Source organism: Legionella birminghamensis (assembly GCF_900452515.1).
GTDB lineage: Bacteria > Pseudomonadota > Gammaproteobacteria > Legionellales > Legionellaceae > Legionella_C > Legionella_C birminghamensis.
The window spans coordinates 3,082,501-3,197,843 of record NZ_UGNW01000001.1 but is presented as its reverse complement, the minus strand read 5'-3'; the positions used below and the strand labels follow the sequence as shown (position 1 = coordinate 3,197,843).

Here is a 115,343-nt window from a genome sequence, read left to right as displayed (position 1 = left end):
TCGATGTCGGCTCATCACATCCTGGGGCTGAAGCAGGTCCCAAGGGTATGGCTGTTCGCCATTTAAAGTGGTACGCGAGCTGGGTTTAGAACGTCGTGAGACAGTTCGGTCCCTATCTGCCGTGGGCGTAGGAAAATTGAGAGGAGCTGCTCCTAGTACGAGAGGACCGGAGTGGACGAACCTCTGGTGTACCGGTTGTGACGCCAGTCGCATTGCCGGGTAGCTAAGTTCGGACGGGATAACCGCTGAAAGCATCTAAGCGGGAAGCCTCCCTCGAGATGAGTTTTCCCATGAAGCCCGTTGAAGACTACGACGTTGATAGGCGAGGTGTGGAAGCGCAGTAATGCGTGAAGCTAACTCGTACTAATTGGCTGATTGTCTTGACCATATAACCTGAGTTGTCTTGGGTTATATGGACAACAAAAGCATGTAGTGTGTAGAGATTGAATTCTCGATTGTATTTCGACTCTTTACCGGCCGAAGCCGGCTTCAATGAAACGAAGCTGTGCCCAACGGTCAACCCGTTTTCCTGGCGACCATAGCGGTCTGGAACCACCTGACTCCATCTCGAACTCAGAAGTGAAACAGACCTGCGCCGATGATAGTGTGGAGTTTCTCCATGTGAAAGTAGGTCATCGCCAGGGTTTTATTGCAAAGCGGCCTTCGGGTCGCTTTTTTTTTGCCTGAAATAAAGCATATCCCACCGGATTAAGCCATTATTGAAGGTTGGCCAAGTTCCCGCAAATGTCTTGAGCCACACCAGTGCTTAATGTTGGGCCTTGGCCCAACCTACACAGCAGTGAGCTCTGCACACACACCTACCTACTGCGGTTCATCCCACGCACCTAAGTACTGCGGCTTGTCCGCAGTATCCACAGATCCTCCGACTATCCGCCTAAATATTTATCTTTAAGCCGCACATAGTGCCCAGCCGAATATTCAAGCTGCTCTATTTCTTGTTGGCTCAGTGGTCTTAGCTGGCGTGCGGGATTTCCAAGATATAAATGCCCTGATAACAAACGTTTTCCAGGGCTGACAACGCTGCCGGCAGCAATCATTACATGGTGTTCCACATGAACTGCATCCAATAATAAAGCGCCCATACCAATTAAACAGTAATCCTCGATCTGGCAAGCGTGTAAAACGGCTTGGTGGCCTACAGTGATTCCATTCCCCAGGATTAATTTTCTGCCCCCGGGAGAGTAGGGTCCATCATGGGTGACATGAAGTACTGCACCATCCTGAATGCTGCAGGAATGTCCTATTTCAATAGCATTTACATCGCCACGAATGACTGCCATGGGCCAGACAGAACTATCCTTGCCAATGCACACATTACCAATCACTGCCGCCTGGGGATCAACATAGACTTTCTCACCCAGGGAGGGATACACATTATTAAATGGTCTCAGATTCATCAGCTTCCCCTTAAACCATGGTGACCAGTTCTTCTGCACTGGTAGGATGAATCGCAACAGTATTATCAAAATCCTTTTTACAGGCACCCATTTTTATGGCAACACCAAAACCCTGCAATATTTCATCTGCATAATAACCAATCAGGTGCAGTCCAATGATCTTTTCCTCTTTACCCAAAGTGACCAATTTCATTACCGTAGGTTTTTTCTTTTCACTGAATGCATCAAACATTGGATTAAAGCGTGTCTGATAAATCCTGATTTGATCTTTTCCATAGGTTGCTACCGCCTCTTCTTCGCTCATTCCAACGCTGCCAATCGGTGGGTGGCTAAAAACGACAGAACAAATATTGCTATAATCAAGAAAAGCTTCGGCTTGTCCTCCAAATAGACGATCGCTTAATCGTCTGCCCGCGGCAATTGCAACTGGTGTCAAAGCGGGAGCGTCAATTACATCGCCGATCGCATAAATACCCCTCACAGTGGTTTGCTGATATTTATCGACTTTAATTAGTCCTCGGTGATCCATTTTGACGCCAATTTGCTCTAAATTCAGTTGCTGAGTTCGTGGTGAGCGGCCGACCGCTGCAATGACTACATCAAAATCGCCGATGATTGAACCGCTTTGGCAGTGGATACTTCGCCTTCCATCTGCCTGCTGTGTTATTTTCTGTGCGCGATGATTGCTGTGAACCTGCAAGCCATCTTCAAGCATAATATCCAATAGGGTATGCCCAAGCATGGAATCAAATCGGCTAAGCGGTGTTTGGCCGCGCAGAAAGAGATGCGTTTCTGTTCCCAATGCATTAAATACCCCTGCAAGCTCCACACCAATATAACCACTGCCTATAACCGCTGCTTTTCTGGGTTGGGATTCCAAGGCAAAAAAACCATCGGAGCTTACAGCGAGCTCAATTCCCTCAAGCTCTGTTGGCATAGCAGGCTGGCCGCCGGTGGCGATAATAATATGGGGTGCCTGATAAGTCTGGCCATCGACCTCCACCCGGTCTGCGGCGATAAATCGTCCATGTCCTTTAAGCTGAGTGATATTGAATTGCTTAAAACGAGCGGCATAATTTTCGCGCAGCCGTGAAATATAGGCATTTCGCCTTTCAACCAGAGCTGACCAATTTAGCTGAGGTGTACAAGCTGCAAAACCATAGTCGGTTGCTTTATGCATCATTTCCGCTACGGTAGAGGCATTGAACATAACCTTCTTGGGGACGCAACCCAGATTGACGCAGGTGCCGCCCAGATGTTCCTGTTCGATGACCGCAACCCTCGCTCCATATTTTGCAGCTCTTACTGCACTGGCTATCCCCCCGCTGCCGCCACCGATAACGATTAAATCGAAGTTCATAAATGTGTCTTCTTACAAAAAGTTAAATTAGTATTTAGTATAAATAGAATTGCCCAAATAACAAATTCGCGTCACTATAAGGCTACCATTTTCTGATTGAACCATTATGCGAAATCTTTTCTCAATAATTCTGATTGCGGGCAGCTTTTTAGCGGGCTGTAATCATTCGCATGAGCGTCAGATACAAGGTTACGTCGAAGGCGAGAATATCTATCTGGCCTCTCCTTATTCCGGAATATTGGAGAATCTGGCGGTAGCCCGCGGCCAGTTAGTCAAAAAAGGGCAATTACTTTTCCAGCTGGATAAAAATCCGGAGTCTCTGCAGATTAAACAATTTGAAGCGGATCTGCTGCAAGCCAAAAATGTATTAAAAGATTTGGAAAATCCACGCAGAAAGCCTGAAATTGCAGCCATCCAGGCACAAATTGACCAGACAGAAGCGCAAATTAAACTCGCCCAAGTGCGCGTGAGACGGTATGAGGAATTATACCGTCGTAACGCTGCCTCAAAAGATACCCTGGATGAAGCTGTCGCTGTCTATCAGGAACAGGTAAAACTTAAAGAACAATATGAATCAAATCTGCGCCTGGCGAGGTTAGGAAGCCGGGAAGAGCAGATCAATGCGCAAAAAGCCCAGATTGCTTCATTCACTGAACGTTTAGCCGTGGCGCAATGGCAATTGGAGCAAAAACGCCTGTACGCTCCGGCAGATGGCTTGATATTTGATACTTATTATCGAAAGGGTGAGTTCGTTGGAACCCAGAAAGCGGTACTATCGCTGTTAACGCCCGCCAATGTACGCATTGAATTCTTTGTTCCAGTCGAAGTGCTGTCCAATCTGAAAATTGGACAGAAAATAGAGTTTCTCTGTCAAGGCTGTACTACCCGGTCTCAGGCATTGATCAGCTATATATCGCCGGAGGCACAGTATGTACCGCCCTTAGTTTATAGTCGTGAAAATACCGATAAACTTGTTTTTCGGATCAAGGCCGATTTAAGTCAATTTAATGAGTATAAACTTGGCCAACCTGTTACAGTATTTATACCATGACGCTTGAAGCAATTATTGATGTGCATGACTTACGTAAAAGCTTTGATGGCAAGCTGGTCGTCAAAGGGGTTGACATGTATGTTAGAAAAGGAGAGGTATTCGGTTTTCTTGGCCCCAATGGAAGCGGTAAGACTACGACAATTCGGATGCTTTGCGGTTTATTAACCCCTGACTCAGGCAGCGGCACTTGCCTGGGTTATGATATCCTTCGAGAGTCCTCCAAAATTAAAGAGCATGTGGGATATATGACTCAAAAATTCAGCTTTTATACGGATCTCAGTGTTGAAGAAAATTTAAATTTCGTTGCCCGCGTTTACAGTATGGATAACCGGAAAGAGCGGGTTGAAAAAGCACTGGAGGATTTGGGCCTGGCCGATCGTCGAAAGCAATTAACCGGTGAACTGTCAGGCGGCTGGAAGCAGCGTGTGGCCTTAGCGGCCTGTTTATTACATGAACCTGAACTGCTGCTCCTCGATGAGCCCACTGCAGGTGTTGATCCATTAGCCCGCCGCGAATTCTGGGATAAAATTCATTCCCTTAGCCAGCAAGGTATCACTACCTTGGTCTCCACTCATTATATGGACGAAGCAGAACGTTGCACCCGGCTGGCTTATCTGGCATATGGCGATCTGCTTATCACCGGTACCGTCAGAGAAGTTATTGCATCCACCCAATTGCTGACCTGGAAAATCACTGGTGAGGTAACCACCAGCCTGCTGCAGGAGGCAAAGAAAATGAAGGGCGTTATGCAGGCCGCTTTGTTTGGTAATCAAATTCATGTCAGCGGTTATGATGCTTCGCAGATCGAAGCCGAATTGCAACGACTGGCAGAAACCCATGCTGTGAAGTGGCAAGGTATTGAGTCAACGCTTGAAGATGCATTTATAAGTCTGGTAAAAAAATCTCAAGGAGGCTCGAATTGAATTACAAAGGGTTCTCGCGTTTGCTGGGCATTATGGTGAAAGAGTTTATTGAAATGAGGAGGGATAAAGCGACGTTTGGAATGATATTGGCCATTCCGCTCATGCAATTAATCCTGTTTGGTTATGCCATTAACACCAATCCACGTCATTTGCCTACCGCTATAGTTAACCCGCAACCATCCGAATTTACCCGAAGAATTTTGGTGGGTATGGAAAACTCGACTTATTTTCAGTTCATCAGTCCCTCCAGTTCCGAAGAAGAGGCAAAACGATTAATAAAACGGGGTGAAGTACAGTTTGTGGTCAATTTCCCCACGGATTTTTCCGAGCAACTGGTCAAAGGATTAAAGCCAGGGGTTCTTCTCGAGGCCGATGCTACGGATCCTGCAGCAACAAGCCGGGCGGTAGACGTATTTACGCAGATGGCTTCCTTGGTGTTAACAGAAGAACTGAAAGGACCGCTAGAGTCATTGGCCGATCAAGGGCCTCCCTATGAACCAATTGTTCATGCGATCTACAATCCTTTAGCCATTACTGCTTATAATATTGTACCTGGGCTTTTAGGCGTGGTTCTAACCATGACTATGGTCATTGTTACCGCCTTAGTGATTACCCGTGAGTATGAACGGGGTACGATGGAGAATCTGCTTGCCACTCCTTTGAAGCCTTTAGAAGTTATGGTGGGCAAGTTACTGCCTTACATTATAGTGGGCTATATTCAGGCCTTGCTGATTTTAATTATGGCGCGCTTCATGTTTCATGTGCCGATGGAGGGAAGCATCTTGCTGCTCTTATTCCTAAGCCTCCCGTTTATTGCTGCTAACCTGGCGATGGGATTGACGTTTTCCACAGTAGCGACGAACCAGTTACAGGCAGTACAAAGTGCCATGTTCTTCTTTTTACCTTCAATCCTGTTATCAGGATTCATGTTTCCCTTTCGCGGTATGCCGATTTGGGCACAATGGATAGGCAGCGCACTGCCATTGACACATTATCTGATTATTGTGCGAGGCATATTATTGAAAGGCAATGGTTTCCTGGATGTGTGGCGGGAAACAATCCCCATCATTATTTTTACCCTGATTGTTCTGCTCATTGGATTTAAACGCTATCGGCAGACGCTTGATTAACCAATATCCAGATATTGAATGATGCGGGTTTCTACACGCGAATCAATGAGAACACCAACATGGTCTACACCCGGCAGCAAGCTAAGGCTTGCATGGGGGTAGCGGCGGCAAAAGACAATGGATTCATTAGGGCTCACTGAATCATCCTCATTGCCATGGATGCATAAAATAGGAATTTCACAGGTGTTAATCATCTTGCGAAAATTCAAATGGGCGATATTGGTTTTCGAGTTTTGCCGAATCACATTTCTTAATTGCAAAAATGCCGAGCCATTTAACCCCATTCGCCGCGCCAGCTTACTCACTGGCGTTCTCATCTGGGTTGGTGAGGCGATCATAACTGCTTTATCAGGCATATGCTGAAGTTCCCATTCAGGCAATTGATGAGCCAGATTCAGGGTGTTTAATAACATGGATCCGCCAAAAGAATGCCCCAATACGGCATAGAAAGGACCCAGTTCATTAAGAGTCGAATTAATGATAGTCACCGCATCCAGCCAGGTTAACTGCCATCCGCGAGCCTCCCCGTGTGCCGGGAAGTCTAGTGCGTAAACGTCATAACCCTCCTGATGCAGTGCGCGAATCAATTTGACCATATAAGCTGCCCTGGACATCCAGCCATGGGTAATCAGGACTTTTTTCGCCTGTGGGTTGCCGGGTTGCTCAAAGCGATGGATCACATGATGTCTCGGCTTATTGCGCTGGATTAATTCAGTGCGTCTGGATGCAACAAATTCACAGGCTCGTTCAGCAAAATCCCGATATTCTTTCTCAAGCGGAAAGGGTAAAGGGGTAATAAAAAAATGATAGCAGAACTGTGCCTGTAAGAAATCTTTCACTTCTGTCAATGTATTCACTATCATGATGGCTTTCCTGTAATTAACATTTCCCAGCGACGCTGATTAGTTCGCCAGGGTTAATTCATTCAGATAAAGAGGTTTAAGTTAAAATTATTATCGAATCATATTAATAGTTTAGCATCTAGTCCAACTGGTAGCCAAATTGATGGGGAGTGAGCCGTTAATCAATAAACATGTGGACTGGCAAAGAAGTTGCTCTGGTAATTAAAAAAACTGCCCGCTTTTTTTTCTTTCAAATTCATGGGATTATCTGTGATCTTATTGGACTTTTGGGCAGTCTCAATTTAGACTTTAGCAATACCTAATGCGTCAAAAAGGAAAATTTCATGCACACTTCAAATTATCTTTATCATCATGGTGAACAGGAGTTACATGGTTTTCTTGCTTATGATGATTCAAGCGATCAGCCGAGGCCCGCAGTGATTGTCGTCCATGACTGGAGCGGGAGGAATGAGTTCGCTTGCAATAAGGCGGAACTCCTTGCTAAAGAAATGGGCTATGTGGGATTTGCTCTGGATATGTATGGGCATGGACGCATCGGCTATACCACCGATGAAAAAATGGCGTTAATGCAGCCTTTAGCTGGCGATCGCCGTTTGCTGCGTGATCGTATTCGCGCCGGTTTTGATGCGGTGATTGGAATGTCAGAGGTTGACAGCACAAGGGTTGCAGCGATTGGTTTTTGTTTCGGCGGTTTATGCGTGCTGGATTTGGCGCGCAGCGGTGCTGAGCTAGCTGGCGTGGTCAGCTTTCATGGCTTGCTGGACAAGCCCAGGCATATCCCTAACCAGCCCATCCAGGCGAAAGTTCTGGCTTTGCATGGCTATGATGATCCCATGGTGCCGCCTCAGCAGCTCAATGAATTCTGCGAGGAAATGACTGAAGCCAAAGTCGATTGGCAGGTACATCAGTACGGTCTGACCAAGCATGCATTTACTAACCCGAATGCCCATGACCCTGATTTAGGGCTGATATATAATCCAGGCGTTGCCAGCCGTGCAATGCAGTCAATGAAAAATTTTCTTCAAGAAATTTTTAAGTGATTCATATGCATATGTTTTTGAGAATACTCCTGGGAAGTTTCCTTTTCATCTCTGTGAGTGCCAAGGCTGCCTGGGCAGCAGGTACATTCAAAGACTTTCAAACATGGTCTACGCTGCTTGGTATGGGCTCACTTGGACAGGGTAAATTAGAACCCTTTAAATATTGGCTTGAGGGGCAGGAGCGGGCAGGGGATAACAGCAGCCGTGCCTCCCAAACACTTCTTAGGACTGGTCTGGGTTATGCGGCAACTGAAAATACCACGCTATGGCTTGGCTATGCCTGGGTTTATACAGAAGAGCCGCTAACCAGCAACCCATTTCAGGAAAATCGGATCTGGCAGCAGGTTCTTTGGACAAAAAAAATCCAGGAGCTCGGTTTTACAGTACGTTCCCGTCTGGAAGAGCGCTACCTGGAGACCAGTGAAAATACGGCCTATCGATACCGTCAATATTTCAAGATTGTAGTGCCTCTGGTTCAAACTGCAAAACTTAACCTGGCCAGCACAGAAGAAATTTTTTGGCATTTGAATAATTTCAACGGCTTAAATAACCATGGTTTTGATCAGAATCGTTTCTTTTTGGGGCTTAACTATAAAATGACATCTACATTAACCACGGAAATAGGTCATTTAAATCAGTATATAAGACGAGTTAATAATTCTAATTTCCAAAGTAATGTGCTGGCCATGAATTTCCTATTAAACTTATAGAGTTATGATCATGCTGTCTGTTGATTAGTCAAGTTATGTCGCGTACGTTCAATTTGTTCATTTACAAATAAATTAAAAAATGTTAATCAGTTAATACTAAGATAATACTTTGCGTTTAGACTGAGAACACACGTTACCAACTTTTGTCCATAGAATCCCTTGTTCAAGATAACAGGAGTATTGCATGCGCATTAAAGAGGCTAGTTATAACGGCCTTGAATGTAAAGGTGTCCGACGCCCATTTCTAATGGGTTGCAGTGGCGGCGGCGGGCACATTTCGGCAATAAAGGGGATTTATGATTATTTAAATAATAAATACCATAGAGATGAAATTGACCTCCCTTTACATGAGCCGGTATTACTGGAGGAAAAAGGCAGCAGTCCTTCGCGTGATTTAATTCTCAAAGGCCAGGGCTGGTTGTGGGAGTATCGGATTTCCCCTCTGGTTAAAAAGGTTAGCGCATTGACGCCTTTGCCTATTATCCCTTCTCGCGAAAGCCTAATTGTAGAAACAAGCAAGCTCAATGCAAATGAGAAAAAGTTAAAGCTTAGCAAGCGCTGCTACCGCGATATGCTGCTCGATTATTATGATGCAGGATACGAAAGTGCGGGGATCTGGAACATATTGCAGCGACAGGATGCAGTTGGCGAGCTCAAAAAGCTGATTGCATTACAAAAAAACAATGATGATAATAATTACAGTTTAGTCAAACAACGTTTGCTGGATGATTTCAAAAAGGCCGCGCAGGAAGGAAAGCCCTATACTGAAATTATCAGTACCCAGGCAATGGGATTGCCGGCTCTTTGCGATGCTGTTATAGAATATAATCAATGGAGTAGAGTTCAACATCCTGCGTTCACCCCTCTTGTAATCCATCAATATTTTACCGATTTGCCTACTCATGGGGCTGTTCATTTTTTTAATCCCCTGTCTCGTTTAAGTAAAAAACAGCAACAACAGATGCATCTGTACGGCTTAGGGATGTCGGAGGATGTAATTCGTACTTTTTTCCCAAAAGGGGAAGATTTTGGCGGCATTTATGATATTCCACCGAAAGATAATCCAATGGTCCGTCCCGGATTTACCGATCCGGATCTTGATTACAGCAAATTCTTTCATAAATCCTGCAAGTTCTATCTGCTTGATTCCGATAATGAAAAACAGGATTACCGCATCACCGCCGACGAGCAGATAGCTACCATTCTGCTTGGAAGCCAGGCAAGTAATGATACGGTTAAGTACATTGAGACACTTCTAAAAAACGGCTATCAGAAAATTTTTGTTCTGGGTGGGCATCTTTTTGAAAAGGAAATTCAGGAAATAGAATCTCGATATCCACAACTCCCAAATCGCATTGTCCGGGTTTCTAGCAATCAGACGGATACTACGTTAACGCCCTTGTTAACCAGAAGCAATATCATTATCCAGCGAGGTGGCGGAGTTAGTGTGATGGAGGCTATGGCCATGCCTCATAATCCTGAGCAAGCTATTCTCATTCATCATACGGATGCACATGCGGACGAAATCAAAGAGAAGGAACTTACATCCGGGATCAGCTGGGAAGATTGCAATGTCGACCGCTTAGTAACCGCTTTATCCCAGAAGGGCCTTCGCACTAAAAAGACTTCGCCGGAATTGGCAAAATCCGAGATTCCAAGAGCCAGACTTTCGGCGGCACTTGTTCTGCTTGATAAAAGCTTTAAAACCAAGCTGGCAGCAATACAGTCTAAATCCTTTAGTCATAACAGCTCACTTAAAAGGCAGCTGATGAAAGAAGCAAGCGCTTTGCAAAAGGGCATTAAGCTTGCTGCCAGTTTCCGCCAGCGCCTCTCATTCTTTAATCGATTCATTCTCGAGGATTTTGTCGCACTGCTGTCACATCCGCTGATTAAGGAAGAGCCTCAGCGATTACTGCCGTTAATGTCAGCTTATGAAAGCTGTACAACACAGCAAAGCAGTGCGAACTGGGAGATTGTGCTCAATAGTTTATTAAGTGAAAACCGCCTGACCAGCTCCTGGTTAACAAAATTGAGCCATCCTGAAGCGAACGAACCATTTTTGAGCAGAGAGGTGCATCGCTGTATTATTTTACGGATGATGGAATTAAAAAAGAGTTTACCTGAGGATGAACGACCGGTTGCAGCCCGTATTCTTGCTGATATCCATGAGCGGGCAGCAGAAAATGATTTTAAGGGCTTAAAAGAAAAATTGAAGTCAACGGAGCCGCCTAAAGCGTACACAAATCCCGAGTTGAAAAAGTTTTTTACTTTATCGCATCGATTAGCTGCGCGTATGCAAACGCCATCGGATATGCAGGAGTTAAACTCCTTTCTTTTAAATCCTCATCGCGTTAAAGAGACAGGGGAGGCTAAATCCAAATTATTGACCGCTGCACAGGAATTGGAGGAGGCTTTAAGAATCTATGTAAATGGTATGAAAGAAAGTTTGAGCGATTACAGTATTGACAGGCTCCGATTTTTTAGCCCCAGATATATGTTCCACTCCAAGCTAATGAATGAAAAATTAGAAATAGCCGAAACTTTATTGGGTCGTTTGACAAGGCTGAATAAACAAGAATTCACCGACAATACGCGGGCAGTGGCAATGACCAAGCTTCTGGTATCCGCGCAAAAAGCCAATGAAAAAGTGGTTCGTCATGCATTGTTTGCTTCAAATGGCAGATTGGGGGACTTATTAAACTCTCATGTAAATTTTTTGAACACAAACTACTCGCTAGCTTACAAGCAGGGATACAGTCAGTTAAATTCAAAAACACCTTCTTTCTCACCGTCTTGTTAAGTGGATTGTTCCCGGTGGTTGCCCATGGTATAAATCAGGAGATAATAAAAATAAGGAGAGTCTTGTGTCAAAATTCAATGAAGTGACAAAGGGAATCAGCACTCAACTTGCTAAAATGCGAAAGGAAATGCCTGAAGTAATGGCCGGGTTTTCCTCTTTAGCGCAAGCTGCAACAAAAGACGGTGCATTAGACAAAAAAACCAAAGAGCTGATTGCTATGGCACTAGCCGTTGCCAATCATTGCCCAGGCTGTATTGGTTTCCATTCACAAACACTGGTGAAATTACAGGCGACACGTGAGGAGTTAATGGAGACTCTGGCAATGGCGGTCTATATGGGCGGCGGACCCTCCTTAATGTATGCGGCAGAAGCATTGGAAGCGTTTGAAGAGTTCAGTGCCTGAGGCAATGCTGGGCTGTCAAGCCCAGCGAACCACGCCATGCCAGCTTAGGAAGGCATTCCCAAAACAGTACTCATATGTTCCATCCTTGCCGTTTTACCCGAAGATGGGACAGCGCTGCCAGTTTGAGGCGTGCCCTGACAAGGAAACGCTTTCATCACCCCAAGCCAGGCGACCTGGGACACGGTCATCTTATTTTTATCGCTTTCCTGACTTGAAATACCGCCATAGGTTTGCACGATAATATTATTCATAGTCATGGCATCCAGCTTTTTGCCTTCAGGCAAACAGAATAACTGCCGCCCCTGGCTTTTAGCCAAATCATTGGCTTGGGTCAGCGTTTCGGCAATGCTTTCGGCAGTAATAATAAGTACATTACGTGCTGATCGCGCCCAGGCTTGCGATTGGGCATCGGCTTTCATTTCCATTTGCGGAATATTATTAGAGATGCTCATGTAGTGATCAATAGTGTCCGCTTTGACCAGGAAAGACAAAGAAGATAACAATAAAAAGAAGTAGATACGCATCTGTTGCTTCCTGTTGAAATAATATAGCAATCGACCAGAACAGAACTCTACAAACTCTTCCCGAAATAATCAAGGCTAATGAGGATAAACCGGCAGGTAGTTAAAATAGTTTTGCAGGCATTCCGAACCACATTCGTCATGCGTATTGTCAAGGCACAGGAAAAAACATTTGGCACCATACTTCTTGGCTTCCCGCATTGCATCGTCCAGGGTTGCGAATGAAGCCATATCCGCTCCTTTGTGCAGATAATCTGTTTTATGATTGGCAACCAACTCAACCAGATACTGGTGTAATTCGGTTGGTGAATAAATAAGTCCAACCGGATTACTTTCCGAAAGCTCTAATATTCCTTCACGTGATAAATTATCCATAGCTGTAATTAAAGTGTATACTTGCTTAAATTATAGCAAAATGAGCCAAACTTTTACAGTTGGCGGAAAATTCCTTCAGTGGCAGATGCGTTTTCTTTGTTCCAGTATGGAGAATACCTCATTATCTCCAATCACAATATGGTCGAGCAACTGGACATCAATTAGACTCAGAGCTTGGCTTAACCGTTCAGTGACGCGATAATCTTGCTGACTGGCCTCGCATAATCCGGATGGATGGTTATGAGCAAGAATAATAGCTGCCGCATTCAGCTTAAGGGCGCGATCCACCAGCGGCCGCGGATGAATTGTTGCGGCATTAATAGTTCCCTGGAATAATTCCTCATACGCGATAACCCGATGCTGGCTATCGAGAAATAAAGCAGCAAAAATTTCGTTTTTTCTATCGCGCAACTGGCGCTTTATATAACGGTAAGTCTGTTGCGTATTATTCAGTTGCAGTTCTTTTTTCAGTGTAATGAATTCACTGCGCAAACAAATCTCGCGCGCAGCCTGTAGTTGTGAATATTTAACCAGTCCAAGACCGGGAATACGCTGGAAGCTGTGTTTATCGGCATTAATAATAGCCCGCAGATCGCCAAACATCCTAAGCAGGTCCTGGGCTAATTGTAAACAGGATCGCTTGCCATTCCCCGAGCTGATAAAAATAGCCAGCAGTTCCGTGTCGGAAAGTTTTTCTGCGCCAATAGTTGCCAGTTTTTCGCGCAGATCCAATGTTTGGGCGCTAAACAAATCTGTCATTCTTATTCCTTTATTGCGAGGTTTGTGTTTTGATCGGGGATTATTCTTATCAAAACTGTTTCAGCATGCAAGATTTTGAAGGTAAAAAAATAGTATTAGGCGTTTGCGGCGGGATTGCTGCGTATAAGTCTGCCTATTTAGTTCGCGAATTGGTTCGCCTTGGAGCAGAAGTGCAGGTCGTAATGACCGAGGCGGCCAAAGCCTTTATTTCCCCAATGACATTTCAAGCCTTAAGCGGCAGGGAAGTGCGGATGGATTTATTCGATCCGCAGGCTGAACGTTCCATGGGACATATTGAATTGGCACGTTGGGCTGATTATTTAATCATTGCGCCGGCAACTGCAAATTTTATTGCTAAGATGGCCCAGGGATTATCAGATGATCTACTTTCCACACTTTATCTGGTTGCCCTCGTACCTGTGCTGGTTTGTCCGGCAATGAACCATAGCATGTGGAAGCATCCGGCTACCCGAGAGAACTGTCAATTGCTGGCTCAACGCGGTGTTGTGTTTGTAGGGCCTGAGGAAGGGGAGCAGGCTTGTGGTGAGTACGGCCCGGGAAGGGTCGCGGAACCCGAGACAATCATCAGCAGCCTTCGTATGCTGAAAGTCCGTAACTGCCTGTCAGGCCAGCGCGTTTTAATCACTGCCGGCCCCACCCGCGAAGCGCTGGATCCTGTCCGGTATATCAGTAATGAAAGCTCCGGGCGAATGGGCTATGCGCTGGCTGAGGCTGCCAGGATGGCGGGGGCTGAAGTTGTTTTAGTCAGTGGCCCTACTGCCTTGCCTTTGCCCGCTCACATTGAATGCCACCGCGTTACTTCTGCAAAAGAGATGTTTGACAAGGTCATGCAACATCTGGAACCAGGTACCTTATTTATTGGATGTGCTGCAGTAGCTGATTATTCACCAGTAACCGTCGTGGCACAGAAAATCAAGAAGCTTCAGCAGGAAAGGCCGGTGATTGAACTGAAGCTGAATCCTGATATCCTAAGCAGCGTTGCGCAAACTGGAAAAGCCGGTCTGGTAATGGGCTTTGCAGCTGAAACGGATAATTTGCTGGAAAACGCCAAACAAAAGCTGAAGAATAAAAAACTGGATCTGATCGTCGCTAATCAGGTGGGGAATGGCTTAGGCTTTGATAGCCTTGAAAATGAGGTGGTGGTTCTCTCGAAAGACAAGGAAATCCATCTGCCTTTGAGCAATAAACAGCGATTAGCGGCCGATATTGTTGCAATCCTGGCGTCAACTCTTCAAAATGTCGCATCATCCGACATTTCTGGAGATTAACCTATGGAACATGCCATTCAACTCAAAATACTGGATCCCCGCCTGGGGCAAACAATTCCCTTGCCCTCTTATGCTACTGAAGGCTCTGCGGGCCTGGATTTAAGGGTTTGTATTGATGAGCCCATGCAGATTGCAGCTGGGGAAACAGTTTTATTGCCCACTGGCTTGTCAATTTACATCGCAGACCCAAAGCTGGCGGCAGTGATTCTGCCACGCTCCGGTTTGGGGCACAAGCATGGAATCGTACTGGGTAATCTGGTAGGGCTTATTGATTCAGATTATCAGGGCGAATTAAAAATTTCCTGCTGGAATCGTAATCAGGAACATTTTACAGTGAATCCTGGGGAGCGGATTGCTCAACTGGTTTTTTTACCCGTTGTCCAGGCCCAGTTCAAATTGGTCGATTCATTTATTGAAACACCGCGCGGTGAAGGTGGTTTTGGCAGTTCAGGGAGAGGCTGATGCCCTATGTTGAAAAAGAAATTAGTCCGCTGGTTTTTCGCGCCTACGATATCCGTGGTGTAATTAATGAAGAGTTCAACGAGGACGCGTTTTATACCATAGGCCGAGCACTTAGCGTACGCATGAAGCAACTGAACCGTACGAGTATTTTTCTTGCCCGTGACGGGCGTTTAACCAGTGAACGCTTGGCAGAGGCCTTAAAATGTGGCCTTTTGGACAGTGGGATTGATGTCATTGAGCTGGGGGCTGTATCCAGTCCCGTCTTATATTATGCCACGCATTTACCGCAGGCTGATTCTGGTCTTATCGTTACTGCCAGCCATAATCCGGCAGAATATAATGGTATAAAAATAGTTCTGGCGGGCAAGACCCTGACCAAATCTGAAATTTTCGAACTGTATCAGATCATTCAGTCCGGGCAGTTTGTTGAAGGCAGGGGAAATAGTTCTTTTCTCGATATTCTCGATTCCTATGCTGATTTGATTGTATCAAACGTCCATGTAATGCGACCCTTCAAAGTGGTTGTTGATTGCGGTAATGGCATTGCCGGACCGCTTGTACCCAAGGTTCTGGAACGTTTGGGCTGCGAAGTGATTCCTTTGCACTGTGATGTAGATGGTCATTTCCCAAATCATCATCCTGATCCGACTGTCGAAGAAAATTTACTGGAGTTGAGGGCTACGGTTAAAAAGCATCAGGCCGATATTGGCCTTGCATTTGACGGCGATGCTGATCGCTTAGGCGTGATTGCCGAATCGGGCGAAATTCTCTGGCCTGATCGTTTAATGATGTTCTATGCCCGGGATTTATTGAAAAAAACAAAAAATGCCACTATTGTGTTTGATGTAAAATGCTCTGCCTTCCTGACACGCATTATTGAGCAGGAAGAGGGGGTAGCGCAAATGTGTCCCACTGGACATTCGATTGTCAAATCAGTTATGGAAGAGAAAGGCGCTATTCTAGCTGGAGAAATGAGCGGGCATCTTTTCTTTAAAGATCGCTGGTTTGGTTTTGATGACGCACTCTACAGTGCCTGCCGCCTGCTGGAACTGCTGAGCCAAAATACGGATAGCGTCAGTCAGCAGTTTATGGAAATTCCGATAAGCGTGAATACGCCGGAAATTAAAATTCCGATGGAAGAAAAAGATAAATTTCTCTTTATGCAGGAGTTTGAAAAAAAAGCGGAATTTCCCAAGGCGCGTGTGATTGGGATTGACGGATTAAGGGTAGAGTTTTCTGATGGCTGGGGTTTATTAAGGGCGTCTAATACGACCCCCTGTTTAATCGCCCGATTTGAAGCAGAAGACGAAAATGCGCTGGAGAAAATTAAAAGCCTGTTTCGTATTCAGATTAATCAGATTAATCCGGCATTGGAATTGCCGTTTTAGTGCTTAAAGCAATTTACGCCCTGCAAGTCAGCCTGCGCTCTGCAAGCCCAGCCTGCGCCCTGCAAGTCAGCCTACTTCCTGCGGCGTGTCCGCAGGATCCAGATTTTAGCGGGGCTGTAGCGAAGCTGCGGCAACTTTTTCTGCATAGATTGTATTGACATGAATAAGGATATTTTATGGACCATGGAAATATCGCCTGGATGCTGACATCCTGTGCTCTGGTCATGCTAATGACACCAGGCCTTGCCTTTTTCTATTCCGGTTTAAGCCCGGTACGGAACACCTTAAACACAATTAAAATGAGCTTTATCTGCTTGGCTGTTATTCCACTTATCTGGGCCATTTTCGGTTATTCACTGGTTTATAGCGGAAGTAATGAATGGATTGGAAATCTTGATTATCTTGGCTTATCACGCTTATTCTCGCCCGGCAATAATAACTTACCTATCCCGGCTCCACTGTTCATGCTATTTCAGATGATGTTTGCGGTTGTCTCACCGGCTATCATTTCCGGCGCATTGGTCGGCAGGATGAAATTCAGCAGCTATGTTTTATTTGTAATATTCTGGACCATTATTGTTTATATTCCTCTCGCGCATTGGGTTTGGGGGAGTAATGGGTGGCTGGCAAGAATTGGTGCCATTGACTTTGCCGGAGGGATCGTCGTACATATCAGCGCAGGATTTTCTGCCCTGGTTGCGGCAATCATGCTTGGGCCCCGAATTGGTTTTTCGCAGCAGAAAAATCGGCCTCATAATATTCCCTTTGTTGTTCTTGGCGCTTCGCTGCTATGGTTCGGATGGTTTGGATTTAATGCAGGATCGGCTATAGCGGCTAATGATTTGGCCATTTGCGCAGCAATTACCACCATGTTGGCTGCCAGTTCTGCAGTGACTACCTGGACTTTATTGTTATGGGTCCGTGGAAATCGACCTTCGGCTGTAGGCGCTTCGGCCGCTGCGGTCATTGGCTTAGTGGCAATAACACCTGCCTCAGGGTTCGTAACGCCCATGGGTGCTATTATCATTGGCAGTATTACCGCCATTATTGCCCAATTTTGTCTGGGCTTTCTGAATCGCTTTGATACGGTTGATGATGCGGCTGATGTTTTTGTTTGCCATGGTATTTCGGGAGTAATCGGCTCAGTATTAACGGGTGTATTTGCTACTGTGACCATGAATCCCTCTGGAAAAGACGGCTTGTTGGCAGGAAATAGCATGCTGATTGTTTATCAGTTAATTGCGGTTGCCGTAGCAATTGCCATTTCAATTATTGGAACGGTGTTAATTCTTTTTGTTCTGAAACGATTAATCAACATCCGGTCAACGCCAGAAGAGGAAATTCAGGGCGTCGATATTATAGAGCACGGCGAGAAAGCGTATGATCATACGCTTTCACCTTAGAAATATAAAATCTACATGTTTTTAAACCCCTGTTCATACGAAACATCAGGGGCATCTCCCTGGTTCTTCATATGAAGTAAATTATTTTTCATATTCCTGCAAGTTTGTGCAGATGTTCCCATCGTGGCTTCAGGCCAGGCATCAGCCGTTTCAGCAATACCTGGAGCAATATAATTTAACCTCGCGATAAATTCATCAATTCCTGGTCTTAACTGCAGGTCGGACTGCAAGGCAGCCTGGATTAACTCTTTCGCCATTTGCCCTTTGGGGGTGTTGAAAATGTCTGCAGAAAAATCCAGGGCCTCAGCCGTATTTTTGATTTCCGGATCACAGGCTGCCAACTGTAATTTCTTTGACCATTCCAATTTGTCTTCACTATTTTGAGCGGTTAATAAATCATACAGCATCACTCCCAGCTGATAGCTGGAAAATTTGTCCATGTTAATCTGAACCTTGAGAGAGAAATCTCTCAGATATTCTGGCGCAGCAAAAGAGTAAGTGGTGTTGGCTTCTTCATATTTTTCTAATGTACCATCGCTTCTTAATGGGCGAATAAATTTGATGTCGGAAACAGCCAGCTGAAGAGAGTCATTTAACAGGAAGTTTTCGGCTTTAATATCGGGATGCCCATAACCTTTTTTAGCTAATAATGCGATAAACTCCGCGACAGCCATTGTTTTTTTCAAGGCGCAGTCAGCCAAATGCTCTGGCTCAGCCATTTCGTTTGCCTGTTGCTGCTGATAATGTGAAAGATCGCCATTCGGGCAGAATTCAGAGACACTGATTACATAATTATTTCCTGTTGGGGAAATTGGCGAAACAGCATGCAAATACTCTTGGGTTAGGAACGTGTTAATCTCTGGATCACTGCGTAAATTATTAATCGTTTTAGGTTTGAAGTCATGGCCATCAGCAAGGCGAATGAGATAGGTTTTCCCGGTTTCAAGATCGGTTGCTGCCCAGTTTTGATTATTGCCCCCTCCCTGCGCACCAAGCCGCCTTATCTCAAATCCAGGTATAATATCCGTCTGGTTTTTGCTCAAGTGGTTTGACAACTCAAGCAGCGCTTTTTCTGTAGCAGCACTGAATCCCAATAGCGCCGCCGCCACTTTTTTTTGTTGCTCATGCTCGTTTTTTTTCTCCTCCAGCCCTTCAAAAAGTTGGTTCATCTCAAAAAGTACGGAATTTAAAAGGGTACGCAGACGTTGCTGTGCAAGAGGCTTATTATTGATGTCCGAATGGTGGTTCAATTGGACAAAAATCTGATTTTTCAAGTTATCGAGGGCATTGTAATATCTGCTTTTCTTTTCCGGGCTGCCCTGATAATCTGCTCGCTGCTGATGGACTGTCTCAAGTAAAGGATTGATTGTCTCATAAAGGGCATTACGCTTTGATAGAAAGTTTCGCGGAGTGGTCTGCTTTGTCCATTGTTTTACAGTAGGTAAGGATGAAGCTTGTTGTGCCAGTTCCAAAATGCTTTTTTCACCCGAAGCTCCCGGTAAAACAGATGCATTAAATTGGGAAAACTCCTGTATTACTGCATTACTGGAATACCAGTTTAAGAAGTTATCAACATCCTTATCAACAAAGTTTGGATCGTGCTGTGTTTGCAGCTCTTCAAAAAGCTGTTCTGAGAGACTATGAATCTGCGCTAAAAGCATGGCCTGTCCCTGGCTGTCGAGTTTCTTTTTATCAAAGTCTCGAATGAGGGTATTGAGGGTATTTATTCCTGACTGTTTTCCAGACGTTACAATTGGTGTGAGCATACCTGCTCCGATTCATTCCCTTAGTCTTAAGTGTAGAATATGGATTGATTTTTGAGGTCTGGGCAGGCATATGATTTCTAATCGGTGAATAATAATTCAAATCGGTTGTCTAGTGAATGCGCAACATCTTTTATCACCCCATCTGCTTCATGAAGATCTCTTAGCGAATATCCGATTGTAATATGAGGATAAAAATGATCGGGATCCCAGGCATTTTTATCACCCCCATTTTTTACGAATTCTTCATAAACCTTCTGGCGAATATTCAATAAATTTTTTGATTTCATAATTATAAAATAAGTCTCTTCTGCTTTTCCCTGAATTTTTGCCACCCCTCTGCCCAAACCCAATACGTCCAAATCGGAGTTCTGTATGTAGTTTTGCAAAGCAATTTCCTCAATTCGGTCAATGCTGAGGTATTTTTTAATAATATAAGTGTATTCCGGAGGTGTTATTACCGTGATATGGGCTTCGCCATCCTTGTTCCAGTCTGTAAAAAATCGCAATGGGTATTGCAAATAGGCAGAGAGTTTATCGCGGATTGATTTGACTGTTGCATATTGAATATTCATTGCAATTGCCGTATCAAAAGGGCCTGATCCCCTATGCGATTCAAATGAAAGATCATCATTGATGTAAATACTTTTTGAAATGGGTATTTGTTCCAGTGCATAGGTACTCATGCTAAGGAGCAGCAAGGCCACGAATGTCATCGCTTTACGTTTTAAATCCAACATCCTGTAATTCATAAAAATCCCTGGTAAATTATTTAATGTATTCCCATTCCCGGCGTTCTGTTTAGTAACAGGTCCCGGCTGTCTCGTGGGGCAAGATCTGCAGCCAGCTTATTACGTTCATTTCTTATATCGGTTCGGGCACCTTTTGCGAGAAGTAATTCAATTATTCCAGTATGGTTTTGTGCAGCAGCCATATGAAGCGGTGTATTCTGTTTTTTATCTTGCCCATTTATAAATTCATGCCAATCAGGCTGGCAATCCAGAACTGCTTTTACTGCCTCTTCATTCCCGCTAGCAACAGCATAATGCAGAATCGACTGATTATTAATAGTTTTATGAGCAAGCAGCGCTTTATTTTTTAACAAAGTCTGATAAATCTTTTTTTGTCCAGCCAGTAAGGCTGCATGGAGAAGTGACTCCCCCGTCTTATTGAATGTTCCAAGAGCGGATGGATTTCGCTGCAGTACTTCAAGTGATTCGTTTTCCATTTGTGCGCGGATCAGATAAAAAACAATATTCTCACCTGAAGTATCCTGTTGTTCATAAACCTGCGGTTCACTGGCAGCTAATAATTCCTGATAGCATTGTTTTCGATTGTTTTGCTTATGACTTTGTAAAGAGAGCATAATAGGCAGTTTACCCGCCTCATTTGCTTGTATTGCTGTCATTTTGAGCTGCAATAGCAGGCGGATAACAGGCAAATGGCCATAAATCGCAGCTAAATGCAGGGCAGAGTTTTTAAAGCTGCTGAGATGCTGCAAGCAAGCCTCTTTGACTTCCTCGCTGCTGTGGGACCAGGCCTGGATCAGAAATCGATCCATACCATTTTTTGCGGCATAGCTAAAGGCAGTTAGAGAGGAATCAGAATCGACTATTTCATCCAGGGTTGTTTTATTTTTTATGCGTTCATAATTTTCATATAAATTTTTAAGGGCTGCGATTGTTTGCTGTGGTTGCAGGTCGCTTTTAATATTTCTGCGAAAATAATTATTGATGGTTTCCAGATCCCGAGCACTTATCCTGTCTGGATCTATATGCAACTGCCGCAAACGCGTTTCCCAACTTGCTGGTCCAAAAAAACCTTTCATAACCATCCTGCCCTTGCCTGAGTTAAACGAAGTATAGTCTATTAATACAATAGCTTAGTTGAACAACCCCAAGCTAAGATGTCTCAATTCATTGTATCCCGCTTTTGCAAAGCTACTAAACGAGTGAGCAGGGGCTTAGCATCCTGTTTTCTACCGGCAAATTCGTCCTGTTTCACCCAGTTAAAATGATATTGCTCTGCCAGTTTTTTTAGGTAATCAAGGTGATGGCTAAAACGGGCAGTCACTTGCAATTGCCAGTCATGCTCGAAACTGATTTCGGTATTGAAAATAAAGTATCCGCCAGCTGCGAGATGCTGGCTAACAAGCGCGAATACTTCGCTTAAATCACCAAAATAGGGCAGTACATCGGCTGCAATAATTAAATCGTAACGCTGTTCATCTTTTTTAAGAAAATGAATGATTTCATCTTCAAAAAGTTGATCATAAATCCCTTTTTCACTTGCTTGAGCAAGCATTTTTTCGGCAATGTCGACGCCAGTAAGCGCTTGGCAGAAAGAACGAATACTTGCACCGGAAAGCCCTGTCCCGCAACCTAAATCCAGTGCGCGGTCGATAATTTGGATATCGAGAAACTTGATTAATTTGCGAATACGCTCAGGTAGGGAATAACTTAAATGCTCCTTTAAATGCTGATCATAATAAAGTGCATAATTATTAAATAAATTGGCCGCATAGTCTGGGGAAGTTTCCGCTTGCTGATGATGCAGCAGAGCGTTAAGCATATGCCGACTTGATTTATCTTCCGGATTCGCAGCCAAGGCCTGATGTAATAATTTTTTTGCCTGCTCTTTATCGTCAAGTCGAAGATAAATGGCCGCCAGATTATTAAGCGCTGCAAAATGCTCAGGCTGCGTTTCAAGAATTTTTTCAAAATGAGCAATGGCCTCATTTAAATGGCCCAAGGCCATCTGCGCAACTCCTGAGTTGTATAAATATTCGCTGTTGTCAGGAAATTGCTGCAGCAATACATCGTAATGCATCAGGGCATTTTCAAACCGATCATGGTGCATGAAGGTTGCTGCCAGATTATTTCGTGCTTCAATGTGCTCATTATCAATAGCCAGTGCGCGGCTGAAATAGTCAACTGCCAGCTGGCCATTATTCTTTTTAAGAGCGACTACACCCAGGTTCGTCAGAGCCTGTACATGGCTGTCGTTTTCCAGCAGCACAGTCTGAAAGGCATGCTCGGCTTCTTCCAGACGATTCGCCTCCAGTTCCAGTACGCCAAGATAAAACTGGGCTTCAAGATGGGAGGGCTCAAGCGCCAGAACATTCTTAAATTGGATTTTAGCGGGGCCTAATTGGTTGTTTTTTAATAACAGTAAACCCAAATTAAAATGCGCCAGGATAAAATCCGGTTCAGCGTGAACCGCCTGGCGATAATGTTCAAGCGCTTGCCGGTATTGTCCCTGCATGGCATAAATACCGGCGAGATTACAGTGGGCCTGTGCATAATTTTTATTATAAGCAATTGCCTGTTGATAATGATAAATAGCTTGATCAAGATCGTGAATATTTTTGTAGGCGTTTCCCAGATTATTCAGCAGGATAGGATTTTCTGGTGTCAGTGTTAGCGCCTGCTTCATATAGAGTACTGCATTCGCCATATCGCCTAATTGTGCATAAGCCATTCCCAAAAATTGCAAGGCACGATCATTTTGAGGGTTTGCGCTGAGCAGCTGTTCATAGAGGGTAATGGCTTGGGGTAGCTGCCCTTCATAATGAAGATTATAAGCTTTTTCAAATAACTCATCGTCGTTCATAGCGGTTTAACCATCAAAATATGCGGAATGCCATCCTCATCAAAGGGCTCGCCCTCGCAGGAAAAACCAAAAGCTTCATAGAAGCGTTTTAAATAGAGCTGTGCATGAATATGAATTATTTTGCCGGCAAAATGGGCTTGTAGATAATTCATGACACCGACTAGCAATTGCTTCCCTAATCCTTTTCCCCGAGCTGCAGTACTGGTAACTATCCTGCCAAAACTCACTATATTAGCATCATAATGCGGTAAAATGCGGGCATAAGCTAACAAAGTCTGGTTTTCCTGAATACAAACATGAAGCGCCTGTTGATCTTTATAATCCAAATCCTGGTAAGGACAATGCTGCTCCACTATAAATATAGCATTTCGTAAGGCCAGAATGTCATATAAGTCCTGAGTGGAAAGTTCATTGAATGGTTTAATGGTGGTGATCACAGAAACTCCTTCAGTTCGTGTTGAAGCTGGGCTAAGGCTTGCCCGCGATGGCTTATGGTATTTTTAAGTTCTGGAGCAAGTTCGGCTGCCGTACAGTGATATTCTGGAATATAAAACACCGGATCATAACCAAAGCCCTTCGTTCCCTTTGGTTCATGAATGATTCTGCCTTTTATCTTGCCATAGGCTAGCAGCGGCACTGGATCGTCTGGCGAGCGGAGCAGGGCGATTGCGCAGAAGAAATAAGCCTGTCGCTGAGCATCAGCAAAATGTTCCATTTTCTCTAGGAGCAGTTGAATATTGTCGCTATCGCTGGCTTCCTCTCCGGCAAATCGCGCTGAATGGATACCCGGCGCGCCGTTTAAGGCCGGTACTACCAGACCTGAATCATCAGCCAAAGCCGGCTTGCCAGATTTTTCGCTGGTATGCCTGGCTTTAATCAGGGCATTTTCAACAAAACTTAAACCCGTTTCTTCCGGGCTTTCAATATTAAAATCAGCCATGCTTAAGCAGTGAAACGGTGCAAGGATAGCTTGAATTTCCTGAATTTTACCCTTGTTTGAGGTCGCCAGAATAATGTCTTTCATAAATTAGCGGTTAATAAGAATACGGTATTTCCAGTATATCAATGCTGTATCTTGCCCGCTAATTCGGACGATAAAAATAATTCCAGTTTCCAACAAAGTTTGGTTCAAATTTGGTATAATGATGTAAATTATGGGCATGCGGGTGAAATCATGGTCAAGATATTTCAAAGTGGGATTATTTCAAAACCGACAAGTAATAGTCAGGCCCAGGATAAAGAAAATGGTTTTGCAGTTGATGAAATACAAGGTGAAAGACTCGAGCAGGAGGATACGTCAATCAGCGAGGTCTATGATCCTCTGGGAGTGCAAAACCTGAACCCGCTTCAAATCGCCCAGCGCCTATGGACTTCCTATCGCTTAATTAATCAGGAGGTTCATAATGAAATGGATTACAGCGGTACCACCGCGGTAACGACCATTTTTAAACAGGATTTTCTGATTTCCGCGTTAACAGGTGATGCAGCAGTCTTTGCCGCAGTACTTAATGAGCGCGGAATATTAGTGAGTCTTTGTCGACTCAATGAACGCACACATAAACCTGATGAAGAGAATGAGTACAATAGGATCATTGAAGCTGGCTCCAGTGTAGTCAATAATCGGGTGCAGGAGCGATTAGCCATATCGCGCGCAATTGGTGATAAGGACGTTAAAGGTGTGATTGCTGATCCTGATGTAATGATCACCTACCTGGGAGATATCCCAATGGAATACACTGTGCTTGTTATCAGCTCCTGTGATGGATTCACCGATGCGGCGGAAACCACTAATCAGAAAATATTCAAAGAGGTTACTGATGATGACTTCGAATTCGGCAGCAAAAGACACCATGAACTATGGCTCTTTATCTGTTTATACTATTTTATGGATGATAGGCCTGGAGCCCTTACACCGCTTGAAATTGCGAGTAAACTCACCCGCCTGGCTATCCAGCATGGTTCTATGGATAACGTGTCCGTGTCAGTACAAATTGCTAAACGGGCTGTCGAGCCCGCGTCATTTTGCGGAATGAACGGGATTTACGATGGTCATGGCGGCAGCGGTGCCTCCCATTATACCGCCGATAATATGGGAGATATGCTAAGGTGGCAGCTTGAAATGTCTGAAATGGAATATACAGCACAATTACATAGCGTTCACACTCAAAAACAGGCTTTCCTGCGTGATAATGAGGAAATAAGTAAAGGGCAGATTTTTAATTTATGTACTGGTGAGTATGAGTACATAAAATATCTCTATAAAGCAGAAAGCTTGGTCAACATTTCGTCCTTGAGAGAGGCATTATTTTGGCATACAGAGGAAGACAATGCTAGCCATATCCCGGCCACGGATATCAATAAGGAACAACCCCCTTTCTAGCTCCTTTAACCTTGGTAGCGCCCGCACCAAGGTTACTTATGTCGGTAATATGGTCGCATAGGCAATAAAATCGGCAGTAAGGTTTTTAATGCCCTGACTGGCTATTTTTTTAGAATTGATTTCCTTAAACGCTTTAATTATCATGCGGCTGTAACGGATAAGTTTATGGAAATTAGGAACAATCATGAGTTTTGCAAGTCCTCACTATCAAGTTTATTTATTTAATTTCATTTCTGCACTGATAAAACACTGTACTTCTTTATATTCTTAGCGCTGCTCAGGCAAGTTCGGGCTGATTTATTTTGGCTTGACGCTCTGGCATTGCAATGTCTAATGATAAGCCCGGAAGCAAAATTAGACATCGCAAATCATTTGTTGGCAAAAGGAATAAAAATGTCACAGATTTTTACAGGTACTGGTTTGGGTCTTCAAGGCTCTTCTTTGGGGCAGCTTGGGGCTTTTGGCCCTCAGGGCAATCCCGCATTGGGTCAAAATGGCGTATCGTTATATATCAATGCCGCCAATGGCAATCTTATTTTAAAACAGTCCGATGGTTTTCTTGCCACTCAGGGGATTGGCTTCGATTTATTTTCAACCTATAACGCCCAGGGTAATAATGGCCAGCGCTGGTTATTTAATATTCAAACAAAACTGGTTGTTGAAGGAGAGAAGAACCGCTGCGGATCCAGGATTATCCGAATGGGAGAGGACGGCCATTGCAGCCGATTTATTTTCAACTCGGAAATGGGCATTTATTTGCCCGAAAATGGCGGCACAGAGAGTATTCAGTGGACAGAAAAAGGCTGGCTATATTCCCAGGGGAGCTCTTCAGTCAGTTGTGAATACAGCGAGGATGGCTTGCTAACCGCCTGGACTGACCGTGATGGGCATCGCCTGAATTATGTGTATAACGATGGCCAGTTAACCGATATTTTCGATCGTTCTGAACAGCAGAATATCCACTGGCAATTCCAGCAAGGGCTGTTGCAGGATATTAGCTTCTACGATCAAGGCTTGCTCGTTCACCATCTTCATTATGACTATGATAATTTGCGGCGGCTAAGACTGGTTACCCAGGATCAAAATGATGGAAAGAGCTCCTGGGTGGCCTATGATTACGTTAATGAATCCGACTTGATTGAGTCAATCCGGCAAAGCGACGGCTGCCAGTTTCATTTTAAGTATGATGCGCAAAATCGAGTGATTTCTGTGTCTGATGGTGAGGGCAGGAGCACCCGCTTTGTGTATGAGCAGGGCTGCACTAAAATCAGTAATGGATTGGGCGAAACCTGGTGTTACTCATTTGATGATAGAAATCGTCTCACCGAAGTTACATGCCCCGATAATAATAAGGTTCGTTATGAGTATCAGGGGAATTATCTTAACCGTATTATAAAAGGCAGTTTAATCTGGAGCTTCATCTACAATGAGGCCGGCGATTGTATACGCAGCGAAGAGCCAGATGGACAGATCATTCAAAGAACCTTTGATGATCAGCATCATCTGCTATCTGAAAACAAATCCTCAGTATTTAATGGCTCGCAACATCCTGGGCAATCATCAACCGCCTATTATGTCTATGATCCCAATGGCCATTTGCGCTATGCCATTGCTGCTGATGGCACGGTTACAGAATATCGCTACAGCCCGTCGGGTCAATGTATTAATCGAAGGCTGTACTTACAAACCACCTTTGGCTTGAAATCCAGGCAACCCCTGTTGCAAGAACTTGAGGACTGGAGCCGCCTGCAATCGATCCAGCAAATAAGCCTTGTCACTTATCAATACGATTGGCGCGGTCAGTTAATCCAGGAAATACATTATCAAGCGGTAGATTCCGATGGAAATGGATTAGAGCAAAATGCATTAAGCACATGTTATCAATACGATGCACGCGGTCGCTTGATTGAAAAAACTGCGCCAACTGAGAAGGGACTTCATAAAATCTATTATTTTTATGATGATTTGGGACGGCTTGTTCTTTGCCAGGATAGCACGGGAATTATGAACCAATATGAATATGATGATCTCCACCATCGGATTATTCAAACGGATAGCCGCGGTTTGCAGACTCTTTATCTCTACGATCGCAGCGGTCTGTTATTGTCAAAACAGCAACTGGGAAGCGACAAATACGATTATGGCATTCAACGTTTTCAATATGATAAAGCAGGGCGTTTAATCTCTGAGACTGATTGGGAAGGAAAACAAAATTGGTATCTTTATAACAAGACAGGACAATTGTGTGGAAAAATAGACGCAAATGGCCATTTAAAAGAATACCGCTACGATGCAGAGGGACGGCTGATTCAGTCTATTGAATACGCGCAGAAAGTGACCAGTAAACTCACAGATGAGCTGGACATTGAACACATACGCCCAGTTCATTCCAGCAAAGATCGCTACAATTGGACTTTCTATAATCAATACAATCAGATCGCTTATCAAGTGGATGCAACTGGCGCGGTCATTGGTTATCGTTATAATTCAGAAGGGCAACTGGCAAAAAAAACTGCCTATGCACAACGCATAGCGATCACCGATTTGTTTAAAGCTATTCAATCAGGGATCATCAAGCCTGTCGAAGATAAAACTGATCGCCATTACCGTTACTACTATGATGAGGCTGGTAATTTGCAGGCAGAGATTAATGGCGAGGGTGCGGTAGTGGCCTACCAGTATGATCGTATGGGAAATTGCATTGAAACACGGCGTTTTTTCAATAGGGTTACTGTTGATGATGCGCAGTCTTGGGAATCCATAAAGCCTTCTGCCTCAGCGAAGGACATGATTAGTTACTCCTTGTTTAATGCAGCGGGTTTAAAAGAGGCTGAAATTGATGGGGAAGGGTTCGTCACCACCTATAGTTACAATAAGGCCGGTCTCCTTTGCGAAAAGAGGCAGTACGCCAATGCCCTGCGCAAACCAGTGCACGTCGAACCTCAAGGCTGGCAAAGGCCTGCCATCAACACCCAGGATCGAGTGACCTATTATCAATACGATGAACGCCAATTATTGATTGAAGAACACCAATCCAATGGTTTAACTCTGAGCTATCGCTATGACAACAGTGGATTGATGATTGAAAAAAAGACCTTCGATCGGTTTAGTAAGCAAAGCAGGGAAACGCTCTATCGTTATGATGAACGCGGTCGTTTGATTGAGAGCTTGAATGCCGTGGGTGCTGAATTGCTGCGTAATCCTTTGCTCTCGGAAGAGCAAATTGCTGCCATATGGCAGCAGCATGCTATTCACTACAGCTATAGTAATAACGATTGTTTGCTAACCAAAACCGACTCTCTTGGGCAAACCGAGCAGTTTGTTTACGATGAGCAGGGAAGATTAGCTTACGCTATCAATGCGGATGGGGAGGTGAAAGAGCAGCAATACGATAGCTTTGGTAATTTAACCCGTTCTATTAAATACAGCCAGCGATTAACGAAAAGGCCTTTAAAACTTGATATCAAAACGCTGCAAGAGTCCCTGCAACCCTTAAAAAAGGAAGCGGATGAGGTGAGCGAATATGAATACAATAATCTGGGGCAGGTTATAAAAACAACCAAAGGATCCCGGTTAGAAACGCTGACTGTTTATAACGCGTTTGGCGAAGTTGAGTCACTGGTTCAGGATAGCAAGGGAAATTCCTCTCTGACGACTCATTATACTTACGATAAGCAAGGGCTTCTTGTTCAGCAAGATAACATGGGTACCGCCATTAATCAGCAGCAATCCTGGGAATATGATCGATTTGGCCGACTGATTGTTGCGGAGGATGCTAACCACCATAAGACGACATACAAGTATAATCTGCGAGGTGAATGTGTCTCAGTCACTAATGCTGGCGGAAGAGAAAAAGTCATGCGTTATGATGCCTTGGGGCGCATGGTTTATGAATCTGATCTGGTACGGACGATTTACCAGTATGATGAGGGCAGCAATACACTTAAGATTATTCAACCGGACAAAAAGCGAGAAATTACAACCCAATTTAATGCATTTGGCGACAAAATTAGTTTTACTGATTTTAATGGTGCTAAAACCTGCTTTGAATACGACGCTAATGGCCAATTGACAGAACAAAGCGGCCCCTTGGGGACAGCTTCCCATTATACCTATGATAGTGAAGGGCGCTTAATTGAGGAATCCCAAAATGGGCGTACCAACCGCTACAGCTATGATGCAGCGGGAAGGGTGCTAAGTAAAACTATCGATGTAAACGGTTTAGAGCTGACCACTAAGTATCATTTTGATGGAGTGGGGCGCCAATTGAAGGTTATCGGGCCTGACCAGGTAACAAAAGAATTTATATATGACAGTGCCGGGAATTGCATCCGCAACTGCATTGATGCCGAGCATCTAAATTTAATCACTGATTATGAATATGATAATCAGGGGCATTTAATAAAAGAAACAATACGTAATGGGGGCGGAAAAGATCAAGTTACTTGCTATGAATGGAATGCACTGGGACAATGCAGTAGAAAAATAATTGATCCTGATGGTTTAGCCCTAAGCACTGAATATAGCTATGATGCCAAGGGAAATCTTTGCAGCGAAACAGATCCCCGCGGAAATACAAGATTCTGGATTTATGACGAACTCGATCAATGCCGCTTCGAGGTTGATCCACGCGGCGTAGTCACTGAATCCAGGTATGATTTAAGGGGTAATAATACTGAGACAATTTTTTATGCAAATCGTTTACAATTAAAGTCGCCGCCAACTGAAGAAGACATCAAGTCGTTGCTAGTAAGCAATGAGGCCGATCGCTATACTTTCAGGGAGTTTGATACTGAAGGACATATCCTTCTAAGTTTCGATGCTTTGGGTTATGCAACTGCTTATACCTATGATGTACAAGGCAATGTCACCCAAATAATTCGCTATGCAAAATCAGTTGCTCTCGAAGATTTGAAGAATGGGGATATACCCCTATTTGAAAAAACAGATGCCAGCCGAGTACAGTATTTGGCCTATGACAGCTTAAATCGCTTATGCTATCAACTGGATGACGAACACCATTTAACGGTTTTTAAGTATAATCAATCCAGTGAGCTAGTCAGTAAAACCCGTTTTGCCAGCCGACAGCTTATCGATTTAACTCATTTTACTCTGGAAGAGATTGAAAAAAGCCTGTCTCTGAATGCGAAATGCGATCAAACCACCCATTATAGCTATGATAAGGCTGGGCGCTTAGTTGCTGAATTGAACGCTGAAGGCTTTGTCGTCAAATATTATTACGATCCGCTTGGCAATGTTATCGCGACAAGACGCTTTGCTAAACCAATTTCAGCCAAATTGGCCGGCGAAAACTGGCTTGATCAGTTGCAGGCAGATTCCCATGATCGCATCAGCCGTTCGATATTCGATGCAGCCGGGCGTGAAATTTATCGTGTCAGTGCGGAAGGGCGGGTGATTGGGCGTCAGTATGATGCGGCTGGCAATATTATTGCTGAAATGAATTATTCCATGTCGCTCAATTTAGCTGAATATACTGAAGAAAGTATTTCAAAAGCCCTTAGCAAGATTGCAGCAAGGGAAACTCATTATGAGTATGATAATAATAGCCGTCTTCTTGCCAAAATTGAGGCGGGTAATCAGACACTTTATGAATATGATGCGAATGGCAACGTTGTCTCCAAGACCGATGCCAACAAAGCCGTATGGCATTATGAATACGACGCTGCCAACCAATTGATTACAATCAAATCCCCGGAAACAGATATTGCCTATGGATACCAGGTTCAGCGCCGCTCAGTTATAACCCGAAACAGCTACGACAGTTTCGGCAATATGATTAAAATTATCAAGGATGCGGAGGGGGTTGCCCAGGTTCGCGAATATCTTTTTGATGCGAATAATCATTGCATACAGGTGAATTACCTCAATGTATCCGTCAATAATGCCAGCCTGGATGCTCCAGCTAGCCGTCAGGAGATTATAAAAACCTTAAGCGAGCAGTTTCGCTTCAATGCTTTTGGTGAGTTGGAGGCTCAATGTGACCGGGCAGGAAACTGGCAATATTTTACCTACGATAGAGAAGGGCATTTAAGGTTTTCATTGGATAAATCAGGAGCGCTGACGGAGTATCAATACAATGAACTGGGTCAATTAACTGCCAAATGCAGCTATGCTGTCGCCATTAGCTTAAAACCTGGCAGCCAGGTCAGTACTGCAGGATTTTCTGAGGCAAAACAACCCAGTGCCGCTGATCGCCATGAATTCTATCATTACGACCGCTTGGACCAATTAATTCTTGTTGAAAAGGACCGAATACGTTCATTTAATGCGGCTACACGATCTTATGAAATCTTAAGTCCTACAACCGGCTATCAATACAATGCTTTCGGGGAGGTAGTTATCACTAATGTTTTACTTCATGAAGGTATTTGGTCATCCAGCCGGCGCTATTATGATCGTGATGGTTTGCTGACTGGCGAGTTAAATGCGGAAAATTATTTCACTAAATATCAGTACAATGCCTTTGGTGAATTAAGCGAACAAATAGAATACGCTACTCAAGTTGATGTTTTCGATGAATTCGAAGCGCACCCCCCTGTCACCTCCATTCAGGATCGGATTTTTCTGTATCGTTATAATGAGGCAGGCAAGCTTCAACAGAAAATACAGAAACAGGTGGGCTATCAACGCTTGGACAGTAAAGGAAAGTTTGAGCATGTAAGTGCTGATTTGACCACTTCCTATGAATACGATGCTATGGGTAACCTGGTTAAAATGACTGACCCGGAAGGCTATTCCAGTTTTTATAGCTATGACGCTTTAGGGCAATTAAAAGCCAAAGCAGGTCCGCAAACTCAGGCTGGACGAGCAGCAGTATCCTACACTTACGACAGTCTGGGTCATCTGGTTGACACGATACGCTATGCCAATGCTGCAAAAATCACCGACGATGGCATTATCCTCCCGGCTGCCTCGGCTCAGGACATTCATAATCTGGATTTTTACGATGCCAATGATCAATTAATCCTGCAGAAAGATTCCATGGGCCATCTCAAGTTTTATAGTTATGATGAACAGGGGAATATGGCACGCGCCTGGGAGCTGTTAAGCCAAATAGACGGTTCACAAAGGCTTATTGATAAGCGCTATGTCTACGATGCCGGGGGCAACCTGCTGCGGACCGCGACCCGAAAAGCCAGCGGCGGCTGGGCTTGCGAGGATAGCCGTTTTAATGTGTTTGGCGAAATTGCCCATAAGGGCATAAATGGTGAATTGAGCATACACTACGAATATGATCAATTGGGTCGTTTGTGGCGTACAAATTCAGCCGGTTATTATCAACTCTTTGTCTATGATCTGAACGACAAAGTCACGCAAATTGTAACTTCGACCAATGCATTTCGCCCAGCCACGAATGAAGACGGATTAGATTTAAGCGGAGAGCAATTTGAAACCGCCTCATCATTCCAGACAGAGGGTTGGGAATTTGATTTACAAAGACAAAATAATATTTATGACAAAGCAGGCAACTTGCTTACCCAATATCGTGAGTCTGCCGAAAATCCGTTAACGCCTGATGACAGCCTTCATTTGAAAACCATCGCCCAAAGCTATGTGTACGATCGCTGGGGAAATGTGCTTAGTCATTGTAATGCCAATGGTTATGAAACCAGATATCAATATAACGGCTTAAATCAGATCCTCGAGCAGGAGCTGCCTCAGGTGATGGCCTATGATGAGCATGGAGTCGGACGGCTTATCAAACCTAAACTATGCTACGCCTATGATCGCCTGGGCCGACAGATTGGCTTTACTGATGCGAATAATCACACAGTAATTAAAAGCCTCGATGCATTCGGGAATGTGCTTAGGGAACGCGACGCAAAGGGAGCGCTTCGTCAGAAATCCTATGATATTTTTGGACGGCTCAATCAGACAATCAACGAACTCGGCGGTATTACAACCTACAGCTACGACAAGGCCAACCGACTGACCACCCTACAGACTTCAGGCAGTAAGCAACAGTATTTCTACGATGAAGCAGGCCAGTTATTGCAGCAAAGCGATGGGGAAAACAACAGTTCACAGTTTCTTTATGATGAGTTGGGAAATTTGACTGGCAAGCGTAATACCCAGGGATATTGGCGCTCTATGGTTTATGACGATGCCGGCCACAAAGTGTATGAAAAGGATGAGTTGGGTAATACACAAAGCTGGAAATATCAGAATGACCGTCTTGTTTCCCACACTGATTTAGGCGTACATACGACATACTACAAGTATAACCGCAATGGCTTATTGCTTGCCGAAAGATCAAGCGCCGGTCGTTCAATCGATTACCATTACCAGGGGGATGGCGGACTTAAACAATACGTCGATAATACGCGGGGTGAGGTTCAGAATTATCAATACGATAATGAAGGCAACATGACCAGCAAGCAAAGCTCGCGTACAAACCCCGAGAAAGACGGCTGGCTTGTCGAATCCGACCGTTATGAGTATGACAGTCTGGGACGGTTAATCGCCGTCCAAAGGGTGCATCCCGACGACATTGATAATCGGGTACCGCAGCCAGACAAAAATCTCTTGTCTATCGATTACCAGTATGATGCGGCAGGTAATCTCAGGCACAGTTCAATCATTGCAAACTATACTGGTTACGAAAAAACCAGCAGTGACGAATATTACACCTATGACGAAAATAATCGCATCAGGATCAGCAAAGGAAAATTAATTGATGGAAGTATACAAATCGATCAAGATCAGGGAAGTCTATTGGGCTATGATGCGGCCGGTAATTTAAACCAGGCTGATAAATATGAAAACGGCCAATTGCATCATTATCTATATGGCTATAACAAAAATAATCAACTCGAGTGGACGCAAAAAGATAAGGTCACTCTTGAAACAAAAAAATACAATCAAGCCGGCCAAGTCAATGAGGAGCGGCTTTTTGATACCAAGGGCAATCTTGCTCAGATTAACCGCTCTTTCTATATCAATGGAATGCTCGATCATGTCTATACCACCCGGCCAGTCGGAAATCTGGAGCGTACTGTTAGCCAGAATCAGTTCTACTATGATAAGGCAGCGAACCTGACAGCTGAATCACTGCGGGTAGAGAAACAGGGGCAAACTGCAGGATATACGCTATCACACGAATATCGTTTTGCCTGGTGGGATGATTATCGACGTTCAGAAGATCACGCAACCCTGGCTATCGATTATCAGGCCTTCACTTATGGTTTAAGCATCCGTACTTATGATGTGAACGGGCAATTACAGGATGCGATAGACCAGCAGCCGGACTCCAGCGGAAAAAGTAATAATGCACATTATACCAGCAGTGTTGATGGCATTAAATCACGCGAGGATCAAACAGGTAAAACCAGCTATCTTAGCGTCAATGGAAAAACGATCGCTGATCTGCGATTGGATGCAACCGGTAAGCAGACACTCACGGTATATGGTGGCTTTACCCCCGAAGGCAGCGCGAAACCCGCATTGCAAATTAATCCCTGGCAGTGGAACAGCGGCAGCAGCTATGGCAGTTTCAACGCATTTTTTCAAAATGGCAGAACCGCTGCAGAATCCCTGCAGGGCACTTCTGAGCAAAATGAGGCAGTCATTCCTAATAGCCCACAGGATAATTTGGGAGCATACACTGTATGTGCGGGCGATACTCTGGAGTCAATCGCCTTACAGGTTTATGGCGACAGCAGCCTGTGGTATTTAATTGCCGATGCCAACGGTATAACCAGCCGCGAAGCGCGCGCGGGCGATAACGGCCAAATGCATGTTGGACAAAGGCTCAGCTTACCGCCAGTATTTTCCAATCAGCATAATAATGCCGCCACCCACAATGTCTTTTCTGAAGATTATTTCATAGGCAACACCAGTGCCACAGCCCCTATGCCCCAACAGTCATTGATGCCCTCGGCATCACCGCAACGTAAGCATCATAAATTACTCGCCAAGGCATTGACTGCTGTGGTAGGAACAATCATTACAGTACTGGCTGCAGCAGCTGTGGCGAGTGTGATGGGAGGAACTGCACTGGCCATTAATGGGCTTGGTGGTGTATTTAAGCTGGGATTAGCTGCTCTAAGCGGTAATGCATCCCTGGGGGTAATGGCAGGAGCAAGCCTCAGTGCCGGTTTTATCGGCAATATAGCGAGCCAGGGAGCTGCGAATCTCAGTGGTTTACAACATGGGATTCATTGGGGTGGCGCATTAACCGCGGCATTAGCTACATTAGCCAGCGCCGGTGTCATGCGGGGGATGAGAGTGAATGGTATTGCTAACAACGCGCTTGGCTTCCTGAACAATAACTCCCCCTCGCAGTTTAATTTTGCTTCCGCAGCCGAAATGATGAGCCAGAATGCAGTAGGCCAGGGAATAGCGATGGCTGCCAATCAACAAAACCATTTCGACTGGAGACGCCTGGCAGCAACAGGTCTAACCTCAGGATTTATGGGCGGCGACTTGGGGCAGAAGACAAGCAGTGCCCTGAAACAGATCGATAAAAGCGAAATGCTTGGCAGTCAATTAAACTCCTTAATCCACCAGGGCAGCCGCTCACTGTTGTCAGGCCAAAATTTCAACGCCATCCAGGTTCTCGAAGACAATCTTGGCGATAGTATAGGAAATGGAGTGATGAATTCCACCATTGCGAGCGCCGAGAGTAAAGATCTAGCCATAGATTACGAAAAAGAAATCGAATCACTATATCTAAACAGCGACGAAAGCTTGCTGGAGGATATAAACACAAATTTAACCGCCCAACCTGTTATTACCTCGCCAGATAATATATCCTTAGCCCCCGTAAACAACGAACTGGATCTAAGAAACACTCTTACCGATCTTTACAATTATGGAAAAAGCTCAGTAATGAACGGATACAATCGGCTGGCGCAAGGATTAAATGAGGTGGATGGTGAATATCACTTCACAGAGATGCTGGACAATATCAAAGCAAATTGCCACGACGAATGGGATACCTCCTCAGATGCATCCCGGGACGAGCCCGACACAGCAGATATCATTGCTTCAACCGTAATGGATTTTGTACCTGTAGTGGGACAATTAAAAGCCGCTAGCGAAGTTTGGACCGGCTACGACCCAGTAACCCATCAAAGAATCAACCGTTTCGTTTCCCTTATCTGTATAGTTCCTGGTGTCAAATTGGCCAGTAAAACTATCAACTTGTTAAGTAAAACAAAAGCAGTTGAAGCCACAATGAAGTTAGCAAAAGGCTCAAAAACCTTACAGAAGTCGACAGAAATAACTAAGAAGACTACTAATATCGTTATGAAACATAAAGGGGCTATTGTTAAACATGTTGCAGATGCTTCAGCAGGTGGAATGAGTGCGTTATTTACTTCACTAAGCACTGATGATAAGCACTTGTATAGGAATGTTTTTATTGGAACATTTTGTGGATTGGTTTTTGGTGCAAAAATGAAAACTTTCAAGGGATACCTTAAAGTAAATGCAGCGGCTGGGGCTGTAGCAAATGGGCTTTATCAAGCAAAAGATTATTACAAGGGTAGAATAGATAGTATTGATTTATTTAAAGTTGGCATGGCAGGAGTGGCTGGGGGTATTGGGGCAGCATTAACATATGGGTCACCACTTATTCCTGCGACTATATTAAGATTTGGGCCTGAGGTTGTGATTAATAAATTAAGTGGAGAAGTCTATGACAACTGGAGAAAATAACTTCTTTGAAGATATAACTTTTGCTGAATATGGTATTTTTATATGGCGTTTTGCATTAGCAATATTGACAAGTTCAGCTCTTATAGTCGCGCTTATAGGAGTGATATTGACATCCACACCGGAAATCTCGGAGCATTATTTAGCTTCTTGGTTCAGTATTTTCATGACCTCCTATCTATTTGTTTTTTTTCTACTCTCGGCAAAAGATAGTATACGAACAATCCAGAGAGTTTTATTTCAGGATAACTCTATTAAAATATGGCTTTATTTCAATAGAGTTAAAGTGATCCCATTAAAGGATATCGTTGGGATATATGAGTTTCCAGCTAGTTGGTGCATGTCATTAAATGAAGTTTTTAATTTAGAAAGAAAGTCCTTAATGGTTCAGCTAAGTAATGGAAAACAATATTATATAAGTTCCAATATTCAGCTATTTGATACCTTGAAAAAACGATTTAATTGTGAACCATTAGGTAGCTACAAGTATAAAGATTTTATTCATGGAGGTTCTGGCTTACTATCCTGGCTATTGTTAGTAGAGGCTGTTTTCTATGGGATCATGGCTATATTAATTGGATTAAGTTTAACTACTTCAACTTGCCAAACCCTCAAGCACTTTTTTCTTTTAGTCCCATTTATATGTTTTTTCATATATGAGTTCCTTTTGGGTTTAGCAGGTTGTTATTACACATTAAGAGCAGTGCATAAAATCAGATTGAACAATAATCAATGTCTGATTCATTTCTATTTCAGGCAAAGGAGATTAATTAAACGAAACGAGATAAAGTCTATAAAAGAGTTTAAAGTTTCCTCAATTCAAAGCCGCCGTTTCACATTTCCAGAAGACAAATTAGGACTTTTAATTATATTAAATAACGGAAAGAGATATAGAATCAGCCCTAACATCAACAATTACGACAAGTTAACAAAAGCGCTTCTGGAGGATCGATAAATTAGTTTATAAAGCAGTACTGAATTAGAGTTAACCAAAGTGACAGCTGATATGTTGCGCTAAAAAAGATGTTTATATTATAACTATTCAAGTAAGTGATAAAAGATTATTCATTTTGGACTTAATGCACTGTAAAAGATCATTTAGCTAGTTTTTTCTAAGATGAAATGGTAGTATTCCAGAAGAAATTTACTTTTTAGAAAGCATACATTATGGATAATTGCAAGTATTTTGAGCAATTGGCTCATTTGTCTATATTTGAAGATGTTTTAATTTTAGATACTCTGGCACGAATTAATTACCTCTATAAAATTGATTATCACTCTGTTAAATCTAGTGAGCTAAGAAAATTGATTTCTAATACTCCATTCTTTCCTGACGCGCAGATGGACTGTAATTTTCGCATCTAACCCAACTTTTTATGCATGAATAAACAAAGACTGATAATTTTAGGAGCAGGAATAAAATCCATTGCGCATTTGACGAAGGAAAATATTGCTGCCATCCAACAAGCCACAATAGTATTATGCTTAATGAATGAGCCTGTTATGTCACAGTGGATTGGTCAACATGCAAGACAAGTCTTATCATTGAATGAAATTTATTTCTCCTGTAATGATCGAGTAGAGAGTTATAAGAAGATCGTCCGGGAAGTGCAAGCCCATTTAACAAAGTATAATAATGTTGCATTTGTCGTTTACGGACATCCATTACTCCTATCTAGCATCAATAAATACTTGTTAAAAGAAATTGATAGAGTATCTATTGAGATTTTAATACAGCCAGGAATTTCCTCCTTCGATTGTCTACTTGCTGATCTTGAAGTTGATCCATTATGTGGGTGTTACTGTGTAGAGGCGAGTGAACTATTAAGAAAAAACAAATTACTCGACTCGACAAATCATTTAATCATTTGGCAGATAGGCATACTCGAAGATCCTGGAACAAAGAATAGCTTCAATCATAAAGCCTTTGGTGCGCTTAAAAATAAATTATTACTTGTGTATCCAAAGAATCATCCATGTGTCATCTATGAGGGCTCTCTATATCCACATATTTTGCCCAGAGTAGAAAAAACGACACTTGCAGAACTTGAGTGCGAAAATTTTTCCAGGCTATCAACGCTATATATGTATCCTCAAACTAGCAAACACTTTTAGAAAAACAATGAGTAGAGGGAGTTAAATGAGTTACTGTTTGCTTACTAGGAAGTTGCTTTTAATATATGCCATACAATCAACTTGTGGTGGAACTGCTTTTTACATTTCTCTTTTTCTAAGTGGTTATTCTCATTTAAATCCTGCTCAAATTGGACTTGCCTTATCTTTTGGATCTGTGGGAAACATTGCTGGTGGCTATATCGGAGGATATCTTTGCGACAAATATAATGCTTCGTATAATTTGAAATTTGGTTTACTAATACAAGGTAGTGCGCTGTTCTTATTGGTGTTTCTCCAACAATTCAAGTTTATTTTAATAAGTATGATGCTAATGGGGTTTGGTAGCTATTTGTATGTGACTTCTAGCAATTTCATTTTAAACTCTAAGTTTAATAGAGATCAAAACAGTAGAACGAAGATTATTTCTGATCAGCATATTATATCAAATATTGGGATGTTTTGTGCCGCGATATTAATGGGCTATAGCACAGATGGATATTATAAGATTATCTTTACATGTATTGCTTTTACCATTATCACAGTAGGTATCACTTTGAGGCCTTTTGCAAAAAATGATTTCGAAACTAAATTTGATTCGCATATTCAATTGCAGGATTTGGCTGCAAAAAACTACATCTATCTTTTAGGAATTATTACAATTGGTGTCGTAGGTTTGATGTTTGCGGCACATCGTATTGGCCTTCCGATTTATCTGAATGCAAATTTTGGTAATATTAATACAGGTTTCTTGATGGCATTAAATCCATTGATAATTCTTTTTTTTCAAAGAAGGATTATTCGCTATTCATCAAATAATGAATTCATTGCAATTGTTATAGGGTTAATATTATTTGCTTTTTCCTTCTTAATTTTAAACTGCTCAGCAACAGTATTCATTGTGATTTTTTCTACTATTCTCTTAACGATTGGTGAAATTTTAACAGTGACTCACGCTCAATCTATTGCATTTGGCTATGCCCCAAAAAATAGTAAAGGTAAGATTATGGGGCTGTATAAAGCAATGTATTCGATTACAAAAGTATTCGGATCATACTACTCCGGGATCATTATCTATAATTTGGGTTATGTATACCTTTGGAGTATTTCCTCATATCTCGGTTTCATGGGCTGTTTTATAGCCTTGATCTATTTTTTCAAGCATAAACATTTAAATTACTTCGGTGCGGTGGGAGAACCTAATACATCCACGAAAAAATTTTGAATCTTTAGAAGGAAACAAGTTAGTTTGAAGAGCAGAGGAAAATGAAAATCTTGAGTCAAATTTCACAAGGTAATCTATATTATTAATTTCTCCATCAATATCATTTGAATTGTGAAAAAAGGAAATATTAATTGTTTTGGCAATATCTTGAATAATGGTATTGGAGCAGAAATGATTGTCTTTAGCTAGCTCCATAATTAGTTCCTGACTTATATCCTGAAGATCTTTCAAGGCAGACATTGTGCTTGACTGTTTTGATGCTGGCGAAAATGTTCTAGTTGTAGGGAATTGTAATGAATAGTAAATAGGACTCGATGTAGAGTCTTTAAGATTGAAATAGTCAGGTCCTACTATTGTTGGTGCTATATTTTTTAAATTGTATACCTGTAAAAAAACTTCTTGTAATACTTCAATCGGTAATAGGTCACTGTCAGTTAATGGCTTAAAGCCTGGCATTTCGCCTGCCATTATATCCATTAAGTGTTTAAATGTATCAAATAAGTAAGGGTTAGGTTTCTGATTTGTTCTCTCAATTAAAAGTGAATAAGCAGTTTGATAATGTGGAAGATTTTTTTGATATAGGGCGCTTGCTGCAAAAATTTTATAAAAGTATCGTTGTACTTTATACCACTTAGGATCATATTTGATGCTGGTCATCCATTTTTCAGAAAAATAAATTATACTTGATTTCCACTTGGTGCTTGATTTATTTAATATCTTATTAAACAAATCAAATTGATCATACAAAAATTGTGGAGTTTTAAGCTTAGCGTTTAGTTCTCTTCCTAATTTTGTGAGCTTATGCTGACAACCGATGCTTGGAAGCATAAAAATTGAACGCGCACCGGACATAAGAGATAAAACACCCATTGGGGAGTAATTATGTGGACTATCAACATCTAAAAGTTTTGTATAGCTGAAGAACTCACCAGGTTTTTGCACTCGAATTGGGAGTGTTATTTTCTTCTGCGGTAGATCAACATACCACTCTAGATATTTATCTAAAACCATTGCTACGGGAGAACTGTTAAGGCCATATCCCAATTCCGATTTCAGAGGCTCTGGCAGTTGAGTAGAATTTAACCTCAGCAGACTATTATTTTTAGTGAAGATAAATTGGCTAAGCTCATCCCCAAGAAGTACTCCATAAGGAAAGTCTAACCTATATATAGGATATTCAGAACATGGATTGATTTCGTCTATTAGATCATAAAATTCTTTGTTTATTAGTTTGATTTTTTGTTTGATGTCGGGCCAAACTAAACGTTCCAGTGCTAGGTTACTTATATCCATAATAAAACAATAGGTGTATTTTTGCCCAGTGAATTTAGCATGCGATTTTATCATATAATTTGGTGAATAAAATTATTGAATTTAAAAATTATTTTTCTAGCTTAAACTTTCTCCTAAATGAAATTAACAGGAGCTCTGAATGAACGAAGAACCGCAACGCGTCCTAGCCTACCAATTAGCCTTAACCATAAAAGACGAAGCCTTGATGAAAGTTGCTCGGCGTTGTGATCAGCGAAGTTTCAGGCATTTGTTGGAAGCTAGAGATCGGGATAATCAGAAGAGGATGTTGACTGCTATTTTCCCGCCCTCAAGTCATTTTTATTTTATATAAGAAAAAATCTTTCTCATTGAGCTTTAAGGAAGAAGTAATGAAGTTTTTAATTCCTACTGATTTGAATGATACCCATGCATTGTTTGTGAAGTTGGCGTTGGAGCGCGTTAACCATGAAGTGAGGTTGATGTATCCAGCGGATTATCCGACTCGGCAAACTAACTCGGTTTATATCAAAAATGAATCATATGAATGGCGTTGTTCGGATTCTTATGGTTCGATTCTAGATCATCAGTATGATGTGGTATGGTGGCGAGGGGTTAGAACTTTCATTCCGCGGGAGGGTTTGCATCCAGATGACTATGAGTTCAGCCTTAAAGAGAATGCCTTATATTATGATTCCTTGTTTCAGAATTTAAACGCGGATGCCTGGTGGGTGAATAGTAAAGAGGCTTCTAACCGCGCGCGTTCGAAGTTATTACAGTTAAAATTAGCGCGGGACTGTGGGTTTTTAGTGCCTCATACGTTGTTCTCCAATGATCCCTTGGAGATTCGTCATTTTGTGATTAACAATGAAGATAAAACAGGGGTTATATATAAACCACTGACGACTTCCTGCTGGTACGAAGAAAAACAAATCAAAATGGCTTCTACCTCTCATGTCCGGTTTATGGGATTGCCGCATAATAAGGCTTTACAATTAACGCCAGGCATTTATCAATTGGAAATCAAAAAAGACTATGAAATTGTTGTGAATTGCTTTGGTGACTATATAGTTGCCGCAAAACTATTAGAGCATTCTCCAGATGAAGGCGCTTTGAATTGGCAGGCGATTTCTCAAGGCAGGGTGGATGTGGAGCCTTATGATTTGCCGGAAGGACTTCAAAAGAAACTGCGTTTAATAATGTCCAAATTAGGCCTGGTTTATGGGGCATTCAGTCTTTGCCGTGATAAAGACGGGCAATATATTTTTAATGAAGTGCATGAGGATGGCCAAATTCTATGGCTGGAAGAATGTAACCCTGAATTCAGAATATTGGATGTTTTTGTGCAGTTCTTACAGGCAAGAACAACAAAATTTAAATGGCAACCGAAGAAGTTTCAACATAGTCTGGAGCGTTACAGAACAGATGTCAGCCGCATTTTTACAGAAAACCGGGATTATCGGGTCGATTTAAATGCCCTTCCTTTTGAGTCAATGAATTATGTGATGAAGATAATGTATGAGAGGGAATGGTGGAGCTGCTGATGGACAGGGAGCTTCGTTATTTACTTTGATCGTAATGATCAGACAGTGGGTGATACCCTAATGCGCATGCAATGCAGATCCTCACTTATTATTTCTGCTTTCAGATAATCACGATAGAAGCTTAGCGATATTGAGTTGTTTGCAAGCACAAATCCTTCAATTCTTCCGCATCCTTCGACGACGGCAATTTTCTTGATTTCCTCCATCAACAAGGTGGCGCCTTTCTTGCGACGGTACTCTTTTCTGACAAATAAATCATTGATATACAGATTTTTGGATGGATTATTTACAGTAAAATTTCTATTGTCGATGGCGTAGTTAACAAATCCAGCCGGTTCTCCCTCGATAATCAAGATTAAGAAATAAGCAATTGGTTGTTCGCAGAAAATCATACTTTTAAAACTTTCTTTTGAATAATTGAAGCGATGTAAAACACCTTGCTCCTCTAGATCTTCTTTTAGAGAACTATAGATGAAATCAATATCTTTTGAATTGGCAGGACGTACATTTTGCATGATAGATCTCATGGAGATTAAAGTAGTAATTATTTGATAGGGCTGTTGATAGTAGTGACAATAAAAAGTCGCTTGAATCATCCCAGCTTCAATCAAATACAAGCCTACTATTTTACATTATGGCGTGCTGAAAAAAATAAAAACTATGGAATTGTAGCTGTATAATAACTTATTCTTCACTTAACCAGAACGAAATCGCTCTAATACTCTGTTCAATGACAGTCACTACTTGTTGGTAAAGCGGCTCTAGCAATTGCTTTTCCCCGGATTTCCAGTATTGATCAAAATATTGGCAGGCCATTTTGAGTTGCATGGTGCCAACATAAACTGCACCGCCTTTAATTTTGTGCACCAATTGCTGCGTTTTTTCCCAGTTTCCATCGTCATGCGCTGATTTTAATTTTTCGGTATCATCTGGCAAGGATTCAGACAGCATAAACTGAAGCATCTCTGTGAAATTGTCTTTATCGCCTAAGGTTTTCAATCCTTCTTCAATATCCAGGAGAGGAAATACTGAGAGTTCAAACCATTGGTTCTCTTGAGTAGCAGGCTTGGATGAATCATTTGGATTATTTTTCAACGATCCTTCTTTTAGTTTGTGACCAGGAATGAACGCAGCCAGTATATCCTCACAGTTTTGCAGGGTGAGCGGTTTAGTCAACACGGCATTCATGCCTGCTTCAATACAGCGTTTCTTACTCTCATTGCCTGCATGGGCAGTGAGGGCAATGATGGGAACATGGGTTTTTCTAGCTAACTCCTGCATTCGGATTTGATGAGTGACCTCATAACCGTCTAAATCGGGTAGACCAATGTCCATGAGGATTAAATCAAACTGTCCGCCTTCCCATAAGGTTATCGCTTTTTTACCTGTTTCTGCTATTTCTGCAACGCAGCCTAATTTTGCCAGGAACGAGCGGGCAACGGTTTGTGCAATCGCATTATCCTCTACAACCAGGACGCGAAGTGAATGGCTTGATTCATCGCGAACGACAGGTTTTATTTGCTGGGCATAGGTGGTTTCATAAGGTCTGTCAATCACTCTATCCAGCGAACTGTCTACGCCAAAACCATCGTCTAATAGAGGGGCCTGGAGAGGAATGATGCAGGTAAAGCATGTTCCTTTTTGAAGCTCACTTTTTACATAGATTTCCCCATTGAGCTCATCGATAAATTGTTTGACGACCGCCAAGCCCAAACCGGCTCCCTTGTAAATTCCTTGATAGGAGGGAGTAAGCCGTTTAAATTGCACATAAATTTCATGCTGCTTGTCTTTGGGGATACCCATCCCCGAATCCTCAACGATAAGCTTTAGCACCATTTTTTGATCGTCACGTTTAGCTAGTAAAGCAGACAGCTTAACAAAACCGGTATCTGTAAAATTTAAGGCGTTTGCCAGGAGTTCTAAAGCGACCCGATGAATCCGCACCTTATCGCCAATGACATATTTTGGTATAGCTGAATCGAAGTGTAAGGAGAGGGCTAATTTTTTTGAGCGGCTTTGGCACAATTTAGTTTGATCACATTCTCCAGGGCATCCTTTAGATTAAACTTCTTCTTAAGCTTTGGGATTTCCCCTGAACTCACGCGGATTGCTTCAAGTACTTCATCGAGCAAATCCAGTAGGGCATGACTTGAGGCGACTAAGTTATCCGCATATTCCTGAACATGACGGGGATCGGGATCCATCTTGAGCAATTCTGCAAAACCCACAATACCGGTCAAGGGAGTACGGATATCATGACGCATGTTCTCCAGGAATTCATTCTTCGATTGGTTGGCAGACTCAGCACGCTCCTTGGCTTCCTTCAGTGCGATCTCTAGTTGCTTTCGCTCAGTGATATCGATAGAAATCCCAACGACGCCAATGACTTCTTTCTTTTCATCAAAAAGGGGAACACGGTGAGTAAGAAAATGGATAATTCGCCCATCGCTGTGCGGAATAGGCGGCTCTTCAATATTTAATTTAGGAAGGCCTGTGACGATGACTTCTAGGGTGTCCTGTTTAAACGATTGGGCGGCTGTATCACTCCATCGACCAATCCGTTGCATGCCATCAAAGGTTAACCCTTTGAATTCATCGATAGAATCCAAACCAAACATGGTTAACACATTTTTATTACAGCCGACAGCGCGCCCTTCTTTATCCAGCCAATACACATTTCCTGGCATGCAGCCAATAATGGTCTCGTAATAGTGGATAACTTTTTCAAGGATTTCCTCAACGCTATGATTCTGGCGATGGGTAATACTTAGCAGTTGTTCCATTTCACCTAACAGTGTTACAGACTTTGTGCTTGATGTCTTCATCAGAAGCTCTTTTTTATCAACCTCTTATTAGTTTAGTGTTTCACAATTGATTTTGCCTCGGACAGCAAAGTTTGTAAATCCACGGCTCCAGGGACATCGGCTGTTGTTTTCTCTTTTCGGGTGGATGATTCCTGCGCAAAAAAGCTCAAGTTGCGTGCGGCTTGTTGGATGATCTTTTTCTCCGCTATTAAACCGGAAAGCGTTTGTAGGCAACAGGCGAAGTAGAACAGTAAACCCTTGGTCGTTGGTGAGTAAGTGATAACAGGCTCCATTGTGGTTAAATTCACGACAGCAGAATAAGGATGTCCATCTGTCTTGAAGTGTTTTGTAAATTGCGCATGCAACGTTTCATAATGTAATTGAATTTGCTTTTCGGATAAGGGAAGCAGGGAACAGGTTTCATAAGGCCTGTGGCCACGGGAGCATGACGCGATAAATACTGCATTCGCTAATTTAAAAAGCTCTTCCAAATTTTCAGGCCATACCTCCTGGGCATCTAATGCATCCCGCCAAACGGTCTTTTGTTCTGGATTGATTTCATTATGAATGAGACGTGTTAGGCAGCTCTTAACGAATGCTGCCTCTCTTTCGTAAGGGTTTTGGGCAGACAAAAAACTATCGACGTTTAATTGGTTGAACAGTGATAAGGCAGGATCGGATGGACTTAGTGCTTGTAAAAGATTATCAAATGGTGATTGAAAAATGACTTTAACTCCTTGTTTAGAAGCGATTCCGCCAAGATTATTCTCATAATATGTTTTTCGTTCCCAAATAAGTTGTATGAATTCGTTTAAAGCCGTATCGGTCATTTGCTGATGAAAAAAGAGCTTGAGGCCGAATAAAAGATAATCGTAAACCGGTAAATGATAATGGATTAAAATATCGGCATTAGGTTTGGCAAGCGATTTTACTAATAGACAGTTTTTCTCAAATTCATTGAAAAGCATTTGCTCAAAGGGATTGCTGGTGGTATCAGTATAACCAGTAACAGAATTCTCATGGAGAACAGCAACAATAGTGGCGCCAGGCTGTAAGCGGATGTGATGATTAATAAGCTCGATTTCCTCCCCTTTATCAGGAATAGCCCTGAGACTCGCTCCAAACATACAGCCTGCTGTGACAAATTGACTAAATCCATTAAATTGCTGAAAAGGAGCGGGGGATTTAGATAGCCAGGGGTAAACATAAGTGCCCAATGCGCCTTGTGGATTGTTAACAAGAAGCGGTAGAAATATTTCATCCCGGCGTTGTTTGTTAAACAGAACGGTTGGCTTTTCAGGTAAGGGTATAAGTGTTTGGGAACGACCATTCATGAGTCGATTCAGTAAGGCCTGGGTTTTATTCACTGCACGGGTATTGGGGCTTGGTAAAGGTTTATCTCCTTTTTCCCCTGTATGAAAAAAAAATTCCCTATTATTAATAAGGAAGCTTTCAGTCTCTGGGGATGCGTCCTTAGCTTCTGGTTTCGGCGAAACAACCAGGAGTCCTCGCTTAAAAAAAACAGGATTTAAATATAGGTCACCATATTGTAGCCAGAATGGTGTTACCTTGTTGTCCGTGGTCTCTTTCTTTTCTTCCATTTGCGAGTGAACCAGTGGATTATACATTGCGTCTCAATACTTATGACTAGTATAGTCTAAAAGGGGTTCTATAGACCTTTCGTCTAGTGAGGGATAATTTTTTTGCTGGACTGGAGCATCAAAAAAATGTCTAATGAGCCAGTGTCATTTCCCTTAATACCACTTATTCAGTTCAGTTATTTTGAAGTCCACTACTGTTTGCTGAATTAAACGTGAATTCTTCTGATTGTTTATTCCTATTTACAGTTCTTTTTTTAAAAAAACAACTAAAAGGAAAACATGCAAAACCTGAAGGTGGAGGGGAATTTTCATTTTCTGCTATTCCCCCAGTTGTAGCAGCAGCAGTAGGGTTTTCAGCGGTTACATCCAAGTTGGGTTCATCAGTTTCATAAGTGCTTTTTTTGATACAAATTCGGGATGGTTTGATATTTTGCAAACCCGTGAGAACAGGATGCTTCATAACAAGTAATTTCTCAATAATCTCATTAATTGTATTATTATCAGGACCTCCAGCCAGACCCCTGAAGGGCTTAATTTTTTCAATAAGAAATTCACATGAGCTGATAATGAAGCTTTTATTTTCTATTTTATCTTCATTATCAATCAAAAAAACTGCGGTTGATAATGGGTTGGCAAGAAACAGCCGGAGAGCAAATATTTTCTGAAAATTAAAAACATAGACGGTCGTTGAATTAGTATTTTCTAACCTGGAAAAACTCTTTTCTTCATCCCATTTGGTATCTGAAAGAGCCTGGTTTAAATCATCAACTAATTTTTTGAGATTTCCCAAGCTGGAATCCGATTGCTTATACTCATCTCTTAGACTAATTGTAAGTAACAAGCCATTCATGATAAAATCTGCGTTGAAAAGTAATGATAATTGTCGGGAGAATTCACTGCTTATCAAGCAGTCCAATGCTTGAAAGATACAATATTCAATAAATTCATTTTGTTTGATATCAATTTGTAATTGTTGATAATAACTATTAAGAATCGAATTAAAATCGCCTCTGTTTAGCAGGATATTTCCAATAACTAAAGCCTTGTGCAGCCTAATCTCCAGCAATTCTTCTAAAGTGTTAACCTTTTTTAATTTATCCAAATAGACTTCATCAGTCATTTTCAGGTGTTCAAAGGTAAGTCTCATATTTGATAAGCGCTCATATAAATTTTTATCGGCTAAGCACAATTACCACTAAGCATAGATATAAGCATTTGACCGTTGATCTTCAAGATCAGATAAGGTTTTTCTTGTTCTAGAATAGAGAGCCTCTATAGAATTACATAAATCGTCTAGTGGGGGATAAGTTTTTGGTTGACTGGAGCAACAAAAAAAACTGTCAAATAAGCCGGGATCTTTCCCTTGGTAATATATTATATCTTCTAATTTCTTTTTATTTAATTGCAGGGTATCTCTTATTGGTCCATAACCTTCAAGAGATATTAAATTATCCTTTATCGCTTTTAATTTATCTTCCATTAATTTATTTTCCCTGCTGATTGGGAGTGTGTCTATAAATTTAGTAATTCGCTCTTTCATGGTTTGTACTGCATTATCCATAATAGAAAAAATATATGCATGATACTCTCTATCCGTTCTGCTCTGCTCTTCGCGCACCTTTGCTTGCCGTTCCAATCTGCTGTGAAACGCTTCTTCAGTTTTTCTTAGCCTCTCCTGTTCTGCATTGAATTTTATCCAAAATTGATTGCTCTCGTATTCACGCTGTCTATTAAGGCTGTCAGTTCTCTCTTGCAAATTTGCTGCTTCATATTCTTGTTTGCGTTGGTCAAGAAGCCTTTGTCTTTCTTGAGAGGCTCGATTTTCTTGGGCTCTGCTTTCTTCTTGTTTACGCCTTTCCTCGGCTTCGGCAGCATAATCATATCCCCAGCTATATTCAGTTCCACGTGGTTGGGGAAAATAAGTTTTTATCAATACACCGTGTTTTCTATACATAAATGCCTCAGTAATCTGCTCACAGTTCCAGAGTTGCTTTTAAGCTAAAAAATAATAGCCTAGTTTGGCTGATATTATTCCACACATCCTCTTAACACCAAAATCCGCTTGTCCTCGCATGTTGAATTCTGATTTATTTTAGTGTAATTTAGAAGCTTCTGAGTCAGTGTGTCCAAAATAAATGCCTAAATATTCTTGCGCAACAGAGGATGAAGATTCCAGCTATGAAAGCGATGATGGCAGCTCTTACTTTCCTGCAGCTACAGCCCAATACAAGCTTGTTGAATATAATCCCCCCCAAAAAATATCCCATAGAAGCATTCAAATAGAACCAGTGTTTGGGGGAATAAACTATTTTTTAGGCAGCAAACATAACACTCAAAGGGGGTATATTGCTTTTAAAGATCTCTGCTCTGAAACAAAGGGTTTAACTGCATTAAGCGGTCCGAATTGGTTCGAAGAAGTGGTGAGGTACTCAAGGAAGATTATTGACATTGTTTTAAACAATAAGCATGGAAGGAAAGGTTATCTTGCAACAGGAACTTATTCTTCGGCAAGACTATTTTCTGCAAAATCATCCTTGCAAGAAGAGCGCAGAAAAACTAAAGTGGTTTTGGATCCCGTACGATGCGATTATAAGGAAAGCAGAAAAAAATATCATTTTTTTAAAAGTCTTTATCCGCATGAAAACAGCTTTTATATGGAGGACCAAAGCAAAGACACCTACCGCTTAGTCTTACCCAATATTCAAGGTTCTCTTTATGGCGATTTGCCCTTAATTACTGATTCTAATGAACAAGTTAAATTATTTTTGGCGACAATAAAAGCCTTAAAAGACTGTCATTCCAAACACATCGTATGTCTTGATTTGAACCCTTATAACATTAAGTATATTGCCCCCTGCAGTGAATACAGTTTGGGGCGTAGTTTCTTAATTGATGGCGGTTTTTCCAATGCCCCAGGCGAAATAATCGACACGGAATTTTTCAGATGTGAGACAGAGGAAAAATTGACCAGGCGCCTTGCGTCATGCGATTATATTGCTCCCGAATGTTGGTATATAGGCATTGCACCTTTTGCCTCTGAGAGTATGGATATCTATTCGATGGGGAAAATACTAACAAAGATGATGTCGCCACTTTCGCCTGAATTAATTCCTTATCTAGAAGCCTGTTGCGAACAAGAACCTTGTAAACGACCCACCCTTGAAGAATTAGAACAATGGCTTGAATGCTTATTGCACCTGAATGAAACCTATTCACCCTTGATGTAAAGCGCCGATAGTCCTTATCGGGGCTTCCAAATAACGGCAAGATTATCATCTGAGGCATAGGGTTTTTCTGAAACGCAGATTGCAGGTTTCAAAGTATTCCCGGGAGCGGCTTGCGAGATTGTATTTTCAGTTATCGCGGGCTTAAAAAAAGGTATAGTCACCCGGCTATGGCCGAATTTAGCTGGTTTTGTATAAGCTTGGATCATAGCATCGTCAACAGTTTCCCTTGCCTTTCGATGCACAGAAGTGGACTCAAAGGAGGCAATAGCAATGTCTCGATACTTCATTAATTCTAACCTGATGGCTTCTTCATTATTGCCATAGAAGGCTTTTAATTGCGAATGATATCTAAACAAATAAGCGACTGTACCAAAAAAAGCACTGATTTTTCCTTCATTTAATTCCTCAGATAGCTGAGGCAAGCTGGGAGTTTCAGAGATTAAAAGATTATGCATTAATAAAGAGCCAATGCAATATCGGACGAATGAAGAAAGATCGATGAGTTTTTTATCGAGTACAATATGATTCTGGTCAATAAAATCCATTCGAATATTTCGAATAGGGAACATAAAAATATTAACTTCGATTTTGTGCTTATTCTTGAGTTCTCTAATCACCTGAGCCAGGAAACTCGAGCTTTTCAATCCCTCGCTATTTAACTCCAGAGAAAATGGGAAGTTGCCATTTTCTTCATTTTGTTTGAGTAATAATTCTTTCAATGTCTGTTCAAACAGGCTAGGCCATTCTGGAGAGATCTGGTTTGCCTTATGTATATGTTGCTTTTGCAACCGCTGGTGGGCAGAAACATTACGTCGCAAGGATAATTGTGGATCATTTCCAGTAATGACACCTAATAAAAGCAGCTTCCACCAAAATGCGGCTGCTTCAATCTGAAGGGGTGTGAGTTTTGTACTTAACTGCATGATTGATTCATCTTAATAAAAGGTGTCTATTATATAGCATTAATGAGCAAAAATAAACCTCAAGGTCTTTTGTTTGCATAATTAGCATGCTGATTATTCGATATGATTATAATGCGATAGTTTCAAGCCCAGCAGAGGACCCTGAAATATAAATCGGTAGAAATAAAGATACTAAAAGTAGCGCTGTTTTCTTATAATCGCCTTCTATTTGAGAGGAACACTGCCATGCAGAATAGCCTGCGCCTGTATAAAAAACCGGAAACAATTGGTGTCTATTTAGGGGCTAATGTCGGTAGCATGATGGCATTCAAACAGTCTGTTTTGAAGCTTGCCCATGAAATCATAAAACATGAACTTACCTTAATCTATGGCGGCTCCAGTTTTGGGATGATGGGTTTATTAGCCACAACGGTTAAAGAATCAGGCGGCAGAGTCATTGGTGTTATTACCAGGCATTTAATCGAGCAGGAAAGGCCATTAGATTCCCTGGATGAACTGATTGTTGTTGACTCAATGCAGGAACGAAAGAAAATAATGCAGCAGCTCTCGGATGTATTTATTGCAATGCCAGGAGGCCTGGGAACTTTAGAGGAGGCAATTGAGACTTGGAATGCGATAAAAATAAAAGAATTGGATAAACCATTTGGCTTTCTTAATATTGAAGGATATTTCGATAAACTTTTTGATTTTATTGGAAACTGTCGGGATTATGGATTTATACAATCAGAGCAGGCAAATATCCCCTTCATTGAAGCAGATCCTGAAAGCTTACTGAATGAACTAATACTCGACACAGAAAGCGCTCATTAAAGACAATTAAAAAGGACTTACATGCATTACTGTCCACTTACCCGAAAACTCCTTCTCATTTATGCCATCCAGTCATTGGGCGGCGGGATTGCTTTCTACATTGCTCTTTTTCTCAGCGGACATGCTCATCTAAGCGCCGCTCAGATTGGCGTCATTCTTTCATTCGCTTCTATTGGCAATATTGCCGGGGGCTATCTTGGGGGTTATCTCTGCGATAAATGGAATGCTTCCTATAATTTGAAGATTGGACTGGGCATTCAGGGCGGCGGCTTGTTTTTACTTATTTTTCTGCAGGAATATCATTGTATTTCAGTGATTATGATGATGATGGGCTTGGGTAGTTATTTATATGTTACATCGAGTAATTATATCCTTAACTCCAAATTTAATACCGCTCAGAGGAATCGGACCAATATCATTGCTGATCAGCATATCATCTCTAATATTGGGATGTTTTTTGCAGCCATATTGATGGGGTACAGTACGGAAGGGTATTATCAGATAATATTTACCGGTGTATCACTAACTCTCTTGCTGATCGCGCTGACGTTAAAAACAGTAAAGGAAGAAGACTTTAAAACCTCAGGAAATTCAAACACTGGATTACCAACTTCAAGTAATACAAATTACCTTTCTTTTCTTGGTATCGCTGTCATTGGTATTATTGGATTGATGTTTGCAGCGCATCGTGTCGGTTTCCCCATCTTCTTAGATATCAATTTTGGTAATATTCATACCGGATTTTTAATGGCATTAAATCCATTAATTATACTGATGTGTCAGAAAACGATTGTCCGTTATTCGACAAGCAATGAATTTATGGCGATTGTGATTGGTCTTGTGTTATTTGCCTTTTCTTTTCTTATCTTAAATTATTCGCCGACTCTGCTTATAGTATTAATCTCAACTAGCCTTTTAACAGTGGGCGAAATTCTGGCGCTGACTCATGCACAATCAATTGCTTTTGCTTATGCACAACCCAATAAGCGCGGGAAGATAATGGGCTTATATAAAGCGACCTATTCATTCACCAAGGTCTGTGGAACTTACTATGCAGGAATGATAATTCACAATTTCAGTTACAGTTACCTTTGGGCCTTATCAGCCTGTTTTGGTTTTTTCGGAGCGGTTATGGCCCTGATGTTTTTATCTAAAAAGGGCTTTGGAGCTTGGGGCAACAGTCCAGCCTGTTAATTTTCAGATTCACCCTCAGTCATATGAATAGGGCATTGTAATTTGCAGATTTTAACAAGATAATGCTGCAATACTAACTAATCAGGGAGCGATATGTTTAACTTTTTGAAAAAGTTCACTCCGGCCCAGCCTGCCGCTGAATCAGCCGCTAATCTCAGGAATGATAAGGGAGAAACGGCAGTCCATCTGGCAGCAAAAGCCAATAATGTCGACAGGCTGATCGAGTTACTTGGCGCTCCCGAATTAAAAGTCAATGCTCAAACGGATGCTGGCGATACAGCCCTCCTGATCGCTACCCGTAATCATCAGCTTAAAGCCGTAAATGCCTTGCTTGAAAAAGGCGCCTCAAAAACAATAAAAAATAAGCAGGATGAGCTGCCGATTCATTTCGCTGTAACCACCGCGGATCATAGTTTGAGTCTTTTGCTTGTTGAGAAAGAAACACTTGATGCACCTAATGTGTACCATGAAACGCCTCTACATTATGCAACCCGCGCAGGAAGTCTTGAGAATGTAAAGATGCTATTAGCTAATAGTGGCAGCCTGACTAAGGCCACAGTGAAAGATCCAGCATTTACAATTAAAAAGACCACTTCGCTGCCTGGATTAAGCACGCCTGTACATTATGCATTATATGAATCGCAATTGGAGATTTTGCGTGAGATGATGCGATACGATTTCAATCCATCTCAACAAAATCAGCGTGGAGAAACCGCCGGGTTTTTGGCAGTCAGCCATGCGCAGGCCGCATTGTTGACCAATGAAGATCTCCAGGCATTATTAGCTAGAAAAGCAGTCACTAAACTGACAGTGAAAAAAGAGTCCGTGCTGCATGCTGCTGTAAAAAACCAGCAGATTAGTGCCGGGCAATTCACCACTATTTTGTCTATCATAAACCCTGAAATACAGGGACAAGGCAAAATCATCGATCATGGCCTGATAAACGCTCAGAATAATACTGGTAAAACCGCACTGATCATTGCTGCTGAAAAAGGGGATATACTCAAAGCACAGGCATTGCTGGATAATCAGGCAAATCCTGATTTGAAGGATAATGCCGGGTTTTCAGCCTTTATGTATGCAGCGAAACAGCAAAATCTCGATATGCTACGAGCACTCAAGAAAGCGGGGGCTGATTTCTCAGGGGAGCCTGGTCAACTCGCCATTAAAAACGCTGCACTAAAAGGGCATTTTGCAGTTGTCACCGAGTTAATCAAATTAGGGGCACCGGCAAAAACCCCGATTTACCCTTCTGAAAAAAATAAAGAGTCAGGTTTAACCAGCTCAATCTCCATTAGTAAAACCCATATCAATGAGGGTGATGGTAAAGATCTTACCCGCTGTATTAAAAAAGGGGATACTCCCTTGCATATTGCGGTGAGAACTAATAATTCAGTAATGGCTGAAGCGAGTCTGGAAGCGGATAAAAGCCTGGTTAATTTCCCTAATTCAAGAGGTAAAACGCCAGCACATTCTGCCGTCAAGCTCCTGAAAGATGAAATTGCCCCCATTCTGCAAGCGAAAGGGGAGCCCATCAATGAGTGTACGCGAGTTCCTGGCAGTAGTGACAACGATCCGCGGTACTACACACTGGATATGGCGACTTCAGCAGTTCCTCAGTTTACGACTGAGGCAAGACATCTTTTTTTCCAAGGCAAACATCAGCTTTCTTCAGAACAGATTGCCTATCGGGATCGATTGACGGCCAAATATAATCCGCAAACAGCCAATGCTCAGCCTGCACAGGCGGGTGCCTCAAGTCTGGTTGTCGCGGCAACCCAGCTTGATGAAAGGCATGGCGAAGCGGCCTCTTATTTAAGTAGCCAGCTTTAGTCATTTATCGTTGCAGTCTGTTCACCGCCGGCTGCATAAATCTGCCAAGGAACTATAAGGATATATAAAATGGATTTTATAAAAAAACTGTTTTGCTTTTTAGGGATTTGTGTCATCATTTCCAATGGTTTTTCAGAACCCTCAGCAATCCCAGTGGTTTGCGATCAGGAATATGCACTGTGTACTTCTGCCCGTTGCATTCCTCTTCCAGGAAGCTCAGACGATGCAATTTGTGACTGCGTTGTTGAAAAGGGTAAAAGCGTCGGTTTTACAAGCTGTGACCAGCGAAAACCGGGGGAGGATAAATACAAAGCTGCTTCAATTGTTTCCACCTTTTCGTTCGAGCAATTCAGTACAAAAAGACCTATTAATTGTTCCCAGGGAATGCCTTGGACCAATTGCGTTGATATGCCCTGCACAGTGGATCCGCAAAATAAAAAACGCGCCTTATGCAAGTGTAAAATCGATAACACCCAAGCCTTTTTTACCTTCGGGGGCGACTGTGATATCAGTACCTGCGCGACAGGGTTCTGGTCAGGGTCAACACCCGAAACGGCTGCTATTTTGCGAAAGGCTTTGATGCAGGCGACTGGTTTAAAATCCATGACTACTCCAGCCGTTTGCGGCGTCCAATCATCTGAAAAGGATTCGCAATGACTAGCATTGACCTGGAAGCGCATTTCTATACGCGGGCAGTTTTTGATTATTTGACCCGGCGAAAAGAATACCCCCGCTTTGTTAAAGAGAATGAGCCAGGGGCTTTTTCGCTGCAGTTTACCGATGACATTTCACTTTACCAAACGGAAGAGTTCATCAGCGTTTTGTGCGATTTAGGCGAAAAGCGTATCAGGGAAATGGACGAGGCAGGGCTGGACATTCAGGTTTTGAGTTTCTCAACGCCTGGAATTGACGAGTTGATGCCAGATTATCAGACGGCAAATTCGTTTGCGATTGAGTTAAATGATCTTGTGTTTGAAACCGTCCAGAAAAATCCCAGCCGTTTTATGGGTTTTGCTACCATTGCCCCTTATCAGCCTGAACTGGGAGTGAAGGAGTTGGAGAGGGCAATTAATCAGCTAGGATTTGCAGGCTGGCTGGCGCACTCTAATTTTGGCGATGGAAATTATCTGGATGATCGAAAATACTGGCCGCTGCTGGAAGCAGCGGAAAGTCTGAATATTCCTGTATACCTTCATCCAACGACCCCCTTGACAAAAGAATTCGGAAAATATGGTTTCTCTTTAGGAGGGCCGCCACTGGGATTCCAGGTAGATGCCGCTTTGTGTCTGTTAAGAATGATTTATGCGGGTGTTTTTGATCAATTTCCTAAATTGACAATAATCCTGGGCCACATGGGTGAAATGCTCCCTTTTCTGATTCCTGATCGAATCGATTGGGCCTATGCCAGTCCCAGTATCTCAACGTTAGAGGGGTTTATAAAGAAAAGGCCAGCAATTAAACGGACTCCTGCGCAGGTGATAATGGATAACGTTTATGTGACCACTAGCGGTCGCTTTTCCAAGCCATTATTGGACTATACCCTGAAGGTTATGGGGGAGGATAAATTAATGCTGGCAACAGATTACCCTTATGAGAACCTGAAACAGAGTATGGATTTTATTCGCGGCTGCGGTTTGCCTGAGGCCTTATTGGAGAAGATATGCTCAGGCAATGCGAGACGCTTGGGGATTGGGAATAGATAATCTTGAGAGGCAAGTAAGCCTGCCCCTTGGCGTGAGCTAACGGATGCACTGAGCAAAACTACCATGCGCTGCGCGAATCTACGAATGCTTGCGCAACCTCACGAATCCCCGCGGCATCGACCGCGGGGCCCATGTCTGGTGGACGAACATGCTCTTCAGAGGAATTCAATGTTGCCGTAAATAGCAAGCAGTTAGGAACAAGTCTTTCAAACATAATCCTAAATTAGCAAAACCAATATTCTAAATAAGCCTCGTGTGGGCCCCGCGGTCGATGCCGCGGGGATTCGCTAGAAAACCGCAGGATTCGCTAGAAAACCGCAGGATTCGGCTAGACGACGCACAGTTTCGAATTTGATCGCTCATCCTCCTGCCATTCCTCTGTCGAGGGGACTCGCTGGATGCGGCTCTTCCTGGTTCTGGATGAGATGCGTACCCAGAGATTTCGCGCGGCTGAGTATTTCAGTGACCAGTGTTTGCATGTGGCCAGGAAGTTTTCGCTGATCATTTTCCAGTGCCTTAATCAGATCAGTCAGATCCTCACTACGCATTGTTTGAGGCTTCCCTTCGTAAGCCTTCATAAAGTCTGATAATTTACAATGCAGAGACACGAGACGTGCTCTCTCATCAGCATTGGCTTTTTTCCAGAAAAGCCTGTCCATCATACCATTTCTAGCCCAGATATCATCCATATAATCTTGAGCCGCTTCTGTCAGTTTAGCGGTTAAAGCGACGATGTCTTCCTTGCAACGAGTCTGATAGACCTGAAAATCCTGCAACACGCTGGTATCTTGTACCCAGTGCCTGACGACCTGATCTTCCATCTGGTTAACGGTGCTCAACAATCGGCTATGACCGCTGCTGTTCATCTTCCTGCCATTGCGAGTCTGATTTTCAGTAATATCTTCAGCCAGAATGTCTTGCCTGACTTGACGAAGAACATTCAAGAATTCGATATAGCGATTCTGATTGGGCGCCATACCTTGCTCCTGCAGTTGGCTTTGTAGTCTGTCAATCTGTTCCTTGCGCGAATTGGATTTAAACCATGCTCCTCTATATTGCTTGCTTAGTTGGCCCAGACTATTTTCCAGGCTGCTCAATAGTTTCTGGCTCTCTTTTTGCCCATGAAGCGCCTTCAGATCAAGCTGCGGCTTGCCGATAATCGACAATTCCTTAGCGAGTTTCAGTAAACCTTGCTGCTGCTCTGTGCTCAGGTCGCGGACCAGGCCCAAGCTGCTTTTGGGTTTTTGTGCCAGTAAACGTTTACTTTCAATGGTATAGTGTCTAAGACCATGCTCAAGCAGCGCCTGATTTTTAGTGTTTGACCAGTTAATTCGCCGTGTTTCCTCTTTGTCCGAATTAACAAAAGCACCATGGTTTAGAAGATGCATCCACATCACCCTGTTCCTTGCCTGATTGGCTGTCGTATTATCAAATAGGTACCAGGATTGGCGGTTGGCATTTTCCTTCATTACTTCAACATCGCCATGGCAATCCGAGGCTTTTTCGTAAAACCATTCAGCCATATCTTTCACTGCTTCCTGTTCTGAGCCAGCTGTATTAGCTAAATACGATACAAAATTGTCATAAAGGTATTGCTCCTGAGGCAGCTTATCCGAGCCCTGAAGAATTCGATTGAGCTTTTTGAGTTTCTCAGGCGTTTCATTTTGAAAGCGATTAACGCCTTGCATAATGTAGGATAACTCCTCAGGGCTTGATTTAGGCTCAGAACCTACTGCCATAAATAATGCACGGCTAAGCAATTCCAGCTTTTCAGGGCTTATATTTTTAAGTCTCAAATACTGTAAAGATTGCAATAAGCTAGCTGGATTTGCTTTGATATTATCCTGGAAGTCAATCCATACCTTGAATAAGACAGGCAATGCAGAGGCATGGGCGAATGAGGAGCTTAAGTCGTCATCAAACTGCTTTTTATCGCTCAGGCTTAAATAGTCGCTTTCCGCAACAATTTTTCTGACCACTCCCAGAGACTGGCAGCTGACTGAAAATTCTTTGAAATCCTGCTTGAGCTTCTTAGCCACGCGTAGAAGAGTCCAGATATCGACTTCGGTCAACGACTGATTATCCATAGCGCTCTGCCAGTCTTCCAGGCTGAACCTGTTGTCTTCCACACGCTCTTCCAGCTCCTTATGTAAAGAAGGCATTCTGTTGCGCAGCGATAGATACCAGCACAGCCCATTGCCCAGATTGCTGTGATTTTGCTCTTGAGCGACCTGAAGGAACTGGGTACAGGCTTCCATAGTAAGTTGAAGCTGAGTGTCTGATTCGTCTTGCAAGGACCAGTTGATCGAAGCCAAGGCCTGACAGTAAAGAGGAAAGTCGTTGACGCTTATACAAAGCTGATTAAATTCAGAAATCAGAAGCCTGATGCCTGCATCGCTAAATGCGTATTGTTCCAGATATTTCTGCAAGTCCTGCAAATTGATACGTGCATGCGAAACAGCCAGTTTTAATTCACGGCTGGCCACAGGCCTCTTTTTCAGTAAATCAAGATACCAGACGCCGCTCTTGACTATATCGGTATGACTCTGCGCTTTCGCTGTTTCAATAAATTGCGTACAGGCTTCCAGCACAGTGGCAAGATCCTCGACAGGTTCTTCCTGTGTTGACCAGTTTTGAGCTTTGAGTATCTCGCAATGGATAGAGAAATCTTCAGCACTCATATGCTTGCTATTAACCAATTGCAGTAGTAATCGGGTGCCCGTTTTACCAAAAGCATACTGGGTTAATTTCTGTTGCAGCGTTTCTAGCTTGAATGCTGGAGCTGCAGCAAAACCCTGGAATTCGGCGCGAGCTTCAGGCACTAAATACTGCATGGAAAGGAACCAATGCGAACCTTCTTCAATCTGAGTATGCTTTTCTATCCTGGCGGATGCAAAAAACTTGGAATAAACTTGCAGAATTTGGCTTAGTGTTTCCTCTGTTTCTTCATTTCTTGACCAGTTAACGGAAGAGAGGGCCTGGCAATACATTGCAAAATCATTAGCCTGCATTTTTTGCTGATTGACCAGTGTCAGCAAATGTTTCAGTCCAATATTGCTAAACGAATATTGTTCCAGAATCTTTTGCAATGTCTGCAGACTGAAAGAAGGAGTATGGACAAAATTCATTAATTCCTGGCTGGCTTCAGGCCGCTTTTTGAGCATCTCAAGATACCAGTCAGATCCGTTATTTAAACTTGAATGCTGCTGATGCCTCGCGGCATGTAGGAATTGAAGATAAGTCTGCAAGCCTTGTTCCAGCTGGCCTTTACTCTCACCCTGTTTGGACCAATTAGCGCTGGTTAGGGATTGGCAGCACAAAGTGAAGTCAGCAAGATTCATATTCAACGCATTCGCTTTGTGCAGTAAAACCTGGCTCGCGGTTTCATTAAATGGATACTGCTCAAGAACTGCCTGTAAATTCTGCAGTGAGAATGGTGGTTTGTTAACAAACTGATTCAGCTCTTTCACAATGGCCGGCATAGTTTGTATGCTTGATAAATACCAGGCAGACGCGTTGCCAAGTTCAGTGTGACCTTCCTGCTTTGCTGTACGAAGGAATTGTTCATAGTTTTGCAGGACCTGGCCGGTCAATGCTGGGGCTTGGTCTTCATCGGGTTTCAGCGATTCCAGCAAGGGGTGCATCAGCGTGGCAGATTGTTTTTGCTGTTCTGCTGTAAAATGATAATCACTTACCCACAGCTGGTATAAGGTTTTCCATTGGGCTGCTTTTAAATCTCCAATGACCTCGGGTGAGGTAACCGCCAGTTGCACGCCTTGATACCATGCTTTTCCTGGTTGGGAAAGGGCACTGGTAATGGCCGGAAGCTGGGCTTCTGTTAAGTCCTGAGCCAGTGAGCGCCACATGGCTTGCAGTTCCGGGCGATATTGACCGTCATTCAGATTCCACCATCTTTCGGTTTTCTTCACGAGTATGTTAAAAGTATCCCAGTTAACGCCCTCTGAAAACTGCGTCATCGCAGCAGCAAATTGTCGTAGGAATAGCTCTTTATCCTGTTCCGGCAAACGCGTCATCAAATCTTCGCAACGGCGCAGCATGCGGATACGATGAGTATAATTACTTTGAACCGATTTTTTCAGCAGATCAAAGAGTTCGCCTTCATGATTCGGGAAAGCGTGGGCAAGATGCCAGAGGCTTTCATTGTCGCCATAACTCATTGCCTGACCTGAAAAGCGGCGCGACATACTCGCCTTGGGAGTATCCAGAAGCAGGTTGTCGAGGTTCTCGAAATAGAGCGCAGCCCAGCGTAACTGTTCGCTTTGTGAAAAGCCGCTCAAATAGTCAAGAAGAGGCAATACTTTTTCAACACGGTCTTTTTCATCAATCATACCGGGCTCTATCAGCCATTCTCCAAGCAGTTGTTGAAGTGAAGGCAATAGCTTTCCGCTTAATCGAACAAATGACTGGCGATTATGGGATGAAACGCCTTTAAGCACCTCTTCTGCCTTAGGAATAACAGTGCCGCCGGTTTTAATTTGACCATGTAATTCAGAGGCTTTAGTGATTTGCAGTACGCGGATACTTAACTGTTCGCTAAGTTGCTCAATGGTTTGAAATCTGGCAGCATCATTGACAAAGTTTTGTAAAACCTCGGCATCGGTGGCCAGAATCTGCAACTGTTCAGGAATGTTGGCTAAAACGTCCTGATCTTTAATGTTTAAAGACAAGGCAGAGATAATTGCACCCAGAGTGGCCATATTGCGGGTAGTTTTACTGGATGGCTGATATTCTTCCAGCTTAATGAGCAATTCGATGTCGCGCATCTCGTTTAAGTTAAATTTTGGAATATTTGCGTCCGTACCCATCAACTCATGATAATTAGCCTCTAAATCATCAGCGGTGAGTTTGATTTTTGCTTCAATTTCACGGACTTTCTCAGTAGGGGTAATATCTTCATTTGCTGAAATACTCAGCCATTTTTTCTCAAGACCGCTAAGATGGCGAGTCAGCATACTGGTAAATTCAGAGGCTTGTCCCGGATCGAGGAAGGTTGATATGAGACTCATCCCCCAACCTGAAAATTGAGCCAGGCCTGCACGAAAGCCTTGATTGGCCGAGTTTTGCAAGGTGAATACATATTCACGGAGCAGCATAACCTGTTCAAAAACTTTTGCATTTTCAGTCTCACCGGCAACTGCGTCCAGGTTTTTTCTGATATTGTCTTGGTCAAGGCCGCGTGTACGGGTAATGATATTCCACAATTTATCGCGTTCCTGCTTTAGTTCATTTTCAATGTAGAACTGAAAGACTTGCCCCTCTTCGCCATTTCGCGCGGTACGGCCGCCTGTTTGCAATAGGTCATTTACATCGCCAGTATCAAAAATAAAGACTGCTTCCACCCCGACGTTATCGCCGCGGCCAAAGCCGGAAGCAACTAGGGTGATACCATTCTGTTTTTTGCCGCCTTTCCATTTTTCCATCTCTTGCTTGCGCTGAAGAATTTCACTGCTGGTTTCTTCGTCTTCATTGGTATAGAAAATAATGTTAGCGAGCTCTTCCTGGGTTAAACGCGCTCTCAGGATCGCTTGTATCTCAAGTACTTTTTTGTCATTTTTACAGGCGAACAATATTGATTGTTTGTTTTCCATGCAGTGTCTGAGCTGTTGCAGCATGGCTTCAATGCGTTGATCAGCGTTCTGATAAAATTTTGCCTTATGCCAGTAACGTAAATCACGCTGGTTGGTAGACACCTGCAACACCTGGGTATTTTGCTCTTTGTTCAAAGCCTGCGCCTGTGAACTGGATACCGAACCGGTATAACCTTCCCAGCGTGTCCACAGGTTTCGCAGCAGCTTGGCAGCGACCTGTGAACTGATGATATGACTTTCTGCATGCACGTGGTAATTTTGTGCTTCATTTTTCTTTTTAGCTTCCTCATTAAGGCGTACCGCCAATAATTGATGGACGCCGGCACTAAAGGTAGAGCCCTTGGATTTCTGGTTACTGGAGGTCAGCGGAATAATCTCTTTTAACAGATAGGAAGCTTCCCCGATTTGAACATTTTCCTCTACCACTGAGTAATTGCTGCCTCGCTCCATAGCGGCGGCATCATGGGCGGACTGTATCCAGCTCACCAGCTGTAGCCCGTCACGCGCTAATTGAGACAGGAAGTTGATTCTGTCCTCATCATCATTCGCTTTCTCAGTTAAAAAGAGCAGCAGCGCATTGACGCTTTCCTGGGTAATTCCTTCTTTTTGCAAGTCTTCCTTGTATAAGTTATAGAAGGCGTTCATGGCTTGGTAAAACCACATCATCTGCTTGGGGGTGCGGCCGGTCGGACGTGCATAATTAAATTCGGTTTTACGGCCTTCTTCGAAGTAGGTGTAATCGAGCTCATCCCCTAATCCCTCCGTTCTATCGGGATCTATTTCGATGGGCTTGCCCTGATAGCTTTGCTCATCCAGAAACAGGGATAAGTCGCCAAGCGTTGTATAATGGATGGGAAAATCCGTATAGCTTTCGCGGCTTGATTTGGGGCTAAGTGAAGATGCCTTCAGTTTCAAATAATCATAGAAAGCCTGATAATCCTCCAAATCCCGTACCGCCAGGCTGCGTTTGGCAGTGAAAACGGTAGCGGTTTGCCCCTGTGCTGCTTTTTTAGCGGCGCGCATTGCCACAAAATGGCTTTTTCCTTCCCCAGTTGACAGGCGAAGGACTCTGCTTGGCGCAGTGATGGCGACATCATTGGCGAACAGGGCAAATTGCTGCGCCATGTGGGGGTATTTTCGGGTTGTTAAACCTAGAGCGTGAAACTCCAATGCCCAGATTTGCGTCTGGCGGCTGTCACTGGCTGGACTCTTGCATAGACGGTGAAATGCTTCAGCCAGTTCATCCTGGCTCAATTCCGAAATGGGTTTTTTACAGCCTTCAACAAAAGACTCTCCTGTCTCCAGTTGTTTCAGTTCAGCAAACATCAGGCTGATTCTGGCAATTTCCGTGGCTGTTAAAGGGCGATTAACATTGCCGTCAGTCACCCGGGTTTCATTAAACATGCGGCGCAGATCGGCGGCGCGGGTTTTGGCCACGTGACTGTAGTCCGGACGGACTTCAGGATGCGGGTTTTTTAAGAAGCTTGATAATTCAGTTTTAAAATCGCTGCCGGCATCAGCCCGTCTAAGCAGGCGAATCAAGTCATCAGCCCCTGGCGAGGGTTGTTTGGGATAAGTGGCAGCCAATGCACCGAGTTCTTCCAGAGAAAGTTTGCTTAAGCGTTCTATCAGTTTTGGCGCTTTACGGTCCAACTCATATTCATAGGATTCTTTCTCACGCAGTCCAGGTTGCAGGCTGCTCCAAGCAATAATGTGAAACATCAAAGCGCGCTGATCACTTTGATCATCGCCAAATTTAGCCATAATCTGATTAAACAGGCCTTCTTCCCGTGAATCCGCTGCCATAGCTCTTAACCACAGTGCAGTTGTTTTTTCCCAAATGCCTCTGACCAAGTCATTGCTGCTCGCATGATTCAGTAGTTGCCGCAGTTTAGCAAAGCGATTTTCAAGCGCTACAGTGTTTGGACTGCTGTTTAGTATCTGCAGGGCTGAGTCACGGCTGGGAGCGTGGTTTTCAGTAGACAAAAGATTAATTGTTTCATTGAGCAGCGCGGTACTTCGGGTGAATTGAAATTCTTTCAGCGCAAGCTGACAGAGGGCGGTCTGTTGTTCGCGGCTGAAAACGCTATTTTTAAGAATGCCTTTTAAGGGATGGATCAAGCCTTGCGGAAATTCTTTTTCTGCATTATCAAGAGGTTTGGCTTTCAGTAACTCATCTTTGAGAATGACTTGCAGCATGTCGAGGGGAAAAGCAACCTGCTCATCCTCGGGTTTTAACACATCCAGAATCTGACTGAAATAACTGGCGCTCCAGACCTGGTCTTTTGCAGTTTTTTCAAGAATGGCCAGTAAGGGCTCTACCTCATTCAGATAGGTTCGGTTGAGTTGCAAACGCGTAAAAAAGGCCATGAGTGGACGCAAGGCATCGCTGGAATTGCCTTCTGTAGGCACCACAATGTGGTTTTTCAGGAAGGTCCACAGGCGGTGTTGATGATCGATAAACAGGCCGAGTCCCTCTGGTCGGTCTTCCTCAGTCAGGTTGCGGAATTCTCCTGAACGGGAATATTTAAATACGATGCCCTGATCAGCCAGTTGGTTGATAAACGCTTTGCGGATGGCAGTCCGATTGACGGGTTTATTATTCATTTCCGCAATGGTTTTGAGGAAATCATCCCAGTTCTTCGCTTGATAAAGTGCCTGAGGGTTGCCTTGGCTGAAGTTAATCGAAAGTAAATGTTTAAGCAACAATTCCAATTCATTAACTACAGCTAAAGTCAGGCCTTCGGTTGTTTTAATGAAGTCTTTAAACTGATTTTCTGTTAATGCGCCAAACAGTGTAGCTGCTTTATGGGCGGACAATTGCAAGAATTGCGGGTAGTCGGGTTTGAAAACTGTTTTGGCTTCAAAGAGCTTCAGGAAATCTTCCATCCTCGGTTGTTGGTCGCCTTCAAACAATATGTCCAAAGCCTCAAGAAAATTACCATGCGGATACGAGAACAATAATTGCTGCCCCCTTGCTGATTGGAGGAGGTCTTGCGCTGATTCCAGCGTTTGCAGGGAAATACTGAGTTGTTCGTGGCCAAAGCGAAAAACAGCCTGATGTAGATGGCTGGCTATACTGGCAATCAGCGGCAGAGGTAATTTCTGGACTTTATCGATGATTGCCGGCATTTGGCGGACATCATATTGGGTATAGAGAAGCCAAAGAAGCTGATGGCGGGACATTAACTGACTATTCGCCAGTTTGTCGCTTAGCAGGGTGAAATCATCATGGCTGAACTGCGCTCGGGATGCCAGGGTTCTCCTGATATTTAAAGCGGCTTCTGTGGATGTCCAGGTATAGATTTCAGGAAGTTCTGGTCCATAAGTCGGTTTGCCATGCTTAAAATGGTGTAATTCAAGATCGTCGTCAAAATATTTAAAATGTTCCTGTTGAATGGCATAGTGAACCCCGCCATGGCTCAAATCCAGCTTGTGCAGCGATTTTAAGAAACGGGTTTTCTCTTCCAGGGCAGGTAAACTGCGCAGGGAGTTGAGTATGCGATCCACTGCTACCAGCATGTTTTGCGGTTCCAATTGCGCAAACTCATCGCCGGATAAGGATAGTCCCATATCAAGGAGTTCTTTTACAAAATGATCAAAGGCTTTCCACAATACCTCGGTCTGTTCTGCGGGCACATGATTTAAATGTTTGCTGCAGAAGTGGAGCCAGGCTTCTCGCTGCGGCTGGGATTTGGCAGATGACAAGTGCTTAATCATGCTGTCAATCGCGTTGAAGAATGCCGGTGTAATGTAAAAATTGTAATCATCAGCTTTGCTTAACACTTCGGCATGAAAGGCATCAAAAAACTGAGTGCCTAATTTATTCTCAATCTGGCGGAACTTAGCAATCAACAGACTGAATGTTTCATCCCCATAGCGATAATAAACCTGGCCAATGGCGCGCAGGGTTTGCTCGTTCGCTTTACCTCGTTGAGCCCAGGCTTTTGTCCATTCGGCTAAATCGGGCTGTCGGGAAAATAAAATATCGCAGGCCTGGGGAAGTTGTAACAACAACTCATGATCTTTAAGGGCAAGAAACGCTTCAATCCCTTTTACACCATCGTATTGCCAGGCTTGAATAAATACTTGCCAATGCTGGAGGACACGGCGTTCATCCTTAATCATGGCAGCAATACCTGGATTTTCCCTCTTGAATTTATTCCAGTCGTCTTTGTAATTCTTTGGCGGCTGTAATGCTTCAAAAAGCACCAATGTCTGAAAATCCTGAGCAGTTTTAAGGGGAGGATGGTTATCCAGATAAAAGTCAATATTAAACTGGCGGAAATCGCCCTCCCAAAATTCCTGCGCTGGTTTAGTAACCTGCAGGTTTAGGGTCAGCGGGGTAGTGGGTCCGCAGGTATAGCCCACTTCAGTGTTATAGCAAAGAATTAGCTGTCCATCTTTGGAGCGTTGTGTATAAAAGCCCTTGGGTAGGTTCGTTAAGCTTAAACCGGAAGATACCCGGCTATGGTAGCGAAGCAGCATTTTTGCTGCGTCCTGGGTCATGGCGGAAATGGCATGCCTCGCCTTGACAGTGGGCTCTGCACTGATCCAGGTATGGAAGAATGCTTCCAAGGGGCTTTCACCGTCGATGCCAAGCTTTGCGAATCTTTGAACATCGCAGGGGTTTTCCGCGATATAATTTTCAAAGTATTTGCCGAGTAATTTATCAATATTCTTATAAGTGACCAGCTCGCTGGTGATCACTTCTTCCATAACTTGCACGCCCATGCGCTGCTGTTCCTGCTGCATCTGGCGATTTTGCTGAATTTCCTGTTGTTGCTGCATTTGCAACTGGACACCGCCGCCGCGCTGTAAAGGCCAGGGCCCCTGGTCTGCTGCTTCAAAGCGCAGGGCAATGGGTTCATTTTCTTGAGGAGCCTTAGGCTCCAGCGGCAGATGCTCGTGTTTGGCCTGGTCAAATTCGCTGACTTCTTTAATTTTCTGTGATAATTCAGCGCCTTGTTTATGATGGCGGTTATTAAGGATGACGTTATTTACCTGACGATAGAGAGCTCGTAATTCCCTGAATTCTTCAGTGGCTGTTTTTTCACATTCAAGTTCCGGGATAACAATTAATCCGGTCCAGCCGCCTCGTTGAGCTTCTTTGGCGAGCTCGCGCAGAAAACCGGCAAATGCTTGTTTATGGCGTAAGCATTCCGTCAGATGAATTTGTTCAAAACTGTCTTTTTCATTAATGAATCCTAGCAATTTAAGATAGGATTTATCATGGCCTGGTTGATAGGCCGCACTTAACTGATTAAAGGGAAAAGCATAGCCATTGGCTAAATGTTCTGTTAATAAATGTAGATATTCTTTCACCTCGTGCTGCTGGCAGGCAAGATAAAATAGCGGGCGGTTACGGCCATAGATGCTTAGGAGATTCTCACTGAGATCGGCATCCTTTAAAAAGGAAAGCACTTCAAGCAATCCCTTGGAGCCCATATCTTCGACGCATTGTTTGAATATTTTATGTTCATTCTTATTGCCGGACAAATCATCAACTGCATTTAAATGCAGTAGCCAGTAGCGGGCAACGCGCTGCCAGTAGTTGTCAATCATGGGGGGTAAATACCCTGATTCCTTAAGCCAGCGATTTCGGCCCAGTACCGGTAATAGTTCCTCTTTGAGTAGTCTCAAAGAAACGTTGTCTTCATTAATATCCAGTTCAGTGAGATAAGCATTATCCTCAACCTGCTTGCTGATTAAGTGAGACTCTGCCTGATTCAAATCAAATAAGCGCGGAAGGTTGATTTTAAGCCTGGGCTGTTTGGACTGACCGCGAAAAGTATTGATTACCATTGCGGTGGCAATGTCTCTTTGTGGAATAAAGTCTTCAGAAGGAGAAAGCGACAGATTTTTGAAAAAATAGCTGTTTGTGTCGGTCTCAGAACAAGCGCGTATATGCGCAGCCTTGAGCTTACGTTCATCAATCTCTTTGGGTACATCTAAAACGGCAAGGCCCTCTTCTATCTTTAAAGCGGGCGGTTTGCCAAATTGGGTCATTGTACGGATGAATCCGGGAATATTGGAGCGATAGGCCGGATTCCAATGGGCATCAAACTGTTTCTGACCAAAGTCTTTTCCACCGGCAATGCGAATAACATCCACAATACTGTTCAGGGTGATTTTTTCACCGGCAACCTCAGGCAGGGCGGAAATTGCGGTGTATTTTATTGGCGCAAATCCATTCCATCTGTTCTCATAATCTGATTTTGCATAGCTTGCCGCGTTGGCTTTTCTGAACTCAGGAGTACAAAAACGTTTATATTCATCTTCTTTAAAACGATATTTTATACCGCTTGAGTCCCCCCTGAATTGGGCAAATACATAACATGATAAAAGAGAATTAAAATCAGAGGAAACATCGAAATTCCAGGCTTTGGCGATGTTTTGATCCAGCCAGGCGATAGCACTGTAACCGGTTGAAATTAGATTGACTGCCTTTCGCGCACTGACTTCGTTAAATTCAATAGACAAGCGTTTTTCCAACTCCTTTTTCTCTACTTCGAGAAGCGGGGTCTCACAGTAAATCTGCGGATTGTATTTATCACGCAGATCAACAATTCCCCATTTGGCCAGACCCTTGGGATCACGGTTAAAATTAACGATCAGGGCGTCATTCTGAGATTTGATTTGCCCTGATTTTTGTTCAGAAATATTCAGGAGATTAAAAACGCCAAATTGCAGGGTATTGTATTGCTTTTTAGCTAATGATTTTAGGTGTTCAGCAAGTCGGAGCATATCCATATAGGTGACCGGCTCTGCGGGTTTTAGTTGACCTGTTGCCGTCTTTTCAAGAAAAGCTAGCTGTGCTGAAGGTTTGCCTTCCAGTTCGGGAACAAAAATTATTCGCTTCAAAAAGCAATCTCTGACCGATTCATCCGTTTGCAGGATCTCAGAGATTTTTTGACTGACTTCCCCGATTGTAAATAATTTTGGCGAGTTTAGTTGCGAAATAATTTTATCAAAGAATTCAGTATAACTGCCTTGTCTTTTATGTTTGATTTCCTCTTCCAAAACAGCCAGATTAAAAACGCCATGAAAATGTGTTTCCAAGGCGCCGATGATTTCTTCAAAATTATCGAAATTGTATTTCTGGCGAAGCTTGGGAAAAATATCAGTATACATGAAGAATCCTGTAGATAAAATTTTGTACTAGTTTAGACGGATTTCCTTAAAGAAATATTAAGAAAAGCAGAAACTTGTTTGGCCTGAAGCCTATTCTTCACCGGTGATACGAGAAAGCGAGCCAACCATCGAATTCCCGCGGACTAGACCGCGGGACCCATGTCTGAGTGATCCTCACAAATTTAGACAGCTAAACTTCAGCTTATGTCTCAGGCCGAACGGTGCTAATACAATTTGGGTTAGACTGTTTCAATTCGATAGCTAATGCATTAGCAATCGAATCCCCGCGGCTGCGACCGCGGGGCCTATGTCTGGTGGCCGAACATGGTCTTTGAATTTTACAATATTGCCAAAAAATAGAGAGTGAAGAGGCACAAGACTGATACCCGGAATAGGCATCATGTGGGTCCCGCGGTCTTTGCCGCGGGAATACGGTTGAGTCTACACCGCGGGAATACGGTTGAGTCTACACCGCGGGAATACGGTTGAGTCTACATCGCGGGAATACGGTTGAGTCTACACCGCGGGAATACGGTTGAGTCTACATCGCGGGAATACGGTTGAGTCTACATCGCGGGAATACGGTTGGGTCTACATCGCGGGAATACGATTGGGTTTTTGCCGCGGGAATACGATTAGGTTTTCGTCGCAGTACGTTTACAACGAGTTAGAAGCCGTACAAAATAAAAGGAGGAGCATAGCTCCTCCTCAGGGTGAACGGATTTCCTATATCACTCATTCAGCTGACTGCCTGGGAGCGGGTTTTGCTGTACGTTGATAAGATGAGTACTTAAGGATTCAGAACGGCTCAGTATTTCCTGGGCGACTGCCTGTAAGTGACCTGGCAGTTTCGACATTTCGTCTTTTATCTTTTCAGAAAACTCCTTAAGAGCCTCGCCTTCTATCGCTAAAGGATTTGTCTGGTAGTCTCGGATGAAAGTGTCCAGCGTAGCCGATAAACGTTGAATCCGGGCTTTATTATCCTCAGTGGACTTGGCCCAATGGATGAATCGGCTCACTGCTCCCTTGCCGGGTGCTTTGCTGAAGTTCTCATCGAAATGGGCGCTAGTCATCTCTTGAAGCTTCACCGCTAAGCCCAATACGTCTTCCTTACAACGATCCTGATAAATCTGGAAGTCCTGCAGCGCGCTGACATCCTGCACCCAATGGCGGACTATCTGATCTTCCATTTGGTTTAAGGTGCTGAATATTCGGCTATGGCCGCTGCGATTGAGCTTTTTACCACCGGCTCGAATCGTATTTTCCAGAATATCCTCTGACAAGATCTGATTGCGTGTTGTGCGGATAACATCCATCAGCTGAATATAACGGTTGCCTTCGCCGCGAACGTTATCCAGCTTGCGTTGTAGGCTGGCATACTGGTGTTTGCGAGAGTCGGATTTGAATAAAGAGGCTTCGTATTTTTTGCCTATTTTTTTCAAATTGCCTTCCAGTTCTGCCCGAATTGCCTGGCTCTCGGGCTGGCGGTGCAATTGCTTCAGATCAAGATGCGATCTGCCAATAATCTCCAGTTCATTCGCAAGTTTTAACAATCCCTGCTGCTGTTGAGGGGCTAAATCCCTTACCAGACTTACACTCGCGCTTGGTTTTTTCGCCAAAAGCTTTTGGGTTTCATTGATATAATGTCGTAAACCATGTTCAAGAAGCTTTTCGTTTTTAGCCGCTGACCAGTTAATCTTACGGGATCCATTATTCAAGTCCTCAGTCACAAAGGCGTTGTGATTGAGCAGATGCATCCAGATAACCCGATTCTTGGCCTGATTTGGCGTACTGTTATCGAATTTATACCAATTTTCTTTTTCAGCAAGTTGCTTGAGTGTCTCAACATTTCCGCGGTGTTTCTGACCATTTTCATAAAACCAGTCGATAATCTCTTTCAACTCATCCTGCTCTGAAGAAGGAATGGTGGATGAATAGGAAGCCAGATTGTCATAGAGATATTGCTCTGCTGGAAATTCATTGCGCTCGAGGAAGCCTATTAACTTCACGACATCATTGTTGTCGTGTTGAGCTGCCTGAAAGCGGTTAATACCGGTAACAATATAACTCAGTTTTTCCGGAGAGGGCTGAGGCTGCGAACCTGTGGCTATCAGTAAGGCTTTGGTCAGCAATCCCACTCGTTCAGATGACAAGGTGACATTAGATCCATATTTAACCGATTGGATTAATGAAATTGGGTTGGCTTTAATATTATCCTGGAAGCTAATCCATGTTTTTAACAGGATATTCAAGTTTGGCGAAGACAGGGTTGGGATGGAGCGGGTGAACTCCTCAACATCTTGCTGACTTAAATTGGTACTTTTTGAGAGAATATCTTTTGCTGTAGCCAGTGATTGACAGCAAACAGAGAAATCTTTCAGATTCATCTGCGTGTCATTCAGCATGCGCAGCAGGGCTTGAGTTTCTTGTTCGCTAAAATTATAAACGGACAGATTTTTTTGTAAATTTTCCAGTGTAAATGACGGTCTGTTTACAAATCGGTCCAATTCATCCAGCACAGCAGGTTTCTCATTCAGAAGTGTTAAAAACCAGACGGATGCCTTATCAAGATTGGGATGGTTTTCCCGTTTACCTCTTTCCATAAAATGTTTGTAACTTTGCAGGGCATGTTCCACACGCTGGTCAAAATCGGGTATGGGTAACCAGGAAGTAAGCAATTTACTGAGTACCGCTCCAGATTCCCTCTGTTGTTCTGGAGTGAAGTTACCTTCTTTTCTCCACAGGTCATACAGTGTTTTCCATTGCTGCGGCTGGATACGGATAGCAATCTCAGGTGCTGTTTTAACAGCCAGCTGTAGATTTTGAAACCAGGCTTTTCCTTGTTGAGACAATATAGAGGCAACTGCGGGGGGATGCGCATCGGTTAAATCTTCAGCAAGGGAACGCCACAGATTTTGCAGATCTTCACGGTATTTTCCTGCGTCCAAATTCCACCAGCGTTCCGTTTTCTTCACCACGGCACTGAAAGCATCCCAGTTAACCCCATCCGAAAAGTGAGTCATTGCCTTGGCAAAATGTTCCAGGAATACCGCGCGGTCTTTTTCTGGCAGGCGGGTAATCAAATCCTCGCATCTTCTGAACATCCGGATACGGTGCACATAATTCGGCTCGGCTGCTTCTTTCAGTAATGTGAACAGCTCACCTTCATGATTAGGGAATGCACTGGCGAGGCGCCATAGACTTTCATTCTCAGAGTAACTCATCGTTTTGCCTGAAAAACGGCTTTCCATGAGTTGTGAAGGGGTGTCCGCAATCAGATTTTCAATATTCTCCATATACTGGGCGCCCAAGCGTTTCTGCTCAGCTTCTGTAAAGCCGCTCAGATATTTCAACAGAGGCAGGATTTTCTCAATCCTTGCTGCGCCGCTGCGTGGGCCAGGCTCAGTTAACCACTGTCCTATCATCTCCTGCAATGGTGGGGTTAACTTTCCAGTCAGTTTGAGATAGTTTTCTTTCTGCTCTGAACTGAGTTTTTTTAAGAGTGACTCTGCTTTCGGGGTTGTGATCGAACCTTTCTTTGTCCGCTCATACAGATCAGAACGCTGAGTAATCTGCAGAACACGAATATTGAGTTGATCCAGCAACTCTCCAAGTGTTTGGAAACTGGCCGCTTCAGTGTTAAACGTTTGCAGCATATCCGGCTTGCTGGCGAGAGTGTCCAGCTGTTTGGGGATTTCGGTCATCGCTTCAGGAGAAACACCGTCTGCGGGTAAAGCGGCAATTTTCGAACCGAGTGAAGCCAGGGCGCGGGTATTTTTATCAGAGGGGGTGAATTTTTCCAGTGCAATCACTAGATCAATCTGTGGCGCTTCTGTGAATTTAAAGGCTGGGATACCATCTGTTTTGCCAATGAGTACTCCATAATCCTCTTGGAGATGGCGGGCAGTTTCGATAATTTTGACTTCTATCTCACGCACTTTTTCAGTGGGCGTTAAGTGTTGCTTAGCCGAGATACTGAGCCATTGCTTTTCCAAACCGTGGATATGGCGGGTTACCATATTGGTAAACTCGTTGGCCTGCACCGGATCAAGGAAGTTGGAAATCAGCTGCAGCCCCCAACCGGAGAATTGCGCCATCCCTGCGCGGAAGCCCTGGTTTGCGGAATTCTGTAAGGTAAATACATATTCGCGCAGCAGCATGACCTGACTAAAGAGTTTTTCATTCTCATTGTCACCAGGTACACCGTCCAGAATGCCTTCAATAGCCCTATGATCGATGCCGGGGGTCGCATCAATTGTTGCTTTAAGCTGTCGGCGCTCAGCCTTCAGTTCATCTTCAAGATAGAATTGGAAAACTTGTCCCTCTTCACCATTCCGGGCAGTACGGCCCCCTGTTTGAAGCAAGTCATTAACATCTCCGGTGTCGAAGATAAACACCGCTTCAACCCCGACATTATCACCGCGGCCGAAACCGGAAGCAACGAGCGTTATACCGGTTTGCTTTTTACCGCCTTTCCAGTTTTCCATGCGCTGTTTGCGCTCAAGGATCGCACTGCTGGTTTCCTCGTCTTCGTTGGTATAGAAGATGATTTTACCCAGCTCTTCTTCGCTTAAATGAGCTTTTAGTATTTCTTTAATTTCAAGTACTTTTTTATCATTCTTACAGCCAAACAGTACGGACTGATTGTTGGCCATGCAATGTTTGAGCTGATGAAGCATTGCTTCAATGCGTTGCTCGGGTCTTTGATAAAACTTCGCTTTATGCCATTCGCGCAAGTCACGCTGGTTAGTTGACACCTGCAGTACCTGTGTGCCTTGCTCAGTGTTTAAAGCCTGGGCCTGTGAACTGGATACGGAGCCAGTATAGCCTTCCCAATGCTTCCACAAATTCCTCAGCAGCTTGTTGGCCACCTGCGAGCTGATGATATGGCTTTCCGCATGCACGTGATAGTTTTGCGCTTCATTGCGGGTTTTAGCCTCCTCATTAAGCCGCACAGCCAGTAACTGGTGGACGCCGGCACTGAAGGTAGAGCCTTTGGCCTTTTGGTTACTGGAGGTCAACGGGATAATTTCTTTTAGAAGGTATGAGGCTTCACCAATTTGAACATTCTCTTCAACGACCGAGAAATTGATACCCCGTTCCATTGAGGCGGCATCATGTGCAGATTGAAGCCAGCCGACTAACTGCAGCCCGTCGCGGGATAATTGGCTAAGGAAATTCAGTTTTTCTTCATCTTCCTTGGCTTTGTCAATCAGGAAGGTTAAGAGTTCCCTTGCGCTCGCCATGGTAACCTGTTCTTTATCGAGGCGAGCACGGTTTTGATCATAAAACTCATTCATGGCCTGATAAAACCATATCATTTGCTTGGGAGTGCGTCCCGTTGGACGTGCATAGTTATATTCTGTTTTACGCCCCTCATCAAAGTAAGTGTAATCGAGCTCATCGCCCAATCCTTCTGTTTTGTCAGGATCAATGTCAATGGGTTTACCCTGATAGCTTTGTTCATCAAGGAACAGAGACAAATCACCCAGCGTTGTATAATGCACTTGGGCTTCAGTATAGCTTTCGCGGGTTGACTTGGGATTAATCAGTGAGGTTTTGATATTTAAATAATCAAAAAGGGCTTCATAATCCTCTAGATCCCGTTCGGCAAGACTGCGTTTGGCAGTGAAAACGGTTGCCGTTTTCCCTTGGGCTGCTTTTTTCGCAGCGCGCATGGCCACAAAATGGCTTTTTCCTTCCCCGGTAGCCAGTTTAAGAACCCTGCTGGGTGCATTGATGGCCACGTCATTGGCAATCAAGGCAAATTGCTGCGCCATATGCGGGTATTTTCTGGTGGTGACCCCCAGGGCATGAAAGAGCAGCGCCCAGATTTGAACTTGCTGGCTGTCACTGGTTGGGCTCTTGCATAAACGATGGAAGGCTTCTGACAATTCTTCCTGGCTAAGTTCAGTGATGGGTTTATGATAGCCATCAATAAAAGTCTTGCCCGTTTCCAATTGCTTGAGCTCAGAGAACATGAGGCTGATGCGTGCAATTTCCGTAGCCGACAATGGACGATTGGTCTTGCCATCGGTCACCCGGGTTTCAGTAAACATACGGCGCAAGTCGGCAGCGCGGGTTTTGGCGACATGACTATAGTCGGGGCGAACTTCCGGATGTGGATTTTTCAGGAAAGCAGCGAGTTCTGTTTGGAAATTACGGCCATCATCGACACGCTTGAGAATGCGAACCAGATCGTCAGCGCCGGGTGAAGGCTGCTTGGGATAGGTTGCTGCAAGCGCCCTTAATTCCTCGACGGATAGGGTACTCAGACGATCCACCAGTTTTGGAGCTTTTTTATCCAGCTCATACTCATAGGCTTCTTTATCACGCAGACCAGGTTGTAAACTGCTCCAGGCAATAATATGGAATAATAAAGAGCGTTCTTCGCTTTGCTCATCCGTAAATTTGCCCATTACCTTATTAAACAGGGCTTCTTCACGGGGAGCCGCTGCCATGGCTTTTAACCATAGGGATGTAGTCTTTTCCCATATCCCTCTGACGGTCTCGTTCTCTACCGTATGATTAAGGAGTTGTCTTAACTTATTAAAGCGGTTTTCCAGCTCAGCCATACTCGAAGCCGTGCTTAGGATCTGCAAAGCAGAGTCGCGGCTGGCTTCATGCTGCTCTGAGGATAACAAGTTGATTATGTCAGCAAGCAGGACGGTGTTACGGGAATACTGATATTCCTTCAAGGCCAGCTGGCATAATACGGCTTGTTGTTGCCGGTTGAAGGTTGTATTTTTCAAAATTCCTTTTAAGGGGATAGTTAAAGCCTGCGGGAAATCCTTCTCGGCATTATCAATGGGTTTTGCCTTCAGCAATTCATCTTTGAGGATCACTTGCAGCATGTCGAGCGGGAAGGCGACTTGTTCGTCTTCAGGTTTTAATACATCAAGTATTTGACTGAAATAACTGGCGCTCCACACCTGATCTTTGCCGGTTTTCTCAAGAACGGCCAGCAGAGGCTCTACTTCATTGAGGTAGGTTCTGTTCAGTTGCAGGCGGGTAAAAAATGCCATTAATGGACGCAGCGCTTCCTGGGCATCTCCTCCTGTAGGAACTACAATATGATTCTTCAGGAAATCCCAGAGCCGGTGTTGGTGGTCAACGAATGTACCAATCTGGCCAGGACGATCTTCTTCAACCAGATTGCGAAACTCGCCTGAGCGCGAATATTTAAATGCAATATCCTGATCGTTAAGTGAAGTGATAAACGCTTTGCGTATTGCAGAGCGGTTTACCGGTTTTTCATTCATGTCCTTTATCGCTTTGAGGAAGGCTTTCCAGTTCTCAGGCTTGTGCAGGGCTTGTGGATTACCTTGTTCAAAATTGACGGAGAGTAAATGCTTCAGTACTACTTCCAGTTCATTTTGCACTGCCAGGCTCAAATCACTGGTTGCATCGATAAATGCCTGTAATTGTTCCTTGCTTAAGGCACCGAATAAAGTAGCGGCTTTATAAGCTTCGTTTTTAAGAAATTGTGGGTATTTCGAGGGAAATTTCACCTGGGTTTCAAATAATCCAAGGAATGGCTCCATCTTGGCCTGGTTATTTCCTTCGACCAAAAGGTTAAGCGCTTCGAGGAAATTGCCATGGGGGTACTTGCGGAGTAACTCGTTTGCCCGGTTACCTTGTAAAAGATCCTGGGTTTTTTCCAGCGTACTCAGCGAAATCGCCAGCTGGTCATGGCCAAATTGAAAAGCAGCCTGATGAAGATGTTGGGCGATATTTGCCACTAGTTGAACGGGAAGTCCCCTGACTGTATCCAAAGCAGCTGCAACCTGTCGGGCATCATAGCGGGTATACAGGAGCCACATGAGCTGATGGCGTGATAAGGGGTTGTCATTGGCTATTGCCTTGCTGAGAAGGGTATAGTCGCCGTATGTAAATTGGGGACGGGTTGCCAGCGTTCTTCGGATATTCAGCGCTGCCTCTGTTGCATCCCATTGATAGAGTGTTTTTAAATCAGGGGCATAGGTGGGTTTGCCTTTGACAAAATCGTAGAGCTCCAGATCTTTGTCAAAATATTTGAAACGCTCCTGCTGAATGGCATAGTGTACACCGCCATGGGTCAAGTCAAGTTTGCCAAGTGATTTCAAAAGGCGCGCTTTTTCATCCTGCGCCGGTAAGCTTCTTAAAGAATCAAGGATACGATCCAACGTGACCAGCATATTGCGCGGTTCAAGATCGGCAAACTCGTCACCGGATAAAGCCAGCCCCATATCAGTGAGTTCTTTTACAAAATAATCAAATGCTTTCCACAGCACATCCACTTGTTCCGCTGGAACATGTTGCAGATGCTTGCTGCAGAAACTTAACCAGGCATCTCGAAGCGGTTTAGCTCTCGCTGGCGAGAGGGTTTCCATCATGCTGTCAATGGCCTGAAAGAATGCAGGGTTAATAAAAGAATTATAATTCTCGCTGCTTCTTAAAACCTCACTGTGGAATTTTTGAAAGAATTCTTTGCCTAATTGCTGTTCAATTTGTCGTAATTTGGAGGTTAAAAGAGCGAGTGTTTCCTCCCCATATTTATAATAAACCTGACCAAGGGCGCATAAATCTGTCTGATTCAAAGTTCCGCTGCGCGCCCATTGTATTGCCCATTCCATTAATTCAGGTTGTTTGGCATACAAAATTGAGCAGGCTGTCGGAACATTGAGGAGTAAATCCTGATCCTTTAGGCTCAGAAAAGTTTTGACGGCCTCAACCCCGCCGTATTGCCATGCCTGAATGAATACAGGCCAGTGTTGCAACACCCGTTGTTCATTTTTAACCAGCCTGCTGACATTAGGGTTTTCGGTCTTAAATTTTTCCCAGTCTTTCTGGTAATTTTTTGCAGGCTGTAATACTTCAAAAAGAACTAATGGCTGAAAGCTCTTCGCGCTGTCCAGTTTAGGGTTGTTGGCCAAATAAAAATCAATATCGAATTGGCGGAAGTCGCCCTCCCAAAATTCGGCAACGGGCTTACTCACTTGTAAATCCAGGGTAAGCGGAGTGTTGATGCCGTTGGAGTAACCCATCTCTGTGTTGTAGCAGAGAATCAACTGACCGTCTTTGGAGCGTTGGGTATAGAAGCCTCGGGGTAAATTGTTTAAATCCAAACCGGATGAGACACGGGTGTGATGACGAAGCAACATTTTTGCTGCTTCCTGGGTCATCGCCGAGATGACCTGACTGGCTTTGACGGAAGGCTCAGCATTGATCCAGGTGTGGAAAAATGATTCAAGCTCACTTTCACCCTCATACTTAAGCGGGGCAAAGCGTTCAGGATCGCAGGCATTTTCAGCCTTATAATTCTTATAATAATGACCAAGTAATTTATCAATATTCTTATAGGTGACCATTTCGGCCGTAATTACTTCCTCTTTCATCACCATGCGCAAGCGCTGTGTTTCTTTCTGCATTTGCCGCTGTTGCTGAACTTCCTGTTGCTGTTGCATTTGCAGTTGCACACCACCGCCGCGCTGCAAGGGCCAGGGGCCTTTTTCAGTGGCCGCGAATTGCAGGTTAATTGAATCAGCAATCGCTTTTGCTGTTTTATTTCCTTCACCGGCCGCTCCCTTGCCTTGGGCAAAATTACTGGAGTCCTTGATTTTCTGGGAAATCTCAGCACCTTGTTTCAGATGTCGGTTATTTAGAATGATGTTATTAATCTGGCGGTATAAAGATCGTAATTCCCGATATTCCTCGGTGGCGGTTTTTTCCATTTCGAGCTCGGGTATAACGACCAGACCAGTCCATTTGCCTTGTTGCGCCTCTTTTGCCATTGCCCGTAAAAATCCAGCGAAGTCTTTTTTATGGCGCAAGCAATCCGTCAGATAAATTTGCTCGAAACTGTCTCTTTCATTGACAAAACCCAAAAGCGACAAATATGACTTATCATGACCTGGCTGATAAGCGGCACTTAGCTCACTGAATGGAAAAGGATGGTTCTGGCTCAAGTGGCCGATGAGTAAATCAAGATACTCTTTTACTTCATGCTGTTGGCAGGCGAGATAAAAGAGAGGGCGGTTTCGGCCATAAATTCCCAATAAATTGTCGCATAGCTCAGGGTTTTTTAAGAAGGCAAGTACTTCTTCAAGCCCTCTGGTGCCCATGTCTTCAACGCATTGCTTGAAGAGTTTATGCTCATTCTTATTTTGGGCCAAATCGGTGTGTTCATTTAAATGGAGCAGCCAGTAACGAGCAGCACGTTGCCAGAAATTATCAACCATTGGCGGCAGATAGCCGCATTCCTTAAGCCAGCGGTTTCGTCCCAAAGCAGGTAATAATGCAGCTTTGAGGCCTGCGAGGGATTGGTTATCACTATTGATATTTAGTTCAGTCAGGTAGGCGTTTTCCTGCACCTGGTTGATGATCAGTTTTGATTCTTCCGCATTCAAGGCAAACTTTGCAGGCAATTTGATGTTGAGAACTGCTTGCTTGGATTGGCTGCGGAAAGTATGGATGACCATGGCGCTTGCCATGTCTTCCTGGGGATAAGCCCCATAATGATGGGGGGTTCTAGTTAATTTATTGAAATGTGCCGCGTTCGTATTGGTAGGCCTACATGCTTTATAATGGGCGTCCCTCAACCCATCCTCATCAATTTTGTCAGGTATTCTAAGCTCGGCTTTGCCATTTTCAACTGTTAACAAGCGTGGATTGCCATATTCAGTCATAGTGCGTGCGAAACCGGGTATATTTGATCGGTAAGCGTGGTGAGTGATTGTATCGAATTGGGATTCGTTTATTTTGCCGCTTCCAAAGGCCTGCATCACATCGTAAAGGCTGTTAGGAGTGATAGGTTGTTTGTTAATTTCGGGTAATACGGACATCGATGCAAATTTAACCGGCACATAGCCCTGCCAGGTAGAGTTACTGCTATAGCCACTGCCATATGACGCATTATTAACTGTTTTAAACTCCTGAGTACAAAAAGCCTGGTATTCACCCGGTGAAAATTTATATTCAATACTGGTACCGTCTCCACGAAACTGGACAAAGACATAACTGCCTAGCAGGTTGTTAAAGTCAGAGGATGTATCAAAATTCCAGGCTTGGCTGATGTTCTGATCAAGCCAGGCAATAGCCGTATACCCTGTGGAAGGAAGATTATTCGCTTGGCGGGCTTGAACCTCCTTGTATTTAATTGGCAAGCGTTGTTCAACTTCTCTTTTTTCCGCTTCAGAAAGAGGGGTTTCACAATAAATCTGTGGGTTGTGTTTATTTCGTAAATCAATGACTCCCCATTTCGCTTCGCCCTTGGGATCGCGATTAAAATTGACGACCAGTGCGTCCCTCAACATAATCTGAGCGGCAATATCTTCAGAATTTTCAGAATTAATATCGTTCAGATTGTAAACGGCAAAATTGGTAGGCGTTGGACTTCTTCCGTAACCTTTTCCAGCGAGTTCTTTCAAATTCTGAACTAATCGAAGCATATCCAGATAAGTGACTGGCTCTGCTGCTTTTAATTGTCCGGTGGCTGTTTTTTCCAAAAATCCAAGCTGTGTAGAGGGCTGGCCATCGAGCGGAGGAACAAAGACCATTCTTTTCAAAAAACAGTTTCTGACAGAGTCATCGTTTACAAGTAAATCTGCTATTTTTGCACTGACTTCTGCTTCCGTAAACAGCTTTGAAGAGTTCAGTTTCGACATAACCTGATCGAAAAATTCGGTATAACTGCCGTTTCGTTTATTTTTAATTTCTTCTTCCAAGACAGCGAGATTAAAGAGTCCATGAAAGCGGCCTTCCAGGGCACCAATGATTTCTTCAAAATTATCGAACTTATATTTTTGATGAAGATTTGGATAATTATCAGTATACATTGAATATTTCCTGATTTAGGGATTAAGTTATTGTAAGTGTAGTTTGCTTTTCTTAAAGAATTATTAAGGGGCATTAAGATCAGAAAAAAAACATTGAAAATTTTATGTAAATTCTGATTGAAGCAAAATACCGTGCTTGGAAATACAGGTTTTTTTATAAGTGGAGAGACTAACGATAGCCTGGTATTCCACTTCTATGAAGCCAGGCTATACAAATAGGTATGGGTTTATTCTGATTGCAAATAATCTTTCAATGTATCTTCTGTTTCCTTGATGTTAAGCAGCAGTTTTTGAAATAAATTGTGATAGCTTTGAGCCTGGGAATGTCGAACGGCTTCTTCAATAGAGGTACATATTGATTTTAATCGAAGAGCACCGCAGTAGCTGGCACTGCTTTTTAACTTGTGTGCCGTTGATGCTATTTTATTCCAGTCGGCTAACTTAAAAAAAGTTTCCAGGTTCGCTTTTTCTGCGGGCAGAGAATCAATCAGAATATTAAATAATTCCTGCAGCAGATTTTTCTGCCCGTTCACCTGCTTCAGGGCTGCATCAAAATCAATAACGGGGTTAACAGACGATTCATTTTTATCATCTGAATGCTGGCTTTCCGAGGGAATAAACTCTTTTAATATTTCCTCCGCTTTTTCCTTGGCAAGCGGCTTGGTTAATACTGCATTCATGCCGGCAGAAATACAGCGTTGCCGGTTAAATTCATCGCCATGAGCGGTCAAGGCAATAATGGGAATATGATGTTCCTTGTTGATTTCCCACAAACGAATTCGCTTAGTCAGTTCATAACCGTCCATGTCTGGTAAACCAATATCCATAAAGATGAGTTTATACGGTTTGCCCCGGAACACTTTTTCCATAGCCATGTGTGCATTTTCAGCAATATCCACCTCACAATCCAGCTTGCTGAGCAGCACTTTTGCAACGGTAGCGGCAATTGTATTATCCTCAACGACCAACACCCGATGATTACCCGTACCAGTCTCATTGATAGTTGCCTGGGATAAATCCACTTTTTGCACCTCCGGGGGGGAGGGTAAAGGAACGGATATTTCTGCGCCGAAATCATCATCCGTTAAGGCGCGTTTGAATGGAATAAGACAGGTAAAACAGCTGCCTTTACCCACTTCACTTTCAAGGTAGATCTCCGAGTCAAGTTCTTTAACCAATTGGTTAACAATTGCCAAGCCTAAGCCCGCTCCTTTATAGAGACCGATATAAGAGGGGTTTAAACGTTTGAATTCAACAAAAATATCCTGCTGCTTCTCCAGAGGAATACCGATTCCGGTATCCTTAACCGTTAATTTGATTACCTGAGTGCGTTCATCCTGCTTGGCCGCCTGTACCTGGACAACAATTGATCCAGAGTTGGTAAAGGTTATTGCATTGCTTACCAGCTCCAACGCGATCCGATAAACCCTCATGGAATCCCCTATCAAGAAAGGCGGTAAGGATTCATCATAAATCAGTTGCAGGTTAATGCTTTTCTGAAGGGCTGCAGATTGCTGCAGTTTAATGACTTCAGCCAGTTTGTCTTTCAAATTAAATTTTCGATATTTTATAGGGGTATTACCGGATGTCCATTTCACAATATCCAGTATTTCATTCAGCAGGGATAACAATGCCTCGCTCGATTCCATCAGATAATCAATATAGCGTTTGATTTTTGGATCCTGCACCTCATCTTTGATAATTGAAGCAAAACCGGTAATGCCCGAAAGGGGGGTGCGTAAATCATGGCTCATATTTTCCAGGAATTCGGTTTTGGCAATATTGGCTACTTCTGCTTGCTCTTTCGCCTCAGCCAGTGCTGACTCCATTTTTTTACGCTCGGTAATATCATAAAAAATACCAAGAATGCCCATAATCTGGCCGTTTGAAGCATACAGGGGAGTTTTGTTGGTAAGCAGGTGGAGCCGGGTATTATCGGGAAGCGTTAATGTCTCTTCAATATTCAGTTTGGGCTTGCCTGTAAGAATTACCTCCTGGTCATCTTTTTGGTAAAGTGCCGCCTGGATGGGACCCCAGGGTAACTGGAAGTCAGTTTTACCAATAATATCTTCCGGGGAATGTAAACCCGCGAGCTGGGCAAAACGGCGATTGCAACCCAGGAATGTCTCCTCCGTATTTTTCCAGAAGATAGCAGCAGGCAGTTCATTTAATAATTGAGTCAGGAATTCTTTTTCTTTCCAGTAAGTATCTTCAGCTATTTTTTTTTCCATAAATGATTAATGCCTCCAGGTAGATACTATATTGTCATTTGTTATAGAAGACTCCGAACGGCTTATCTCCTCCGAATTTTTAGTCATTGATTTTTCTGAATAGTCTTTTTTGGGCAAAAATTTCATTTTCGACTGCTGGCTTTTCAGCTTTGCAATGGTTTGAGTGACAATGGTTTCAACATTGCCTCCCGCTAATTCCGAAAGGGGCTTTCGTTCAAGCTTGGAACGTAGTTTAATTTGCTCAGGCATATTGAAGATAAATAATTCTTTTTCTGCCCGCTCTTTCAATGTAGCGATACAGTTTGTGATTACGTTCTCCGCTTGCATCTGCTGTTCAAGCAGATTAGTAACCAGTTCGCCGTTATCCAGAAAATAAAATAACTTCATACAGGGGTTCGATATTAAACCAATCATTTCCGAAACTACTGCATGGTCATCCCGGCAATTAAAGGCGTGATGGGGGTTGTTTAATTCTTCTCGGGTTAATTTACCGAGGGTCTGAATAATGCCGAATAGCAAGCCATCAAACTCTGCTTTGGACAGTGCTGGGATGTATTTTGCCATCCCTTCTAACATTTTTTTTGAAATATCATTTATTTCTTCTTGTGTAGCACCGCCATCGATTAAACGTTGGGCACGTTCGCTGATATTTAGCCCATCGGACATTTCCATATTGGTTTCTTTGGCATAAGTGCCCATCGCGTAACCATTGCCCATATTGGAAATCATACAGTGCTGGCCCATGCAAAAAAACATGGAGTTCGCGTTCACCAGTTCTTCGGGCAGCTTCAGTTTAATCAAAGCTTTAAGGCGGTTAGTGCGCTCAGCTTTTTTCATTTCTATACCCAGCATTTCATTGAAATATTTGATTTGCTGCCAGGTTGAATTAACTATAAAGTCGCTATGTATCGTGCCTTCTTGCCCGTCCTTGGTTCGTGTTTTAATAATAAAACGGGCATTATTTCCATCAAACGCCTCATTTTTTTCAAGAGAAGTGACTTCGGTATCTTCTATTAATTGGATATTGGGGTACTTCTTTAGCTCATTCTCACGAAAACTTTTGATAAATTCCTGCCAGTTGAACAGGCATTCGTTCGTTTCAACGACGCAATCCACAATGTCCTTATTGATTAGCCCCTCGTATTCTTCCGGTTTTAAAATCCTGTAGAATTGATCAGGCTCACCAAACACTTTATTGGCGGGATCTTCGGCTACCAGGCGCGCGTACTCTTTTTGTATTTCAGCATAGTTTGCAAGAATGTCTTCTCGGGGGACAGTCGAATCCCTGGTAATGATATAACGTCCATGGCAAAAGGGGGAGTAAATCTCTTCTCCCGCTTCATTGTATCTTCGGCCAATGATGAAATTGGGAAAAGCTCTTTGAACCTTGATGCTGGCACGAAGATAGGCGAGTGAGGTTTCTTTATCGGCGTAATGGAATCCATGTCCTTCCCGGCCTGGATTTCTGCCGCTTGAGCCTTCGCCCATCTTTCCCTTATCTATGAGAAGAATGGTCTCATGAGGATATTTTTTCGCGAGATTAATGGCAGCACCGATACCTGCTGCTCCCGCACCCATTATAGTGATAGGCATTTCCGTTAGTTCCTGAGGTTAAACATTGCTTAATAGTACTCACTGTATTTGTTCTTCCATGCTGTAGTAAGTAATTTCTTTATAATTATAGTCTTCAAATTTCCAGGCAAGCGTTAATACAATTAATCGTCCAGGTACGTTGGCAAGATCCGGCTTCTCAACCTTTAGATTATTCTTCCCCTTCTAAGGCCTGTTGCCGGCATTTGTTTTTCCATTCAAGGTCAACTGTGCCTTCTTCAAGAGGCTCAAGCTGTGAATTAACTGCAACGCGATTATCAAAAACAAAGCAGCTGCCTTCCCATAAAGAATCTTCTTTAATTGTTTCCAGGTAATTCAATATCCCGCCTTCCAGATGATAAACCTGTCCAAAGCCCAGCTTTTTCAGGTAGGCAGTGGATTTTTCGCAGCGAATTCCACCCGTGCAGAACATAGCGATTTTTTTGTCTTTTTGCTGCATTAAATTGTTCTGAACATAGTCAGGAAAATCCCTGAAGTTCAGTGTTTTGGGATTAATTGCCCCTTTAAAAGTGCCAAGGCTCACTTCATAATCGTTACGGGTATCGATTGTCAGAACCTCGGGATCCTGAATGAGCTCATTCCATTCCTCTGGTGTGACGTATGTTCCAGCCTGCGTGGCTGCATCAATACCATCGACACCAAAGGAAACAATTTCCTTGCGCAATTTGACTTTGGACTTATCAAAAGGATTGCTGTCGTCATAGCTTTTTTTAAAGTGCAGGTTGGCAAATTCCGGATAGCTTTTTAGATAGGCGATGAAGGTTTCTACATTATCTTCCAGACCGGCGATCGTGCCATTAATACCTTCGCTTGCCAGTATGGCAGTTCCTTTTATCCCCAAGGCCACCATTTTATTCAATAGGGGTTCTTTTAAGGTTTCATAAGCGGGTAAGGAAACAAATTTGTAAAAAGCAGCAACTAAATATGACTTCATAAAACGCTAACCTAACTGCAATGACTAATAGCCAAATTGAGAATTGTATCAAATTTATTCTTTGATGTGTCAACTGAAGGGTAATAATTATAAAAAACTGAAGCCTGAACTGTAAAGCCCGGCATGTAAAATTATCCTGAGTTACTGTTCTAGTCTGGCTGGAAATCCTGAGGATATGGCGTTATCATTTTGAAAGTTAAGTACAAAAGGAATCGATATGCCTTATGCGTTGTGGATAATATTATTCACGTTAAGCCCCTTAAGCTGGGCTCTGGAAGATTTCGACCGACAGCAGATAGAAGAAAGAATCAAACCGGTGGGCAGCGTGGATATTGAGGAAGAGGCCGGCACTGCTTCAACTCAAAAGGCTGCACCAGCGGAAGAAAAAAAGCTGGCAAAATTGCCAGGGCAGGAAACCTTTGAACAATATTGCGCGGTTTGCCATCAGGCCGGTGTGGCCGGAGCACCCAAGTTCCATGACGCAGCCGACTGGAAACCCCGACAGAGCAAGGGCGTGGATGGGTTAGTCGCCTCTGCTATTAAAGGGCTTAATGCAATGCCGCCCAAGGGCACTTGTCAGTCCTGTAGCGAACAGGATATTAAGGATGCCGTTCAATACATGTTGCCGCCATCATGAGCAAAGGCCTTCGTAAATTGCTGCAGTATTTGATATTGGCAGCCAGCCTGGCAGTTTTTGCTGCGTCCCTGTATTTTCAATATGTGAAAGGAATGGAGCCCTGTCCTCTTTGCATTATGCAGCGAATATGCGTGCTCGTTATTGTTTGTCTGGGAATTGCCCTGCTTTTTGTAAGAACTGGCCAGCGTGTAAACACACTGCAAGTATTGCAAGCGATGTTTGGCGGAGCTGGCCTCTTTTTTGCAGGCCGCCAGTTATGGCTGCAATCTTTGCCCGCAGATCAGGTGCCAGCTTGCTTGCCGGGTCTGGATGTGATGGTGAAATATTTTCCACTGAAAGATGTAATGCATGCGATGTTCTGGGGTTCTGGCGACTGTGCTGAGGTAAACTGGCAATGGCTTGGCTTATCCATGCCGGCCTGGTCGGCCTTATATTTTTTATTTATTATTATAGGAACGGCGATTATTTACTATCAGGGTGAGCAATCAATAAAAAATTAGGCTTGCCTAATTTCCCAACGGTTGGCGTATAATACCGGCAAATAACAGGTCGAATCGATTACAGGTAAATGCATTTCCATGTCAACTTTTCAGTGTGAAGTTCTTGCCGAATATCCCCATAACAAGGCGCGGATCATTCGTGTTAATACTCCCCATGGCAGTTTTACAAGCCCGGTATTCATGCCCGTTGGAACCCGGGCGGGTGTGAATAATATGACGCCCTGGGAATTGCAGGAAGCAGGAAGTCAAATCATATTAGGCGGCAATACCTATCATATGCTCTGCGCGCCGGGAATGGAGGTAATCGAGCAAGCTGGAGGCATGCATCCCTTTATGGGATGGCAGGGGCCTATGCTGACTGATAGCGGCGGGTTTCAGGTCTTTAGCCTTTCCAAAAACAGGGAAATCTGCCGTATTGACGAAGAGGGGGCGCATTTTCAATTACCGGGCGGCTCGCGTCTGATACATATGACGCCAGAGATGTCACTCGAAACGCAAAAAATCATTGGTGCCGATATTATCATGGCCTTTGATCAATGCACGCCTGACGCATCTTCCTATGAGGAAGTAGTGCATATTATGGAAAGAACGCACCGTTGGCTGCAGCAGTCCATGGATTATCACCAGCAATATCCCTGTTCACGTTATGGCGCGAAGCAGGCTCTTTTTGGCATTGTCCAGGGAGGCATTTTCGAGGAGTTGCGTTGTGAGAGCGCCAAATTTGTAGCCAGTATGGATTTGGATGGTGTGGCGATTGGCGGTGAGACTGTCGGTTTTGATATGAAAAAAACCGTGGAGATTATTCAGTGGGTGAGGCAATATCTGCCGGAGAATAAGCCCCGATATACCATGGGGGTTGGTATGTCCCCCCAGGACTTGCTCGATGTAGTAGCGGAAGGCATCGATATGTTCGATTGTGTCGCACCGACTCGCAATGCAAGGCACGGTGCTTTGTATTCTGGTCAAATCGTAAAAGAGGGGCATTGGCTGCGATTTGCAAGCGATTATGAAAACCATCGGCTGCAAATCAAGAAGTCCTGTTTTGCCAATGATCTTGCCCCGGTGATGGAGAGTTGTCTTTGCTATACCTGCAAAACGCATTCGCGCGCCTACTTGCACCATTTGTTTAAGCAAAAATCCAATGTATTCACAGCACTTGCCAGCATACACAATATTCATGTTATGCATGAAGTCTGCACGCAGATGAGAAACCTGATTTTTCAAGCCACTAATCATTAATTCAAGAGGAGATTCCATGATTACGATTAACACATCCAAGGGCGATATCCGTATACAGCTGCACGAAGACACAAGCCCTGAGACTGTCGAAAATTTTAAAAATTATGTAAACAGCGGTTTTTACAATGACACTATTTTTCATCGCGTCATTCCCGGCTTTATGATTCAGGGGGGTGGATTAACCGCTGATATGCAGCAGAAAAAGACCAATAGCCCAGTGAAAAACGAAGCCAAAACTGCAAAACTTAATAAGCGCGGCACCATAGCGATGGCGAGAACAATGGATCCCCATTCCGCTACTGCCCAGTTTTTTATCAATGTAGTGGATAATGGCTTCCTTGATTTCAAAGCGGAGAATGCTCAGGGCTATGGTTATTGCGTATTTGGGGAAGTGGTCGAAGGCATGGATGTGGTTGACGAAATTGCCAAAGTAAAAACAGGCAATAAAATGGGCCATGCTGATGTGCCTGTGGAAGAAGTAACCATCTTCGGTATGAAGGAAGAAGAGTAGATTATGGGCTGGGCTTTACAGCCCAGCCTACGATGTAGGTTGCATTTCAACCGTTTTTCATTACAAATTTCGGCATTTCAATATGATAAAAAATAGCCAGTAAACGAGAGGTGAAGATACTGATAAATGTGATTAATATGTTGATGTTCGTTGGCACTTTAAAATGATCCAGCACAATAAAAAGCAAACCGCCGGCTAAAGCAATCATGGCATAAAGTTCTTTCCTTAAAACAAGAGGGATATCATTGCAAAGAATATCCCGCAACATGCCGCCGCAAATCCCGGTTAACATGCCACTAATTACTGCCACTAAAGGGGAAAGCCCGCTGGCGAGAATTTTTTGCGTGCCGATAATTACAAAAGTCGAGAGGCCCAAGGCATCGAGAATTAAGAAAATTTTCATGATCCTGAGTAAATAATCGGCGAGCAGAATCGTGATAAAGGCACAGGCAGACGTAAATAACAGGTATTCCGGGTGAGTGACCCAGGTGAGAGGATAGGTGTCAAACAGCACATCCCTTACTGTTCCTCCTCCTAAGGCTGTGATGCAGGCAATGACAATTACGCCAAAAAAATCCATTTTTTTCCGGCCCGCCGATAAGGCGCCGGTAATTGCTTCGATGCCGATACCGATAATGAATAAACCATCAAGCAACATATTTTTCTTAATGCTTAAAAAACAGGCATGATAGCATCATTTGAGGAGTGGAAGAAATTCATCTACCATATAAGAAAATAAATTTTTTATTTCAAATACTCGACAAAGCGACTAATTCTTATGTACTCTGGAGTAAGTATGGTTAACGAAGAACAGAAGGAACCGGAATTGTTTTTAAATTTAATGGACAATGATGCACAGCTTAATATTGTTAATCTTGATAATAAATTAGAAGCAATGGCTACAGAAGTTCAGCAAAAACTCGCGGTCATTACTGAAAATGAAGCAATAGCAACCCCCTTGCACACACTTTTGCAGGAAATTGAAAAAGCACGTCAAAGCATCAGAGGGCTGGTTTCGATGGTATTGGAAGATGGCATGACCAAAGAAAGCTTTCAGCAGGAAAATAAAGAGCAATTAGAGCAATTCAACGATGTTATTCTGCAGGCGATGCAAAATATTGATGCAGTAAAACAACGTTTTGATGATATGCAAAATCCTGAATGATTATTGTAATTAAGGTTGGGACGCAAAGTATTCTGACGGTTGACGGCACCCTCAACGAACCTGTCATGCGGCATCTGGTAGAGCAAATTGCCCATTTACAGGCACAGGGGAATCAGCTTGTCCTGGTCAGCTCCGGAGCTGTGGGTGCTGGGCGAAAAATAAGCAAGGATTATCTGGCGCGTCAATATGGGCATTCGATTGCCGAGAAACAAGTGTTGGCCTCCATTGGCCAGCCTGAACTGATGAAAACCTATTCGTCTCTTTTCAAAACGCATACGCTTTTAACCGCACAGTTGCTGTTAACCCGGCAGGACTTTCATACCCGACAGCATTATTTAAACATTGCCCGCCTAATCAGGGAAATTTTAAACCAGCGAAATATTATCCCGATAATTAATGAAAATGACAGCGTAGCGATTGAAGAATTAATGTTCACTGATAATGATGAGCTCGCCGGCCTAATTGCTGCCCAAATTAATGCCGATAAGTTAATTGTCCTGAGTAATATTGCCGGAGTTTTTAGCCATCATCCCGATAATCCAGAAGCGCGGTTAATCCCTGTGATTAAAGAGGACAGCGATTGGCCGGCTGTTTCCAGCCTCAAAAGCAATATGGGAAGAGGCGGGATGCTCAGTAAGCTGTCAACTGCCCGTAAAATGTCCCAATTAGGGATTACAAGCTATATTGCGAGTCTGGATCAGCAGAATATTATTTTACGGATTTTGGCTGGAGAAGCCTTGGGCACCACAATTCTGCCGCGAAAGAATACCTCCAATATCAAAAAATGGATGGCTTATAATGCTGACAAACCCAATGGGGTTGTACTCATCAATAAAGGATTATTTGATATTATCAAAGATGGAAACCGAGTGATCAGTCTCTTGCCAGTCGGAATTGAAGATTGTCTTGGCGAATTTAAGAAGGGCGATTTAGTAGAAATTTTATTCGATAATATAAAAATAGGAATAGGGATTGCCCGTTATGACGCCAGGAAATTGCAAGAGTTTTTGGGTAAAAAGAATAAACCCGAGTTTATTCATTATGATCACTTACATATTTATTAGGAAATTGAATGATTAAGGATATCATTTCTGAACTAAAGAAAGTTCGACATGCCAGTCGGGAACTGAGCACGTTAAGTGAGGATAATACCAGTCAAATCCTGCGTGCCCTGGCCGGCAATCTGCGCGCTTCAATTCCTGAAATCTTATCGGAAAATAAAAAAGATCTTCGTCAAATGCCTGAGGCAGACCCACGTTTTGACCGCTTGCTATTGACTGAAGCAAGGATTCATTCACTGGCTGACGATGTAGTGTCGGTTGCTGATTTTCCAAGCCCTTTACATCAAATCCTCGAAGAAAAGCAACGTCCTAATGGATTAAAAATTCAAAAAGTATCTGTGCCGCTTGGTGTGGTTGCAGTCATTTATGAAGCAAGGCCCAATGTTACAATCGATGTGTTTTCCCTATGTTTTAAAACCGGCAATGCCTGTGTACTGAAAGGGGGGAAAGAAGCTGAGCACAGCAATCGTATATTGGTGTCAGTTATTCATAGGACCCTGAAAGACTATGCCCTGAACCCGGATATGGTTTACTTGTTTCCCAATGCGCGAGAGATATTACCCGCCTTATTGAGTGCCAGCGGCTACATTGATGTTTGTATTCCTCGCGGTAGTCAGAACCTGATTGATTTTGTCAGGGAACATGCGCGTATTCCGGTAATTGAAACCGGCGCAGGGATTGTTCATACCTATTTTGATAAAAGCGGTTCTCTGGAAAAAGGAGTGCCAGTTATTTTTAATGCCAAAACCCGACGGGTTAGTGTTTGTAATGCCCTGGATACCCTGGTTATTCACGCCGACCGCCTTGCGGATCTTCCGTTGCTTGTCGCGCCCATGATTGAAAAGCATGTGGAAATTTTTGCGGATGAGCCCAGTTTTGCCATCTTGAAAGCGTTTTATCCGGACTCTCTCCTTCGATCCGCCTCAGAAGAAAATTTCGGACAGGAGTTTTTAGATTACAAAATGTCTGTAAAAACGGTTAAATCAGTGAATGAGGCAGTAGAGCACATCAGCCAGTATAGCTCAGGCCATAGCGAAGCGATTATTGCCGAGGATCCAGATAGCATCCATTATTTTTTACAGACTGTTGACGCCGCTGCCTTGTATGTCAATGCATCCACAGCATTTACTGATGGGGGACAATTTGGTCTGGGCGCAGAAATTGGAATCAGTACTCAGAAATTACACGCCCGCGGCCCAATGGGCTTGCAGGCTTTAACCAGTTATAAATGGCTGCTGTGGGGAAGCGGGCAAACCAGGAATTTGTAGAGCCGCTCCAGCTTGGGTCCCGCGGTCGATGCCGCGGGAATTCGGTGGGTCGATGCCGCGGGGGGTCGGTGGGTCGATGCCGCGGGAGGTCGGTGGGTCGATGCCGCGGGGGTTCGGTGGGTCGATGCCGCGGGGGTTCGGTGGGTCGATGCCGCGGGGGTTCGGTGGGTCGATGCCGCGGGGGTTCGGTGGGTCGATGCCGCGGGGAGTTCGGTGGGTCGATGCCGCGGGAGTTCGGGTGATCATCTACGCAGCGATAGGCCGAATCCCCGCGGCGTCGACCGCGGGGCCCATGAAGGGATTCAGATTTTAAAAATCATGCTGCGCTTCCTGGTCAATAATCGCCAGGGCCTTAACAGTCTCGAGTCCCAGTGTCATCGCCGAATCAATACTTTGTTTTATACGCTGTTTATCCTCTGAAAAGGAAGTTTTATCCCCTACGATAGCCAGTATACACCCGCAGAAAATAGGAACCGGATTCACTTCGGTTTTCTCCAGTTTTGCGCTCATTAAGGAACTTAAGGTAAACAATTGCGCACATTCCATTTCCGTTGCGAGAATCCCGGCCAAATGCATGGTTTTCATGTACTGATCATTTTCTTCCATAAATGAATAGTGATATTCGCGGGCATAAAGGGAGCTTTTGGAATGGACTATCCCAAAGTGAATAGGGGATTGATGCGTTAAAAGTCTGGCAGCGCGATGGGCGGCAATCAGGCATTCAAGTGAGGCAATGGCTGGATATTCCCTGTAGATGTAATCCCATGAAGCTTTATCGTCGCGGACAGCGGCTGTGGCCACTACGATATCGCCGACATGGATAGTATCTGGCTGCAGTGAACCGGCCGTGCCGATACGCAGTAAGCGGCGGGCGCCAAGCATAATCAGTTCATTGATGATAATATCAGCGCTAGGCCCCCCCATGCCGGTGGAGATGGCCGCAACATCTATGCGCTGTCCGTGACTTTTGAGTTTACCCATGTAAAAATTATGCTGCCTTGGATGTTTTCTGACAATCACTTCTTCAAATTGCTGGCTAAGCTCCCGGGCACGCTCATCAGAGCCTGTCAGGAAAATGTAGCGCCCAATTCCATTATTACCTGAAAAATCGTCATTCGTGGCATTTATATGTTGTGTTTCAATGAGCGGCATATCCTTTTCCTATAACGCTGATCCTCTAATTTAATTTCATCCTAGCCTTAGCCGGCTTAACTGGCAAGCAAAGTACAATGCTTTTCGCTTTTTATTCAAATAGGCTATAACTTAGTTAAAGATTCCTGGAGAGCAGAAATGCGCCTGTTAAAACCTTCGGCTGGACAAGCCAAGTCAGGGTTAAGAGCGTTTAGGGAAATTATGCTGGCGGATCCCGAGACGAAAGAGCTTACCGAACTGCAAATCCGAACACTCGAAGCGGCACAAAAATTCATCACTAATACCCACTATTTCCTCGATGAAATCAGTGAGCCGATTGAACCTGATGAATTGGCGAAAGACATTAGCGAGCCCGCTTTACGGCAACAACTGGTAGAAGGCATGGTGGTTATATCCACCGTGAATGGTACGCCCAAACCTGAGCAGATAAAAATATTAAGACGGTTCGCAGATGCATTAAAGGTTGATCACAGCCTGGTGGATGCCTTGCAAAAGCTGGCAGGAGAGCATCGCCTTCTCTATGCCCTGGATGTAGTACGCCATATGTATATTGGCGAAGCTATTTCCAAGGCCTGGCGTAAGGAAAAATTTAAAGGCATTTATAAAATAGTGGGGGCGATGAGAGGGTTTTATCAGGATCCAGGATTGGCAAAACAATATCATGATTTAGAAAACTTGCCCGATGGAACGTTGGGAAAGGAATTCTGGCGATTTTATACGGATCACCAATTTATATTTCCAGGTGAAAAATACGGCAGCCCGGTGATGATGACCTATCATGATATGGCGCATGTCCTGGGCGGTTATGATACGACACCGGTTGGGGAATTGAAGGTCGCTTCATTTACTGCTGGATTTCGTAATGTAGGCAGACCCTGGATTCTATTGTTTATTATTAGCCAATTTCATTTGGGGGTAAAAACAGTTCCCATCGATGTACCTGGTATGACTGGCGAATTTAACCCGGAAGAGCAATTCCTGGCTCTGCAAAGAGGCAGTTTAATGAATGTTGATTTATTTGATAACTGGGACTATTGGCCGGTTATGGACCAGCCGATTGAGCAGGTTCGTCAATCCTTTAATATCTTGCCCGATGAAAAAGTACTGGAAGTTGTACAAAAATAAAACTAATCCGTCCTTCTGAGCTGGAAAGCATGCATTCATTTGTTTGACAGCTCCTTAGCTGCTATTATCTCATACCTTCATTTGGCCATTCAGCTAAAGCATGTGCCATTCTCGCGAAGGCGGTTTTAAATCAAGACAGTATTTATGAAAATAGCATTCCAAATTTTATTAGTTTTAATGGTTTCAATTTCCTCTGCTCATACCCAGACCCGACAAATAGCGATTACCATAGACGATTTGCCTTTTGTGGGAGAGTACAAGAATTTCCACCTGGATCGTATTATTAATCTCGTTAAGGAAAATAATATTCCGGTAACCGGTTTTGTAATCGCAGGCAATGTACGACAGGATAACTGGCCAATGTTAAACAAGTTTCGCGATGCAGGGTTTGGTGTGGGCAACCACACGATGTCTCACATCAATCTGAATAAAGTGGATACCGAAACTTATATCCAGGAAATTGAGGAAGCCGATAAGATTTTATCGCCAGTGCTGACGGAGCCTAAATATTTCCGTTATCCCTATCTCGCGATGGGGAAAAAAGGAAAAAAGGAAAAGGTGCTGAAATTCCTTGAATCCAGGCATTATAAAATCGCACCGATCACTATCGACAGTAAGGATTTTATATTTAACCAGCGCCTTTTATCAGTACCTCAGGAAGACAGAAGGGCTTACCTTGAAGAGGTTAAATATGATTACCTGGAATTTATCTGGAAACAAACCTTAATCGCTGAAGAGAATAACCGTTATAATCACAAACAGGATCAGGCTCAGATATTGTTAATTCACGCCAATATTCTGAATGCCTATGTTTTGCCTGATATTGTTAACCTTTATCGGGAACATGGGTATACTTTTCTAACCCTTGAAGAGGCCTTGCAAACCTTTAATTTTTCTCAGCCGCAGCAGAAAGTAGTCAAAAGAGATAAAACGACTATTGAAAAGCTGATTGATGACTATTTTGAATGGGATTAAGGCATTAATTACACAGAAAGCTTGCCTGCTCATTGTTAAGCGAGTATCAATATAAATTTAAATGGAACTAATTTTATGAAAAAAAGGATTTTTGCCTCGGTGCTTTCGTGCTTCGCCTCGTTTTCTCTAAATGCTGCCAATAGTGAACCCCTGCATTTTGCCCATCAAAAGCTGCAATCGACAGTCGATAGTTATCTGGCATCCAGAGGGAAAATTGAACACTTGACAGGCATTGCTGTTGCCGTTTTCCTACCCGAAAAAGTTGCGTCTTTAAACGGCGACATTCAGAACTTTTATGCTGGTAATCAGGGATTGGCACCTTATGATAAGCCGGTCACCTCGAAGACGCTGTTTGAAATTGGGAGCATAACCAAATCCTTTATCGCTGCAATTTTACTGCAGATGGAAGGCGAGGGAAAATTATCCATTGAAGATCCTATCGGCAAATGGCTGCCGCAATACCCCCAGTGGAAAGCGGTGAAGATTAAAGATCTTTTAAGTATGACCAGCGGTATCCCCAGTTATAGTACCAATGACAGCTTCGACAAAATTCTTGAGAATGATTTGACCCGGCAATGGTCAGACACTCAATTATTACAGTACGCCCAGCCCGATAAAAGCATACCTCCCCGCGCAGAAACGCATTTTGATTATTCAAACAGCAATTATATTCTTGCCGGAATGATTATAGAAAAAGTAAGTGGTGAAAAGTTGGCTTTGCAGTTACAGAAACGATTGTTAACCCCTTTGCTATTGATGAACAGTTATTATCCTGCCGGTGAGAATGGCCAGGCGCTGCTGGAAAAGCTATTACCACAAATGGCACGCGGTTATACATTTGATGATAAAACGCAGAAATTAACCGATATTACTAAAAACAATCTGTCCTGGGCAGGCGCGGCAGGTGCAATTGTCTCGGATATAAACGATGTCGTCCATTGGGTGCAGGCGCTGTATAATGGGAAAATATTTAAAGACAATTACCGTCAGAAGGCTTTAACGGAACTTAAAACAGTCGTTTCCATTCCTGGCGGCAAGGAAATTGCCAATATTGATGCCGATCAAAAGGCTGGATTTGGTCTGGGGGTAGCTTATCTTTATGATCCACAGCAGGAAAATCGTTTCTGGGCTTATGAAGGCAGCACCCTGGGATATCGCGTCATGTATATTTGGAGTGAGTGCAGCAATGTGACGGTTGCTGTTGCTTTGAACAGCAAGGCTGGTGAAGGAGATTCCGCATCTCCCCAGGGAGATGGGATCAAAGATTTATGTCTCGCGCTTTATAAAGACATTACAGAAATTCATCCAGAATATAACTGTAAGAATTTATAATAAGTAAAAAAATAAATAACAGTGTAACCTACTACTTACCGCATAACAGTGTAATCCACTACTTACCGCGACATGTTCGCGGTATCTATGCTGGACACTGCGAACAATCAGGCATGAAATGCGAAACCCTTACTTTAATCTGATTAAAACGGTTTGGTCCTATGGCAAATCCTGGCGTCCTGCCATTGTCAGTTATTATATTGCCTATATCATTGCCCAGGCTTTCATTAGCCTGAGCCCTTATACCTTTGGAAAAACGATTGATGTTTTGCAGCATTTTTCACCCGGCCGCTTACATGAAGTGGTGTACTGGCTGGTGGCAGGAGTTCTCTTATTGCCTCTGTTCTGGCTGTTTCATGGGCCGGCGCGGGTAGTTGAAAGACGGGTGGCCCTGAAAATTCAGCAATCATTTCAACTACAGATCTATCGCAAATTGACCGAGTTGCCCCTAAAATGGCATCAAGACCATCATTCCGGCAATATTATCACCCGTTTAAACCGTGCTTCTACAGCACTGAGGCGTTTTGCAGAAGAGCAATTTATTTACGTAGAAACCATCATCAAATTTATAGTATCAATCGTCTTCCTGTTGTGGATTGCTTTTCCCGTAGGCCTTGCAAGTTTGCTGGCCTGTCTGATTGCAGCATTTATGGTGATGTTGTTTGATCGCAAACTTATCCCGCTTTATGAGTCAGAAAATGAAACAGAAAATCATGTTGGGGCAGGTCTTTTTGACTATATCAGTAATATCACTACCATTTTAACCTTGCGCTTGGCGCAATTTACCGAGAACAATCTCTACCAGCGACTTATGGCCATTTGGCCTTTTTTCAAGAAGGAATCGGTACTGAATGAAGTAAAATGGTTTATTATGGGCATGTTGCTGACCGTAGTACAGTCACTCATTCTAATTGCCTATATTGTTTATCATTTACAAACCACAAATGGGATTTTAATCGGCACGGTAGTGATGATTTTTCGTTATCAGTGGGAGCTTGCTGAGGTATTTTATAATCTGAGCATGCATTATAGTGAATTGGTACGCATGAATACTGATGTCAAAAGCATCAAGCCTATCGAGCAGGATCTGGAAACCCTGGCTCATCCAGTACCTGGTGAGGCTGTGGCTCAGCAATGGCATAGCCTGTCCATTAGCAATCTAACATTTACCCATGAGCCAGATACTCATAGAGGAGACCGTGTTTCGCCTATTCATTTGAATATAAAACGGGGTGAAAAAATTGCATTAATTGGTTTAAGCGGGGCAGGAAAAAGCACCTTGCTTCATTTATTGTCAGGTTTGTATCAGCCGCAGACAGCAGCGCTTTGCATCGATGGCGTGTGTTTCAATTCCTTGGAGCCCTTGCATGCGATTACCACCCTGATCCCTCAGGAGCCAGAGATTTTCGAGAGTACCATTGCCTTTAATATCACCATGGATATCGAGACCAGCACGGAGGTGATGGAGAAGGCTATCGATCTGGCCTGTTTCAAACCAGTACTCGAAAAACTGCCAAAAGGATTATTAACCGATATTCGAGAGAAAGGGCTTAATTTGTCGGTGGGGCAAAAGCAAAGGCTTGCTTTGGCAAGAGGCCTGTTTGCTGCGCGATTCAGTTCGCTTATTTTAATGGATGAACCAACCTCCAGTGTTGATCTGCCGACAGAAAAGAAAATTCTTTCCGGTATTATTGAATCCTATGCCGAATCCACCATTCTGGTTACTCTACATCGTCTGCATCTCCTCCCCCAATTTGATCGGGTTATTTTGCTTGAGCAGGGACAGATTGTAGCGGATGGGCCAACCAGCGAATTATTAAACAGAAATGGACCAGTACAGCTGCTTTGGCAAAAATACCAGTCCAGATAAGCCGACTAAGCGAGCATGGCGAAGGATTCCAGGAGGGAGCCTAGTCAGTCGTCAATCGATTTCCTGAGTTGCCCGCAAAAGATAGGGTAACTCTATTCAATATTTAGTCTATACTATAGGTTAAAATTGATTTAGGCAGGTATTTCTGGTAATCTGCACAGTCTTTAAATAACCAGGTATGGTGCCTGACTTTCAGGTTCAGGTGGCGATACCGTAATGAAGTGAGTTCTGAAATGAATGCAACTGTTCATCCAAAATATGAAACAGTCAAAGTAACTTGTAGCTGCGGCCACAGCTTTGACACTCGTTCAACATTGTGCAAACCATTAAATATTGAAGTATGTGCCTATTGCCATCCTTTTTACACCGGTAAGCAAAAACTGGTTGATACTGGAGGACGTGTTCAGAAGTTCCTGGATCGTTATAAGAAACGTGAGCAATAATTGGTTGAAAGTACTGAAGATTAAGCATGGAGATTACAGGATTCCATAAAGGGGCGCAAAATTATGCGCCTTTTTTTTGCAAAATGACTGTTCATTCTCTTGCTTTTTCTATATGATTTTTTCCGATTTCCCGAAAAGTGAGTGAGAATTTTGGATAAAGATGTCTTAAAGCAACGTGCATTGGAATACCATGAGTTTCCAACTGCTGGAAAACTGGGAGTTTATGTCACCAAGCCGACTAATTCTCAAGAGGACTTGTCATTAGCCTATACACCAGGTGTAGCAGAGCCTGTCCTGGCGATTGCAGAAGATCCTGAAAATGCTTTTAGATATACTGCCAAAGGCAATTTAATTGCAGTAATGACCAATGGCACCGCTGTGCTGGGATTGGGGGATGTTGGTGCACTAGCCAGTAAACCGGTTATGGAAGGCAAAGCGGTTCTTTTCAAGCGCTTTGCTGACATCGATGTATTTGATATTGAAATTGACGCCGAAAATCCGCAGGCATTTATTGCCACTGCAAAACGAATCGCTCCCACCTTTGGGGGGATTAACCTTGAAGATATCAAGGCGCCCGAATGCTTTGAAATCGAACAAGCTCTAGTTGAACAGTTATCTATCCCTGTATTTCATGATGATCAGCATGGAACTGCTATAGTAGTTGCCGCTGCGTTATTGAATGCACTGACCCTTCAGAACAAGAAACTGGCAGATGCCCGTATTGTATGTATTGGCGCCGGTGCAGCAGGGATTGCTTCCATGCGTCTTCTGGTTGCCCTGGGCGCCAAAAAAGAGAATATGACGCTGTTGGATACCAAAGGGGTAATCCATACCGGACGTGATGATCTCAATGCCTATAAATTTGCTTTTGCCAGAACTACCGATGCCAGAACATTGGCCGATGCCCTTGTCGATGCGGATGTTTTCATTGGCGTAGCTAAACCCGATTTATTAAGCGGCGATCTATTAAATTTAATGGCCCCAAATCCAGTAATCTTTGCTTTATCTAATCCTATTCCTGAAATCCTGCCAGAGGTTGCCCATTCCATACGCAATGACATCATTATTGCCACCGGAAGGAGCGATTACCCCAATCAGGTTAACAATGTGCTGTGTTTCCCCTATATTTTTCGCGGTGCCCTTGATGTCAGGGCAACGTGTATAAACCAGGCTATGCAGGTGGCAGCTGTTGAAGCTATTCGACAGCTGGTGCATGAGCCTGTACCTCAAATAGTCAAGGATAACTATCCCGGGCTTGAACATTGTTGGGAATTTGGCCCGCATTATATCATTCCCAAGCCTATCGATCCTCGCTTAAAAGAACAAGTGTCCACTGCCGTAGCGAAAGCGGCTATAGCAAGTGGCGTTAGTCAGATCAAAAAGCGTTAATCCATCTTTTTGAAATTTGTGTGCTTAACCGTCGTTAAGGAGCTCATTTTGAGTAGTAAAAATGATAAAAGGTATTTATTGAGTGCCTGGTTAATTTGTGGTCTTGGTGCTATTTATTATAGCTATGAGTATTTTTTAAGGATCTCGCCAAGTGTTATGGAGCCTGCCCTGCGCGAACATTTCAATCTGTCCGCAAGCGGTTTTGGTTTATTATCGGCTTTTTACTACTATGCTTATGTACCTTTACAAATTCCGGTAGGGGTTCTTCTTGACCGTTATGGTCCTCGGCTTTTAATCACCATTGCCTGCTTTATCTGCGTGGTGGGTACATTCGTATTTGCTGGCACGTCCATCTTTTGGGTCGCGGCCACTGGACGTTTCCTCGTCGGATTCGGTTCAGCCTTTGCCTTTGTCGGTGTATTGAAGCTGGCAACAATATGGTTGCCCGAAGATAAGCTGGCCATGGTATCCGGTATGGCGGCAGCCCTTGGCACTATTGGTGCAATGGTCGGAGACAACCTTCTGGGTATCCTGGTGATTAAAATGGGTTGGAAATACACTGTCCAACTGACAGCCTATGTCGGGATTGCCTTAATTTTTATCCTGTGGTTTGGTATCAAGGATAAGAAAAGCCATCAGAGACGAAGTGGAACAGTGGACAATTTTCGTAAGAGCATGATCGATCTGGGAATTATTGCCCGCAACCGTCAAATCTGGATTAATGGTTTGTTTGGTTGCCTGGTTTATCTGCCCACGACCGTGTTTGCTGAGCTTTGGGGCATCCCTTATTTAAAACATGCGCATGGTTTAACACAGGAAGGGGCTGACTTCGCCAATTCCTTGCTGTTTCTTGGCTTTACTGTTGGTGCGCCAGCGATGGGGCTGATTTCCGACAAAATCAAACGCCGTAAATTACCTATGCTGGTAGGGGCGACAGGTGCTGCAATCGTTATGATGATTGTGCTGTACTTCCCTGGCTTGAATGAGAGCAGTATCAGTATCCTGATGTTTATGCTAGGCCTTTTATACAGTGCACAGTGTATTGTTTTTGCAGTCGGCCGGGAATTAAGCCCTACGGAAGCAGCCGGTACGGCCATGGCAATGACTAATATGATTGTGATGTTGGGCGCCATGTTCCTGCAGCCTCTGGTCGGAGAGCTCTTGGATATGAGTTTTGCCTCTCATGCGGGCACAATTAATATCGATACTTTATCTCTGGATAAATTGCAGCAGCTTTATACGCCAGATGATTATCAGTTTGCGCTGTCAATTATCCCGCTTGGAATAATTATCGCAGCGATTTTGACTTTTTTCCTCAAAGAAACATATGCGAATACAAATGATTGAATCAATAAGTAGAAAACAGGCTTTACTAGGTGTATTAATTTGTACGGTGGGTGCTTTCTTCTACTGCTATGAATTTGTATTAAGAATTATTCCAGGCGCATTGCAGAGTGAGCTTAGCGCTGCGTTTGGACATATTTCTGCTACCACATTCGGGCAATTGTCGGCATTCTATTATTTTGCCTATTCGCCTATGCAGCTTCCAGTCGGCATGCTGATGGATCGCTATGGGCCGCGAAGACTGCTAACCTTTGCCTGTATCTGTTGTACGCTGGGCTCCTGGATGTTTACCAACACTTCCTCCATGCTCATCGCCGGAAGCGGCCGATTTCTAGTGGGGTTCGGTTCTTCCTTTGCATTTGTGGGGGTTTTATCCCTGGCCCTTCGATGGTTACCGCGCCGTTACTTTTCGCTGGTTGCCGGATTAATCACAACCCTGGGAATGCTGGGCCTGGTTTATGGGGAAGTGAAAATTACCGACATGGCAGTCTCCCTTGGATTAATGCATGTATTGTGGATGATGATTATCATTGGGGGAGTCCTAAGTGTTATTACTTTCCTGGTCGTACGCGATGGGCCTGAAGGCCATATCACCCATAGGCAGCCCTGGCCCGAATTCTTTAGCAATGTCTGGCATGTTTTATCCTCTCCGCAGGTGTGGCTAATCGGCTTTGTGGGGGCCTGCCTGTATACATCACTGTCCGTATTCGGAGAACTTTGGGGTAAAACCTATCTGGAGCAGGCACATCACTTAACCAAGCCGGAAGCCGCAAGAACAGTTTCTGCGATGTTCCTGGGCTGGGCGGTTGGAGCGCCAGTGGCGGGCTATTTCTCAGATGTAAGCGGAAGAAGGGTATTTCCACTGGTTGTCGGCGCTATCCTGGCTCTTATCTGCATCAGCATCGTGCTTTATTATCCAGGCTTATCCTATACATCCCTGAATGTTCTTCTTTTTCTTTACGGTGTGTTCAGTGCTACCGAGATCATTGTGTTTATCATGGGTAAAGAAAACAGTGGAGCAAAATTGTCAGGCACTGTATTTGCTGCAGTGAATATGATTGTGACGCTGGGAGGAGTTATATTCCAACCGTTAGTCGGTAAGTTATTAGACACCTTTGGAGATAGTCACGTAGTGGGGGGGGAACATATTTACAGTATTGTAGATTATCAACTGGCTTTATCGGTATTACCTCTTTCATTGCTGATGGTTACCATCCTGGCGTTTTTCATGAAGGATTTCCGCTCAACGATTCAATGAGCTGCCGCATCCGGAGCCATCTCGAATGCCCGCGGCTGCGACCGCGGGGCCCATCCCAACTCTTTTAGAGGAACAGCTCTACCAGCCAGAACTCCCTTCAACTACCGCTAAACACAGCAATCAATTCCTGTGCAGTTCTTCTATTCTCAGCATCACAACTAATGAAACGGGGAACCTCAAAGGAGTAAATGTCGCTACCCTGATAATGATGGCGAGTAAATTCAGTATCATGATTGGAAACAAGCACTGTGATTCCCTTTTCAGCGCTTTCACGTGCAAGAATGGCTAAATCAATTTGATCCTGCTCATTAAATTTGTTTTTGGTATAAGCGGCAAAATTGGCGCTTCGGGAGAGCGGAACATAGGGCGGATCGCAGTAGATAATATCGCCGGGGAGGGCTTGAGCGAAGGTATTTCTAAAGTCTGATAACGAAAACTCCGCTTTTTGGCTGAGCTGACAAAAATTTGCTAATTCCTTAGCTGGAAAATAGGGTTTTTTATAACGTCCAAAAGGGACGTTATATTCCCCGCTGCCATTGTAACGACATAATCCATTATAGCCATGCCGATTAAGGTACAAAAATAATGAGGCTCTCTTCTTTTTATGGCGGCACTGATTAAATTCATCACGAAAATGATAGTATTTACTTTCATTATTGTTTTCAGGAATAAATAACCTGGCGCAATAATTAATGAAGCTGTCGCCTTCTTTTTTAAGCATTTGATAGAGATGGATCAAGTCGGGATTAGTCTCTGCCAACAAATAATTGTCATATAAGGTATTTACAAACACTGCGCCCGAACCGGTAAAAGGTTCAATTAATCGGGGGGCAGGCTTGAGATGAGTAAGAATATGGCTTAAACAATGGTATTTATTGCCGGCCCATTTAAGAAAAGGGCGATTTTTACGCATAATTTCTCATATTGAAACAAGCCTTTCATCTCTCAGCCAAAGGCGCAAGTATTACTTACTCAATCTTAAAACGCAATGCTTAAGAGGAAAATGGCTGTAAGCGCCACCAGACCCAGCATAAGGTTGCCCCCAGGCACAATCTTTAAACTGTTTGTCCCATCAATTTGACGGGCCCTCCAGGTCATTACTGCGGGTAAAAGCAGTAATAAAATAACACAGCAAACTCCCGCATAACCTAAAGCATGCAGATAAATACCCGGATTAATTAATACAACGAAAAGAGGGGGAACAAACGTAAGCGCCAGCGTGCCTTTTCCCTGCAACCCGGATTTCTTCAAGGATAAACCGTCGGCAAGAAAATCGAACAAGCCGATAGATACACCCAGGAAAGCAGTCACCATGCAGATGGAAGTAAAAAACCCAAAGAATCCTGTTATCCATTGACTATGAACGGCATTGCTTAGTGCGTTGGTAAGACCGCTGGTGGCATGTTCGTTTGTCATTAGACTTAACAAACCTTCTTCACCGTCACGGGCAACAACACCCATTATTACTGCGTCCCACAGAATGTAGCAGGCTAGAGGAATCAGCGAACCGTATAGTATAACCCGGCGTAATGCACTAATATCTTCCTCAAAATAATCCCGTAAACTGGGAACAATGGATGCAAAACCAAAAGAAGTAACCAGAATCATGAGGCTGCCGGTAATGGCTCGCGCTGAACCTCCGTTTAAAGAGCTGACATCGACATGCGGACTGATAATGGCTATTAACAGAAGGTAGACGCCTAATTTTCCAAACATCAGGCCTCGGTTAACATAGTCTACGGCCCGAATACCCGCATAAACTACCAGACTGAATACGAAGGTGAACAGGAGGGACGTGAGCCAGCTGGGAAAGGCAATGCCTAATCTTGCCAGAATGCCATTTAATACATCGCTTCCGCCTGAGATATAGGCAGCCAACAATGTATACAGTAAAAACAGATAGGTTATCCAGGCAATAATCTGACCAGGCAAACCCAGGGTTGATTTAGCCATAGAGACCATATTGCTTCCTGCAGGAAGGCGCAAATTGACTTCAAGAATCAAAAAGGCGCCAACTGTCATAATCAGCCAGCATAAAATAAGAAAGAAAATGGAGTTACTGAAACCAACCTCAGCGGTAGAAACAGGAAGAGCCAGCATACCGCCGCCAATAGATGTACCCACGATGAGCAGGATACCGCCGAGTAATTTTGAGTTGGTCACTAATTTATCCATGTTGGTCAATTTGTATCCAGAAATGTTAAATAACAATGGAAAAAATGTCAATAGGCAACCCTTTCCATTGCACGATATTAAAAGAAATATTAGTCAAACTATTTTGCAAAAAGCAAGCCTACTGATTTAACAATTGCCAAATTGCATTGACCATTAAAATAATGGAAAAAATAATAACAATCGACTGAGTATAGGCACCTCCAGGAACTGTGTAGCGTCCTTTGAAGCGCTTCCGGCCGTAAACTGTCATCAGGGCTGGTAGTAGTAATAATAAAATGACACAGAATATTCCCGCGTAATTAAGTGCTTTGATATAAATACCTGGTGAGTAAATAACCAGAAGCAGGGGCGGAAGAAAAGTCAGGATAAACAGGAGGACTCCTGCTCGCCCCTGTTGCTCCATCTTGAAACCATCTGCCAGAAAGCTGATGAGGCAGAGGGATACGCCCAGAAATGCGGTTAACATACAGATCGAGGTAAAAAAATTAAAAATGGAACTGATTAAGGGATTGTTAACTGTCTGGCTCAATATGCCTGCCAATGCACTGGTGGTATGTTCATCATGTAATAATGCTGCAAGACCCGTATCACCCTCAGTAGGTAAAGTACCCATGATAATGGCATCCCAGGCCAGATAACAGAACAATGGAATACAGGAGCCAATCAGGATGACCTTGCGCAGTGTCCTTAAATCATCATTAAAATAATCGCGCAAGTTGGGGATAATAATCGCATAGCCGAATGAAGTAATCAGGATCATGATGGTACCGGCAATATAGCGATAATCGCCGGATATAAGATGCTCGGCCTTCACCTTGGGAGAAATCAGCAAAACTAAAAGACAATAGGCTCCAAGTTTACCAAACATTAATAAGCGATTGAGCAAATCTACCTTTCGGATGCCGCCATAAACAACCATCCCGAAAATAAGAGTGAATAATAAAATGGCCTGCCATTCCTGAAGATGAATATTAACAAAGCCAAGCAGGCTGGAAAAAACGTCAGCACCTCCGGAGATATAACCGGCAAGTAACGAATAAAGCAGGAAGAGATAGCTTAGCCAGGCAACCAGAAGTCCTGGAATACCCAGGGTTGCCTCTGCCATTGAAACCATATGTTTGCCGGGAGGAAGATACAGGTTGGCCTCAAGGATAAACAGGGCGCCCAGCGTCATTACGGCCCAGCAAAGAAGCAAAAACAGGGAGGATTGCCAAAAACCGGTTGCAGCATTGGCTACTGGTAATGCCAGCATTCCGCCGCCAATTGAAGTGCCTACTATTAATAAGATACCGCCAATAAATCTTGAGTTCATTATTTACCAATCCATCAAGATACACTCCATGTATGTTATTTAGTTGCAACAGCTGCCGGTTGACTGAGTGCCGAGCAGTTTAACCATTGAATTTCCAGTCGGCGATTCTGTGCGCTGCCATGGATAATGGAATTATCAGAGACGGCATGTTTATCGCCATACCCTTCTGCATTTAGCTGTTGAGCAGGAATTCCGTTTGCCCACAAAAAGGTTAACATCGCTTCAGCCCGCGCCTGGGACAATTTATCTTTATGTACACGAGAACCGATGTCATCGGTAAATCCTGCCACATAAATAGAGCAATTAGCATGACAGCGTAGCAGTTTTACAATATTGGCCAGACCCTCATAGCATAAATCATTCAATTTAGGAGAGTTAAACATAAAGTACCGATCAGTGGGTACGACTAAGGTCATCGTATCCCCATACTGAATATATTGGATATCTGCTCTTTCCAGGGCTTTCAGGATTGACCGTCTGCTGTCTTTATAGGCGCTGTAGGATAGTCCTGCAGCGGCTCCAATGCCTGTTCCTGTAAGTGTTGAACCGGCAACAGCCCCTGCAACCGTACCAAATCCCCCAATCGTGGCGGTGTCTTTGTACATTCGATTATACGGTTTAAAATTGTTATAGGGAGGCTGATAACAGCTGCTTAAACCCAGGGTTAGCAGACCCGCATACACCAGGCGGCGGGTATTTCGCATCAAAGGCATTCCTACTCCTGAACAGAACAATTTTTCCATTATTAAGGATCCCTTGCAATTTCGCAACGAGCAGAAGAGCTTTCATTGAAAAATATGGAAAATTTTTTTCAATTAAACTACGCAGATGCATTGAGTTTGGGTATAGTGATCTTTTTCTCAATGAAGAAAGTGGAACAATGACCGAAAAAAAAGTTACCTTTTCTACTGCCCTTGCTGCATTGGGCATAGTTTATGGCGACATTGGAACCAGTCCTCTTTATGCGATTAGGGAAACCCTGGGCGATTTGCCGATAAACCGCATTGACGTGCTGGGCGTTTTATCACTTATTTTCTGGTCACTCATTATTATTATCTCTGTAAAATATCTGGTCGTTATTTTTCGAGCGGATAACGAAGGCGAGGGTGGGGGGCTGGCTTTACTTGCCTTGCTTAAACAGCAAAAAAGCAAGCACCGGCACTGGTTTTATCTGATTGCTATCTTTACAGCCGGGTTATTGATTGGTGATGGCATGCTTACGCCGGCAATTTCCGTTACCAGTGCAATGGAGGGGCTTGAGCTGCTGTCCCCCAAATTCGATAGTTATATTACACCGCTATCCGCCACTATTTTAATCCTGCTATTTTTGATGCAATCGAAAGGAACAGGGCGCATCGGTGCAGCCTTTGGACCATTAATTTTACTTTGGTTTATAACAATTGGGGCGCTGGGTCTGGCCCAAATTATAAAATACCCACAGGTTCTGCAGGCCATGCATCCATATTATGCCTATGAATTTTTCTATGAGAATGGTATTCGGGGCTATCTGTTGCTGGGCGGCGTCTTTCTGGCAGTAACAGGCGGTGAGGCCTTGTATGCAGATATTGGACATTTTGGTAAAAATCCCATTCGCTATAGCTGGTTTTTTGTGGCGCTTCCCGGCTTGCTGCTTAATTATTTTGGTCAGGGCGCCAATCTGCTATTACATCCAGAAGCAATTGAAAATCCATTCTATATGCTAGCACCCTCCTGGTTTTTCATTCCCTTATTAGTGATTTCCACGATAGCAACCATCATTGCATCACAAGCGGTGATCTCCGCAACCTTTTCATTAACCAAACAGGCCGTGCTTTTGGGTTTATATCCTAAATTGCCAATCATACAAACCTCCTCTGAACATCGGGGACAAATTTATATTCCGCAAATGAATTTCTTCCTGCTGATAGGAACGATGGCTTTATTGTTTTTCTTTAGAAGTACCGATGGTCTGGCGAATGCCTATGGTATTGCCGTAAACCTCGATATGTTATTAGTGACTACAATGGTGGCATATGCCGCCCGGACAGTATGGAAGTGGTCAATCCTGCGCATCGTATTGGTCTTTACGGTTTTTCTGGTCATTGATCTGGCTTTTTTAGGCGCGAATTCACACAAATTTATGACCGGCGGTTGGGCGCCGGTTTGTTTTGCATTCCTCGTTGCAATTGTAATGTATACCTGGAGTATTGGTCTTAAATATCTTAAAGAACATTATTATATGCAGAAAGGTGATCTACAAAAGATAATCAAGCAATTGCATTACAAATCCCTCAATCATCTACCGGGCGTTACAGCTATTTTTCTGACCGATACCTACGATCGAAGCGGCGGCAGTTTTTTACATTTCCTGAAGCTCAGCCTTGCTGTTCCAGAGAATATCCTGATTGTGAATTATGTGGTTGAAAACAAACCGCGTGTTAAGCCAAACAAGCGTTTTGAGCTGACCCAGCTCGATGAAAAAGTATGCCAGTTGACCTTGCACTATGGCTTCATGGATGATATATCCATTCCCCATGCTTTATCTGCGCTAAATGAGAAGAAATTACTGCCCTACGAGTTGAATGTGGATACAGCAACCTATTTAGTCGAAATTCCCAATGTAATGGCTTCCCGGAGGATAAAAACACTGACATTTTATTGGCAGGAAAAGTTGTTCGCATTTCTAATGCGGAATTATTCAGCGAATCTGAATATTGAGTTTTACAATTTGCCTTATAACAGGACCATTGCTATTGGAGCCTATTTCTTTATTTAAGAAAAGCAAACCGTTTTGCCAATGTCGTCATCGTCTTTGCGAACGAAGTGAAGCAAACCAGGAATGTTCCGATTGAACTTCGATCCGGGTTGCTTCGCCATGGGCTCGCAAAGAAGGTAATCAGGAATTACAGCGAGCACTCCGCATTTAAAGGCTTCTCTGGCGCCACAGTCTGGACATTAATGCCTTTGATAGTAGGGCTGGATAGAGCGTCTTTTAAATAATCCATTAATGACACATCAACTACTTTTCCAAGGTTGGAAGAGGCCTGCCTGAAAATTAGATGCCCATCTTTCCAAAATGCAAATCCCAAATGGGAAACATTTAAATGCGTGCCAATTGCCTGCGTTAAATCCCAGTTTGGACGCACAATTTCAATAATTGCGCCATTGGGAATTTGCATGAAAAGATGAAGGTTGGGATTGCCACTGGCATCAAATAAAGCAGTCAGCGGCAGATAGTCAATTTTTTCTTTGGCAACAGGGAGCTTGCTGCCGCGCTGTTGTAATTGGGTCAAACGCTTATTGGCTTCTTCAAAATCAGGCTTGTTTAGTCGTATTGATTTACTGCTTAAATGTTGATACCAGCCGGGTTTATTGACCACCGTTTCGGCAACCTTAAACACGGGTTGATTTTTTTCATCTGTAAAACTGCGGGTAATATCTTTCACATATCCTTGTTTCTGGTTATTGCCATTCCAATCAAGGGCGGTGAAATGATTTCTGTTGGTAAAACTAATCTTGCCATCTTTATAGCGTAATTTTTGCAAGCAAATTTTGTACTCAGAGGGTGTATTTGCGAGTGCTAATGCAAGAACTGAGGTCACATAAGTTTCACAGTCAAATCCATCCGTACGATAAAGTGTCATCTGATCAAAATAACCGGTTTCCCCTTCGCCAAGAGAACCCAGGATGTAAGGTCTGCCGACAAAAAGACTGCTGATTTGGTCAAGACGGGCTTGCATGTTTAACTTAGAGATGTCAGGAATAGTGTGATATAGTTGCTCGATGCTCTGATCGAACTCTTTTGAGTAAAGATCATTCACAGCATAGATATTAAAGGCCAGCATGAAACAGCTGGATAAAATCATCAATTTTTTGAAAAAAGCCATCGTTAATCTTGATGTTAAGTGTAACAGGCAAACAGTTTGAGGGAAAATTATGCTAAATGCAATATGGTTAGCAATGATATTGCTTTCAGTCTGCGTTGCAATTATTCAAGGGCGGGTCGATCAGCTGGTGAATGCGGTTACTGACTCGGCCAAATTGGGCTTTGAGATTGCTATTGGCTTAACCGGTATTATGGCATTATGGCTGGGCATCATGAATATTGCCAGCGAGTCAGGCCTGATTAATCGCCTGGCGCGCTTATTAAAGCCAATCATGAAACCCCTATTTCCAGAAGTTCCCGTCGATGATCCGGCAATGGGTGCAATGGTGATGAACATTGCAGCAAATATGCTAGGCCTTGGCAATGCTGCAACCCCCTTTGGTCTGAAGGCAATGAAAGAATTGCAACGCCTGAATAACCAGGCTCAGGAAGCCAGTAATTCCATGTGTACTTTTCTGGCTATTAATACCTCGAGTGTCCAGCTAATACCAGCAACTGCTATTGCTTTCCTGGCTGCAAACGGTGCCTTACACCCCAGTTCAGTAATTGTCAGTTCGCTGCTGGCTACCTCTTGCTCAACAATAGTTGGTATCGTGGCTGTAAAACAGCTGGCAAAACTTCCTGTTTACCGAATTAATAAATTAAGTGTATCTCATGAGTGATCTGGCCAACCAATTTTCAAACTGGATGCTTCTTGCATTTGTCGTAGGGATTCCTCTCTATGCTGCTCTGCGAAAAGTTGATGTTTTTGAAGCCTTTGTCAATGGCGCCAAGCAGGGTTTTGAAACCAGCGTTAGCATTATTCCCTATTTGATTGCCATGATGGTGGCAATTGGTATGCTGCGGGCATCAGGCTTTTTTGAGTTATTGAGTTCTTTGTTGTCGCCTTTGCTATCTAAATTGGGAATGCCGACTGATTTATTGCCTTTGGCGCTAATACGTCCCTTCTCCGGCAGTGCATCGACGGGCTTGATGGCCGAACTAATTCATGACCATGGGGGAAATTCACTGATAGCCAAAACTGCGGCGACGATGATGGGCAGTACAGAGACTACATTTTATGTCATTGCGGTCTATTTCGGAGCTGTGGGGATAAAAAGAACAAGGCATGCTATCCCGGCAGGTTTACTGGCCGATGTGGCCGGGATTATTGCGAGTGTTGCTGTTTGTCGGTATTTGTTTGCTTGAACAGGCTGACATTAAAATTAATAAAGCTATCGAATCCACGCGGCTGCGACCCATAGCTATCTACACAAGCGCATGAGAATTAAAAGCCGTCGAATCCCCGCGGCTTTGACCGCGGGGTCCACACGAAGCCATTGAATGTTAGGCACACTTGTTTATGACTACCTGTTACACCCTATTTGTTTGCAACATTGAAACTTGTCTGACAACCATGCTACTCCAACAGACATGGGCCCCGCGGTCAGTGCCGCGGGGATTCGGGGGAAATGCATTTGTGTAGATATCTATGGTCAAAGACTGCGAGGCTTTCCTCCGATCAATTCTCCGGTTTGGCATAAGGCAGAACTAATACCGTTGTCCCTACATCAATAAAGTGTTGGTTCAACCATTTGGCAGCGCCTGGTAAAACACGTATGCAGCCATGGCTTGAGTTGGCTCTTGGCACTTCATAGGCGGCATGAATTGCGTAACCATCGTGGAAGTGCATGCAATAGGGCATTTTCGCGCCGCCTTCTTTACCGCCCTTGGTTTTTGCAATCGGGAATTCGCTGGACTTGCAGTCAGCGCCTTTCTTGTTAAATACGTGGAAAGTACCTACTACAGTCCGGCAGGATTCATCAATATCCTGGCAAAAATCCATACCGCCGGAAGCACTGCCAGTCATGACTCTGTTTCCCCGTGCATCATAGGCTGCCCAGGCATAGGCTTTGGGATCAAAAACGAAAAGTTTTTTTCCACTGGTATTCCAGGTCATTGGGAACGCATTCTGGCCGCGAGTATCATCCTGGTAAGGAGTTGTGTAATGAGGATACCCTGCGTCATCAGTAATCATATCTTGTCTATCCGTCAAGCTGCAGGATGTTAATATCCCCAAAGCCAGTGGAGCAGCAAACAACATCTTTTTCATTCGTTTATCCTTAAAACACTAAGCTCTTTTGTTCTTATTATTTTTCTTGGCTGCACTTGCCAATTGAGCCTCTTCATACATCTTCAACTGTGCAAGAAGAGTGCGGGTGTTCGCCTTAAAGCCAGCCATTTCTCTGGCAGAAATTTCCAAACCTCTTGGCAAATCGACAGTGGTGGGATTCCTGGGAAAATTATTCACATGAAATTCATAATGGCAATGCGGGCCCGAAGCAAGCCCGGATTGACCAACGTAGCCGATGACCTGTCCGCGTTTAACATAATCGCCGCGGGACAATCCTTTTTCAAAGCGCAGCATATGGCCATACACGCTGCTGTAGTTTCTATCATGTTTGATTTTAATCATATTACCATAGCCGTTTTGCCGCCCGATAATCTCAATCTTCCCTGAACCGGTCGCCATAATAGGAGTGCCGATAGAGGCAGCCAAATCAACGCCTTTGTGGGCTCGTCGGTAGTGCAGAATAGGATGATATCTTGAGAGGCTGAATGATGAACTGATATGGCTAAAGCGTACCGGGTAGCGGTTAAATGCTTTCTTCAGGCTTCTCCCTTCAGGGGTATAATAATCAGACTGCCCATCCCGGCTGGTATGCCTGACTGCCTGGTAGGTTTTGCCGCGATTACGGTAAGATACAGCGACAATATCGCCGGTTCCAACCTGTTTTCCATCGATGTAAAACGCTTGATAAATGATGGTAAAGCGATCGCCGGCCCGTATATCTTTGGCAAAATTAATATCCCAGGTGAAAATGTCGGTCATCTGCTTAATGAGTTTGGGAGGGATGTTGTATCGCTTGGCTGTGCCATAAAGGGAGCCATTGACAACTGCCGTAGCAAAATGATTGTGGCTATTCATTTTTTTAGCATCAACTTTGCTTCTATAGTGGGATCCATCCCGATAAATAACGAGATACTGGGTGCTGGTAAAAGGGAGCATCATACGCTCGAGCACTTTGTTTTTGATCTGCAGCTGGATTTCCTGGCCAGGTCTTAATCGCGTCAGGGCTGAAGTATGCGGATTATCATTCAGAATAGTCTGTAAGACTTTGGCGCTCAGGCCTGCCCGATTAAACACAATGGCCAGAGAGTCGCCTGGGCGTGTTTTTATTATCTTCCAGTCTTTTTCTGGCAATGGAGCCGCAGGTTTATTCGGTTTGGCTGCTGTTTTTATTTCAGGTTTTTTGACTTCTGCCAGCTTTTTAGCCGCTTCGAGATTAGGCTTGGGTTTTTCTACTACAGAAGAGGGTGCAGGAATAGTTTCAGTTTCTTCTGCTTCCTCTGAATCGTCCTGGTTTTCATCATTAGCCGGTATTTCCTCTTCATCAGGAATATCTTTTTCTTCCTCCTCCAGCTCCGATAATGTCGTGCCCTTGCTAACCGGCGGCTTGACCTTGTGGGGGAAGGTTTTAACTAAAATAAAAGGCAAGGCAAATGCTATGGCCAAAGCAATAATAGCCAATAACTTGGACGGCTTGCTTACATTATTCATTGAGACATTGGGTCGTTGATCCATGTTTCGCCTTTTGTTACTGCTAACCTCTACTAGAGTGATGTTAAAATTATTATTACAGTGATAATTAGGTTTATTATTACCGTCCCAATAAACAGCGGCTCATGTACCGTCTGTTTTTAAAATATTTGGTTACCCACTGAACAGGCTTACGACTGTTCCGTTATATGGTTCGCCAACTGGGGCATTCA

At 43.6% G+C, this 115,343-nt stretch carries 77 protein-coding genes and 2 rRNA genes (1 of these 79 running past the window's edge); 44 read left to right on the top strand and 35 right to left on the bottom strand.

Annotated elements, in window-relative coordinates:
• Positions 1 to 388 (top strand): 23S ribosomal RNA (locus tag DYH42_RS13585); it begins 2,508 nt to the left of the window's first position.
• Positions 389 to 528: 140 nt separating this feature from the next.
• A 5S ribosomal RNA gene (gene rrf, locus DYH42_RS13580) occupies positions 529 to 644 on the top strand.
• Positions 645 to 887: 243 nt separating this feature from the next.
• Here rrf and DYH42_RS13575 read toward each other — a convergent pair.
• Both DYH42_RS13575 and gorA read right to left on the bottom strand, forming a co-directional pair.
• Positions 888 to 1,418, bottom strand: a complete 531-nt coding sequence (locus tag DYH42_RS13575) for a gamma carbonic anhydrase family protein (protein WP_058525087.1) — start codon at positions 1,416 to 1,418, stop codon at positions 888 to 890.
• A 10-nt stretch (positions 1,419 to 1,428) separates the two neighbouring features.
• Positions 1,429 to 2,778, bottom strand: a complete 1,350-nt coding sequence (gene gorA / locus DYH42_RS13570; protein WP_058525086.1) for a glutathione-disulfide reductase — start codon at positions 2,776 to 2,778, stop codon at positions 1,429 to 1,431.
• A gap of 106 nt (positions 2,779 to 2,884) precedes the next feature.
• Between gorA and DYH42_RS13565 the strand changes: the two genes are divergently transcribed.
• The 3 genes from DYH42_RS13565 to DYH42_RS13555 are packed head-to-tail and all read left to right on the top strand — an operon-like array spanning position 2,885 to position 5,882.
• A complete protein-coding gene (locus DYH42_RS13565) occupies positions 2,885 to 3,829 on the top strand; it encodes an HlyD family secretion protein (protein ID WP_058525085.1) in 945 nt (314 codons plus the stop codon).
• On the top strand, positions 3,826 to 4,752 hold the full coding sequence (locus DYH42_RS13560; protein ID WP_058525084.1) for an ABC transporter ATP-binding protein: 927 nt from the start codon (positions 3,826 to 3,828) through the stop codon (positions 4,750 to 4,752). Before DYH42_RS13565 ends, DYH42_RS13560 begins: the two co-directional genes overlap by 4 nt.
• Complete coding sequence (locus DYH42_RS13555; protein ID WP_237759071.1) at positions 4,749 to 5,882, top strand: ABC transporter permease; 1,134 nt, start codon at positions 4,749 to 4,751, stop codon at positions 5,880 to 5,882. Before DYH42_RS13560 ends, DYH42_RS13555 begins: the two co-directional genes overlap by 4 nt.
• Here DYH42_RS13555 and DYH42_RS13550 read toward each other — a convergent pair.
• Positions 5,879 to 6,745 (bottom strand): alpha/beta hydrolase, encoded by an 867-nt coding sequence (locus tag DYH42_RS13550; protein WP_058525083.1) that lies wholly within the window; start codon positions 6,743 to 6,745, stop codon positions 5,879 to 5,881. The two genes, DYH42_RS13555 and DYH42_RS13550, sit on opposite strands and share 4 nt — an antisense overlap.
• A gap of 323 nt (positions 6,746 to 7,068) precedes the next feature.
• Between DYH42_RS13550 and DYH42_RS13545 the strand changes: the two genes are divergently transcribed.
• The 4 genes from DYH42_RS13545 (at position 7,069) to DYH42_RS13530 (ending at position 11,698) form a co-directional block, all read left to right on the top strand.
• Positions 7,069 to 7,785, top strand: coding sequence for a dienelactone hydrolase family protein (locus DYH42_RS13545; protein WP_058525082.1), 717 nt, complete (start codon positions 7,069 to 7,071; stop codon positions 7,783 to 7,785).
• Positions 7,786 to 7,790: 5 nt separating this feature from the next.
• Positions 7,791 to 8,495 (top strand): DUF2490 domain-containing protein, encoded by a 705-nt coding sequence (locus DYH42_RS13540; RefSeq protein ID WP_115317087.1) that lies wholly within the window; start codon positions 7,791 to 7,793, stop codon positions 8,493 to 8,495.
• A 184-nt stretch (positions 8,496 to 8,679) separates the two neighbouring features.
• Positions 8,680 to 11,295 carry a hypothetical protein gene (locus tag DYH42_RS13535; protein WP_058525080.1) on the top strand — a complete coding sequence of 872 codons (2,616 nt, stop codon included), beginning with the start codon at positions 8,680 to 8,682 and terminating at the stop codon, positions 11,293 to 11,295.
• 115 nt (positions 11,296 to 11,410) lie between these two features.
• On the top strand, positions 11,411 to 11,698 hold the full coding sequence (locus tag DYH42_RS13530) for a carboxymuconolactone decarboxylase family protein (protein ID WP_058525188.1): 288 nt from the start codon (positions 11,411 to 11,413) through the stop codon (positions 11,696 to 11,698).
• A 44-nt stretch (positions 11,699 to 11,742) separates the two neighbouring features.
• On the opposite strand, the gene DYH42_RS13525 is transcribed toward DYH42_RS13530, so the two are convergent.
• The 3 genes from DYH42_RS13525 to radC all read right to left on the bottom strand — a co-directional run bounded on the left by DYH42_RS13525 (position 11,743) and on the right by radC (position 13,353).
• Complete coding sequence (locus DYH42_RS13525) at positions 11,743 to 12,222, bottom strand: hypothetical protein (protein WP_058525079.1); 480 nt, start codon at positions 12,220 to 12,222, stop codon at positions 11,743 to 11,745.
• Positions 12,223 to 12,297: 75 nt separating this feature from the next.
• Positions 12,298 to 12,594, bottom strand: coding sequence for a hypothetical protein (locus tag DYH42_RS13520; protein ID WP_058525078.1), 297 nt, complete (start codon positions 12,592 to 12,594; stop codon positions 12,298 to 12,300).
• A 75-nt stretch (positions 12,595 to 12,669) separates the two neighbouring features.
• Positions 12,670 to 13,353 carry a RadC family protein gene (radC, locus tag DYH42_RS13515; protein ID WP_058525077.1) on the bottom strand — a complete coding sequence of 228 codons (684 nt, stop codon included), beginning with the start codon at positions 13,351 to 13,353 and terminating at the stop codon, positions 12,670 to 12,672.
• Between the two features lie 65 nt (positions 13,354 to 13,418).
• Here radC and coaBC point away from each other — a divergent pair, with 65 nt between their 5' ends.
• The 4 genes from coaBC to DYH42_RS13495 all read left to right on the top strand — a co-directional run bounded on the left by coaBC (position 13,419) and on the right by DYH42_RS13495 (position 17,895).
• Complete coding sequence (gene coaBC / locus DYH42_RS13510) at positions 13,419 to 14,642, top strand: bifunctional phosphopantothenoylcysteine decarboxylase/phosphopantothenate--cysteine ligase CoaBC (protein WP_058525187.1); 1,224 nt, start codon at positions 13,419 to 13,421, stop codon at positions 14,640 to 14,642.
• Positions 14,643 to 14,645: 3 nt separating this feature from the next.
• Positions 14,646 to 15,104 (top strand): dUTP diphosphatase, encoded by a 459-nt coding sequence (dut, locus tag DYH42_RS13505; RefSeq protein ID WP_058525076.1) that lies wholly within the window; start codon positions 14,646 to 14,648, stop codon positions 15,102 to 15,104.
• A complete protein-coding gene (locus tag DYH42_RS13500) occupies positions 15,104 to 16,492 on the top strand; it encodes a phosphomannomutase/phosphoglucomutase (RefSeq protein WP_058525075.1) in 1,389 nt (462 codons plus the stop codon). The genes dut and DYH42_RS13500 overlap by 1 nt, the downstream gene beginning before the upstream one ends.
• Before the next feature lie 176 nt (positions 16,493 to 16,668).
• On the top strand, positions 16,669 to 17,895 hold the full coding sequence (locus DYH42_RS13495) for an ammonium transporter (RefSeq protein WP_058525074.1): 1,227 nt from the start codon (positions 16,669 to 16,671) through the stop codon (positions 17,893 to 17,895).
• An 11-nt stretch (positions 17,896 to 17,906) separates the two neighbouring features.
• On the opposite strand, the gene DYH42_RS13490 is transcribed toward DYH42_RS13495, so the two are convergent.
• The 6 genes from DYH42_RS13490 to rdgB all read right to left on the bottom strand — a co-directional run bounded on the left by DYH42_RS13490 (position 17,907) and on the right by rdgB (position 24,294).
• A complete protein-coding gene (locus DYH42_RS13490) occupies positions 17,907 to 19,661 on the bottom strand; it encodes a protein kinase domain-containing protein (protein WP_058525073.1) in 1,755 nt (584 codons plus the stop codon).
• 77 nt (positions 19,662 to 19,738) lie between these two features.
• Positions 19,739 to 20,410, bottom strand: a complete 672-nt coding sequence (locus tag DYH42_RS13485; protein WP_058525072.1) for a hypothetical protein — start codon at positions 20,408 to 20,410, stop codon at positions 19,739 to 19,741.
• A 20-nt stretch (positions 20,411 to 20,430) separates the two neighbouring features.
• Positions 20,431 to 21,486 (bottom strand): ankyrin repeat domain-containing protein, encoded by a 1,056-nt coding sequence (locus tag DYH42_RS13480; RefSeq protein WP_058525071.1) that lies wholly within the window; start codon positions 21,484 to 21,486, stop codon positions 20,431 to 20,433.
• 83 nt (positions 21,487 to 21,569) lie between these two features.
• Positions 21,570 to 23,270, bottom strand: coding sequence for a tetratricopeptide repeat protein (locus tag DYH42_RS13475; protein ID WP_058525070.1), 1,701 nt, complete (start codon positions 23,268 to 23,270; stop codon positions 21,570 to 21,572).
• Entirely contained in the window at positions 23,267 to 23,707 is a 441-nt protein-coding gene (locus DYH42_RS13470; RefSeq protein WP_058525069.1) for a GNAT family N-acetyltransferase, read from the bottom strand. The genes DYH42_RS13475 and DYH42_RS13470 overlap by 4 nt, the downstream gene beginning before the upstream one ends.
• On the bottom strand, positions 23,704 to 24,294 hold the full coding sequence (gene rdgB / locus DYH42_RS13465) for an RdgB/HAM1 family non-canonical purine NTP pyrophosphatase (protein WP_058525068.1): 591 nt from the start codon (positions 24,292 to 24,294) through the stop codon (positions 23,704 to 23,706). The genes DYH42_RS13470 and rdgB overlap by 4 nt, the downstream gene beginning before the upstream one ends.
• Positions 24,295 to 24,444: 150 nt before the next feature.
• Here rdgB and DYH42_RS13460 point away from each other — a divergent pair, with 150 nt between their 5' ends.
• Positions 24,445 to 25,650, top strand: coding sequence for a PP2C family serine/threonine-protein phosphatase (locus tag DYH42_RS13460; RefSeq protein WP_131793031.1), 1,206 nt, complete (start codon positions 24,445 to 24,447; stop codon positions 25,648 to 25,650).
• Positions 25,651 to 25,686: 36 nt separating this feature from the next.
• Here DYH42_RS13460 and DYH42_RS16645 read toward each other — a convergent pair whose 3' ends face one another.
• The gene (locus tag DYH42_RS16645) at positions 25,687 to 25,836 is read right to left on the bottom strand and encodes a hypothetical protein (RefSeq protein WP_157062416.1); all 150 of its coding nucleotides are present in this window, start codon (positions 25,834 to 25,836) and stop codon (positions 25,687 to 25,689) included.
• Positions 25,837 to 26,043: 207 nt separating this feature from the next.
• Between DYH42_RS16645 and DYH42_RS13455 the strand changes: the two genes are divergently transcribed.
• From DYH42_RS13455 to DYH42_RS13435, 4 genes are all read left to right on the top strand, one after another.
• On the top strand, positions 26,044 to 37,332 hold the full coding sequence (locus DYH42_RS13455) for a pre-toxin TG domain-containing protein (RefSeq protein ID WP_162263115.1): 11,289 nt from the start codon (positions 26,044 to 26,046) through the stop codon (positions 37,330 to 37,332).
• Positions 37,313 to 38,284 (top strand): hypothetical protein, encoded by a 972-nt coding sequence (locus tag DYH42_RS13450; RefSeq protein WP_058525065.1) that lies wholly within the window; start codon positions 37,313 to 37,315, stop codon positions 38,282 to 38,284. Before DYH42_RS13455 ends, DYH42_RS13450 begins: the two co-directional genes overlap by 20 nt.
• Before the next feature lie 425 nt (positions 38,285 to 38,709).
• Positions 38,710 to 39,444: an SAM-dependent methyltransferase gene (locus tag DYH42_RS13440; RefSeq protein ID WP_058525063.1), complete on the top strand. Its 735-nt coding sequence runs from the start codon at positions 38,710 to 38,712 to the stop codon at positions 39,442 to 39,444.
• 25 nt (positions 39,445 to 39,469) lie between these two features.
• Complete coding sequence (locus tag DYH42_RS13435) at positions 39,470 to 40,666, top strand: MFS transporter (protein ID WP_058525062.1); 1,197 nt, start codon at positions 39,470 to 39,472, stop codon at positions 40,664 to 40,666.
• On the opposite strand, the gene DYH42_RS13430 is transcribed toward DYH42_RS13435, so the two are convergent.
• Positions 40,613 to 41,959, bottom strand: a complete 1,347-nt coding sequence (locus tag DYH42_RS13430) for a hypothetical protein (RefSeq protein ID WP_058525061.1) — start codon at positions 41,957 to 41,959, stop codon at positions 40,613 to 40,615. The two genes, DYH42_RS13435 and DYH42_RS13430, sit on opposite strands and share 54 nt — an antisense overlap.
• 139 nt (positions 41,960 to 42,098) lie before the next feature.
• Here DYH42_RS13430 and DYH42_RS13425 point away from each other — a divergent pair, with 139 nt between their 5' ends.
• Entirely contained in the window at positions 42,099 to 42,290 is a 192-nt protein-coding gene (locus DYH42_RS13425; protein WP_058525060.1) for a hypothetical protein, read from the top strand.
• Positions 42,291 to 42,327: 37 nt separating this feature from the next.
• Positions 42,328 to 43,479 (top strand): MvdC/MvdD family ATP grasp protein, encoded by a 1,152-nt coding sequence (locus tag DYH42_RS13420; protein WP_058525059.1) that lies wholly within the window; start codon positions 42,328 to 42,330, stop codon positions 43,477 to 43,479.
• A gap of 38 nt (positions 43,480 to 43,517) precedes the next feature.
• Here the strand turns inward: DYH42_RS13420 and DYH42_RS13415 are convergent, their stop codons facing one another.
• The 6 genes from DYH42_RS13415 to DYH42_RS13395 all read right to left on the bottom strand — a co-directional run bounded on the left by DYH42_RS13415 (position 43,518) and on the right by DYH42_RS13395 (position 49,838).
• The gene (locus DYH42_RS13415; protein ID WP_058525058.1) at positions 43,518 to 43,994 is read right to left on the bottom strand and encodes a GNAT family N-acetyltransferase; all 477 of its coding nucleotides are present in this window, start codon (positions 43,992 to 43,994) and stop codon (positions 43,518 to 43,520) included.
• Positions 43,995 to 44,163: 169 nt separating this feature from the next.
• Positions 44,164 to 45,423, bottom strand: coding sequence for a response regulator (locus DYH42_RS16810; protein ID WP_237759070.1), 1,260 nt, complete (start codon positions 45,421 to 45,423; stop codon positions 44,164 to 44,166).
• Between the two features lie 53 nt (positions 45,424 to 45,476).
• Positions 45,477 to 46,304, bottom strand: a complete 828-nt coding sequence (locus tag DYH42_RS16805; protein WP_237759069.1) for a histidine kinase dimerization/phospho-acceptor domain-containing protein — start codon at positions 46,302 to 46,304, stop codon at positions 45,477 to 45,479.
• A 32-nt stretch (positions 46,305 to 46,336) separates the two neighbouring features.
• Positions 46,337 to 47,911, bottom strand: a complete 1,575-nt coding sequence (locus tag DYH42_RS13405; RefSeq protein WP_058525057.1) for a hypothetical protein — start codon at positions 47,909 to 47,911, stop codon at positions 46,337 to 46,339.
• 145 nt (positions 47,912 to 48,056) lie between these two features.
• The gene (locus DYH42_RS13400; protein ID WP_131793032.1) at positions 48,057 to 49,004 is read right to left on the bottom strand and encodes a hypothetical protein; all 948 of its coding nucleotides are present in this window, start codon (positions 49,002 to 49,004) and stop codon (positions 48,057 to 48,059) included.
• A 75-nt stretch (positions 49,005 to 49,079) separates the two neighbouring features.
• Positions 49,080 to 49,838 carry a hypothetical protein gene (locus DYH42_RS13395; RefSeq protein WP_058525055.1) on the bottom strand — a complete coding sequence of 253 codons (759 nt, stop codon included), beginning with the start codon at positions 49,836 to 49,838 and terminating at the stop codon, positions 49,080 to 49,082.
• Between the two features lie 181 nt (positions 49,839 to 50,019).
• Between DYH42_RS13395 and DYH42_RS13390 the strand changes: the two genes are divergently transcribed.
• A complete protein-coding gene (locus DYH42_RS13390; protein WP_058525054.1) occupies positions 50,020 to 51,111 on the top strand; it encodes a protein kinase family protein in 1,092 nt (363 codons plus the stop codon).
• A gap of 14 nt (positions 51,112 to 51,125) precedes the next feature.
• On the opposite strand, the gene DYH42_RS13385 is transcribed toward DYH42_RS13390, so the two are convergent.
• Positions 51,126 to 52,034 carry a hypothetical protein gene (locus DYH42_RS13385; protein WP_058525053.1) on the bottom strand — a complete coding sequence of 303 codons (909 nt, stop codon included), beginning with the start codon at positions 52,032 to 52,034 and terminating at the stop codon, positions 51,126 to 51,128.
• A gap of 225 nt (positions 52,035 to 52,259) precedes the next feature.
• Here DYH42_RS13385 and DYH42_RS13380 point away from each other — a divergent pair, with 225 nt between their 5' ends.
• From DYH42_RS13380 to DYH42_RS13360, 5 genes are all read left to right on the top strand, one after another.
• Positions 52,260 to 52,844, top strand: a complete 585-nt coding sequence (locus DYH42_RS13380; protein ID WP_058525052.1) for an LOG family protein — start codon at positions 52,260 to 52,262, stop codon at positions 52,842 to 52,844.
• A gap of 21 nt (positions 52,845 to 52,865) precedes the next feature.
• Positions 52,866 to 54,038: an MFS transporter gene (locus tag DYH42_RS13375; protein WP_058525051.1), complete on the top strand. Its 1,173-nt coding sequence runs from the start codon at positions 52,866 to 52,868 to the stop codon at positions 54,036 to 54,038.
• 93 nt (positions 54,039 to 54,131) lie between these two features.
• Complete coding sequence (locus tag DYH42_RS13370) at positions 54,132 to 55,871, top strand: ankyrin repeat domain-containing protein (protein WP_058525050.1); 1,740 nt, start codon at positions 54,132 to 54,134, stop codon at positions 55,869 to 55,871.
• Between the two features lie 69 nt (positions 55,872 to 55,940).
• Positions 55,941 to 56,528, top strand: a complete 588-nt coding sequence (locus DYH42_RS13365) for a hypothetical protein (protein ID WP_058525049.1) — start codon at positions 55,941 to 55,943, stop codon at positions 56,526 to 56,528.
• Entirely contained in the window at positions 56,525 to 57,574 is a 1,050-nt protein-coding gene (locus DYH42_RS13360) for an amidohydrolase family protein (protein WP_058525048.1), read from the top strand. The genes DYH42_RS13365 and DYH42_RS13360 overlap by 4 nt, the downstream gene beginning before the upstream one ends.
• 359 nt (positions 57,575 to 57,933) lie before the next feature.
• Here the strand turns inward: DYH42_RS13360 and DYH42_RS13355 are convergent, their stop codons facing one another.
• From DYH42_RS13355 to trhO, 5 genes are all read right to left on the bottom strand, one after another.
• Entirely contained in the window at positions 57,934 to 70,317 is a 12,384-nt protein-coding gene (locus tag DYH42_RS13355; protein ID WP_058525047.1) for a DEAD/DEAH box helicase domain-containing protein, read from the bottom strand.
• A 731-nt stretch (positions 70,318 to 71,048) separates the two neighbouring features.
• Complete coding sequence (locus tag DYH42_RS13350) at positions 71,049 to 82,133, bottom strand: hypothetical protein (RefSeq protein WP_058525046.1); 11,085 nt, start codon at positions 82,131 to 82,133, stop codon at positions 71,049 to 71,051.
• Positions 82,134 to 82,360: 227 nt separating this feature from the next.
• On the bottom strand, positions 82,361 to 84,364 hold the full coding sequence (locus DYH42_RS13345) for a response regulator (protein WP_058525045.1): 2,004 nt from the start codon (positions 84,362 to 84,364) through the stop codon (positions 82,361 to 82,363).
• Positions 84,365 to 84,370: 6 nt separating this feature from the next.
• Positions 84,371 to 85,957, bottom strand: a complete 1,587-nt coding sequence (locus DYH42_RS13340; RefSeq protein ID WP_083503210.1) for an FAD-dependent oxidoreductase — start codon at positions 85,955 to 85,957, stop codon at positions 84,371 to 84,373.
• A gap of 169 nt (positions 85,958 to 86,126) precedes the next feature.
• Positions 86,127 to 86,909, bottom strand: a complete 783-nt coding sequence (trhO, locus tag DYH42_RS13335) for an oxygen-dependent tRNA uridine(34) hydroxylase TrhO (RefSeq protein ID WP_058525043.1) — start codon at positions 86,907 to 86,909, stop codon at positions 86,127 to 86,129.
• A gap of 217 nt (positions 86,910 to 87,126) precedes the next feature.
• On the opposite strand from trhO, the gene DYH42_RS13330 reads away from it, so the two are divergent.
• The 4 genes from DYH42_RS13330 (at position 87,127) to DYH42_RS13315 (ending at position 89,796) form a co-directional block, all read left to right on the top strand.
• A complete protein-coding gene (locus DYH42_RS13330) occupies positions 87,127 to 87,546 on the top strand; it encodes a c-type cytochrome (RefSeq protein WP_058525042.1) in 420 nt (139 codons plus the stop codon).
• Complete coding sequence (locus DYH42_RS13325; protein WP_058525041.1) at positions 87,543 to 88,046, top strand: disulfide bond formation protein B; 504 nt, start codon at positions 87,543 to 87,545, stop codon at positions 88,044 to 88,046. The genes DYH42_RS13330 and DYH42_RS13325 overlap by 4 nt, the downstream gene beginning before the upstream one ends.
• A 78-nt stretch (positions 88,047 to 88,124) precedes the next feature.
• A complete protein-coding gene (tgt, locus tag DYH42_RS13320) occupies positions 88,125 to 89,285 on the top strand; it encodes a tRNA guanosine(34) transglycosylase Tgt (protein ID WP_058525040.1) in 1,161 nt (386 codons plus the stop codon).
• Between the two features lie 16 nt (positions 89,286 to 89,301).
• Positions 89,302 to 89,796 carry a peptidylprolyl isomerase gene (locus tag DYH42_RS13315; protein WP_058525039.1) on the top strand — a complete coding sequence of 165 codons (495 nt, stop codon included), beginning with the start codon at positions 89,302 to 89,304 and terminating at the stop codon, positions 89,794 to 89,796.
• 46 nt (positions 89,797 to 89,842) lie between these two features.
• Here the strand turns inward: DYH42_RS13315 and DYH42_RS13310 are convergent, their stop codons facing one another.
• Positions 89,843 to 90,454: a trimeric intracellular cation channel family protein gene (locus DYH42_RS13310; protein WP_058525038.1), complete on the bottom strand. Its 612-nt coding sequence runs from the start codon at positions 90,452 to 90,454 to the stop codon at positions 89,843 to 89,845.
• Between the two features lie 138 nt (positions 90,455 to 90,592).
• Here DYH42_RS13310 and DYH42_RS13305 point away from each other — a divergent pair, with 138 nt between their 5' ends.
• The 3 genes from DYH42_RS13305 to DYH42_RS13295 are packed head-to-tail and all read left to right on the top strand — an operon-like array spanning position 90,593 to position 93,290.
• Positions 90,593 to 90,961: a hypothetical protein gene (locus DYH42_RS13305; RefSeq protein WP_058525037.1), complete on the top strand. Its 369-nt coding sequence runs from the start codon at positions 90,593 to 90,595 to the stop codon at positions 90,959 to 90,961.
• On the top strand, positions 90,958 to 92,025 hold the full coding sequence (proB, locus tag DYH42_RS13300; protein WP_058525036.1) for a glutamate 5-kinase: 1,068 nt from the start codon (positions 90,958 to 90,960) through the stop codon (positions 92,023 to 92,025). The genes DYH42_RS13305 and proB overlap by 4 nt, the downstream gene beginning before the upstream one ends.
• An 8-nt stretch (positions 92,026 to 92,033) precedes the next feature.
• Positions 92,034 to 93,290: a glutamate-5-semialdehyde dehydrogenase gene (locus DYH42_RS13295; RefSeq protein ID WP_058525035.1), complete on the top strand. Its 1,257-nt coding sequence runs from the start codon at positions 92,034 to 92,036 to the stop codon at positions 93,288 to 93,290.
• Between the two features lie 309 nt (positions 93,291 to 93,599).
• Here DYH42_RS13295 and DYH42_RS13285 read toward each other — a convergent pair whose 3' ends face one another.
• On the bottom strand, positions 93,600 to 94,442 hold the full coding sequence (locus tag DYH42_RS13285; RefSeq protein WP_058523690.1) for a nucleoside phosphorylase: 843 nt from the start codon (positions 94,440 to 94,442) through the stop codon (positions 93,600 to 93,602).
• A 138-nt stretch (positions 94,443 to 94,580) separates the two neighbouring features.
• On the opposite strand from DYH42_RS13285, the gene DYH42_RS13280 reads away from it, so the two are divergent.
• The 8 genes from DYH42_RS13280 to DYH42_RS13245 all read left to right on the top strand — a co-directional run bounded on the left by DYH42_RS13280 (position 94,581) and on the right by DYH42_RS13245 (position 104,178).
• On the top strand, positions 94,581 to 95,567 hold the full coding sequence (locus DYH42_RS13280) for a hypothetical protein (protein ID WP_058523691.1): 987 nt from the start codon (positions 94,581 to 94,583) through the stop codon (positions 95,565 to 95,567).
• A gap of 144 nt (positions 95,568 to 95,711) precedes the next feature.
• A complete protein-coding gene (locus tag DYH42_RS13275; protein WP_058523692.1) occupies positions 95,712 to 96,542 on the top strand; it encodes a polysaccharide deacetylase family protein in 831 nt (276 codons plus the stop codon).
• Positions 96,543 to 96,617: 75 nt separating this feature from the next.
• Positions 96,618 to 97,874 carry a serine hydrolase domain-containing protein gene (locus tag DYH42_RS13270; protein WP_058523693.1) on the top strand — a complete coding sequence of 419 codons (1,257 nt, stop codon included), beginning with the start codon at positions 96,618 to 96,620 and terminating at the stop codon, positions 97,872 to 97,874.
• Between the two features lie 118 nt (positions 97,875 to 97,992).
• Complete coding sequence (locus DYH42_RS13265) at positions 97,993 to 99,744, top strand: ABC transporter ATP-binding protein (protein WP_058523694.1); 1,752 nt, start codon at positions 97,993 to 97,995, stop codon at positions 99,742 to 99,744.
• Between the two features lie 233 nt (positions 99,745 to 99,977).
• The gene (gene rpmE / locus DYH42_RS13260) at positions 99,978 to 100,187 is read left to right on the top strand and encodes a 50S ribosomal protein L31 (RefSeq protein WP_058523695.1); all 210 of its coding nucleotides are present in this window, start codon (positions 99,978 to 99,980) and stop codon (positions 100,185 to 100,187) included.
• 150 nt (positions 100,188 to 100,337) lie between these two features.
• Complete coding sequence (locus DYH42_RS13255; RefSeq protein WP_058523696.1) at positions 100,338 to 101,576, top strand: malic enzyme-like NAD(P)-binding protein; 1,239 nt, start codon at positions 100,338 to 100,340, stop codon at positions 101,574 to 101,576.
• A gap of 48 nt (positions 101,577 to 101,624) precedes the next feature.
• Positions 101,625 to 102,923 (top strand): MFS transporter, encoded by a 1,299-nt coding sequence (locus DYH42_RS13250; RefSeq protein WP_058523697.1) that lies wholly within the window; start codon positions 101,625 to 101,627, stop codon positions 102,921 to 102,923.
• The gene (locus DYH42_RS13245) at positions 102,916 to 104,178 is read left to right on the top strand and encodes an MFS transporter (RefSeq protein WP_237759016.1); all 1,263 of its coding nucleotides are present in this window, start codon (positions 102,916 to 102,918) and stop codon (positions 104,176 to 104,178) included. The genes DYH42_RS13250 and DYH42_RS13245 overlap by 8 nt, the downstream gene beginning before the upstream one ends.
• A gap of 97 nt (positions 104,179 to 104,275) precedes the next feature.
• Here DYH42_RS13245 and DYH42_RS13240 read toward each other — a convergent pair whose 3' ends face one another.
• From DYH42_RS13240 to cmpA, 4 genes are all read right to left on the bottom strand, one after another.
• Positions 104,276 to 105,091 (bottom strand): Dam family site-specific DNA-(adenine-N6)-methyltransferase, encoded by an 816-nt coding sequence (locus DYH42_RS13240; protein ID WP_058523698.1) that lies wholly within the window; start codon positions 105,089 to 105,091, stop codon positions 104,276 to 104,278.
• A 65-nt stretch (positions 105,092 to 105,156) separates the two neighbouring features.
• The gene (locus DYH42_RS13235) at positions 105,157 to 106,341 is read right to left on the bottom strand and encodes an amino acid permease (protein ID WP_058523709.1); all 1,185 of its coding nucleotides are present in this window, start codon (positions 106,339 to 106,341) and stop codon (positions 105,157 to 105,159) included.
• A gap of 130 nt (positions 106,342 to 106,471) precedes the next feature.
• Positions 106,472 to 107,665 (bottom strand): amino acid permease, encoded by a 1,194-nt coding sequence (locus DYH42_RS13230; RefSeq protein ID WP_058523699.1) that lies wholly within the window; start codon positions 107,663 to 107,665, stop codon positions 106,472 to 106,474.
• A 35-nt stretch (positions 107,666 to 107,700) separates the two neighbouring features.
• A complete protein-coding gene (gene cmpA, locus DYH42_RS13225) occupies positions 107,701 to 108,408 on the bottom strand; it encodes a C-OmpA-like family protein CmpA (protein ID WP_237759017.1) in 708 nt (235 codons plus the stop codon).
• 137 nt (positions 108,409 to 108,545) lie between these two features.
• Here cmpA and DYH42_RS13220 point away from each other — a divergent pair, with 137 nt between their 5' ends.
• Positions 108,546 to 110,420: a potassium transporter Kup gene (locus DYH42_RS13220; protein ID WP_058523701.1), complete on the top strand. Its 1,875-nt coding sequence runs from the start codon at positions 108,546 to 108,548 to the stop codon at positions 110,418 to 110,420.
• 127 nt (positions 110,421 to 110,547) lie between these two features.
• On the opposite strand, the gene DYH42_RS13215 is transcribed toward DYH42_RS13220, so the two are convergent.
• Positions 110,548 to 111,531 carry an N-acetylmuramoyl-L-alanine amidase-like domain-containing protein gene (locus tag DYH42_RS13215; protein WP_058523702.1) on the bottom strand — a complete coding sequence of 328 codons (984 nt, stop codon included), beginning with the start codon at positions 111,529 to 111,531 and terminating at the stop codon, positions 110,548 to 110,550.
• Between the two features lie 49 nt (positions 111,532 to 111,580).
• Between DYH42_RS13215 and DYH42_RS13210 the strand changes: the two genes are divergently transcribed.
• Positions 111,581 to 112,192 carry a nucleoside recognition domain-containing protein gene (locus DYH42_RS13210; RefSeq protein ID WP_058523703.1) on the top strand — a complete coding sequence of 204 codons (612 nt, stop codon included), beginning with the start codon at positions 111,581 to 111,583 and terminating at the stop codon, positions 112,190 to 112,192.
• Positions 112,185 to 112,718, top strand: a complete 534-nt coding sequence (locus DYH42_RS13205; RefSeq protein WP_058523704.1) for a spore maturation protein — start codon at positions 112,185 to 112,187, stop codon at positions 112,716 to 112,718. Before DYH42_RS13210 ends, DYH42_RS13205 begins: the two co-directional genes overlap by 8 nt.
• 313 nt (positions 112,719 to 113,031) lie before the next feature.
• Here the strand turns inward: DYH42_RS13205 and DYH42_RS13200 are convergent, their stop codons facing one another.
• Together DYH42_RS13200 and DYH42_RS13195 are read right to left on the bottom strand one after the other, a co-directional pair.
• The gene (locus DYH42_RS13200; RefSeq protein WP_058523705.1) at positions 113,032 to 113,622 is read right to left on the bottom strand and encodes a L,D-transpeptidase; all 591 of its coding nucleotides are present in this window, start codon (positions 113,620 to 113,622) and stop codon (positions 113,032 to 113,034) included.
• Positions 113,623 to 113,640: 18 nt separating this feature from the next.
• Positions 113,641 to 115,155 (bottom strand): M23 family metallopeptidase, encoded by a 1,515-nt coding sequence (locus tag DYH42_RS13195; protein WP_058523706.1) that lies wholly within the window; start codon positions 115,153 to 115,155, stop codon positions 113,641 to 113,643.
• Positions 115,156 to 115,343: the final 188 nt, after the last annotated feature.

Excerpts from the sequence above, each read along its gene's own strand:
- DYH42_RS13575 (WP_058525087.1), bottom strand. The coding sequence starts at position 1,418 with ATGAATCTGAGACCATTTAATAATGTGTATCCCTCCCTGGGTGAGAAA.
- gorA (WP_058525086.1), bottom strand. The coding sequence starts at position 2,778 with ATGAACTTCGATTTAATCGTTATCGGTGGCGGCAGCGGGGGGATAGCC.
- DYH42_RS13565 (WP_058525085.1), top strand. The coding sequence starts at position 2,885 with ATGCGAAATCTTTTCTCAATAATTCTGATTGCGGGCAGCTTTTTAGCG.
- DYH42_RS13560 (WP_058525084.1), top strand. The coding sequence starts at position 3,826 with ATGACGCTTGAAGCAATTATTGATGTGCATGACTTACGTAAAAGCTTT.
- DYH42_RS13550 (WP_058525083.1), bottom strand. The coding sequence starts at position 6,745 with ATGATAGTGAATACATTGACAGAAGTGAAAGATTTCTTACAGGCACAG.
- DYH42_RS13545 (WP_058525082.1), top strand. The coding sequence starts at position 7,069 with ATGCACACTTCAAATTATCTTTATCATCATGGTGAACAGGAGTTACAT.
- DYH42_RS13540 (WP_115317087.1), top strand. The coding sequence starts at position 7,791 with ATGCATATGTTTTTGAGAATACTCCTGGGAAGTTTCCTTTTCATCTCT.
- DYH42_RS13535 (WP_058525080.1), top strand. The coding sequence starts at position 8,680 with ATGCGCATTAAAGAGGCTAGTTATAACGGCCTTGAATGTAAAGGTGTC.
- DYH42_RS13530 (WP_058525188.1), top strand. The coding sequence starts at position 11,411 with ATGCGAAAGGAAATGCCTGAAGTAATGGCCGGGTTTTCCTCTTTAGCG.
- DYH42_RS13525 (WP_058525079.1), bottom strand. The coding sequence starts at position 12,222 with ATGCGTATCTACTTCTTTTTATTGTTATCTTCTTTGTCTTTCCTGGTC.
- DYH42_RS13520 (WP_058525078.1), bottom strand. The coding sequence starts at position 12,594 with ATGGATAATTTATCACGTGAAGGAATATTAGAGCTTTCGGAAAGTAAT.
- radC (WP_058525077.1), bottom strand. The coding sequence starts at position 13,353 with ATGACAGATTTGTTTAGCGCCCAAACATTGGATCTGCGCGAAAAACTG.
- coaBC (WP_058525187.1), top strand. The coding sequence starts at position 13,419 with ATGCAAGATTTTGAAGGTAAAAAAATAGTATTAGGCGTTTGCGGCGGG.
- dut (WP_058525076.1), top strand. The coding sequence starts at position 14,646 with ATGGAACATGCCATTCAACTCAAAATACTGGATCCCCGCCTGGGGCAA.
- DYH42_RS13500 (WP_058525075.1), top strand. The coding sequence starts at position 15,104 with ATGCCCTATGTTGAAAAAGAAATTAGTCCGCTGGTTTTTCGCGCCTAC.
- DYH42_RS13495 (WP_058525074.1), top strand. The coding sequence starts at position 16,669 with ATGGACCATGGAAATATCGCCTGGATGCTGACATCCTGTGCTCTGGTC.
- DYH42_RS13490 (WP_058525073.1), bottom strand. The coding sequence starts at position 19,661 with ATGCTCACACCAATTGTAACGTCTGGAAAACAGTCAGGAATAAATACC.
- DYH42_RS13485 (WP_058525072.1), bottom strand. The coding sequence starts at position 20,410 with ATGAATTACAGGATGTTGGATTTAAAACGTAAAGCGATGACATTCGTG.
- DYH42_RS13480 (WP_058525071.1), bottom strand. The coding sequence starts at position 21,486 with ATGAAAGGTTTTTTTGGACCAGCAAGTTGGGAAACGCGTTTGCGGCAG.
- DYH42_RS13475 (WP_058525070.1), bottom strand. The coding sequence starts at position 23,270 with ATGAACGACGATGAGTTATTTGAAAAAGCTTATAATCTTCATTATGAA.
- rdgB (WP_058525068.1), bottom strand. The coding sequence starts at position 24,294 with ATGAAAGACATTATTCTGGCGACCTCAAACAAGGGTAAAATTCAGGAA.
- DYH42_RS13460 (WP_131793031.1), top strand. The coding sequence starts at position 24,445 with ATGGTCAAGATATTTCAAAGTGGGATTATTTCAAAACCGACAAGTAAT.
- DYH42_RS16645 (WP_157062416.1), bottom strand. The coding sequence starts at position 25,836 with ATGATTGTTCCTAATTTCCATAAACTTATCCGTTACAGCCGCATGATA.
- DYH42_RS13455 (WP_162263115.1), top strand. The coding sequence starts at position 26,044 with ATGTCACAGATTTTTACAGGTACTGGTTTGGGTCTTCAAGGCTCTTCT.
- DYH42_RS13450 (WP_058525065.1), top strand. The coding sequence starts at position 37,313 with ATGACAACTGGAGAAAATAACTTCTTTGAAGATATAACTTTTGCTGAA.
- DYH42_RS13440 (WP_058525063.1), top strand. The coding sequence starts at position 38,710 with ATGAATAAACAAAGACTGATAATTTTAGGAGCAGGAATAAAATCCATT.
- DYH42_RS13435 (WP_058525062.1), top strand. The coding sequence starts at position 39,470 with ATGAGTTACTGTTTGCTTACTAGGAAGTTGCTTTTAATATATGCCATA.
- DYH42_RS13430 (WP_058525061.1), bottom strand. The coding sequence starts at position 41,959 with ATGGATATAAGTAACCTAGCACTGGAACGTTTAGTTTGGCCCGACATC.
- DYH42_RS13425 (WP_058525060.1), top strand. The coding sequence starts at position 42,099 with ATGAACGAAGAACCGCAACGCGTCCTAGCCTACCAATTAGCCTTAACC.
- DYH42_RS13420 (WP_058525059.1), top strand. The coding sequence starts at position 42,328 with ATGAAGTTTTTAATTCCTACTGATTTGAATGATACCCATGCATTGTTT.
- DYH42_RS13415 (WP_058525058.1), bottom strand. The coding sequence starts at position 43,994 with ATGCAAAATGTACGTCCTGCCAATTCAAAAGATATTGATTTCATCTAT.
- DYH42_RS16805 (WP_237759069.1), bottom strand. The coding sequence starts at position 46,304 with ATGAAGACATCAAGCACAAAGTCTGTAACACTGTTAGGTGAAATGGAA.
- DYH42_RS13405 (WP_058525057.1), bottom strand. The coding sequence starts at position 47,911 with ATGTATAATCCACTGGTTCACTCGCAAATGGAAGAAAAGAAAGAGACC.
- DYH42_RS13400 (WP_131793032.1), bottom strand. The coding sequence starts at position 49,004 with ATGACTGATGAAGTCTATTTGGATAAATTAAAAAAGGTTAACACTTTA.
- DYH42_RS13395 (WP_058525055.1), bottom strand. The coding sequence starts at position 49,838 with ATGTATAGAAAACACGGTGTATTGATAAAAACTTATTTTCCCCAACCA.
- DYH42_RS13390 (WP_058525054.1), top strand. The coding sequence starts at position 50,020 with ATGCCTAAATATTCTTGCGCAACAGAGGATGAAGATTCCAGCTATGAA.
- DYH42_RS13385 (WP_058525053.1), bottom strand. The coding sequence starts at position 52,034 with ATGCAGTTAAGTACAAAACTCACACCCCTTCAGATTGAAGCAGCCGCA.
- DYH42_RS13380 (WP_058525052.1), top strand. The coding sequence starts at position 52,260 with ATGCAGAATAGCCTGCGCCTGTATAAAAAACCGGAAACAATTGGTGTC.
- DYH42_RS13375 (WP_058525051.1), top strand. The coding sequence starts at position 52,866 with ATGCATTACTGTCCACTTACCCGAAAACTCCTTCTCATTTATGCCATC.
- DYH42_RS13370 (WP_058525050.1), top strand. The coding sequence starts at position 54,132 with ATGTTTAACTTTTTGAAAAAGTTCACTCCGGCCCAGCCTGCCGCTGAA.
- DYH42_RS13365 (WP_058525049.1), top strand. The coding sequence starts at position 55,941 with ATGGATTTTATAAAAAAACTGTTTTGCTTTTTAGGGATTTGTGTCATC.
- DYH42_RS13360 (WP_058525048.1), top strand. The coding sequence starts at position 56,525 with ATGACTAGCATTGACCTGGAAGCGCATTTCTATACGCGGGCAGTTTTT.
- DYH42_RS13355 (WP_058525047.1), bottom strand. The coding sequence starts at position 70,317 with ATGTATACTGATATTTTTCCCAAGCTTCGCCAGAAATACAATTTCGAT.
- DYH42_RS13350 (WP_058525046.1), bottom strand. The coding sequence starts at position 82,133 with ATGTATACTGATAATTATCCAAATCTTCATCAAAAATATAAGTTCGAT.
- DYH42_RS13345 (WP_058525045.1), bottom strand. The coding sequence starts at position 84,364 with ATGGAAAAAAAAATAGCTGAAGATACTTACTGGAAAGAAAAAGAATTC.
- DYH42_RS13340 (WP_083503210.1), bottom strand. The coding sequence starts at position 85,957 with ATGCCTATCACTATAATGGGTGCGGGAGCAGCAGGTATCGGTGCTGCC.
- trhO (WP_058525043.1), bottom strand. The coding sequence starts at position 86,909 with ATGAAGTCATATTTAGTTGCTGCTTTTTACAAATTTGTTTCCTTACCC.
- DYH42_RS13330 (WP_058525042.1), top strand. The coding sequence starts at position 87,127 with ATGCCTTATGCGTTGTGGATAATATTATTCACGTTAAGCCCCTTAAGC.
- DYH42_RS13325 (WP_058525041.1), top strand. The coding sequence starts at position 87,543 with ATGAGCAAAGGCCTTCGTAAATTGCTGCAGTATTTGATATTGGCAGCC.
- tgt (WP_058525040.1), top strand. The coding sequence starts at position 88,125 with ATGTCAACTTTTCAGTGTGAAGTTCTTGCCGAATATCCCCATAACAAG.
- DYH42_RS13315 (WP_058525039.1), top strand. The coding sequence starts at position 89,302 with ATGATTACGATTAACACATCCAAGGGCGATATCCGTATACAGCTGCAC.
- DYH42_RS13310 (WP_058525038.1), bottom strand. The coding sequence starts at position 90,454 with ATGTTGCTTGATGGTTTATTCATTATCGGTATCGGCATCGAAGCAATT.
- DYH42_RS13305 (WP_058525037.1), top strand. The coding sequence starts at position 90,593 with ATGGTTAACGAAGAACAGAAGGAACCGGAATTGTTTTTAAATTTAATG.
- proB (WP_058525036.1), top strand. The coding sequence starts at position 90,958 with ATGATTATTGTAATTAAGGTTGGGACGCAAAGTATTCTGACGGTTGAC.
- DYH42_RS13295 (WP_058525035.1), top strand. The coding sequence starts at position 92,034 with ATGATTAAGGATATCATTTCTGAACTAAAGAAAGTTCGACATGCCAGT.
- DYH42_RS13285 (WP_058523690.1), bottom strand. The coding sequence starts at position 94,442 with ATGCCGCTCATTGAAACACAACATATAAATGCCACGAATGACGATTTT.
- DYH42_RS13280 (WP_058523691.1), top strand. The coding sequence starts at position 94,581 with ATGCGCCTGTTAAAACCTTCGGCTGGACAAGCCAAGTCAGGGTTAAGA.
- DYH42_RS13275 (WP_058523692.1), top strand. The coding sequence starts at position 95,712 with ATGAAAATAGCATTCCAAATTTTATTAGTTTTAATGGTTTCAATTTCC.
- DYH42_RS13270 (WP_058523693.1), top strand. The coding sequence starts at position 96,618 with ATGAAAAAAAGGATTTTTGCCTCGGTGCTTTCGTGCTTCGCCTCGTTT.
- DYH42_RS13265 (WP_058523694.1), top strand. The coding sequence starts at position 97,993 with ATGCGAAACCCTTACTTTAATCTGATTAAAACGGTTTGGTCCTATGGC.
- rpmE (WP_058523695.1), top strand. The coding sequence starts at position 99,978 with ATGAATGCAACTGTTCATCCAAAATATGAAACAGTCAAAGTAACTTGT.
- DYH42_RS13245 (WP_237759016.1), top strand. The coding sequence starts at position 102,916 with ATGATTGAATCAATAAGTAGAAAACAGGCTTTACTAGGTGTATTAATT.
- DYH42_RS13240 (WP_058523698.1), bottom strand. The coding sequence starts at position 105,091 with ATGCGTAAAAATCGCCCTTTTCTTAAATGGGCCGGCAATAAATACCAT.
- DYH42_RS13230 (WP_058523699.1), bottom strand. The coding sequence starts at position 107,665 with ATGAACTCAAGATTTATTGGCGGTATCTTATTAATAGTAGGCACTTCA.
- cmpA (WP_237759017.1), bottom strand. The coding sequence starts at position 108,408 with ATGGAAAAATTGTTCTGTTCAGGAGTAGGAATGCCTTTGATGCGAAAT.
- DYH42_RS13220 (WP_058523701.1), top strand. The coding sequence starts at position 108,546 with ATGACCGAAAAAAAAGTTACCTTTTCTACTGCCCTTGCTGCATTGGGC.
- DYH42_RS13215 (WP_058523702.1), bottom strand. The coding sequence starts at position 111,531 with ATGGCTTTTTTCAAAAAATTGATGATTTTATCCAGCTGTTTCATGCTG.
- DYH42_RS13210 (WP_058523703.1), top strand. The coding sequence starts at position 111,581 with ATGCTAAATGCAATATGGTTAGCAATGATATTGCTTTCAGTCTGCGTT.
- DYH42_RS13205 (WP_058523704.1), top strand. The coding sequence starts at position 112,185 with ATGAGTGATCTGGCCAACCAATTTTCAAACTGGATGCTTCTTGCATTT.
- DYH42_RS13200 (WP_058523705.1), bottom strand. The coding sequence starts at position 113,622 with ATGAAAAAGATGTTGTTTGCTGCTCCACTGGCTTTGGGGATATTAACA.
- DYH42_RS13195 (WP_058523706.1), bottom strand. The coding sequence starts at position 115,155 with ATGGATCAACGACCCAATGTCTCAATGAATAATGTAAGCAAGCCGTCC.